The organism is Comamonas avium, assembly GCF_014836675.1.
In the GTDB taxonomy this organism is placed as follows: domain Bacteria; phylum Pseudomonadota; class Gammaproteobacteria; order Burkholderiales; family Burkholderiaceae_C; genus Comamonas; species Comamonas avium.
The window spans coordinates 398,597-513,354 of the sequence record NZ_JACSQK010000002.1; the positions used below are offsets into that span (position 1 = coordinate 398,597).

At 58.4% G+C, this 114,758-nt stretch carries 102 protein-coding genes, 6 tRNA genes and 1 pseudogene (2 of these 109 running past the window's edge); 68 read left to right on the forward strand and 41 right to left on the reverse strand.

Going from position 1 to position 114,758, the window contains the following annotated elements:
- From rplC to H9646_RS04500, 11 genes are all read left to right on the forward strand, one after another.
- Positions 1–314: the final stretch of a 50S ribosomal protein L3 gene (gene rplC, locus H9646_RS04450; protein WP_191722128.1), read on the forward strand. 361 nt of this gene lie to the left of the window's left edge; the window shows 314 of its 675 coding nt (coding positions 362–675); its start codon lies off the left edge, out of view; its stop codon occupies positions 312–314.
- Positions 314–937, forward strand: a complete 624-nt coding sequence (gene rplD, locus H9646_RS04455; protein ID WP_191722129.1) for a 50S ribosomal protein L4 — start codon at positions 314–316, stop codon at positions 935–937. The genes rplC and rplD overlap by 1 nt, the downstream gene beginning before the upstream one ends.
- On the forward strand, positions 934–1,248 hold the full coding sequence (gene rplW, locus H9646_RS04460) for a 50S ribosomal protein L23 (RefSeq protein WP_191722130.1): 315 nt from the start codon (positions 934–936) through the stop codon (positions 1,246–1,248). The genes rplD and rplW overlap by 4 nt, the downstream gene beginning before the upstream one ends.
- 2 nt (positions 1,249–1,250) lie before the next feature.
- On the forward strand, positions 1,251–2,075 hold the full coding sequence (gene rplB / locus H9646_RS04465) for a 50S ribosomal protein L2 (protein WP_191722131.1): 825 nt from the start codon (positions 1,251–1,253) through the stop codon (positions 2,073–2,075).
- 10 nt (positions 2,076–2,085) lie between these two features.
- On the forward strand, positions 2,086–2,361 hold the full coding sequence (gene rpsS / locus H9646_RS04470; RefSeq protein WP_174862195.1) for a 30S ribosomal protein S19: 276 nt from the start codon (positions 2,086–2,088) through the stop codon (positions 2,359–2,361).
- Between the two features lie 9 nt (positions 2,362–2,370).
- The gene (gene rplV / locus H9646_RS04475; protein ID WP_042418925.1) at positions 2,371–2,703 is read left to right on the forward strand and encodes a 50S ribosomal protein L22; all 333 of its coding nucleotides are present in this window, start codon (positions 2,371–2,373) and stop codon (positions 2,701–2,703) included.
- A gap of 16 nt (positions 2,704–2,719) precedes the next feature.
- The gene (rpsC, locus tag H9646_RS04480) at positions 2,720–3,580 is read left to right on the forward strand and encodes a 30S ribosomal protein S3 (protein WP_191722132.1); all 861 of its coding nucleotides are present in this window, start codon (positions 2,720–2,722) and stop codon (positions 3,578–3,580) included.
- A 2-nt stretch (positions 3,581–3,582) separates the two neighbouring features.
- Positions 3,583–3,999 (forward strand): 50S ribosomal protein L16, encoded by a 417-nt coding sequence (gene rplP / locus H9646_RS04485; RefSeq protein WP_191722133.1) that lies wholly within the window; start codon positions 3,583–3,585, stop codon positions 3,997–3,999.
- Positions 4,000–4,010: 11 nt separating this feature from the next.
- Positions 4,011–4,208: a 50S ribosomal protein L29 gene (gene rpmC / locus H9646_RS04490; RefSeq protein WP_191722134.1), complete on the forward strand. Its 198-nt coding sequence runs from the start codon at positions 4,011–4,013 to the stop codon at positions 4,206–4,208.
- Positions 4,209–4,217: 9 nt separating this feature from the next.
- Positions 4,218–4,487, forward strand: a complete 270-nt coding sequence (gene rpsQ / locus H9646_RS04495) for a 30S ribosomal protein S17 (RefSeq protein WP_191722135.1) — start codon at positions 4,218–4,220, stop codon at positions 4,485–4,487.
- A gap of 136 nt (positions 4,488–4,623) precedes the next feature.
- Positions 4,624–5,130, forward strand: coding sequence for a peroxiredoxin (locus tag H9646_RS04500; RefSeq protein WP_191722136.1), 507 nt, complete (start codon positions 4,624–4,626; stop codon positions 5,128–5,130).
- A gap of 60 nt (positions 5,131–5,190) precedes the next feature.
- Here the strand turns inward: H9646_RS04500 and H9646_RS04505 are convergent, their stop codons facing one another.
- The 3 genes from H9646_RS04505 to H9646_RS04515 form a co-directional block, all read right to left on the reverse strand.
- Positions 5,191–5,775 carry a hypothetical protein gene (locus H9646_RS04505; RefSeq protein WP_191722137.1) on the reverse strand — a complete coding sequence of 195 codons (585 nt, stop codon included), beginning with the start codon at positions 5,773–5,775 and terminating at the stop codon, positions 5,191–5,193.
- A 72-nt stretch (positions 5,776–5,847) separates the two neighbouring features.
- Positions 5,848–6,291, reverse strand: coding sequence for a GNAT family N-acetyltransferase (locus H9646_RS04510; RefSeq protein ID WP_191722300.1), 444 nt, complete (start codon positions 6,289–6,291; stop codon positions 5,848–5,850).
- Positions 6,292–6,414: 123 nt separating this feature from the next.
- On the reverse strand, positions 6,415–7,098 hold the full coding sequence (locus H9646_RS04515) for a cytochrome b/b6 domain-containing protein (protein WP_191722138.1): 684 nt from the start codon (positions 7,096–7,098) through the stop codon (positions 6,415–6,417).
- Positions 7,099–7,298: 200 nt separating this feature from the next.
- On the opposite strand from H9646_RS04515, the gene H9646_RS04520 reads away from it, so the two are divergent.
- Positions 7,299–7,709: a c-type cytochrome gene (locus H9646_RS04520; protein ID WP_191722301.1), complete on the forward strand. Its 411-nt coding sequence runs from the start codon at positions 7,299–7,301 to the stop codon at positions 7,707–7,709.
- Between the two features lie 92 nt (positions 7,710–7,801).
- On the opposite strand, the gene H9646_RS04525 is transcribed toward H9646_RS04520, so the two are convergent.
- A complete protein-coding gene (locus H9646_RS04525; protein WP_191722139.1) occupies positions 7,802–8,305 on the reverse strand; it encodes a TlpA disulfide reductase family protein in 504 nt (167 codons plus the stop codon).
- A gap of 127 nt (positions 8,306–8,432) precedes the next feature.
- Between H9646_RS04525 and H9646_RS04530 the strand changes: the two genes are divergently transcribed.
- The 4 genes from H9646_RS04530 to ptsP all read left to right on the forward strand — a co-directional run bounded on the left by H9646_RS04530 (position 8,433) and on the right by ptsP (position 11,647).
- Positions 8,433–9,005 carry a hypothetical protein gene (locus H9646_RS04530; protein WP_191722140.1) on the forward strand — a complete coding sequence of 191 codons (573 nt, stop codon included), beginning with the start codon at positions 8,433–8,435 and terminating at the stop codon, positions 9,003–9,005.
- Between the two features lie 93 nt (positions 9,006–9,098).
- Positions 9,099–9,560, forward strand: coding sequence for a PTS sugar transporter subunit IIA (locus H9646_RS04535; protein WP_191722141.1), 462 nt, complete (start codon positions 9,099–9,101; stop codon positions 9,558–9,560).
- Complete coding sequence (locus H9646_RS04540; RefSeq protein ID WP_191722142.1) at positions 9,529–9,798, forward strand: HPr family phosphocarrier protein; 270 nt, start codon at positions 9,529–9,531, stop codon at positions 9,796–9,798. Before H9646_RS04535 ends, H9646_RS04540 begins: the two co-directional genes overlap by 32 nt.
- Positions 9,799–9,883: 85 nt before the next feature.
- The gene (ptsP, locus tag H9646_RS04545; protein WP_191722143.1) at positions 9,884–11,647 is read left to right on the forward strand and encodes a phosphoenolpyruvate--protein phosphotransferase; all 1,764 of its coding nucleotides are present in this window, start codon (positions 9,884–9,886) and stop codon (positions 11,645–11,647) included.
- Between the two features lie 375 nt (positions 11,648–12,022).
- On the opposite strand, the gene lipA is transcribed toward ptsP, so the two are convergent.
- From lipA to H9646_RS04560, 3 genes are read right to left on the reverse strand one after another with little or no spacing between them, the layout of a single operon-like run.
- Positions 12,023–13,003, reverse strand: coding sequence for a lipoyl synthase (gene lipA, locus H9646_RS04550; protein WP_191722144.1), 981 nt, complete (start codon positions 13,001–13,003; stop codon positions 12,023–12,025).
- A gap of 10 nt (positions 13,004–13,013) precedes the next feature.
- Entirely contained in the window at positions 13,014–13,706 is a 693-nt protein-coding gene (lipB, locus tag H9646_RS04555) for a lipoyl(octanoyl) transferase LipB (protein WP_191722302.1), read from the reverse strand.
- Positions 13,707–13,726: 20 nt separating this feature from the next.
- The gene (locus H9646_RS04560) at positions 13,727–14,017 is read right to left on the reverse strand and encodes a YbeD family protein (protein WP_191722145.1); all 291 of its coding nucleotides are present in this window, start codon (positions 14,015–14,017) and stop codon (positions 13,727–13,729) included.
- A gap of 282 nt (positions 14,018–14,299) precedes the next feature.
- On the opposite strand from H9646_RS04560, the gene H9646_RS04565 reads away from it, so the two are divergent.
- From H9646_RS04565 to H9646_RS04610, 10 genes are all read left to right on the forward strand, one after another.
- Positions 14,300–14,776, forward strand: coding sequence for an ATP synthase subunit I (locus H9646_RS04565; RefSeq protein WP_191722146.1), 477 nt, complete (start codon positions 14,300–14,302; stop codon positions 14,774–14,776).
- 21 nt (positions 14,777–14,797) lie between these two features.
- A complete protein-coding gene (gene atpB, locus H9646_RS04570; protein ID WP_191722147.1) occupies positions 14,798–15,661 on the forward strand; it encodes a F0F1 ATP synthase subunit A in 864 nt (287 codons plus the stop codon).
- 46 nt (positions 15,662–15,707) lie between these two features.
- Positions 15,708–15,956 (forward strand): F0F1 ATP synthase subunit C, encoded by a 249-nt coding sequence (gene atpE / locus H9646_RS04575; protein WP_091458130.1) that lies wholly within the window; start codon positions 15,708–15,710, stop codon positions 15,954–15,956.
- Positions 15,957–15,991: 35 nt separating this feature from the next.
- Positions 15,992–16,462 carry a F0F1 ATP synthase subunit B gene (locus H9646_RS04580; RefSeq protein WP_191722148.1) on the forward strand — a complete coding sequence of 157 codons (471 nt, stop codon included), beginning with the start codon at positions 15,992–15,994 and terminating at the stop codon, positions 16,460–16,462.
- Positions 16,463–16,471: 9 nt separating this feature from the next.
- Positions 16,472–17,011 (forward strand): F0F1 ATP synthase subunit delta, encoded by a 540-nt coding sequence (locus H9646_RS04585; protein ID WP_191722149.1) that lies wholly within the window; start codon positions 16,472–16,474, stop codon positions 17,009–17,011.
- Between the two features lie 44 nt (positions 17,012–17,055).
- A complete protein-coding gene (atpA, locus tag H9646_RS04590) occupies positions 17,056–18,615 on the forward strand; it encodes a F0F1 ATP synthase subunit alpha (protein WP_191722150.1) in 1,560 nt (519 codons plus the stop codon).
- A gap of 18 nt (positions 18,616–18,633) precedes the next feature.
- Positions 18,634–19,503 carry a F0F1 ATP synthase subunit gamma gene (gene atpG / locus H9646_RS04595; protein ID WP_191722151.1) on the forward strand — a complete coding sequence of 290 codons (870 nt, stop codon included), beginning with the start codon at positions 18,634–18,636 and terminating at the stop codon, positions 19,501–19,503.
- A gap of 34 nt (positions 19,504–19,537) precedes the next feature.
- Complete coding sequence (gene atpD, locus H9646_RS04600; RefSeq protein ID WP_191722152.1) at positions 19,538–20,947, forward strand: F0F1 ATP synthase subunit beta; 1,410 nt, start codon at positions 19,538–19,540, stop codon at positions 20,945–20,947.
- A gap of 76 nt (positions 20,948–21,023) precedes the next feature.
- Positions 21,024–21,440: a F0F1 ATP synthase subunit epsilon gene (locus H9646_RS04605; RefSeq protein ID WP_191722153.1), complete on the forward strand. Its 417-nt coding sequence runs from the start codon at positions 21,024–21,026 to the stop codon at positions 21,438–21,440.
- Between the two features lie 154 nt (positions 21,441–21,594).
- The gene (locus H9646_RS04610; RefSeq protein WP_191722154.1) at positions 21,595–22,242 is read left to right on the forward strand and encodes a DUF1294 domain-containing protein; all 648 of its coding nucleotides are present in this window, start codon (positions 21,595–21,597) and stop codon (positions 22,240–22,242) included.
- Positions 22,243–22,332: 90 nt separating this feature from the next.
- Here H9646_RS04610 and H9646_RS04615 read toward each other — a convergent pair whose 3' ends face one another.
- Genes H9646_RS04615 through H9646_RS04625 form a run of 3 tightly spaced genes read right to left on the reverse strand, consistent with a single transcriptional unit; the run spans position 22,333 to position 24,417 of the window.
- Positions 22,333–22,878, reverse strand: coding sequence for a TPM domain-containing protein (locus H9646_RS04615; RefSeq protein WP_191722155.1), 546 nt, complete (start codon positions 22,876–22,878; stop codon positions 22,333–22,335).
- A 3-nt stretch (positions 22,879–22,881) separates the two neighbouring features.
- The gene (locus tag H9646_RS04620) at positions 22,882–23,784 is read right to left on the reverse strand and encodes a TPM domain-containing protein (RefSeq protein ID WP_191722156.1); all 903 of its coding nucleotides are present in this window, start codon (positions 23,782–23,784) and stop codon (positions 22,882–22,884) included.
- Between the two features lie 45 nt (positions 23,785–23,829).
- The gene (locus H9646_RS04625) at positions 23,830–24,417 is read right to left on the reverse strand and encodes a LemA family protein (protein ID WP_191722157.1); all 588 of its coding nucleotides are present in this window, start codon (positions 24,415–24,417) and stop codon (positions 23,830–23,832) included.
- A gap of 146 nt (positions 24,418–24,563) precedes the next feature.
- Between H9646_RS04625 and H9646_RS04630 the strand changes: the two genes are divergently transcribed.
- On the forward strand, positions 24,564–25,100 hold the full coding sequence (locus H9646_RS04630; protein ID WP_191722158.1) for a DUF2946 family protein: 537 nt from the start codon (positions 24,564–24,566) through the stop codon (positions 25,098–25,100).
- Between the two features lie 72 nt (positions 25,101–25,172).
- Here H9646_RS04630 and H9646_RS04635 read toward each other — a convergent pair whose 3' ends face one another.
- From H9646_RS04635 to H9646_RS04650, 4 genes are all read right to left on the reverse strand, one after another.
- Positions 25,173–25,694: a c-type cytochrome gene (locus tag H9646_RS04635; RefSeq protein WP_191722159.1), complete on the reverse strand. Its 522-nt coding sequence runs from the start codon at positions 25,692–25,694 to the stop codon at positions 25,173–25,175.
- Between the two features lie 118 nt (positions 25,695–25,812).
- Positions 25,813–27,228 carry an efflux transporter outer membrane subunit gene (locus tag H9646_RS04640; protein WP_191722160.1) on the reverse strand — a complete coding sequence of 472 codons (1,416 nt, stop codon included), beginning with the start codon at positions 27,226–27,228 and terminating at the stop codon, positions 25,813–25,815.
- On the reverse strand, positions 27,221–30,376 hold the full coding sequence (locus tag H9646_RS04645) for an efflux RND transporter permease subunit (protein WP_191722161.1): 3,156 nt from the start codon (positions 30,374–30,376) through the stop codon (positions 27,221–27,223). Before H9646_RS04645 ends, H9646_RS04640 begins: the two co-directional genes overlap by 8 nt.
- 16 nt (positions 30,377–30,392) lie before the next feature.
- Positions 30,393–31,649: an efflux RND transporter periplasmic adaptor subunit gene (locus tag H9646_RS04650; RefSeq protein ID WP_191722162.1), complete on the reverse strand. Its 1,257-nt coding sequence runs from the start codon at positions 31,647–31,649 to the stop codon at positions 30,393–30,395.
- Between the two features lie 188 nt (positions 31,650–31,837).
- Between H9646_RS04650 and H9646_RS04655 the strand changes: the two genes are divergently transcribed.
- The 21 genes from H9646_RS04655 to H9646_RS04755 all read left to right on the forward strand — a co-directional run bounded on the left by H9646_RS04655 (position 31,838) and on the right by H9646_RS04755 (position 52,514).
- Complete coding sequence (locus H9646_RS04655; RefSeq protein WP_191722163.1) at positions 31,838–32,482, forward strand: TetR family transcriptional regulator; 645 nt, start codon at positions 31,838–31,840, stop codon at positions 32,480–32,482.
- Positions 32,483–32,563: 81 nt separating this feature from the next.
- Positions 32,564–32,639 (forward strand) — tRNA-Arg (locus tag H9646_RS04660).
- A gap of 70 nt (positions 32,640–32,709) precedes the next feature.
- Positions 32,710–32,795, forward strand: a tRNA-Tyr gene (locus H9646_RS04665).
- Between the two features lie 57 nt (positions 32,796–32,852).
- Positions 32,853–32,926 (forward strand) — tRNA-Gly (locus H9646_RS04670).
- A 30-nt stretch (positions 32,927–32,956) separates the two neighbouring features.
- A tRNA-Thr gene (locus H9646_RS04675) sits at positions 32,957–33,031 on the forward strand.
- A 75-nt stretch (positions 33,032–33,106) separates the two neighbouring features.
- Positions 33,107–34,297, forward strand: coding sequence for an elongation factor Tu (gene tuf, locus H9646_RS04680; RefSeq protein WP_191722127.1), 1,191 nt, complete (start codon positions 33,107–33,109; stop codon positions 34,295–34,297).
- A 13-nt stretch (positions 34,298–34,310) separates the two neighbouring features.
- Positions 34,311–34,386 (forward strand) — tRNA-Trp (locus tag H9646_RS04685).
- Positions 34,387–34,474: 88 nt separating this feature from the next.
- Positions 34,475–34,858 carry a preprotein translocase subunit SecE gene (gene secE / locus H9646_RS04690; protein WP_191722164.1) on the forward strand — a complete coding sequence of 128 codons (384 nt, stop codon included), beginning with the start codon at positions 34,475–34,477 and terminating at the stop codon, positions 34,856–34,858.
- Positions 34,858–35,448, forward strand: a complete 591-nt coding sequence (nusG, locus tag H9646_RS04695) for a transcription termination/antitermination protein NusG (RefSeq protein WP_191722165.1) — start codon at positions 34,858–34,860, stop codon at positions 35,446–35,448. Before secE ends, nusG begins: the two co-directional genes overlap by 1 nt.
- 95 nt (positions 35,449–35,543) lie before the next feature.
- On the forward strand, positions 35,544–35,975 hold the full coding sequence (gene rplK, locus H9646_RS04700; protein WP_191722166.1) for a 50S ribosomal protein L11: 432 nt from the start codon (positions 35,544–35,546) through the stop codon (positions 35,973–35,975).
- Position 35,976: 1 nt separating this feature from the next.
- On the forward strand, positions 35,977–36,672 hold the full coding sequence (gene rplA, locus H9646_RS04705) for a 50S ribosomal protein L1 (RefSeq protein ID WP_191722167.1): 696 nt from the start codon (positions 35,977–35,979) through the stop codon (positions 36,670–36,672).
- A gap of 231 nt (positions 36,673–36,903) precedes the next feature.
- Positions 36,904–37,428: a 50S ribosomal protein L10 gene (rplJ, locus tag H9646_RS04710; RefSeq protein ID WP_191722168.1), complete on the forward strand. Its 525-nt coding sequence runs from the start codon at positions 36,904–36,906 to the stop codon at positions 37,426–37,428.
- 36 nt (positions 37,429–37,464) lie between these two features.
- On the forward strand, positions 37,465–37,839 hold the full coding sequence (gene rplL, locus H9646_RS04715; RefSeq protein WP_191722169.1) for a 50S ribosomal protein L7/L12: 375 nt from the start codon (positions 37,465–37,467) through the stop codon (positions 37,837–37,839).
- A gap of 282 nt (positions 37,840–38,121) precedes the next feature.
- On the forward strand, positions 38,122–42,234 hold the full coding sequence (gene rpoB / locus H9646_RS04720) for a DNA-directed RNA polymerase subunit beta (protein ID WP_191722170.1): 4,113 nt from the start codon (positions 38,122–38,124) through the stop codon (positions 42,232–42,234).
- A gap of 123 nt (positions 42,235–42,357) precedes the next feature.
- A complete protein-coding gene (gene rpoC / locus H9646_RS04725; protein ID WP_191722171.1) occupies positions 42,358–46,563 on the forward strand; it encodes a DNA-directed RNA polymerase subunit beta' in 4,206 nt (1,401 codons plus the stop codon).
- A 172-nt stretch (positions 46,564–46,735) separates the two neighbouring features.
- Positions 46,736–47,251, forward strand: coding sequence for a hypothetical protein (locus tag H9646_RS04730; protein WP_191722172.1), 516 nt, complete (start codon positions 46,736–46,738; stop codon positions 47,249–47,251).
- Positions 47,248–48,630 (forward strand): 16S rRNA (cytosine(967)-C(5))-methyltransferase RsmB, encoded by a 1,383-nt coding sequence (gene rsmB / locus H9646_RS04735; RefSeq protein WP_191722173.1) that lies wholly within the window; start codon positions 47,248–47,250, stop codon positions 48,628–48,630. Before H9646_RS04730 ends, rsmB begins: the two co-directional genes overlap by 4 nt.
- Positions 48,631–48,634: 4 nt before the next feature.
- Entirely contained in the window at positions 48,635–49,285 is a 651-nt protein-coding gene (locus tag H9646_RS04740; protein WP_191722174.1) for a DUF4390 domain-containing protein, read from the forward strand.
- The gene (locus H9646_RS04745) at positions 49,282–51,585 is read left to right on the forward strand and encodes a sensor histidine kinase (protein WP_191722175.1); all 2,304 of its coding nucleotides are present in this window, start codon (positions 49,282–49,284) and stop codon (positions 51,583–51,585) included. Before H9646_RS04740 ends, H9646_RS04745 begins: the two co-directional genes overlap by 4 nt.
- Before the next feature lie 45 nt (positions 51,586–51,630).
- Positions 51,631–52,341, forward strand: a complete 711-nt coding sequence (locus H9646_RS04750) for a response regulator (RefSeq protein ID WP_191722176.1) — start codon at positions 51,631–51,633, stop codon at positions 52,339–52,341.
- Between the two features lie 97 nt (positions 52,342–52,438).
- Positions 52,439–52,514 (forward strand) — tRNA-Phe (locus H9646_RS04755).
- 863 nt (positions 52,515–53,377) lie between these two features.
- Here the strand turns inward: H9646_RS04755 and H9646_RS04760 are convergent.
- Entirely contained in the window at positions 53,378–53,779 is a 402-nt protein-coding gene (locus tag H9646_RS04760; RefSeq protein ID WP_191722177.1) for a Rid family hydrolase, read from the reverse strand.
- Between the two features lie 1,007 nt (positions 53,780–54,786).
- Here H9646_RS04760 and H9646_RS04765 point away from each other — a divergent pair.
- From H9646_RS04765 to H9646_RS04820, 12 genes and pseudogenes are all read left to right on the forward strand, one after another.
- A complete protein-coding gene (locus H9646_RS04765; protein WP_191722178.1) occupies positions 54,787–55,095 on the forward strand; it encodes a DUF3649 domain-containing protein in 309 nt (102 codons plus the stop codon).
- The gene (locus H9646_RS04770) at positions 55,092–56,780 is read left to right on the forward strand and encodes a PepSY-associated TM helix domain-containing protein (RefSeq protein WP_191722179.1); all 1,689 of its coding nucleotides are present in this window, start codon (positions 55,092–55,094) and stop codon (positions 56,778–56,780) included. The genes H9646_RS04765 and H9646_RS04770 overlap by 4 nt, the downstream gene beginning before the upstream one ends.
- Positions 56,777–57,118 carry a DUF3325 domain-containing protein gene (locus H9646_RS04775; RefSeq protein WP_191722180.1) on the forward strand — a complete coding sequence of 114 codons (342 nt, stop codon included), beginning with the start codon at positions 56,777–56,779 and terminating at the stop codon, positions 57,116–57,118. Before H9646_RS04770 ends, H9646_RS04775 begins: the two co-directional genes overlap by 4 nt.
- 193 nt (positions 57,119–57,311) lie before the next feature.
- Positions 57,312–60,860, forward strand: a complete 3,549-nt coding sequence (gene recC, locus H9646_RS04780) for an exodeoxyribonuclease V subunit gamma (protein WP_191722181.1) — start codon at positions 57,312–57,314, stop codon at positions 60,858–60,860.
- On the forward strand, positions 60,857–64,540 hold the full coding sequence (gene recB / locus H9646_RS04785; protein ID WP_191722182.1) for an exodeoxyribonuclease V subunit beta: 3,684 nt from the start codon (positions 60,857–60,859) through the stop codon (positions 64,538–64,540). The genes recC and recB overlap by 4 nt, the downstream gene beginning before the upstream one ends.
- The gene (gene recD, locus H9646_RS04790; RefSeq protein ID WP_191722183.1) at positions 64,537–66,618 is read left to right on the forward strand and encodes an exodeoxyribonuclease V subunit alpha; all 2,082 of its coding nucleotides are present in this window, start codon (positions 64,537–64,539) and stop codon (positions 66,616–66,618) included. The genes recB and recD overlap by 4 nt, the downstream gene beginning before the upstream one ends.
- A 106-nt stretch (positions 66,619–66,724) precedes the next feature.
- Positions 66,725–67,105 (forward strand): hypothetical protein, encoded by a 381-nt coding sequence (locus H9646_RS04795; RefSeq protein ID WP_225213979.1) that lies wholly within the window; start codon positions 66,725–66,727, stop codon positions 67,103–67,105.
- A 74-nt stretch (positions 67,106–67,179) separates the two neighbouring features.
- Positions 67,180–67,698 (forward strand): copper chaperone PCu(A)C, encoded by a 519-nt coding sequence (locus tag H9646_RS04800; RefSeq protein WP_191722185.1) that lies wholly within the window; start codon positions 67,180–67,182, stop codon positions 67,696–67,698.
- A gap of 122 nt (positions 67,699–67,820) precedes the next feature.
- Positions 67,821–68,720 carry a PhaM family polyhydroxyalkanoate granule multifunctional regulatory protein gene (locus H9646_RS04805; protein ID WP_191722186.1) on the forward strand — a complete coding sequence of 300 codons (900 nt, stop codon included), beginning with the start codon at positions 67,821–67,823 and terminating at the stop codon, positions 68,718–68,720.
- Positions 68,721–68,786: 66 nt separating this feature from the next.
- Positions 68,787–70,064, forward strand: coding sequence for an FIST N-terminal domain-containing protein (locus tag H9646_RS04810; RefSeq protein WP_191722187.1), 1,278 nt, complete (start codon positions 68,787–68,789; stop codon positions 70,062–70,064).
- A pseudogene (locus H9646_RS04815) lies at positions 70,061–71,371 on the forward strand (MFS transporter); the annotation flags it as partial. The gene H9646_RS04810 and the pseudogene H9646_RS04815, both read left to right, overlap by 4 nt.
- Before the next feature lie 65 nt (positions 71,372–71,436).
- Positions 71,437–72,498: a zinc ribbon domain-containing protein gene (locus H9646_RS04820; protein ID WP_191722189.1), complete on the forward strand. Its 1,062-nt coding sequence runs from the start codon at positions 71,437–71,439 to the stop codon at positions 72,496–72,498.
- Positions 72,499–72,586: 88 nt separating this feature from the next.
- On the opposite strand, the gene H9646_RS18620 is transcribed toward H9646_RS04820, so the two are convergent.
- On the reverse strand, positions 72,587–74,029 hold the full coding sequence (locus H9646_RS18620) for a GGDEF domain-containing protein (protein ID WP_191722190.1): 1,443 nt from the start codon (positions 74,027–74,029) through the stop codon (positions 72,587–72,589).
- Between the two features lie 200 nt (positions 74,030–74,229).
- A complete protein-coding gene (gene tgt / locus H9646_RS04830) occupies positions 74,230–75,402 on the reverse strand; it encodes a tRNA guanosine(34) transglycosylase Tgt (RefSeq protein WP_191722191.1) in 1,173 nt (390 codons plus the stop codon).
- A 107-nt stretch (positions 75,403–75,509) separates the two neighbouring features.
- On the opposite strand from tgt, the gene H9646_RS04835 reads away from it, so the two are divergent.
- Positions 75,510–75,992 carry a universal stress protein gene (locus H9646_RS04835; RefSeq protein WP_191722192.1) on the forward strand — a complete coding sequence of 161 codons (483 nt, stop codon included), beginning with the start codon at positions 75,510–75,512 and terminating at the stop codon, positions 75,990–75,992.
- Between the two features lie 11 nt (positions 75,993–76,003).
- On the opposite strand, the gene H9646_RS04840 is transcribed toward H9646_RS04835, so the two are convergent.
- The 3 genes from H9646_RS04840 to H9646_RS04850 all read right to left on the reverse strand — a co-directional run bounded on the left by H9646_RS04840 (position 76,004) and on the right by H9646_RS04850 (position 80,102).
- Positions 76,004–76,435: a hypothetical protein gene (locus H9646_RS04840; RefSeq protein ID WP_191722193.1), complete on the reverse strand. Its 432-nt coding sequence runs from the start codon at positions 76,433–76,435 to the stop codon at positions 76,004–76,006.
- A 249-nt stretch (positions 76,436–76,684) separates the two neighbouring features.
- Entirely contained in the window at positions 76,685–77,857 is a 1,173-nt protein-coding gene (locus H9646_RS04845; protein WP_191722194.1) for a phospholipase A, read from the reverse strand.
- 178 nt (positions 77,858–78,035) lie between these two features.
- A complete protein-coding gene (locus H9646_RS04850; RefSeq protein ID WP_191722195.1) occupies positions 78,036–80,102 on the reverse strand; it encodes an ATP-dependent helicase in 2,067 nt (688 codons plus the stop codon).
- Between the two features lie 191 nt (positions 80,103–80,293).
- Between H9646_RS04850 and H9646_RS04855 the strand changes: the two genes are divergently transcribed.
- The 5 genes from H9646_RS04855 (at position 80,294) to H9646_RS04875 (ending at position 85,261) form a co-directional block, all read left to right on the forward strand.
- A complete protein-coding gene (locus tag H9646_RS04855) occupies positions 80,294–81,241 on the forward strand; it encodes an AEC family transporter (RefSeq protein WP_191722196.1) in 948 nt (315 codons plus the stop codon).
- A gap of 184 nt (positions 81,242–81,425) precedes the next feature.
- On the forward strand, positions 81,426–82,955 hold the full coding sequence (locus H9646_RS04860) for a glycosyltransferase family 39 protein (RefSeq protein ID WP_191722197.1): 1,530 nt from the start codon (positions 81,426–81,428) through the stop codon (positions 82,953–82,955).
- A 31-nt stretch (positions 82,956–82,986) separates the two neighbouring features.
- Positions 82,987–84,012: a glycosyltransferase family 2 protein gene (locus H9646_RS04865; protein WP_191722198.1), complete on the forward strand. Its 1,026-nt coding sequence runs from the start codon at positions 82,987–82,989 to the stop codon at positions 84,010–84,012.
- Entirely contained in the window at positions 84,009–84,428 is a 420-nt protein-coding gene (locus H9646_RS04870) for a GtrA family protein (RefSeq protein ID WP_191722199.1), read from the forward strand. Before H9646_RS04865 ends, H9646_RS04870 begins: the two co-directional genes overlap by 4 nt.
- Entirely contained in the window at positions 84,425–85,261 is an 837-nt protein-coding gene (locus H9646_RS04875; protein ID WP_191722200.1) for a ChbG/HpnK family deacetylase, read from the forward strand. The genes H9646_RS04870 and H9646_RS04875 overlap by 4 nt, the downstream gene beginning before the upstream one ends.
- A 49-nt stretch (positions 85,262–85,310) precedes the next feature.
- Here H9646_RS04875 and H9646_RS04880 read toward each other — a convergent pair whose 3' ends face one another.
- From H9646_RS04880 to hemE, 3 genes are all read right to left on the reverse strand, one after another.
- Positions 85,311–86,453, reverse strand: coding sequence for an asparaginase (locus tag H9646_RS04880; RefSeq protein WP_191722201.1), 1,143 nt, complete (start codon positions 86,451–86,453; stop codon positions 85,311–85,313).
- A gap of 180 nt (positions 86,454–86,633) precedes the next feature.
- Positions 86,634–88,823, reverse strand: a complete 2,190-nt coding sequence (gene priA, locus H9646_RS04885; protein WP_191722202.1) for a replication restart helicase PriA — start codon at positions 88,821–88,823, stop codon at positions 86,634–86,636.
- A gap of 413 nt (positions 88,824–89,236) precedes the next feature.
- Positions 89,237–90,352, reverse strand: a complete 1,116-nt coding sequence (hemE, locus tag H9646_RS04890) for a uroporphyrinogen decarboxylase (RefSeq protein WP_191722203.1) — start codon at positions 90,350–90,352, stop codon at positions 89,237–89,239.
- A gap of 224 nt (positions 90,353–90,576) precedes the next feature.
- Here hemE and gltS point away from each other — a divergent pair, with 224 nt between their 5' ends.
- The gene (gene gltS / locus H9646_RS04895; RefSeq protein ID WP_287914581.1) at positions 90,577–91,803 is read left to right on the forward strand and encodes a sodium/glutamate symporter; all 1,227 of its coding nucleotides are present in this window, start codon (positions 90,577–90,579) and stop codon (positions 91,801–91,803) included.
- 251 nt (positions 91,804–92,054) lie between these two features.
- Here gltS and H9646_RS04900 read toward each other — a convergent pair whose 3' ends face one another.
- On the reverse strand, positions 92,055–94,328 hold the full coding sequence (locus H9646_RS04900; protein ID WP_191722205.1) for a protein-disulfide reductase DsbD family protein: 2,274 nt from the start codon (positions 94,326–94,328) through the stop codon (positions 92,055–92,057).
- Between the two features lie 59 nt (positions 94,329–94,387).
- Positions 94,388–95,884, reverse strand: a complete 1,497-nt coding sequence (locus H9646_RS04905; RefSeq protein ID WP_191722206.1) for an MATE family efflux transporter — start codon at positions 95,882–95,884, stop codon at positions 94,388–94,390.
- Positions 95,885–95,942: 58 nt separating this feature from the next.
- Between H9646_RS04905 and H9646_RS04910 the strand changes: the two genes are divergently transcribed.
- Complete coding sequence (locus tag H9646_RS04910; protein WP_191722207.1) at positions 95,943–96,839, forward strand: creatininase family protein; 897 nt, start codon at positions 95,943–95,945, stop codon at positions 96,837–96,839.
- Here the strand turns inward: H9646_RS04910 and H9646_RS04915 are convergent.
- The 16 genes from H9646_RS04915 to flgG form a co-directional block, all read right to left on the reverse strand.
- Positions 96,821–97,453 (reverse strand): hypothetical protein, encoded by a 633-nt coding sequence (locus tag H9646_RS04915; RefSeq protein ID WP_191722208.1) that lies wholly within the window; start codon positions 97,451–97,453, stop codon positions 96,821–96,823. The two genes, H9646_RS04910 and H9646_RS04915, sit on opposite strands and share 19 nt — an antisense overlap.
- Before the next feature lie 117 nt (positions 97,454–97,570).
- Complete coding sequence (locus H9646_RS04920; RefSeq protein WP_191722209.1) at positions 97,571–98,242, reverse strand: histidine phosphatase family protein; 672 nt, start codon at positions 98,240–98,242, stop codon at positions 97,571–97,573.
- A 307-nt stretch (positions 98,243–98,549) separates the two neighbouring features.
- Positions 98,550–99,683, reverse strand: a complete 1,134-nt coding sequence (locus H9646_RS04925; protein WP_191722210.1) for a DUF1513 domain-containing protein — start codon at positions 99,681–99,683, stop codon at positions 98,550–98,552.
- A gap of 4 nt (positions 99,684–99,687) precedes the next feature.
- Positions 99,688–100,692: an imelysin family protein gene (locus tag H9646_RS04930; RefSeq protein WP_191722211.1), complete on the reverse strand. Its 1,005-nt coding sequence runs from the start codon at positions 100,690–100,692 to the stop codon at positions 99,688–99,690.
- Complete coding sequence (locus H9646_RS04935; RefSeq protein ID WP_225213980.1) at positions 100,692–102,161, reverse strand: di-heme oxidoreductase family protein; 1,470 nt, start codon at positions 102,159–102,161, stop codon at positions 100,692–100,694. Before H9646_RS04935 ends, H9646_RS04930 begins: the two co-directional genes overlap by 1 nt.
- Before the next feature lie 229 nt (positions 102,162–102,390).
- The gene (locus H9646_RS04940; protein WP_191722212.1) at positions 102,391–103,581 is read right to left on the reverse strand and encodes an imelysin family protein; all 1,191 of its coding nucleotides are present in this window, start codon (positions 103,579–103,581) and stop codon (positions 102,391–102,393) included.
- Positions 103,582–103,668: 87 nt separating this feature from the next.
- Positions 103,669–104,607: a PhzF family phenazine biosynthesis protein gene (locus tag H9646_RS04945; RefSeq protein WP_225213981.1), complete on the reverse strand. Its 939-nt coding sequence runs from the start codon at positions 104,605–104,607 to the stop codon at positions 103,669–103,671.
- Positions 104,608–104,848: 241 nt separating this feature from the next.
- Positions 104,849–106,033 (reverse strand): aminotransferase-like domain-containing protein, encoded by a 1,185-nt coding sequence (locus H9646_RS04950; protein ID WP_191722213.1) that lies wholly within the window; start codon positions 106,031–106,033, stop codon positions 104,849–104,851.
- A 227-nt stretch (positions 106,034–106,260) separates the two neighbouring features.
- Complete coding sequence (locus H9646_RS04955) at positions 106,261–106,860, reverse strand: LysE family translocator (protein WP_191722214.1); 600 nt, start codon at positions 106,858–106,860, stop codon at positions 106,261–106,263.
- A 180-nt stretch (positions 106,861–107,040) separates the two neighbouring features.
- A complete protein-coding gene (locus H9646_RS04960) occupies positions 107,041–108,276 on the reverse strand; it encodes an HDOD domain-containing protein (protein ID WP_318244904.1) in 1,236 nt (411 codons plus the stop codon).
- Between the two features lie 35 nt (positions 108,277–108,311).
- A complete protein-coding gene (flgL, locus tag H9646_RS04965) occupies positions 108,312–109,589 on the reverse strand; it encodes a flagellar hook-associated protein FlgL (RefSeq protein ID WP_191722215.1) in 1,278 nt (425 codons plus the stop codon).
- A 23-nt stretch (positions 109,590–109,612) separates the two neighbouring features.
- On the reverse strand, positions 109,613–111,580 hold the full coding sequence (gene flgK, locus H9646_RS04970) for a flagellar hook-associated protein FlgK (protein ID WP_191722216.1): 1,968 nt from the start codon (positions 111,578–111,580) through the stop codon (positions 109,613–109,615).
- Between the two features lie 18 nt (positions 111,581–111,598).
- Entirely contained in the window at positions 111,599–112,558 is a 960-nt protein-coding gene (flgJ, locus tag H9646_RS04975; RefSeq protein WP_191722217.1) for a flagellar assembly peptidoglycan hydrolase FlgJ, read from the reverse strand.
- A complete protein-coding gene (locus H9646_RS04980; RefSeq protein WP_191722218.1) occupies positions 112,555–113,700 on the reverse strand; it encodes a flagellar basal body P-ring protein FlgI in 1,146 nt (381 codons plus the stop codon). The genes flgJ and H9646_RS04980 overlap by 4 nt, the downstream gene beginning before the upstream one ends.
- Positions 113,701–113,721: 21 nt before the next feature.
- Positions 113,722–114,462 carry a flagellar basal body L-ring protein FlgH gene (locus H9646_RS04985; protein ID WP_191722219.1) on the reverse strand — a complete coding sequence of 247 codons (741 nt, stop codon included), beginning with the start codon at positions 114,460–114,462 and terminating at the stop codon, positions 113,722–113,724.
- A gap of 118 nt (positions 114,463–114,580) precedes the next feature.
- On the reverse strand, positions 114,581–114,758 hold the 3' end of the coding sequence (gene flgG, locus H9646_RS04990) for a flagellar basal-body rod protein FlgG (protein WP_191722220.1). It continues 605 nt past the right edge of the window; 178 of the gene's 783 nt are visible here — the last part of the coding sequence; its start codon lies off the right edge, out of view; the stop codon is at positions 114,581–114,583.

The following is a 114,758-nucleotide window of genomic DNA, read 5'->3' on the forward strand; positions in this document are numbered from 1 at the left end:
CTATTGGTAAGGGCTTCGCTGGCACGATCAAGCGTCACAACTTTGGCGCACAGCGTAATTCCCACGGTAACAGCCGCTCGCACCGCGTGCCTGGCTCTATCGGTATGGCACAAGACCCAGGTCGCGTGTTTCCCGGTAAGCGCATGACAGGTCACATGGGCGTTGAGACCGTGACTACACAAAACCTGGATGTGGTTCGTATTGACGAAGCACGCCAACTGCTCTTGATCAAGGGCGCTATTCCCGGATCCAAGGGTGGATTCGTGTCTGTGCGTCCAGCTATCAAGGCTAAAGCTTCCAAAGGAGCGAACTAATGCAGCTCGAACTCCTGAATGAACAAGGCCAAGCCGCTTCGAAGATCGATGCGCCTGAAACCGTGTTTGACCGTGCATACAACGAAGACCTGATCCATCAGATCGTCACTGCCTACCGTGCCAATGGCCGTCAAGGTACACGCGCTCAGAAGGATCGTGAGCAAGTTCGTCACAGCACTGCCAAGCCTTTCAAGCAAAAGGGTACTGGCCGTGCACGTGCTGGTATGACTTCCTCGCCTCTGTGGCGTGGAGGCGGACGCACCTTCCCTAATCTGCCTGAAGAAAACTTCACGCAAAAGATTAACAAGAAGATGTACCGCGCTGGTATGGCTTCCATCTTGTCCCAGCTGGCCCGCGATGGTCGTCTGGCCGTGGTGGAATCGTTGACCGTTGACACTCCGAAGACCAAGGCTCTGGCTGACAAGTTCAAGTCCATGAACCTGCAATCGTCGGTGATGGTGATCACCGAGGAAATCGACGAGAACCTGTATCTGGCTTCGCGCAACCTGAAGAACGTGTTCTTGGTGGAACCCCGCTACGCAGATCCCGTTTCTCTGGTGCATTACAAGAAAGTACTCATCACTAAGGGTGCTATCGACAAACTCAAGGAGATGTTCGCATGAGCACACTCAAGTTTGACGAAGGTCGTCTGATGCAAGTGCTGGTCGCTCCTATCGTGTCCGAAAAGGCCACCATGGCAGCCGAGCAGTCCAACGCTGTGACGTTCAAAGTGCTGCAAAACGCTACCAAGCATGAAATCAAGGCCGCTGTGGAATTGATGTTCAAGGTTGAAGTGGCTGGCGTTTCTGTAGTGAACACCAAGGGCAAGACCAAGCGCTTTGGCAAGACCATTGGCCGTCGCGACAACATTCGCAAGGCTTATGTTCGCCTGAAGCCCGGTCAAGAGCTGAACCTGTCCGGGGAGGCTGCTTAATCATGGCTGTTATCAAACTTAAACCTACTTCGCCCGGCCGCCGTGGTGCAGTTAAGGTAACTCGTGACCACCTGTTCAAAGGCCCAGGTTTCGCTCCTCTGTTGGAAGCGCAATCGGAAAAAGCCGGTCGTAACAACAACGGTCACATCACAACACGCCACAAGGGCGGTGGTCACAAGCACCACTACCGTGTGGTTGACTTCAAGCGCAACAAGGACGGCATCCCCGCCAAGGTTGAGCGCATTGAGTACGACCCTAACCGCTCTGCGCACATCGCTTTGGTGTGCTATGCCGACGGCGAGCGTCGTTACATCATTGCTCCTCGCAACCTGGCCGTTGGCGCCAGCATTGTGAGCGGCTCTGAAGCACCGATTCGCGTGGGTAACACCTTGCCTATCCGCAACATCCCTGTGGGTTCGACCATCCACTGTATCGAACTGCAACCTGCAGGCGGCGCGCAAATCGCCCGTTCCGCTGGTGCGTCCGCTACATTGCTGGCTCGCGAAGGCGTCTACGCTCAAGTGCGTATGCGTTCTGGCGAAGTGCGCAAAATTCATATCGAATGCCGCGCAACCATCGGTGAAGTTGCCAACGAAGAACACAGCCTGCGCCGTTACGGTAAGGCCGGTGTGAAGCGTTGGATGGGTATTCGTCCTACCGTCCGCGGTACTGCAATGAACCCAATCGATCACCCGCACGGTGGTGGTGAAGGTAAGACAGGCGAAGGCCGTCACGCAGTTGACCCATGGGGTAACCTGACGAAGGGCTACCGTACCCGTAACAACAAGCGCACACAAAGCATGATTGTGTCGCGTCGTAAAAAGTAAGGGGTAGCAAATGACTCGTTCTCTTAAAAAGGGTCCGTTTGTTGACCATCACTTGGTTGCTAAGGTTGAAAAAGCCGTCGCTACCAAGGACAAGAAGCCAGTTAAGACATGGTCGCGTCGCTCCATGGTTCTGCCTGATTTCATCGGTCTGACCATCGCTGTGCACAACGGCAAGCAGCACGTGCCTGTCTACATCACCGACCAAATGGTAGGTCACAAGTTGGGCGAATTCGCTCTGACTCGTACCTTCAAGGGTCACCCCGCCGACAAGAAGGCCAAGAAGTAAGGAACGACCATGTCTGAAACACGTGCAGTCCTCCGTGGCGTCCGCTTGTCGGTTGACAAGGGTCGCCTCGTCGCGGATCTGATCCGCGGCAAGAAGGTGGATCAAGCTCTGAACATCTTGACTTTCACGCAGAAAAAAGCTGCTGTGATCGTCAAGAAGGTTCTGGAATCCGCAATCGCCAACGCTGAGCACAATGACGGCGCCGATATCGACGAATTGAAGGTCAAGACCATCTACGTTGAACAAGGCACGACGCTCAAGCGCTTCACAGCGCGCGCCAAGGGTCGCGGCAATCGCATCAGCAAGCCTACATGTCACATTTATGTGACAGTCGGTAACTGAGGCCAAAAGGAAGAATATGGGACAGAAAATCCATCCTACCGGCTTCCGCCTTGCTGTAAGCCGTAACTGGGCTAGCCGTTGGTACGCTAGCAACCGTGACTTCGCCGGCATGCTGGCTGAAGACATCAAGGTTCGCGAGTACCTGAAGGCTAAGTTGAAGAACGCTGCTGTGGCACGCGTGGTGATCGAGCGTCCTGCAAAGAACGCCCGCATCACAATCTACTCGGCCCGTCCTGGTGTTGTGATTGGCAAGAAGGGTGAAGACATTGAGGCCTTGAAGAAGGAACTCACTGCTCGCCTGGGTGTGCCAGTTGCTGTGAACATCGAAGAAGTGCGCAAGCCTGAAATCGATGCCAAGCTGATCGCCGACTCCATCTGCCAGCAGCTGGAAAAGCGCATCATGTTCCGTCGCGCAATGAAGCGTGCGATGCAGAACGCCATGCGTCTGGGTGCTCAAGGCATCAAGATCATGTCGTCCGGTCGTCTGAACGGTATCGAAATCGCCCGTACTGAGTGGTACCGCGAAGGCCGCGTGCCATTGCACACTCTGCGTGCTGATATCGACTACGGCTTCTCCGAAGCTAAGACCACCTACGGCATCATCGGCGTGAAGGTTTGGGTTTACAAGGGTGATACCTTGGGCCGTAACGACCTGCCCGCAGTTGAGACTCCCCGTCCTGATGACGAGCGTCGTCCACGTGGCCCCCGCCGCGATGGTCGTCGTGACGGCGCAGGTCGTGGTGCCCGCCGCCCCACAGGCGGTAACGCAGCTCCCGCTGACGGCAGCGACAAGCCAGCCGGCGCAGGCGCTGACTCCGTTAAGCGCGTTCGCAAGACTGACGCGCCCGCTACAGCAGCGGACGGTAAAGGAGAATAAACATGCTGCAACCTGCACGCCGTAAGTTCCGTAAGGAACACAAGGGCCGCAATACCGGTATCGCTACACGTGGCAACGCAGTTGCTTTCGGCGATTTCGGTCTGAAGTCTACCGACCGTGGTCGTCTGACAGCTCGCCAGCTGGAAGCCGCTCGTCGTGCGATTTCGCGTCACGTTAAGCGTGGCGGCCGTATCTGGATTCGTGTGTTCCCCGATAAGCCAATTTCCACTAAGCCTGCTGAAGTGCGTATGGGTAATGGTAAGGGTAACCCCGAGTACTACGTTGCCGAAATCCAGCCCGGCAAGATCATCTACGAAATCGTGGGTGTGTCTGAAGAGCTGGCCCGTGAAGCGTTCCGCTTGGCTGCTGCAAAGCTGCCTCTGCGCACAACCTTCGTTGCCCGTCACATTGGTGAATAAGGAGAGATCACATGACTAAAGCTGCTGAACTCCGCCAAAAAGACGTGGCCGCTGTGGAAGCTGAAGTGAAGTCCTTGCAAAAGGCTCACTTCGGTCTGCGTATGCAAAAGGCCACGCAACAACTTGGCAACACTGCCACGCTCAAGGCTACACGCCGCGACGTAGCTCGTGCCAAGACCATTCTTGCTGAAAAGCAAGCCGCCAAGTAAGGAGCCGACATGACGGAAGCTAAAACATCCCTCAAGCGCACCTTGGTTGGCAAGGTGGTAAGCGACAAGCGCGCTAAGACAGTAACCGTAATGGTGGAGCGTAGCGTTATGCACCCCCTGTACGGCAAGATCGTGGTTAAGTCCTCGAAGTACCACGCTCACGACGAGCAAGGTGAATTCAAGATGGGCGATACCATCGAAATCACCGAAAGCCGTCCGCTGTCCAAGACCAAGAACTGGGTTGCAACCCGCTTGGTGCAAAAGGCTGCTCTGGTTTAAGCGTTCAACCGCTTTGACTGCATAGTCTTAAAAAGCGACCCACAATGTGGGTCGCTTTTTTGTTTTCTGCCCTGTCCCCATGCGTTTTGCAGCGGGGATACAAGCAAGGCAATTTCTCGTTAATTGAAAGACACACATGATCAAAGTTGGAGACACACTGCCCGCAGTGAAGCTGATGGAATACGTGGAAGTGGAAGGCAATGGCTGCAGCATTGGCCCCAACCCCGTAGAGCTGCCACAAGCGTTGGCTGGCAAGACCATTGCGCTGTTTGCAGTGCCCGGTGCCTTTACTCCTACGTGCTCGGCGCAGCATCTGCCTGGCTATATCGAGCAAGCAGACGCTTTCAAGGCTGCTGGTGTGGATGAAATCTGGTGCGTGGCCGTGAACGATGCCTTTGTCATGGGCGCCTGGGGCCGTGATCAAAAAGCAACCGGCAAGGTTCGCATGATTGCCGACGGTGATGCCGCTTTGGCCAAGTCGCTGGGTCTGACTTTGGATTTGAATGGCAAGGGGCTGGGTCTGCGCAGCAACCGTTACTCCATGCTGATCAAAGATGGCAAAGTCGTCACTTTGAATGTGGAAGGTCCTGGCAAGTTTGACGTCTCGGATGCCAATACCTTGCTGGAGCAAGCCAAGGCTTAAGCTTGCGTATTACGTAAGCACATTAAGAAAGCGCTGCAGTTGCAGCGCTTTTTATTTGGGCTAATCGCTCGGACCTTCACGTTTGGGCAGGGGGGCAGCGAGAGCACCATGCTCGGGTCTCCATCGCCCTGTTTGCAGTACCTGTGCCACTCCGCGCGAGCGCGCTTCCTGCTCCACGGTATTGCGCCAGTTGTTGAGCTCTTGGCTGCGCATATCACTGCTTTGCACCTGTAAAACGGTACGCAGACACTGCATCAGGCGCTGGACCATGGCGGAAGGTTGCGCGCCCGGCCTCATCCAGCGGTAGCCAGCAGAGGCTTCGGCCCCTAAGTGAGTAGAAAACCGTTTCAGCTCAATCGGGGATGCTGAGCGCATGAGGTCAAAAACTTCAGAGGCATGGGGCTTGGCAGGGAGCAGGGCTTGCACTAGCTCGGGGTGCTGTACCAAAAGCCGTACCAAGAGTGCCAGTGAGGGATCACTGACTGGCTCCTCGGGTGCGTTGCGCACCATGTCTGTCCAGCGCGTGATGGACAGGTTCAGCAGCCAGATCGTGTCGTGTGTACTCAGGCCAAAAGCTAGACGCAACGTTTCCAGGTCACGCCCAATGACGGGGCGGTTTGATGGAATCAGACTGGATTGGAGCATGCACAAAGCCTTGGGATTTTCAGTCAGGATGCATGCGTGAGCCGCCGCAGATGTGGGCATCTGTGCATGGCATTAGAAAATATTGGCTTTGAGGTAGTGCGCCCCGGGGATGGGGTTGTAGTAGTACGGCTCAATGCTTTCAAAGCCCAGGTCAGTGTACAAGTTGCGCGCGGCTTCCATGTCATCCAGGGTGTCGAGCAGCACGCTGGCATAGCCCGCTTGACGGGCTGCATCCAGTGTGGCTTCGGCCAGCTGACGGCCCAGGCCAAAACCGCGAAAGGCTTTGCGCACATACAGGCGCTTCATTTCAGCAGCGTTGGCTGTGTCAGCGCTATCCAGTGGCCGCAGGGCGCAGCAACCTGCCAGCGAGCTGTCAACGTACGCGAGCAAAATCACACCGCGAGGGGCAGCGTAGTCACCGGGAAGGTGAGCAAGCTCATGCGCAAAATTTTGAAAAGCCAGATCAAGCCCCAGGCTGTCTGCGTATTCGCTAAACAGCTGGGCTGCGCTGGTCATCTCCTGGGCGGTGGTGGCAGTTTCTATGGCCACACAGTGCTGGTCCACGTTCAAAACAGGGGTGCTTTAGTTGGAAGAAACAAGTCCACAGTGTAGCCACACAGGGGCAGCAGGGACATAGGGTTAGAACGTGGCCCGCGTCCACACCCAATAGGCCATCACAGCGCAAGCTGCTGCAAAGAAGAATGCGGGCAGCACAGCGGCCCAGCCATCGCGGCTGGGAGGCAAGTCTTGTGGCTGATTGAGCTTGTCACCGTGCAGCATGGCTGCAACCAATGGCTTGCGTTTGACGATGCGGTAAAAAACCAGCGCGACAATGTGTAAACCCAAGATGGCATACACCAGCCATTGGCCCCAGCCTTTATGCCAGACGCTGGCCCACGCAATGGTGTCACCCGAGACGTAGCGTACCAAAGAGCCTGCAAAAGCAATTTCATCATCGCTGACCAGCCCTGTGCCCACTTGCATGCCCAAAATGAGCAGCATGGCGATGACCGAGAGTGCCCCGAGCGGGTTGTGGCCAGCATTGTCTGCAGGTGTGCCTTGGCCTTGGAGATAGCGCACCAAGCGCGCCGGGCTGGGGATGAAAGTGGTAAAGCGTGACCAGTAGCCACCCGAAAAGCCCCAGATGATGCGAAATAGCAGCAAAGCCAGCACAGCATGGCCTAGACGCAAGTGCCACTCCATGGCGTTGCCGCCGATTTGGGCGGTGACGATCAAGGCGGTGGTGCACAAAGCCAGCAACCAGTGAAAGAGGCGGGTGGGCAGATCCCAGATGCGCAGGCGAGGGGTGGTGCGAATACTCATGCGGTGACTGTACGGGGTGAAGGGTGGCAGTTGCTGCGGAGCGTCAAAAAAATGTCAATGGCTTGGGCAACTGCGCTGGCACAACGACAATCCCTGTGGATTGCTCGATTATGTCGGTCTGTTTCATCACAAAAAAAGGAAGTTCCCACGTGTCATACAAAACCTTGTCTACGCTTGCTTTGGCCTTGTCGGCTGCTTTGATGGGTGTTTCGGCTTCTGCCGATACGTTGAAGTTTGGCAAGACAGAAGACGCCATCAAGTACCGTCAAAACGCCTTGTTCGTCATGAGTCAGCATTTTGGCTCGCTAGGTGCTATGGCCAATGGCCGCGCGGAATTCAACGCCGATCTGGCCAAGCAAAACGGTGCGGTGCTGCAAACGTTGGCCGCCTTGCCTTGGCAGGCGTTTGGGAAAGGCACCGAGGGCGGCAAGAGCAAGCCCGAAATCTGGAAAGAAAAGACCAAGTTTGACGACCATGCCAACAAGTTCGTGGCAGAAGCCGGCAAGCTGGGCGCCGCCGCAAAGACTGGCGATCTGGCGCAGCTGAAAGCCGCTTTCGGCCCTGCAGCGCAAACTTGCAAGGCTTGCCACGACGTTTTTCGCAACCGTTGATTGCGGAAGTTGCCCAAGCCAGGACCTGTAAGGCACTGGCATAAAAAAGAGCTACCAGCGCTGGCAGCTCTTTTTATTGCACTGTGGCTTGCTTAAGCCTGTGCAAGGAGTTTTTCGATCAGCTTGTGCAGCTCTTCAAAATTGGGCTGACCAATATAGGTCTTCACAATTTCACCTTGTTTGTTGACGATGTAGGTAGTGGGGGTCAGCTTCACATCGCCCCAGGCCTTGGCCACGGCACCTGTGTTGTCCAGCGCCACGTTAAATGGCAGCTGGCGCGATTGGGCAAAGTTCACCACGTAGCTCGGCGGGTCGTAGCTCATGGCTATGGCCAGCGTGTCAAAACCCTGGTCTTTGTACTTGTTATGGGTGGCGATGATTTCGGGCATTTCTGCCACGCAGGTCACGCAGCTGGTAGCCCAGAAATTGACCAGGGTGACCTTGCCTTTGAGGTCATTGGTGCTTTTGCTGGAGCCATCGAGCAGCACAAAATTGGACTGCGGTGCGGTTTGCGAGCTGTCGCTCAAAAAGACATAGCCGCCCACGCTTGCGAAAGCTGCAAGCACCACGCCTGCCACGATGTGTTTGATTGCCATAGCCTCTATTGTGCCCAGTTGAGATAAATGTAGCTGGGCAAGCCCGAGCATTGTTCTAAACGATGGAGTGAAATAAGCGGGGAAAGTTCGCTATCCAGTTTGGGGCATGACTGCCGATAATGCAGATATGAGCAAAATCCAAACCCTGATGCGTTGCGCAATGGCTGTTGCCACTGCGGTGGTGTTGACCGCCTGCGGCGAGCAGGGGCCGCAACTGACGTGGCAGCCCGTGTCGCTGCAAGATGCCCATTTGGAGATGAAGTTTCCCTGCGATCCGCAGTTTGCGCGCACGCCGGTGGATTTTGGAATGGAAATGGGCAGCGTGCCTGTCAACATGATGGGCTGTGACGCGGTGGACTCCACGTTCGCGCTATCGCACTGGCTGCTCGAAGATGGCAAGCAGGCGGACGACGCGCTGGCATTTTGGGAAGCCGCTGTGCTCTCGCGGCTGCAGGCCGTGGATGGCAAAGACGACAAAAGTGGCGCTCCCTTTGTGCCTCAAGGCGCTATGGATTTGCCACGATCCATCCGCGCGACGGTGCAAGGCATTGGCCCAGCCGGGTGGACGGTGACCACCCATGGCGTGTGGTTTGCGCGCAAGGAAGGCGACAAAGCCCGCATTTTTCATGCGGTGGTGTATGCACCCAAACCCGCGCACGAAGCGGCAGGTACTTTTTTCAAAAGCATTGCACTGAAATAAAGAGCGCTGGTGTGTGTGGCTGACTGCCATGCAGGCCTATGCTGCAGGTGCAAATACAGTGCTGCGCGCCATAATGGCGATGAAAAGATACCTATGACTACGACTGCCAACCACATTCTGTTAATTGCCCATGCACCTTTGGCGCAAGCCTTGCGCGAGTGTGCGCTGCACGTGTTTGCAGACTGTGGGGACGATGTCAGTGTGCTGGATGTGCCTCCCAACGAAAACCCTGAAATCACGCTGCAAGTTGCGCGGGTGCTGCTGGCCCAAAGCGGCGCTGAGCGCACGCTGGTGCTGTCAGATGTGTTTGGGGCCACACCCAGCAATGTGGCGCACCGTTTGGTAGAAGGCAGCGCTGCGCGTTTGTTGGTGGGGGTGAACTTGCCCATGCTGCTGCGCGCACTGTGCTATCGCCATGAACCATTGGAGCAGCAAGCCGCTCGCGCATTGGCCGGTGGCCAGCAAGGCATGCTGCAAGTGGGGTGCGGCAATGCGCCCCAAAACCAGACTTCCCGGAAAGAACATGGTCAAGACAGAGATCACCATCAGCAATAAATTGGGTTTGCATGCACGCGCGTCTGCCAAGTTGACCAAGCTGGCAGGCAGTTTTCCGTGTGAAGTGTGGATGAGCAAGGGCGAGCGGCGCATTAACGCCAAAAGCATCATGGGCGTCATGATGCTGGCGGCGGGTGTGGGCTCGGTGGTAGAGCTGGAAACCGACGGAGACCAAGAGCAAGAAGCGCTAGATGCTTTGGTGGCACTCATCAACGATAAGTTTGGTGAAGGCCAGTAAAGCTGTCGCGCAGACTTGAGTCTGCCGTCTTTCCCTTCATCAAGACTTGCATTCGGCGCGGCACAAAGCCGAAAAGGACAAAGGCATGACATTTGCCATCCATGGATTGCCGGTTTCACGCGGCATAGCGATTGGCCGTGCGGTGGTGGTTGCAGCCAGTCGCGTAGAGGTTCGCCACTATTTCATCGAAGCCTCGCAGGTGGCCACCGAGCTGGCGCGCGCACGCAAGGCACGCGATGCCGTGATCGATGAGCTGCAGCGCCTGGTCAGCGACTTGCCCGAGGATGTGCCGGGGGAATTGGCCGCCTTGCTGGAGGTGCACCTCATGCTGCTGCAAGACGAGATACTGACTTCGGGCGTGCGCCACTGGATTGCCGAGCGGTTGTACAACGCCGAGTGGGCGCTGGTAACGCAGCTGGAGCAAATCTCGCGTCAGTTCGATGAGATGGAAGACCCTTACCTGCGCGAGCGCAAAGCCGATCTGGAGCAGGTGGTGGACCGCATCTTGCGGCATATGCGTGGCATTGCAGCCAGCCCGGTGTCGCAACCACCAGCGGTGGCACAAGACGGCATGCAGCCGGTGCTGGAAGGCATGGCCGATGCGCCCCTGGTGCTGGTGGCGCAAGACCTGTCGCCTGCGGACATGCTGCAATTTAAGCGCAGCGTGTTTACCGGGTTTGTCACGGCCGTCGGGGGCAAGACAAGCCACACGGCCATTGTGGCGCGCAGTATGGATATTCCGGCTGTTGTCGGGGCACGCGCTGCCAGCCAGCTGATTCGCCAGGATGACTGGATCATCATCGACGGCAACGCTGGCATTGTGCTGGTTGATCCTTCACCGATCGTGCTGGAGGAATATCGCTTTCGCCAGCGACAAGACGTGCTGGAGCGCCAGCGTCTGGCCAGGCTGCGGCATACGCCTTCGGTCACTTTGGACGGGCAGAAGATTGAGCTGCTGGCCAACATTGAACAACCGGACGATGCTGCCGCTGCCGTGCATGCAGGCGCCGTGGGTGTAGGCCTGTTTCGCAGCGAATTTTTGTTCATGGGCAGGGAGGGAAAACTGCCCGGTGAAGAAGAACAGTTTGCCGCCTACAAGGCAGCGGTAGATGGCATGCAAGGCTTGCCCGTGACCATTCGCACCGTAGATGTCGGGGCAGACAAGCCACTGGACAAGAAAAGCTCTAAAGATGCATCGCTCAACCCTGCGCTGGGTTTAAGGGCCATCCGCTGGAGCTTGGCAGAACCGGCCATGTTTCGCACCCAGTTGCGTGCCATTTTGCGGGCGGCTGCTTTTGGCCGAGTGCACTTGCTGTTTCCCATGGTGTCGCACTTGCACGAGGTGCACAGCATCGTGGCCCAGGTCAAACTGGCGCAGGCCGAGCTAGATGCTCGTGGCGCAGCTTACGGCATGGTGCAGTTGGGCGCGATGATTGAGATTCCTGCTGCCGCCATCATGGTGCGCAGTCTGCTCAAGCACTTTGATTTTGTCTCGATCGGCACCAATGATTTGATCCAGTACACGCTGGCGATTGATCGTGCTGATGAAGCTGTGGCGCATTTGTATGACCCGCTGCACCCTGCTGTACTGGGTTTGGTGGCGCAGGTGATTGAAGCGGCCAACGACATGGGCAAGCAAGTGTGCGTGTGCGGAGAGATGGCCGGTGACGCGGGCATGACGCGCCTTTTACTGGGGCTGGGGCTGCGCAGCTTTTCCATGCACCCGGCGCAGATATTGAGCGTTAAGCAAGAAGTGCTGCGTGCCGATACGCGCAAACTGCAGCCTTGGGCCCAGCAGGTGCTGTGCGCCGATGCACCGGCGGCCATGCTCGAAGATGTGGGTAAATAACCGTTGGTCGGGCGATGACCTTGTTTGCGAAGAAACTATTTGCGATTAATTCTCATTCAGTGTTATAGTTCACTCACTGAGTCCGCTAGACATTCTCTGGTGGGGAAGCTCCAAGGACTGCAGTGGTTTTAAGTTTCATCGTGGGGCGACAAGCAGGCCTGTAAAGCCTGTAAGTCGTTTTTTGCCAGCCAGCGGATTGCCCGGTTAGCCACGCATTTTTTCTTGCGATGCAACGTCAGGTACACAAAATGAGAGCTATTAGCGCATAAGACCAGGCGCTTTCAAGTATGAATGACTTGTAAAGCAAGGCTTGATCAGCGGTAGTAGCTACAAAAAAAGCAACCTTTGGGTTGCTTTTTTTGTGGGCAGCGTGCTTTAAACGCCGGCTGCGTGGGCTTGCTCGTCGGCGTGGTAGCTGGAGCGCACCATGGCGCCTACGGCTGCATGCGTGAAGCCCATTTTGTAGGCTTCTTCTTCAAACATCTTGAACGTGTCGGGGTGTACGTAGCGACGCACTGGCAGATGGCTGTTGGTGGGCGAGAGATACTGGCCAATTGTCAGCATCTCGATGTCGTGCGCACGCATGTCGCGCATGATTTGCAAGATTTCTTCGTCGGTCTCGCCCAAGCCCACCATGATGCCGCTCTTGGTGGGAACGTTGGGGTGCAGTGCCTTGAACTTTTTCAGTAAATTGAGCGAGAACAGGTAGTCCGAGCCGGGGCGCGCTTCCTTGTACAGGCGGGGCGCTGTTTCCAGGTTGTGGTTCATCACATCGGGCGGGGCTGCCTTCAAAATCTCGAGGGCGCGGTCATCGCGGCCGCGGAAGTCAGGCACCAAAATTTCAATTTGCGTCAGTGGCGACAGCGCGCGAATTTGCTGAATGCATTCCACAAAGTGGCCAGAGCCGCCGTCCCGCAGATCATCGCGGTCCACGCTGGTGATCACTACATATTTCAGGCGCAGGCGGGCAATGGTCTCAGCCAGCTTGCGCGGCTCGTCCACATCCAGCGGGTCGGGGCGGCCATGCCCCACGTCGCAAAACGGGCAGCGACGCGTGCACTTGTCACCCATGATCATGAACGTGGCCGTACCTTTGCCAAAGCACTCGCCAATGTTGGGGCATGACGCTTCTTCGCAAACGGTGTGCAGCTTTTGCTCGCGCAGGATGTCTTTGATTTCGTAAAAGCGCGTGGTGGGGCTACCCGCTTTGACGCGGATCCAGTCCGGCTTTTTCAGCGTTGGCGCGTGCTCAACCTTCACGGGAATGCGTGAAAGTTTGGCGGCCGCCTTTTGTTTGGCCAAGGGGTTGTAGTTTTCGGCGGACTGCGCTTCGCGCACGACTTCGTTGCTGCTCATGGTGTAGGTCTCAGGGCGCGAGGCGGGTGATCAGCTGGTTGCCGAACACTTGAGCCACCTCGTTCCAGGTTGTCTGGACGCCAATTGTAGAAAGATCAACAGTTGCCATCTCTGTATAACCGCAAGGGTTGATACGGCGGTAAGGCTCCAGGTCCATGGCCACGTTCAGTGCCACGCCGTGGTAGGTGCAGTGGCGGCTGACTTTGATGCCCAAGGCCGCAATCTTGCCCAAACCTGTGAAGTCTGGCTGCGGGGCGGGGTTACTGGCGTCACGGTGCTGCGGGCGCTGCGCCAGCATGGCATGGCTGCGTGGGTCGTCCAGTCGCACATAGATGCCAGGGGCGCCACCTACGCGGTGACCTGTGATGCCGTAGTGCGCCAAGGTGCGGATCACAGCTTCTTCCAGGCGGTAAACATACTCTTTAACGAAATAACCCCTGCGCTGCAGATCAAGCAGCGGATACGCCACCACCTGCCCAGGCCCGTGGTACGTCACCTGGCCGCCACGGTTGGTAGAGACGACCGGAATGTTGCCGGGCACCAAAACATGCTCGGCTTTGCCTGCCAAGCCTTGTGTGAATGTGGGGCTGTGCTCACACAGCCATAGCGCGTCAGCAGTAGATGCATCGCGGCTGGCGGTGAAGGTCTGCATGGCCGTGTTGCAGGCGGCGTAGTCCACACGCCCGAGCAGCCGTGCGTCCATAGCCGGTGGCGGCAACTCGTTCAAAGAACAACCTTCACCATGGGGTGGCTGGTCAAAGCACGGTAGAGGTTGTCCAGCTGTTCACGGCTGGTGGCGGTCACGGTAATGGTGACGCCCAGATATTTGCCGGTGCTGCTGGGGCGCAACTCCACCGTTGCTGCATCAAAGAAAGGGTCAAACTCTTTGGCGACCTGGGTGATGGCATGAACAAAATCATCCGCATGCAAACCCATAACCTTGATAGGAAACAGGCTGGGGTATTCGATCAGTGAGTCCTTGCGCGGATCGGTGCTAGCGGAAGTGTCGGTCATGGTGATGATGGGGTTGGAAGCAAAGGGTTTTGCTTGGTACGTCGGTCATTGTGCGCTATGGTTGCGCCGCTGGTCTCAGGACTGAATAAACAGTCCTAAATGTCATTCTTTGAGGCTGCGCAATAGGGTAAGCCCACGATCTTGTTGGCATCTGGATACATGCCTGCGAAAATTGTCCGTGAAAACCCCCGAACGATGTCGGAGGTAGCCGGTTCAAAACGGGTTTCTACGTATAATCAGAGGCTTTGTAAAAATTCCGATTGAGTTTTGGCTCGTGAACACATGAAACATCAAGCCCCTGAATCGGAATTTGAGGACGAAGAGCCGCAAATCAAGCCCCTGACGCCTGAAGAGGCAGCAGAGTGGCGCAAACGGCAGCCCAAGATGTCCATGTGGCGTGTTTTGGCTGTGCAAGCACTGGTAGGTGTTGCGGTTGCGCTGGTGGCTTGGTGGTTTGTGGGTCGTGCCGCTGGATGGTCTGCCGCTTATGGTGCGCTGGCTATCGTGCTGCCCGCTGCGTTGTTTGCCCGAGGTGTCGCGCGCAACAGTGGTCGTGCAGCAAATGCGCCGGGTGCGATCGCAAGGCTTTTTGCCTGGGAATTTGTCAAGCTGGTGCTGTGCATTGCCATGTTGGCGGCAGCACCAGGTTTGGTGCCAAACCTGCATTGGCTGGCGTTGCTGGCAGGAATGGTTGTAACGATGAAAACGTACTGGCTGGTCTTGCTTGCAGGGCGAGCCAGTGTCCGAAAAACCGATTGATATTGAGAGAAGAGTTCACAGATGGCAGCCGACGCGCACGCTCCAACAGCAAGTGAATACATTGTTCACCACTTGCAGCACCTGCAAAATATCAAGCAGAACTCCATCATCGATTTCTCGGTGGTGAACCTTGACTCCGTGGTGGTTAGCTTTATCTGCGGCGCGATCGGTTTGTTCGTGTTGTGGCTGGCCGCTCGCAAGGCAACGTCTGGCGTGCCAGGCCGTTTTCAGGCTGCAGTCGAAATGCTGGTCGAAATGGTGGACAACCAGGCCAAGGCCAACATTCACAGCGCTGAATCGCGCAAGTTCATTGCGCCTTTGGCGCTGACCGTGTTTGTCTGGATTTTCCTGATGAACGCCATGGACTTGTTGCCCGTCGATTTGCTGCCTTTGTTGTGGCAAACCGCCCAAGGCGATTCGCACGCTTACCTGCGTGTTGTGCCTACCGCTGACTTGTCGACAACACTGGGCCTGTCCACCGGTGTGCTGCTGCTGTGCTTCTACTACAGCGTAAAGATCAAGGGCGCAGGTGGCTGGGCCCACGAACTGGTGACAGCACCTTTCGGTACTTCCAAGAATCCTGTCTTCGCTCTGATTTTGGGCGTGATTAATCTGCTGATGCAGATCATTGAATATGTTGCCAAGACTGTCTCGCATGGCATGCGACTGTTCGGCAATATGTACGCTGGTGAGTTGGTGTTCTGCCTGATTGCCCTGATGGGTGGCGCGGCTGCCATGTCTCTCTCTGGTGTGTTGCTCCCTGTGGGGCACATCATTGCAGGCTCTATCTGGGCGATCTTCCATATTTTGATCATCACCCTGCAGGCCTTCATTTTCATGATGCTGACGCTGATTTATCTCGGCCAGGCGCATGAAGCCCACTGACCTTCCCCTTTCAACTTCAACTTTCCTTTAATCTCTAGGAGTCATCATGGAAAACATTCTCGGTCTCGTCGCTCTGGCTTGTGGTTTGATCGTTGGTCTGGGTGCTATCGGCGCTTCGATCGGTATTGCTCTGATGGGCGGCAAGTTCCTGGAAGCCTCGGCTCGCCAGCCTGAGCTGATCAACGAACTGCAAACCAAGATGTTCATCTTGGCCGGTCTGATTGACGCTGCTTTCCTGATCGGTGTTGCTATCGCTCTGCTGTTCGCTTTCGCCAATCCCTTCGTACTGGCCTAAGCTCCGATCAACGCCCTAGAAAGAAAGGTGTTGCCGTGAGTATTAACGCGACCCTGTTCGTTCAGTGCATCGTCTTCCTGATCTTGGTGCTGTTCACGATGAAATTCGTGTGGCCCCCGATTGCGAAGGCCTTGGATGAGCGAGCCCAGAAAATCGCCGATGGCCTCGCTGCTGCCGACAAGGCCAAGTCCGAGCTGAGCGCTGCTAACAAGCGCGTTGAGCAGGAACTGAGCCAGACGCGCAACGAGACAGCATCGCGGCTTGCGGACGCCGATCGCCGCGCCCAGGCCATCGTTGAAGAAGCCAAGGCCCGCGCGACAGAAGAAGGCAACAAGATTGTTGCTGCTGCCCGCGCCGAAGCTGAACAGCAAGCTATTGCTGCCCGTGAAGCGTTGCGTGAGCAAGTGGCTGCATTGGCTGTCAAGGGCGCTGAGCAAATCCTCCGCAAGGAAGTGAATGCCAGCGTCCATGCTGATCTGCTCAGCCGCCTGAAGACAGAGCTGTAAGGAAGCAACATGGCAGAACTCGCCACCATTGCCCGCCCTTATGCTGAAGCATTGTTCAAGGCCAGCTCCGTCCCCGGTGTTGACTTGAACAGCACTGTCGCTTGGGTGGAGGAATTGGCGGCGATTGCCGCTAATCCGCAATTGCGTCAACTGGCCGACAGCCCCAAGGTGACGGTCGAGCAAGTGCTCGGCGTCATCACTGGCGTGGCCCGTTCGGCTTTGCCCGATGCCGCTCGCAACTTCCTGCGCGTCATCATCGAAAACGGTCGTCTGGACGCACTGCCCGAAGTGGCTGTGCAGTTCCGCGGCATCGTTAACCGCCTCAATGGCTCGTCCGATGCTGTTGTTGTCAGCGCTTTCCCGATTGAGGAAGCCGCACTGAACGACATCAGCACAGCGCTGGAAAAGCGTTTCGGTCGCAAGCTGAACCTGTCTGTCGAGATCGATGCATCTTTGATTGGCGGCGTTCGTGTGGTGGTGGGCGACGAGGTGCTGGACACCTCCGTTAAGGCTCGTCTGGAACAAATGAAAGCGGCCCTCACTGCGTAAGCAGATTGAGGTCTCGGCTAACCAAAAGAAAGAAGGAAAGAGTCATGCAACTCAATCCCGCAGAAATTTCTGAACTGATTAAGAGCCGCATCGAAGGGCTGGAAGCTAATGCCGATATCCGTAACCAAGGCACGGTCGTGTCGGTTACGGACGGTATCGTGCGCGTGCACGGCTTGTCGGACGTGATGCAAGGCGAAATGTTGGAATTCCCCGCTTCGGCAGATGGCCAGCCCTCGTTCGGCTTGGCACTGAACCTGGAGCGTGATTCCGTCGGTGCAGTGATCTTGGGTGAGTACACCCACATCGCTGAAGGTGACACTGTCAAGTGCACCGGTCGTATCCTGGAAGTGCCCGTGGGCCCCGAACTGATCGGCCGCGTGGTGAATGCACTGGGCCAGCCTATCGATGGCAAGGGTCCAATCAACGCCAAGATGACCGACGTGATCGAAAAGGTTGCACCTGGTGTGATCGCACGTCAATCCGTGGATCAGCCTCTGCAAACCGGTATCAAGTCGATCGACTCGATGGTTCCAGTGGGCCGTGGTCAGCGCGAGCTGATCATTGGTGACCGCCAGACTGGTAAAACAGCTGTTGCGATCGACGCGATCATCAACCAAAAGGGTCAGGGCGTTACCTGTATCTACGTTGCAATTGGTCAGAAGGCTGCTTCTGTCAAGAACGTGGTGCGTGCGCTGGAGCAAGCTGGCGCGATGGAATACACCATCGTTGTGGCTGCTACCGCCTCTGAATCGGCTGCCATGCAGTACGTGTCGGCCTACTCGGGTTGCACAATGGGCGAGTACTTCCGCGACCGCGGTGAAGATGCTCTGATCGTTTATGACGATCTGTCCAAGCAAGCTGTGGCTTACCGTCAGGTATCGCTGCTGCTGCGTCGCCCACCAGGACGCGAAGCGTTCCCTGGCGACGTGTTTTATCTCCACTCGCGTCTGCTGGAGCGTGCCGCTCGTGTGAACGCTGACTATGTGGAAGCCTTCACCAAGGGTGAGGTCAAGGGTAAGACTGGTTCGTTGACTGCACTGCCTATCATCGAAACACAAGCGGGCGACGTGTCTGCTTTCGTTCCTACGAACGTGATTTCGATTACTGACGGTCAGATTTTCTTGGAAACCAGCCTGTTCAACGCCGGTATCCGTCCTGCGATCAACGCCGGTATCTCGGTGTCCCGCGTGGGTGGTGCTGCTCAAACCAAGCTGGTCAAGGGCCTGTCCGGCGGTATCCGTACCGACTTGGCTCAGTACCGTGAACTGGCTGCGTTCGCGCAGTTCGCCTCCGATCTGGACGACGCAACCCGCAAGCAACTCGATCGTGGTGCACGCGTGACTGAACTGCTCAAGCAGGCTCAGTACTCGCCATTGAGCACTGCCTTGATGGGCGCTACGCTGTTTGCCGTGAACAAGGGCTTCATGGACGACATCGCAGTCAAGCAAGTGCTGCCTTTTGAAGCTGGTCTGCACCAGTTCCTGAAGACCAGCCATGGCGCACTGCTGGATCGTCTGAACGAAAAACGTGCTTTCGACAAGGAAGGCAAGGACGAAGCTGAATTGAGCGCGGCTATTGCTGCGTTCAAGAAGTCGTTCGCTTAATCCGGACGAGGAGCCATCATGGCAGCAGGCAAGGAAATACGCGGCAAGATCAAATCGGTGGAAAACACCAAGAAGATCACTAAAGCCATGGAAATGGTAGCTGCATCCAAAATGCGCAAGGCGCAGGAACGGATGCTGGCTGCCCGTCCATACAGCGAAAAAGTCCGCAACATTGCAGCCCATCTTGGCGAAGCCAACCCTGAGTACGTGCATCCCTTCATGAATGTGAATGTGGATGCAAAGAAAGCCGGCGTCATTGTTGTGACGACCGACAAGGGGTTGTGCGGCGGCATGAACACGAACGTGTTGCGTGCCGTGACCACCAAGTTGCGTGAACTGCAGGATGCAGGCGTTTCCGCTGAGACAGTGGCCATTGGCAGCAAGGGACTGAGCTTCCTGAACCGTATTGGTGCCAAGGTGGTCTCTCAAGCCACAGCACTGGGCGATCAGCCTCACCTGGACAAGCTCGTTGGGCCTGTCAAGGTGCTGTTGGACCAATACGCTGAAGGTAAGTTGAACGCGGTGTATCTGAGCTACACCAAGTTCATCAACACCATGAAGCAAGAGTCGGTGGTGGAGCAATTGCTTCCATTGTCGAACGAGCAAATGCAAGCCGAGAAGACGGGTGCATCGTGGGAATACATCTACGAACCTGACGCACAGAGCGTGATCGACGATCTGCTGATTCGTTACGTAGAGTCCCTCGTGTACCAAGCTGTTGCGGAAAACATGGCGTCCGAGCAATCGGCGCGCATGGTGGCCATGAAGGCCGCGACCGACAACGCTGGCAGTGTCATTGGCGAGTTGAAGCTGGTCTACAACAAGACGCGTCAGGCTGCTATTACGACCGAGTTGTCGGAAATCGTGGCTGGCGCTGCCGCTGTGTAAACGGCTTTAACAGACAAACAGATTGGAGCAAAGAATGGCTCAAGTACAAGGCAAGATTGTTCAATGTATCGGCGCCGTGGTGGACGTGGAGTTCCCACGCAGCCAGATGCCCAAGGTGTATGACGCCCTGAAGCTGGAAGGCTCGGCTCTGACTCTGGAAGTACAACAGCAGCTGGGTGACGGCATTGTCCGTACCATTGCGCTGGGTACATCCGATGGTCTGAAGCGTGGCCTGATGGTGACCAATACGGGCTCTGCCATCACAGTGCCAGTGGGCAAGGCAACACTGGGCCGCATCATGGACGTGCTGGGTAACCCCATCGACGAACGTGGTCCTGTGGATCAGGCACAAACTGCCCAAATCCACCGCAAGGCTCCTGCATACGACGAACTGGCACCTTCACAGGAACTGCTGGAAACCGGCATCAAGGTGATCGACTTGATCTCTCCTTTCGCCAAGGGCGGTAAGGTGGGTCTGTTCGGTGGTGCCGGTGTGGGCAAGACCGTGAACATGATGGAATTGATCAACAACATCGCCAAGGGCCACGGTGGTCTGTCGGTGTTTGCTGGTGTGGGTGAGCGTACCCGCGAAGGCAACGACTTCTATCACGAAATGTCGGACGCCGGCGTGGTGAACCAAGAGTCGCTGAACGACTCCAAGGTTGCCATGGTTTACGGTCAGATGAACGAGCCACCAGGAAACCGTCTGCGCGTTGCGCTGACTGGCCTGACCATGGCTGAAGCGTTCCGTGACGAAGGCAAAGACGTGTTGTTCTTCGTGGACAACATCTACCGCTACACACTGGCCGGTACCGAAGTGTCCGCGCTGCTGGGTCGTATGCCTTCGGCTGTGGGCTACCAGCCTACGCTGGCCGAAGAAATGGGCCGTCTGCAAGAGCGTATTACATCGACCAAGGTCGGTTCGATCACTTCCATCCAGGCCGTTTACGTGCCTGCGGATGACTTGACCGATCCATCGCCTGCCACGACGTTTGCTCACTTGGATTCAACGGTTGTGCTGTCGCGTGACATCGCTTCGCTGGGTATCTACCCTGCGGTGGATCCTTTGGATTCCACCAGCCGCCAGCTGGACCCTCAAGTTGTGGGCGAAGAGCACTACAAGGTGGCCCGCGAAGTGCAGGGCACTTTGCAGCGCTACAAGGAACTGCGCGACATCATCGCGATTCTGGGCATGGACGAACTGGCTCCCGAAGACAAGCTGACTGTGGCTCGTGCTCGTAAGATCCAGCGTTTCCTGTCGCAGCCTTTCCACGTGGCCGAAGTGTTTACTGGCGCTCCTGGCAAGTACGTGTCTTTGGCCGAAACCATTCGTGGTTTCAAGATGATCTGCGCCGGTGAGTGCGACCATCTGCCCGAGCAGGCTTTCTACATGGTTGGTACCATCGACGAAGCCTTCGAAAAGGCCAAGAAGCTGGCTGCTTAATTGGCAAGGCAGACCGGGGCGAAATCCTCGGTTTGCTCTGTATTAAGCCCAGTCCCCCCTTTTCTGAGGAGCAAAGATGAAGACCATCCACGTTGATGTGGTAAGTGCCGAAGAGTCTATCTTCTCGGGTCCAGCGCGCTTTGTCGCTCTGCCTGGCGAAGCAGGCGAATTGGGCATTCTGCCCAAGCACACACCGCTGATTTCTCGCATCAAGCCCGGTTCTGTACGCATCGAATTGCCCGATGGTAGCGAAGAGTTCATCTTCGTGGCCGGTGGCATTTTGGAAGTGCAGCCCAATTGCGTTACGGTTCTGTCTGATACCGCCATCCGTGGCAAGGATCTGGACGAGCAAAAAGCAAAAGTGGCAAAGGCTGCTGCAGAAGAAGCCATGAAAAACGCAAAAAATGACGTTGATCTGGCCAAGGCTCACTCCGAGCTGACTGTGCTGGCAGCCCAAGCGGCAGCGCTGCGCAAGTACCGCGGCAAGCACTGATCGGTGTCCCGATAAAAAAAGCCACCTTTGGGTGGCTTTTTTTATGCCTGTTATCAAAATGAAAGCGCTTGGCGCTTGCCTATAAACAGTTTCAAATATAAATAGTATTGAAACTGTTGATGCATAAGCGCTGGCCACTCTCTTTTTAATTTTCATGCGCTATCTTGGTACTTTGGTGGAGTGGAATGACCAGCGCGGCTTTGGTTTTGTCCAGGCCGATGAGGGGGGAGAGCGTGTGTTTGTACACATCAGTGCTTTTCAGCCCAGACCTTCTGCACTGGCGCGGCCGCAGTGTGGCTGGCGTGTTGATTTTGCCGTCGGGGTGCAGAGTGGCAAAAAACGCGCGCAAAACGTTGTTTGGCGCAATGTAGAACGTGCAGCGGCGCCAAAGGCCCCTTCAAAAGGGGGGCGTTCACACGTTCATGCGGATAGCAGTTACTTGGCAATCTTGGCTTTTGTACTGATTTTTCTGTGTGTGGCCGCGGTGTGGGGCATGCATGCATGGGTGGCCTCGCTCTATGCAGTGCTCAGCCTGATCACCTTCTTTGCCTACTGGAAAGACAAAGCAGCGGCGCTGGCTGGCCGTTGGCGCACGCCGGAATCAACCTTGCATGCATTGGCTGTGCTGGGCGGCTGGCCGGGTGCCATCCTGGCGCAACAGTGGTTGCGTCACAAAAGCAGCAAGGCGCAATTTCAGCTGATTTTCTGGCTCACGGTGGTACTTAACGTGGCAGCCTTGGTGTGGCTGCATTCGCCATGGGGCCGTGAATGGTTGGCCTTATTGCACGCACAAGGGCGGTGAAAAGTTTTTTGCACCTTGCTGTGACGCACACAGTCACACAGTCTGAGGTAGTGAGCACACAGCCAGGCGAGGTGAAAAGGATTTGCCGACTTACCGATCTTTGCTAAACCGTCCTTGCACGACGGGGGCATCCGGTAAGCCGGGGTCACAAGAATCTGCGTGGCATGCCGCGTTGCGTGGAAAGTGTGCGATCAGCAGCGCAGAGACGCGTTCCAGCGCACGTTCCATGCCGTCTGCATAGGCGGCCTGCTGAAAAGCTCTTTGCATGTCTTGAAGCAGCGCATCCCAGGTGGCCTGAGGCACGGCGCGTGCGGCTGCGCGGTCAGCAATGATTTCAATGGCGTGGTCCGCAAGCAGCAGGTAAATCAGCACACCGTTGTTGTGCTCCGTATCCCATGTGCGCAATTTGCCAAACAGCCCGACAGCCCGCTCCCGGGCCGTGGCGTTGCGCCAGATGTAGCTGTAAGGTAGCCCGCCTTCCACACACAGACGGATTTGACCGGTATGTTGGGATTCACTCTGGGTGACTGCGTGCTCTAGGCGTCGCAGTACTTCGGGAGGAAATGCAGCTTTGACCTGGCCTTCTGTCCAGCGATGGCGCCACAGGCGAGCAATGCGTTGTATCAGTGATGCCATGTTCTACCAGCTCCCTGAGGCACCACCGCCTCCAAAACTACCACCCCCGCCGGAGCTGAAACCTCCGCCGCCAAAGCCCCCACCACCGCGCCCCCCGCCAAAGCCGCCGCCTCCTATGGAAGGGCCACCGCCACCACGTCCTCCGCCGCCCGAGCCATTCGCCAGCAAGGTGACCAGTAACGCGATGACGCCTGCTGCCCCGGCCAATATGAAGCTGGTGGTGAAGATAAATGCCAGAAAGCCAGCGCCGCCGCCCACAATGGCCGAGCCCATTTTTCTGCCAAAGATCCTGCGTATGACTGGCGCAATCACCATCACGGCAAAGAACAGAAAAATGGCCAGACCTTCAAGGTCTACGCTCTGCGATGTCTGGCTGGGCGTAGAGGATGTCGGTGGGGGTAATTGCTCACCGGCGATGCGAGCGGCCACTTGGTCGAGTGCCGCCAAAATGCCGCCAGCATAGTCGTTTTGGCGAAAGTGCGGCCCCATTTGCTGCTCAATGATGCGCGATGCAGCCAAGTCCGGAATGGCCCCCTCCAGCGCGCGCGCTACCTCCATGCGCATGCGCCTGTCATTCTTGGCAATGACGATCAGCAGCCCATCTCCCACGTCTTTGCGGCCAATTTTCCAGGTGCTGGCTACCCGGTGCGCATACGGTGCAATGTCCTCCGGAGAGGTGCTGGGCACTATCAGCACCACGACTTGCGAGCCAGATTTCTCTTCGATCTCGCGCAAGCGCAACTCAATGGCCGCGGCCTGTTCTGGGCTGAGCGTTTGGGTTTGATCGATCAGCCGCGCAGTGAGTGCTGGCACTGGTTGCAAGGCTTGTGCACTAGCGGAGTGCCACGGCACCAGCACTGCAAGAAGTAAAGCTGCCAGCGCGCGCCAGATATGCGCAAAAGCCATATGTGATCCTAAGTTGGAAGGCAGCCCGTTACAGGCTGCAGACCCTTATTTGGTGCCAAAGTCCACGGTGGGTGGGCGAGCAATTTCAGCTTCGTTTTGCACGGTGAAAGTGGGCTTGGCCTTGTAGCCAAACACCATGCCGGTCAGATTGGTGGGGAAGCTGCGCGCCAGTACGTTGTACTGCTGCACCGACTGGATGTAGGCGTTGCGTGCCACAGTAATGCGGTTTTCTGTGCCTTCCAGAGTTACGCGTAAATCACGGAATGCCTGGTTGGCTTGCAGTTGTGGGTACTGCTCAGCCACCACCATCAGGCGCGACAGCGCACCGGTCAGTTCGCCCTGGGCTTGCTGAAATTTTTCGAAGGCAGCGGGGTCATTGATCAGCTCGGGTGTCGCCTGGATGGAGGTGGCCTTGGAGCGTGCCTCAATCACCTTGGTGAGCGTTTCTTGTTCAAAATTAGCTTCGCCTTTGACAGAAGCGACGATGTTGGGGACCAAATCTGCACGGCGTTGGTACTGGTTAAGCACTTCACTCCACTTGGATTTGGTGTCCTCATCCAGGCGCTGAAAGTCGTTGTAGCCGCAGCCCGTCAAAGCGGTGGCAACCAGTAACAGTGCAAGCAAGCGTTTCATGGTGTGTCCCTTAGATGTGTGATGTGTTGGGGCGTATTGTGGCGGTCTCGAATAGCCGTAATTTGTAGGGCAACAGCGTGCAAAGCAGCGTGTGTTGCGGTTATCTTTAACTTCTGCATGATTACAGAGACAAAAGAATCGCCGTTATGGATGACATCGTAAAACAAGCGTTGACGAAATGGCCCAATGTGCCTGACTGCTGGGGTTGGTTGGGCCTGGATATGCGCGGCAACTGGTGGTTGCGCGATGCCCAAGCACAGGCCCAAGGAACATTTGCGCAGAGTAAGGGCGCGTTGTTAGAGCACGAGAAGCTGAAAGCCTTTATTGGACGCAATTACGAGGTGAATGCGCAGGGCCACTGGTTTTTTCAAAATGGCCCGCAGCGTGTGTACGTTGAGCTTGAAAATACGCCAATGGTGTGGCGCGTACATGCGGACGGCCACGTGGTGGCGCATACCAACCAACCTGCGCAGCAAGTGCAGCAGTGCTTGGTGGATGAAGTGGGGCACGTCTATTTGCTGTGCGATGGTGTACTGGGCATTGTGCACACGCAAGACATGGTGCACGTTGCGGATGCGCTGGAGTCGCAGCGATGGACTGCACAGGAGGTGCTGATGCGCAGCTTGCCTGAACGCTTTGGTTTTGTGCGCAGCCCGCAAGCACTGTCCACTGCTGCACCCTGAAAAAGAGGGTGCAGATTTGAAAAACAAAAAGGATCCGTGAGGATCCTTTTTTGAGCTGAGGCCGCAGGCTAATTACTTGGCCGCTTCGCCCTCTTTGGCTTCGGGCTGTGGTTCTGGGAAATTGCCGCCAGCGGAGTTGGCCATGAAAGCTACGCCGCGGGAAATTTCCAGGTCATTGAACTCACCACCACCTTGCGGGGACATTGCTCCCTTGCCCTTCAACGCAGAGTGAACCAGCGTCTCAAAGCCTTGGGCCAAGCGTGGGCCCCAGTCACCAGCTTCGCCAAATTTGGGCGCGCCTGAGACCCCAGTTGCGTGACAAGCAGCACACTGGACCTTGTACACCTCTTCACCAGCACGCAGTGGGCGGTCTGCATCACGAATTTCAATCGACCCCACTTTTTGGATGCGCTGGGCTTGCGCCAGCTCTTGCATGCCAACACCAGCGCCTGTTTTGGGGGCTGAGCCCACAAAGTTCACCAAGCCGATGATCAAAATCACGGGCAGGATAAAGGCAAGTGCAACCGTGATCAGCAGTTGTTTGGAGTTCTTGATCGGGCCTGTATGGGCTTCTTCGTGGTGCTTGTCGCTCATAGCGTCCTCTGGTTATCGGGGGCGGGAAAAACCAACGGAGAATTATATCGATGGGCTTTTTTGGACCCCTCGCCACAGTGACCGTTTAGCCGTCACTGTGGCGCAGAGTTGACGCACCTCAACGATTGTTGACTTCCTGCTTGCCAAGGCTGGCTTCTGACCAACCACCGCCCAAAGCCTTGTACAGGTTGATCTGATTGAGCAGTTGCGTCAGCCGGACTTGTACGTCGGCTTGCTCCAGCGCAAACAGCGAGCGCTGTGCATCCAGCAGGTCAAGGTAGCTGGCAACACCATTGCGATAACGCAGGTCAGACAGGTAAAAGCGTTTGCGCTCTGCCTCGGCCTGCGCCGTTTGGGCACGTGCTTGCTCTGCCAGCGTGGTGCGCCCTGCCAGAGCGTCAGACACTTCCTTGAAGCCTGTTTGAATCGACTTTTCGTACTGTGCCACCGCAATCTCGCGACCGGCTTTGGCCGATTCGAGATTGGCCGTCAGGCGTCCACCTGTAAAGATGGGCAGGTTGATAGAAGGGCCGATATTAAAGCCCCAGGTGCCGCTCTTGAACAGGTTGGACAGTTCATTGCTGACGCTGCCGTACTGTGCGGTCAGAGAAATACTCGGGAAGAACGCAGCACGTGCCGCGCCAATGTTGGCATTGGCTGCAATCAGTTGCTGCTCTGCAGCACGAATGTCGGGGCGGCGTGCCAGCAAATCCGAAGGCAAGCCGGCGGGAATGTCCGCCATGGGGGTTGTCTCAGCCAGCTTGGCACCCTGAATGCTGGTGAGCAACTGCGCAGGTATTTGCTGGCCGAGCAGCAAAGTCAGTGCGTTTTCGTCCAAGGCGCGCTGGCGTTGCTGTTGGGCGAAAGTAGCGCGAGCAGCTTCTGTCAAAGACTCCGCCTGGCGGTAATCCAGTTCAGACGAGAACCCCGCATCAAACCGCAGCTTGGCCAGTTTGATGGACTCTTCTCGCGTCACCAGGGTCCGGCGGGAAATGTCCAGCAGTTCCTCATCGGCAATCAAGGCCAGCCAGCCTTGGGCCACGCTGGTGACCAGCGTGAGTTCGTAAGCCTTGCGGCCTTCATCCGTGGCCAGGTATTGGGCCAAAGCGGCTTCTTTCAGGCTGCTGATGCGGCCAAAGAAGTCGAGTTCCCAGGCGGACACTGCCAGCCCTGCGGTGAAGGTATTGCCCAGCTCACCGGTGATCTGGCTGTTGCCACGGTTGGCGGACGCCACTCCTCCCACACTGGGAAATAGTGCAGAGCGTTGAATTTGGAACTGGGCGCGAGCCTGTTCTAAATTCAAGGTGGCAATGCGCATGTCTCGGTTGTTGGCCAGTGCCAGGTCAATGAGCTGCTGCAGGCGTGGGTCGGTGAAGTAGTCACGCCATGCCACAGCTGTGTTTTGCCCTTGCGCAGAGGCCTGAGGATAGGCCTCTGGAACAGGCGCAGTAGGGCGCTCGTAGGTCGGAATCAGCGAGCAGCCTGACAAGAGCGCTGCAACGGCTACCGCGATGAGTGAAAAGTGCTTAGGCATGGTGATCCACTCCTGCTGTGCCAGCGGGGGCGGTTGTAGTCGGTGGTGGGGTGGGCTTGCCCTTGAACAGGGTTCGAACCACTACAAAGAAGACAGGCACAAAGAGCACTGCAAGCACCGTGCCGGTGAACATGCCGCCCAGCACGCCAGTGCCGATGGCACGCTGGCTGGCTGAGCTGGCGCCTGTCGCAATGGCCAGTGGCACGACGCCCAGACCGAAGGCCAGCGAGGTCATGATGATGGGACGGAAGCGCAGATGGGCAGCTTCAAGCGCAGCTTCAATAATGCCTTTGCCTTCCGCTTGCAGATCTTTGGCAAATTCAATAATCAAAATCGCATTCTTGGCTGACAGGCCAATGACTGTAATCAGCCCCACCTGGAAGTAAACGTCATTGGCGTAGCCGCGCATCAACGTTGCCAGCAGCACACCGATTACGCCCAAAGGCACGACCAAGATGACCGCCAGTGGAATGGTCCAGCTTTCGTACAGTGCCGCCAAACACAGGAAGACAGCCAAGATGGCAAAGCTATACAAAATCAGCGATTGCGATCCTGCCTGCTTTTCCTCGTAGGACTGGCCCGTCCATTCGTAGCCAAAACCTTCTGGCAGCTGCGAAATGATGCGCTCGACTTCGGCCATGGCTTCACCCGTGCTGTAGCCTGGGGCTGGAGCGCCCGAGATCTTCATGGCTGGGTAGCCGTTGTAGCGAACCGTTTGCTGAGCCCCATTGACCCAGCTGACAGTTGCAAATGCAGACAGCGGCACAGGTTGACCCTGGTCATTGGATGCGGTGATCTTGAGCAGATCATCCGGTTGCATCCGTGAGGGGGCATCTGCTTGCACTACCACACGCTGCAGGCGGCCACGATTTGGAAAGTCGTTCACGTAGGCAGAGCCCATGGCGGTAGACAGTGTGGTGTTGATGCTGTCAAAACCGACGCCAAGCGCATTGGCTTTGTCACGGTCAATCTCCACGCGGATTTGCGGAGCATCTTCCAAACCGTCAGGTCGCACCTGCGCCAAGATAGGACTTTGTGCGGCCATGCCCAGGAACGTATTGCGTGCATTCACCAGTGCGTCGTGTCCCAGGCTGCCTCGGTCTTGCAGACGCACGCTAAAGCCCGAGGAGACTCCCAGTTCCGGTATCGGAGGAGGGCTGAGGGCAAAGATGAATGCGTCACGCACGTTCATCGTGGCGCCCATGATCCGGCCGGCTACGGCATCTGCATGCTGCTCGGGCTTGGTGCGCTCGTTCCAGTTTTTCAGCGTAATGAACGCAAGGGCCGCATTTTGACCCTGGCCGGAAAAACTAAAGCCTACGACGCCAACCATGCTGCTGACTTCAGGCTGTTTCAGCACAAAGTCTTCCACTTGTTTCATGACGTCTACCGTGCGTTCAGCGGTTGCGCCAGCAGGTAACTGAATGTTCACAATCACTGTGCCCTGATCTTCACCGGGCAGGAAGGACGTGGGCAAGCGGTTATAGATGAGCGCCACGGCACCAATGATGGCTACGTAGATGATGAGGTAGCGCGTAGCCTTGTTGAGCATACGGCCAACCAAGCTTTCATAGCGCTTGGCACCCTTGGAGAAGGTGCGGTTGAACCAGCCGAAGAAACCTTTGCCTTCAAGGTGATGGCCTGCCTCGACAGGTTTGAGCAAGGTGCCGCACAGTGCAGGTGTCAACGACAAGGCCATGAATGCCGAAAAGCCAATCGACGCGACCATGACCGTTGCAAACTGGCGGTAAATATTGCCGGTGGAACCCGCAAAGAACGCCAATGGCACGAAGACCGAAATCAGTACTACCGTCACACCCACAATGGCGCCAGAAATTTGGCCCATCGCCTTACGAGTCGCTTCCTTGGGAGGAAGGCCTTCCTCGCTCATGATGCGTTCCACGTTTTCCACCACCACGATGGCATCGTCCACCACAATGCCGATGACCAGCACCATGCCGAACATGGTCAGCACGTTGATCGAGAAACCCAGTGCGAGCAAGGTGGCAAAGGTGCCAAGCAGTGCCACAGGGACCACGATCGTCGGGATGATGGTGTAGCGCCAGTTTTGCAGGAACAAGAACATCACCAGGAACACCAGGCCCACCGCTTCCAGCAGGGTGTGCGCAACCTTGGTGATGGAGATGCTCACGAAGTTCGAGCTGTCGTAAGGGATGGAGTAACTCATGCCCTCAGGGAAAAACTTCGACAGCTCTTCCATCTTGGCTCGCACTGCGTTGGCCGCAGCCAAGGCATTGCCCGAAGGAGAAAGCTGCACGCCAATACCGGCTGCTGGCTGGCCATTCAAGCGCGCTGTTGTTGCGTAGCTCTGCCCTCCGATTTCAATGCGTGCGACATCTTTCAAGCGAACTGCAGCACCAGAGGTGTTCGCTCGCAAAATGATGTTGCCGAACTCTTCGGGGGTAGAGAGCTGGCCGCGCACAGTCACCGTGGCCGTAATGCCTTGGCCTGCAATGCCTGGGAGATCGCCAATGGCTCCTGAGGACACTTGCGCGTTCTGTGCGCGGATCGCAGCGATGACTTGTGCGCTGGAGAGTTTGAATCCTTCCAGCTTGGCTGGATCAATCCAGACGCGCATGGCTTGTTCGGAGCCGAACAATTGAACCTGTCCGATGCCTTCCAGACGCTGAATTTCAGGCACTACGTTGCGCGATGCGTAGTCTCCAATGCGTACAACGTCCCACTCGGGGTTCGAGGAAGACAGCATGGAGAACAGCAAGAAGTTGGAGGCGGACTTGTCCACCTTCACGCCTTGCTGTGTCACTGCCGCAGGCAGGCGAGGCGTGGCACGAGATAAGCGGTTCTGAACGTCCACTTGTGCCAGCTCAGGGTTGGTTCCCTGCTCAAAGCTGATCGTGACAGAGCCAGTACCGTTGGATTGAGCCACGGACTCCATGTACAACAGCCCTGTTGCACCGTTCATCTCGCGTTCAATCACCGACAGCACACTGTCTTCCAGTGTCTGTGCTGAGGCGCCTGGGTAGACGGCACTCACCACAATGGCAGGAGGGGCGACAGGAGGGTATTGCGCAATAGGCAACTGAGTGATGGCGACAGCGCCGACCACCATGATGAAAAGCGCGACCACCCAGGCAAAGATGGGGCGCTCAATAAAAAATTTAGCCATGTGACAAGGTCCTCAGTTACTTGGCGTCGGTGCCTTGTGCAGCCGCTGCAGGTGCTTCAACTGGTTTGGCAGCAGCATCAGCTGGTGTCCATGGAACTGCCTTTACGGGGGTTCCTGGTGGCAGCATTTGCAGTTTCTGGAAGCCATCCACCATGACTTGTTCTCCGGCTTCAAGCCCTTGCTGAATCACCCAGCGGTTGCCGCTGGCCATACTCACCTTTACGGGGCGAACGCTTACCTTGCCATCTGCCGAGACGACGCGCACTGTGTCGCCTTGCTCGGTGCGTGTCACGGCTTGCTGGGGTACGGTGATGGCGTTGGTGGCTTGTGCCTGTTCCATGCGAATGCGCACATACAAGCCTGGAAGCAGCAGGCCCTTTGGATTGGGGATTTCTGCGCGCAGTGTGACTTGCCCGGTGCTGGCGTCAACAGCCAAATCGCTAAATAGGAGTTTGCCGGGTGTGCCGTATTCGGAGCCGTCATCCAAAATGACATGCACTTCGGCAGCTTGCTGTCCAGCAGACTTCAGTTTCCCCTCAGCCATGGCTTTTCGCAGCTTGAAAGCATCAGTTGCAGACTGTGTGAAGTTGACATAAACAGGGTTGATTTGTTGAATCACGGCCAGGGGCGTTGCTTCACCTTGTCCAACCAGCGCGCCTTCAGTTACCAGTGCTTGACCAATGCGGCCTGCAATAGGTGCCGTGACGTTGGCATACCCCAGGTTGATGTCTGCGCTGCGAACCGTTGCTTTGGCAGCAGCGACTTCAGCCTGCGCTTGCTTTTGTGCAGACTCGGCGTTGACAAAATCTTGCTTGCTAATGGCGTTGGCCTCGACCAAGGGGCGAAAGCGCTCTAGCTGGGCAGTGGTCTGAACCAGATTGGCTTCTGCGCGGGCTAAGCTGGCGCGTGCATTTTGTGCACTGGCTTCGTAAGGTGCCGCATCGATGCGAAATAGCGGTTGACCGGCCTTGACGTCAGATCCCTCGGTAAACAGGCGTTTTTGCAAAATACCTGCACTCCGAGCGCGCACTTCGGCGACACGAGAGGCCTCAACACGGCCTGGCAGCTCTGTAATGAGACCTACTTCGCCGGGTGTCGCCGTCACTACGCCGACAGGTACTTGTGGTGCTCCTCCTCCTTGTCCCCCAGCTGGCGATGACGTGGTGTCATCTTTGCCGCAAGCGGTGAGGGCAAGGGCGCATGCCAAAGCAATCGGGGCAGGGCTGAAAAGGCGTGCCCACGCATTGGTATGACCGGAGCGGAAGAGGTTCATGATTGTCCTTAGAGGAATGGGCCTAAAGCTACACGCGCAGCAAGAACGCAAAGGTCAGTCAACTGCTTGCGTTCATTTGAAAGATGGATATACATACAATAATGAATGTATATCGGTGATTAATTGTAGCCGTGCTCCGGCAATTGATGCGTAGGCCTTGATTGGGAGTACATGCGAAAGGGGCAGAAATGGCGCGGCGAACAAAAGAGGATGCGGAAGCAACCCGCAATAGGCTGCTGGATGCTGCGCAGGAAGTATTTCATGTAAAGGGTGTAAGGGGTGCGTCTTTGCTTGATGTGGCGCAGGCGGCTTCCTTGACACGAGGCGCCATCTACTGGCACTTCAAGGACAAGGCGGACTTGTTTGACGCCATGATGCAGCGGGTTACATCGCCATTCGAACAAGCATGCTTTCCTGAGCAGGGCGGATCTGGCAGCCAAGCTTCTGCTCTGCAGGGGATTTTAGATGTCCTGCGTATGGTGCTGCATTCTGTGAATACAGACGCTGCGATACGCAGTGTGTTTGAGATCGCACTCTACAAGGTGGAGTGCGTTGGTGAAATGTTCGCTGTGCGAGAACGGCGGATGATGGGCGTCATGCGGTTCAACTCAAGGCTTGAAGGTGCGCTCATGTTGGCTGCTGAACAAGCACGGGTTGAGCTGCCAGTTTCGGCAGCCAGCGCTGCTATAGGTCTGCATGCAGTATTTGACGGAGTTTTGCATGCGTGGCTGCTTCACGATGCCAGGCCTTTTGATCTTGAGACGGAGGGGATGGCTGCGGTTTCTGTATATCTCAAGGGCTTGGGTCTGGGTGCTGCAAAAGAAATTGCGTGAATCTTTCTAAACTGGCGATATGTAAGGGTTAGAATCAGGGCTGCAGATTTTTTGGTAGTTCGCGTGCAGCGGGCGTCGTTAGCGGCTGTAGCTCAGTGGATAGAGTATTGGCCTCCGAAGCCAAGGGTCGTGGGTTCGATCCCCGCCAGCCGCACCAAGACTTAACTTGAAAAAATATCTAAAAATATTTTCGAGAGCAAAAAGTTTGCTACAATAGAAATCTCTACGGAGGGGTGCCCGAGTGGCTAAAGGGGGCAGACTGTAAATCTGTTGGCTTACGCCTACACTGGTTCGAATCCAGTCCCCTCCACCATCTTTGATGGATAGAGATAAGTAAGCATCGCAAGGCGGTGTGCGCAAGCAAAAGTTTGCGGGAGTAGTTCAATGGTAGAACCCTAGCCTTCCAAGCTAATGACGCGGGTTCGATTCCCGTCTCCCGCTCCAAGATTCGTGAGTTTGCATATGCAAACTTATGCCCATGTGGCTCAGTGGTAGAGCACTCCCTTGGTAAGGGAGAGGTCGGCAGTTCAATCCTGCCCATGGGCACCAATTTACGTGGTGCTTCTGTGTCAGATGGTTGCGCCGAAACCTCGTTAGCATTTGGTTTTTTTCGGAGTCGAAAAAATGGCAAAAGAAAAGTTCGAGCGCACCAAGCCCCACGTGAACGTGGGTACTATTGGCCACGTTGACCACGGTAAGACTACCCTGACAGCTGCTATCGCTACTGTGCTGTCCAAGCACTTCGGCGGCGAAGCTCGTGACTACTCGCAGATCGACAACGCACCCGAAGAAAAGGCTCGTGGTATCACGATCAACACTTCGCACGTTGAGTACGAAACTGCAACCCGTCACTACGCTCACGTTGACTGCCCAGGCCACGCTGACTATGTGAAGAACATGATCACTGGTGCTGCTCAGATGGACGGCGCTATCTTGGTTTGCTCCGCTGCTGACGGCCCTATGCCCCAGACACGCGAGCACATCCTGCTGGCTCGCCAGGTTGGCGTTCCTTACATCATCGTGTTCCTGAACAAGTGCGACATGGTGGACGACGAAGAGCTGCTGGAGCTGGTCGAAATGGAAGTGCGCGAGCTCTTGGACAAGTATGACTTCCCAGGTGACGACACTCCAATCATCCGCGGTTCGGCTAAGCTGGCCCTGGAAGGTGACCAGTCCGACAAGGGTGAGCCTGCTATCTTGAAGCTGGCTGAAGCTCTGGATACCTACATCCCAACACCTGAGCGTGCTGTGGACGGTGCCTTTGCAATGCCTGTGGAAGACGTGTTCTCGATCTCCGGTCGCGGTACCGTGGTGACAGGCCGTATCGAGCGCGGCATCATCAAGGTCGGCGAAGAAATCGAAATCGTCGGTATCAAGGACACTGTCAAGACCATCTGCACTGGCGTGGAAATGTTCCGCAAGCTGCTGGATCAAGGTCAAGCTGGTGACAACGTGGGCCTGCTGCTGCGCGGCACAAAGCGTGAAGACGTGGAACGCGGCCAAGTGCTGTGCAAGCCCGGCTCCATCAAGCCCCACACACAGTTCACTTCCGAAGTGTATGTGTTGTCCAAGGACGAAGGCGGTCGCCACACTCCTTTCTTCAACAACTACCGTCCTCAGTTCTACTTCCGTACAACTGACGTGACAGGCTCCATCGAGCTGCCAGAAGGCAAGGAAATGGTTATGCCTGGCGATAACGTGTCGATCACTGTGAAGCTGATTGCTCCTATCGCTATGGAAGAAGGTCTGCGCTTCGCTATCCGCGAAGGTGGCCGTACTGTTGGTGCCGGCGTTGTTGCCAAGATCATTGCTTAATTAGTTCGGGTTTAGGGGTATAGCTCAATTGGCAGAGCGTCGGTCTCCAAAACCGAAGGTTGTAGGTTCGATTCCTACTGCCCCTGCCACCATGTAGTGGTAACGCTAAGCCCGCCAGTAAATGGCGGGCTTAAGTGTCTTGTGCTCCAGCATAGTTGGAGTGAGAAAAAGTGAGATATGGCCACATCGCAAGTAGAAACAGTTCGCACAGGTGCCGATAAGATCAAGTTGGTTGGTGCATTGCTTTTGGTGGTTGCTGCAGTAGCCGGGTTTTATTTGCTATCAAAGCAAGGATCTTTTGCTCAATGGGGTGCGCTGACGGTGGGGCTGATTGCTGCCGCCGCGACATTCTTGGTTTCTGAGCAAGGCAAGCAATTGCTGGCCTTTGGTAAAGATTCTTGGAAAGAAGTCAAAAAAGTAGTGTGGCCAACTCGCAAGGAAAGCTTGCAGATGACCCTCTACGTTTTTGCGTTTGTAGTGGTCATGGCACTGTTTTTGTGGCTGACAGATAAAACGCTTGAATGGGCTCTTTATGATCTCATTTTGGGCTGGAGAAGCTAATGACTGATTCGATCGAACCTGTGTCGGGTGAGGCCGGTGCGTCTGCTCCTGTCAATCCTGATCTGCGTTGGTATATCGTGCATGCCTATTCGGGCATGGAAAAGGCGGTAGAGCGCAATATTACTGAGCGCATCAATCGCGCAGGTATGCAAGATAAGTTTGGTCGTATTTTGGTTCCCACCGAAGAAGTGGTGGAAATGAAAAATGGCCAGCGCAAGACAACGGAGCGACGCCTATTTCCTGGCTACGTCTTTGTCGAAATGGTCATGGAAGATGACACTTGGCACCTGGTCAAGCATACGAGCAAGGTTACTGGGTTTGTGGGCGGTGCAAAAAATCGCCCAGCACCGATCTCTGAAGCTGAAGTTCAGAAGATTGTGAGCCAGATGCAAGAGGGCTCCGAAAAGCCTCGCCACAAGATTGAGTTTATGGTTGGTGAGTTTGTTCGCGTGAAGGAAGGTCCTTTCACGGACTTTAACGGTAGCGTTGAAGAAGTGAACTACGAGAAAAGCCGGTTGCGAGTTTCTGTAGCTATCTTTGGCCGCTCTACGCCGGTTGAGTTGGAATTCTCTCAAGTCGAAAAAACTTGAGATACGTTTTTAGTCCCGCGTATTGAAACAAAGGGGCTGTAATCACGGGGAGCTGCACTTTGCTGTGTAGCGTTACTACCCGTTAGGAGCTAAAAATGGCGAAAAAAATCGTCGGCTTCATCAAGCTGCAAGTGCCAGCTGGTAAGGCCAACCCATCCCCTCCAATCGGTCCTGCGCTGGGTCAGCGCGGCCTGAATATCATGGAGTTCTGCAAGGCATTCAATGCGCAGACTCAAGGTGTTGAGCCAGGTCTGCCTTTGCCAGTGGTGATCACTGCTTTTGCTGACAAGAGCTTTACATTCGTTATCAAGACGCCTCCAGCAACTGTGCTGATCAAGAAGGCAATCAAGTTGGATAAGGGTTCTTCGAATCCTTTGAAGGCTAAGGTTGGCAAGATCACCCGCGCTCAGCTGGAAGAGATCGCTAACACCAAGATGAAGGACATGAACGCTGCTAACGTTGACGCTGCTGTGCGTACGCTGGCTGGTTCTGCTCGTTCGATGGGTGTGATCGTGGAGGGTTTGTAAAATGGCCAAGTTGACCAAGAAGCAAAAAGCCCTGCAGGGCAAGGTGGACTCCACCAAGCTGTACGCATTCCCTGAAGCTGTGGCTTTGGTGAAGGAAGCCGCTACTGCCAAGTTCGATGAATCCATCGACGTGGCTGTTCAGTTGGGCGTTGATGCCAAGAAGTCGGACCAAGTGGTGCGCGGCGCTGTTGTGCTGCCTCACGGTACTGGTAAGACGACTCGCGTTGCTGTGTTCGCTCAAGGTGCTAAGGCTGAAGAGGCCAAGGCCGCTGGCGCAGACATCGTTGGTATGGATGATTTGGCTGCGATGGTTAAGGCTGGCGACATGCCTTTCGACATCGTGATCGCTGCTCCAGATGCTATGCGCATCGTGGGTCAGTTGGGTCAAATCTTGGGCCCACGCGGTCTGATGCCTAACCCTAAGGTTGGCACTGTGACTCCTGACGTTGCTACGGCTGTGAAGAACGCCAAGGCAGGTCAAGTGCAGTATCGCGTTGACAAGGCCGGTATCATTCATTCGACCATTGGCCGTCGTTCGTTTGACAACGATAAGCTGCAAGCCAACTTGGCTGCGCTGATTGATGCTCTGAACAAGTCGAAGCCAGCAACTAGCAAGGGTCTGTACCTGCGCAAGGTGGCTGTATCCTCCACCATGGGTGTGGGTGTTCGCGTTGAGACACAATCCATCGCAGCTTAATTGCTAAAATCTTTAGCTCGCCAGAAATGGCGGGCTAATGTGGTGGGCTGAATGCGTTGCTTGGCAGCGTCTTCAGGTCATCCAAGACCGCTGGTGTGGCTTGCCACTTAATACTTCCAGCGCAGATGGCGATCCCGCTGCAGATGGATAAATGTCCTTCTAACAGTTGGTCGCTGCAATAAGAGCGCACACAAAGGGAATTCTCTGCGTGTGCATTTTAAGGAGTAGACCTTGAGTCTGAATCGCAGTGAGAAAGAAGCGGTCATCGTTGAAGTGACCAGCCTCGCCGCTAAAGCTCAAACGCTTGTGATCGCGGAATACCGTGGCATCACGGTCGCCGACATGACCAAACTGCGTGCTGATGCTCGCAGCAAGGGTGTGAGCCTGAGCGTGTTGAAGAACACGCTGGCCCGCCGTGCTGTCGCTGGTAGCGCGTTTGAAATTGTGGCTGACCAGATGACTGGTCCTCTGATCTATGGCTTCTCTGAAGACGCAGTGGCTGCCGCTAAGGTGGTGGCCGACTTCGCGAAGACCAACGACAAGTTGGTAATTCGCGGTGGCGCTTTCGGTGGCAAAGCCCTGGACGTGGACGGTGTGAAGCAGTTGGCAAACATTCCTTCCAAGGAAGTTCTGCTGGCGCAAGTGTGCGGCTTGCTGATGTCCCCCATGTCGCGTACAGCCGTTGTGCTGGGCGCTCTGGCGGCTCAGAAGAGCGAAGGCTCTGCCGAAGTGGCAGCCGAAACAGCCGAAGCCTAAGCGCTCGGCAAACCAACAAATTTGTTAGGAAATCAAATGGCATTCGATAAAGACGCATTCTTGACCGCCCTGGACAGCATGACTGTTCTGGAACTGAACGACCTGGTTAAGGCAATTGAAGAGAAGTTTGGCGTGAGCGCAGCTGCTATGGCCGCTCCTGCTGCTGCTGGCGGCGGTGCTGCTGCTGCTGCTGAAGAAAAGACCGACTTCAACGTCGTTCTGACTGAAGCTGGCGCAAACAAGGTTTCCGTGATTAAGGCTGTGCGTGAAATCACTGGCCTGGGTCTGAAGGAAGCTAAGGATCTGGTTGACGGCGCTCCTAAGGTTGTTAAGGAAGCCGCTCCTAAGGCTGACGCTGAAGCTGCTGTGAAGAAGCTGATCGAAGCTGGTGCAAAGGCTGAACTGAAGTAATTCAGTCCAATCCTGAGGCTGGAGTGTCTGAAAAGGCACTCCAGCCTTTGGCGCTTGTGGATATGACTTTTAGAGCACACCAGAAAGCCGTGTTATTTAACGGTTTTCTAGTGTCTTCTGACAACCCGACAGCAGAAGACGCCTTGGTTCGGGCGATGTGCAATGCACCGCCGTCAGCCATGGTTGGTAGTGGCCAACCGCCAAGCCGGCAAAAAAGCGCTCGCCCATTTGCTGGACCGTGTCGTCGCAGACCCAGGACTCATGTCTTTGCCCGGAGATCTCATGGCCTATTCTTATACCGAACGCAAGCGAATTCGCAAGAGTTTCGGCAGCCGCGACAGCGTGCTCGAAGTGCCTTACCTGCTGCAGATGCAAAAAGATGCCTATACCGCATTCCTGCAAGCAGATTCAGCCCCCAAAAAACGTACGATGGAAGGCCTGCAAGCGGCTTTTGAATCGGCATTTCCTATCGTCTCCCACAATGGATTTGTGGAGATGAAGTTTGTTGAATACAACTTGGCCAAGCCTGCGTTTGACGTGCGCGAGTGCCAGACGCGTGGTTTGACGTTTGCGTCGGCTGTGCGTGCCAAGGTTCAACTGATCATTTACGACCGCGAGTCTTCGACCAGCCAGTCGAAAGTCGTCAAGGAAGTGAAAGAGCAAGAGGTCTACATGGGCGAAGTGCCCCTGATGACTGACAAGGGCTCGTTCATCATCAACGGTACTGAACGCGTCATCGTGTCTCAGCTGCACCGTTCGCCTGGTGTGTTCTTCGAACACGACAAGGGCAAGACGCACAGTTCGGGCAAGCTGCTGTTCTCGGCACGCATCATCCCTTACCGTGGTTCTTGGCTGGATTTTGAATTCGATCCCAAGGATTTGCTGTATTTCCGCGTGGACCGTCGTCGCAAGATGCCTGTGTCGATTCTGCTCAAGGCGATTGGTATGTCGCCCGAGCAAATCCTGACGCACTTCTTCGTCAACGACAACTTCCGCTTGATGGACAGTGGCGCACAAATGGAATTTGTGGCCGATCGTCTGCGTGGTGAAGTTGCACGCTTCGACATCACCGACAAGTCGGGCAAGGTCGTGGTTGCCAAGGACAAGCGCATCACTGCGCGTCACACCCGCGAGCTGGAGCAATCGGGCACCAAGTACGTCAGCGTACCTGAAGACTTCCTGATCGCCCGCGTGCTGGCCAAGAACATCATTGACCCTGATACCGGTGAAATCATCGCCAAGGCCAATGAAGAGCTGACCGAAGCTTTGCTCAAGAAATTGCGCAGTGCTGGTATCCAGGACATTCAGTGCCTGTACACGAATGAGCTGGATCAGGGTGCGTACATTTCGCAAACCCTGCGCACAGACGAAACAGCGGACGAGTTCGCTGCACGTGTAGCCATCTACCGCATGATGCGTCCCGGTGAGCCTCCAACCGAGGACGCCGTACAAGCTTTGTTCCATCGCTTGTTCTACAACGCAGACACGTACGATCTGTCGCGCGTGGGCCGCATGAAGTTCAACGCCCGCGTGGGCCGCGATGGCGCAACGGGTGCCATGGTGCTGTCTAACGAAGACATCTTGGCTGTGGTCAAGTTGCTGGTAGACCTGCGTAACGGCAAGGGTGAGGTCGATGACATCGATCACCTGGGTAACCGCCGCGTACGCTGTGTGGGCGAACTGGCCGAAAACCAGTACCGCACAGGTCTGGCACGTATCGAAAAGGCTGTGAAGGAGCGTTTGGGTCAAGCAGAGCAAGAGCCTCTGATGCCCCACGACCTGATCAACTCCAAGCCTATTTCTGCGGCTCTGAAGGAGTTCTTCGGTGCATCGCAGCTGTCGCAGTTCATGGACCAGACCAACCCTCTGGCCGAAATCACCCACAAGCGCCGTGTATCGGCCCTTGGCCCAGGTGGTTTGACACGTGAGCGTGCAGGCTTTGAAGTGCGTGACGTGCACGTGACCCACTACGGTCGCGTTTGCCCTATCGAAACGCCTGAAGGTCCAAACATTGGTCTGATCAACTCGCTGGCGCTGTACGCTCGTTTGAATGAGTACGGCTTCATCGAGACGCCTTACCGTCGCGTGGTCGATGGCAAGGTGACGATGGAAATCGACTACCTGTCCGCCATTGAAGAAGGCAAGTATGTGATCGCTCAGGCTAACGCCGAGCTGGACACAGAAGGCCGTCTGGTAGGTGATCTGGTGTCGGCCCGTGAAGCGGGTGAATCGACGCTGCTGTCGCCTGAGCGTGTGCAGTACATGGACGTGTCTCCTGCACAGATCGTGTCGGTGGCTGCTTCCCTGATTCCTTTCCTTGAGCACGATGACGCGAACCGCGCGTTGATGGGTGCCAACATGTCGCGCCAGGCTGTGCCTGTGCTGCGTCCTGAAAAGCCCATGGTCGGTACCGGTATCGAGCGCGTTGCTGCGGTTGACTCGGGCACGGTCGTGACTTCCAAGCGTGGCGGTATCGTGGACTACGTCGACGCCACCCGTATCGTGATTCGTGTCAACGATGAAGAAGCGGTGGCCGGCGAAGTGGGTGTAGATATCTACAACCTGATCAAGTACCAGCGTTCCAACCAGAACACCAACATCCACCAGCGTCCTGTTGTCAAGCGTGGCGACAAGCTGGCCAAGGGTGATGTGATTGCTGACGGCGCATCGACCGACCTGGGCGAAATCGCCATTGGTCAGAACATGCTGATCGCGTTCATGCCATGGAACGGCTACAACTTCGAAGATTCGATCTTGATCTCGGAACGCGTGGTGGCTGAAGACCGCTACACCTCGATCCATATCGAAGAACTCGTGGTGATGGCGCGTGACACCAAGTTGGGTGCGGAAGAAATTACCCGCGACATCCCCAACCTGTCTGAGCACCAGCTGAACCGTCTGGACGAGTCCGGCATCATCTACGTGGGTGCAGAAGTGCAGCCCGGCGATACGCTGGTTGGCAAGGTGACGCCTAAGGGTGAAACCACGCTGACGCCTGAAGAGAAGCTGCTGCGCGCCATTTTTGGCGAGAAGGCTTCGGACGTGAAGGACACTTCGCTGCGCGTGGACCAGGGTTCGTCTGGCACCGTGATCGACGTGCAAGTCTTCACCCGCGAAGGCATCCAGCGTGACAAGCGCGCTCAGCAGATCATCGACGATGAACTCAAGCGCTTCCGTCTGGACCTGAACGACCAGTTGCGTATCGTGGAAGCCGACGCGTTCGATCGCATCGAAAAGCTCTTGCTGGGTCGTACTGCCAACGGTGGCCCGAACAAGCTGAGCAAGGGTGCCAAGCTGGACAAGGCGTACCTGGACAGCGTGGAGAAATTCCACTGGTTCGATATCCGTCCTGCGGAAGACGACGTAGCTGCTCAGCTCGAATCCATCAAGAACTCGCTGGAGCAAACGCGCCACGAATTCGATCTGGCCTTCGAAGAAAAGCGCAAGAAGTTGACACAAGGCGACGAGTTGCCTGCTGGCGTGCTGAAGATGGTCAAGGTGTACTTGGCAGTCAAGCGTCGTCTGCAGCCGGGTGACAAGATGGCCGGCCGTCACGGTAACAAGGGTGTGGTCTCCAAGATCGTGCCTGTGGAAGACATGCCTTTCATGGCTGATGGCTCCACCGCTGACATCGTGCTGAACCCATTGGGCGTGCCTTCGCGTATGAACATTGGTCAGGTGCTGGAAGTGCACTTGGGCTGGGCTGGTAAGGGTCTGGGCCAACGCATTGGCGACATGCTGCGCGATGAAGCGGCAGTGGCTGAAGTGCGTGCCTTCCTGGAAGAGGTCTACAACTCGCGTGGCCGTAAGGAAGATCTGTCGCTGCTGAGCGATACGGAAGTCCTGAACATGGCTGAAAACCTGAAGACCGGCGTGCCATTCGCAACGCCAGTGTTTGACGGTGCCAACGAGCAGGAAATCAAGGACATGCTGAAGCTGGCATACCCTGATGACCTGAAGGCGCGCAAGGGTCTGACCGAAGCCCGCACACAGGCTTACCTGTTTGATGGCCGCACTGGTGAGCAGTTCGAGCGTCCAACGACCATTGGCTACATGCACTACCTGAAGTTGCACCACTTGGTGGACGACAAGATGCATGCCCGCTCCACAGGTCCTTACTCGCTGGTTACGCAGCAACCTCTGGGCGGTAAGGCTCAGTTTGGTGGCCAGCGTTTCGGTGAAATGGAAGTGTGGGCGCTGGAAGCTTACGGCGCCGCTTACGTTCTGCAGGAAATGCTGACCGTCAAGTCCGATGACGTGGTGGGCCGTACCAAGGTGTACGAATCCATCGTCAAGGGCGAGCACGCCATCGAAGCGGGTATGCCAGAGTCGTTCAATGTGCTGGTCAAGGAAATCCGTTCCTTGGGCTTGGACATCGAACTCGAGCGTTCCTAAGGCCTTATAAAAAAGTAAGCAGCCATCGCTGATAAGCAAAGGATTTACGCATGATTGAATACGGAAATCAGCGCAAATACAGCGATGGCAGCTATTAATTTGGATGAAAAGGGAAAGAGTTACATGAAATCGCTACTCGACCTGTTCAAGCAATTCACGCCGGATGAGCATTTCGATGCCATCAAGATCGGCATGGCTTCGCCCGAGAAAATTCGTTCGTGGTCTTTCGGTGAAGTTAAGAAGCCAGAGACCATCAACTACCGCACGTTCAAGCCCGAACGCGACGGCCTGTTTTGCGCCAAGATCTTTGGTCCTATCAAGGACTACGAGTGCCTGTGCGGTAAGTACAAGCGCTTGAAGCACCGCGGCGTGATCTGCGAGAAGTGCGGCGTTGAAGTCACACAGACCAAGGTTCGCCGCGAACGCATGGGTCACATCGATCTGGCCGCACCTTGCGCCCACATCTGGTTCCTGAAGTCGCTGCCATCGCGCCTGGGCCTGGTGCTGGATATGACACTGCGCGACATCGAGCGCGTGCTGTACTTTGAAGCATATGTGGTGACCGATCCCGGCATGACCCCGCTGAAGAAGTTCGGCATCATGACCGAGGACGACTACGACGCTAAGCAGCAAGAATTTGGCTACGACGAATTCACTGCCAAGATGGGCGCTGAAGGTATCAAGGACCTGCTCGATGGCATTGATATCGACAGCGAAATCGAGCGCCTGCGCGGTGACTTGACCGGTTCTGAAGTCAAGGTCAAGAAAAACGCCAAGCGCCTGAAGCTGCTGGAAGCGTTCAAGAAGTCTGGTATCAAGCCCGGCTGGATGGTGCTGGAAGTGCTGCCTGTGCTGCCTCCAGACCTGCGTCCGCTGGTGCCACTGGACGGTGGCCGTTTTGCTACGTCCGACCTGAATGACCTGTACCGCCGCGTTATTAACCGTAACTCGCGCCTGCGCCGCCTGCTGGAGCTGAAGGCTCCAGAGATCATTGCTCGCAATGAAAAGCGCATGCTGCAAGAAGCGGTGGATTCGCTGCTGGATAACGGTCGTCGCGGCAAGGCCATGACGGGCGCTAACAAGCGTGCCCTGAAGTCTCTGGCCGACATGATCAAGGGTAAGAGCGGTCGCTTCCGCCAGAACTTGCTGGGTAAGCGCGTCGACTACTCCGGTCGTTCCGTGATTACCGTGGGTCCTTACCTCAAGCTGCACCAGTGCGGTTTGCCCAAGTTGATGGCGCTGGAGCTGTTCAAGCCCTTCATCTTTGCCCAGCTGGAACAGCGCGGCATTGCGACCACCATCAAGGCTGCCAAGAAAGAAGTCGAATCCGGTACACCCGTGGTTTGGGACATCTTGGAAGAGGTCATCAAAGAACACCCGATCATGCTCAACCGTGCGCCTACGCTGCACCGTTTGGGTATCCAGGCGTTCGAACCTATCTTGATCGAAGGCAAGGCCATCCAGCTGCACCCACTCGTCTGCGCGGCGTTCAACGCTGACTTTGACGGTGACCAGATGGCTGTTCACGTGCCTTTGTCGGTTGAAGCACAGATGGAAGCCCGCACTTTGATGCTGGCCTCCAACAACGTGCTGTTCCCCGCTTCGGGCGAGCCTTCCATCGTTCCTTCTCAGGACGTGGTGCTGGGTCTGTATCACGCCACGCGTGACAAGATCAACGGCAAGGGTGAAGGCATGGTGTTCATGGACACCAACGAAGTGCAACGCGCTTTGGATTCTGGCGAAGCAGAACTGCACGCCAAGATCAGCGTGCGCCTGCCTGAGTGGACCAAGGACAAGGAAACAGGCGAATTCGTCAAGACCGTGAGCCTGGTGGAAACCACCGTGGGCCGTGCGCTGTTGTCGGAAATTTTGCCTAAGGGCCTGCCTTTCAGCCACATGAACAAGGCGTTGAAGAAGAAAGAGATCTCCAAGCTGATCAATTCTTCTTTCCGCAAGTGTGGTCTGAAGGCGACCGTGGTGTTTGCTGACAAGCTGCTGCAAAACGGCTTCCGTCTGTCGACCCACGCGGGCTTCTCGGTGTCGATCGACGACATGCTGGTGCCTCCACAAAAGGCCGGCATTTTGGCCAATGCCGAATCCGAAGTGAAGGAAATCGAGCAGCAATACGTCTCCGGTCTGGTGACGTCGGGCGAGCGTTACAACAAGGTGGTGGACATCTGGGGTAAGGCTGGCGACGACGTGTCCAAGGTGATGATGGACCAGTTGAAGGTTGAAAAAACCATCGACCGCCACGGCAACGAAGTGGACCAAGAGTCGTTCAACGCGATCTACATGATGGCGGACTCGGGTGCTCGAGGCTCGGCCGCTCAGATTCGCCAGTTGGCAGGTATGCGTGGTCTGATGGCCAAGCCAGACGGCTCGATTATCGAGACGCCTATTACCGCGAACTTCCGCGAAGGCCTGAACGTGTTGCAGTACTTCATCTCGACCCACGGCGCCCGTAAGGGTCTGGCCGACACGGCGTTGAAGACAGCGAACTCGGGTTACTTGACACGTCGTCTGGTCGATGTGACGCAAGACTTGGTCGTGACCGAGCTCGATTGCGGCACCTCCAATGGCGCGCTGATGCGTGCCATCGTTGAAGGCGGTGAAGTGATTGAGTCCTTGCGCGATCGCGTGCTGGGTCGTACCACGGTGGAAGAGGTGCTGCACCCTGAAAACCGTTCGGTGCTGCTGGCTGCGGGCGTCTTGCTGAACGAAGACATCATTGAAGCGCTGGAAGCTCAGGGCGTAGACGAAATCAAGGTTCGCACTGCGCTGAACTGCGAAACACGCTACGGCTTGTGCGCCAAGTGCTATGGCCGTGACCTGGGTCGCGGCGGTATGGTGAACCTGGGTGAAGCAGTGGGTGTGATTGCTGCGCAGTCCATCGGTGAACCCGGTACACAGCTGACCATGCGTACGTTCCACATTGGTGGTGCGGCTTCGCGTGCAGCGGTGGCCTCGAGCGTTGAAGCCAAGTCCAACGGTGCTGTCAGCTTTAACGCCACCATGCGTTACGTCAGCAACTCCAAGGGTGACCTGGTGGTGATTTCCCGTTCCGGCGAAATCGTGATCAGCGAAAACGGCCGTGAGCGTGAGCGTCACAAGGTCCCTTATGGCGCCATCTTGACCATCAAGCCTGACGAAACCGTCAAGGCCGGCAAGATCCTGGCGAACTGGGATCCATTGACCCGCCCGATCATTACCGAATACGCCGGTCAGGTGAAGTTCGAGAATGTGGAAGAAGGCCTGACTGTGGCCAAGCAGGTGGACGATGTGACCGGTCTGTCGACCCTGGTTGTGATCGACCCCAAGCGCCGCGGTTCTGCCAAGGTGGTACGTCCTCAGGTCAAGCTGATCGACGCCAACAACCAAGAAGTCAAGATTCCAGGCACCGATCACTCGGTGACGATTGGCTTCCAGGTGGGCGCGCTGATTCAAGTGCGCGACGGCCAAGAAGTGGGTCCTGGCGAAGTGCTGGCACGTATCCCTGTTGAAGGTCAGAAGACCCGAGACATTACCGGTGGTCTGCCTCGTGTGGCCGAGCTGTTCGAAGCTCGTACACCCAAGGACAAGGGCACACTGGCTGAGATGACTGGTACCGTGTCGTTCGGTAAGGAAACCAAGGGCAAGATCCGCCTGCAGATCACCGATCTGGAAGGCAAGGTCTGGGAAGAGCTGGTTCCTAAGGAGCGCAACATTCTGGTCCACGAAGGCCAGGTGGTGAACAAGGGCGAATCGATTGTGGACGGCCCAGCTGATCCGCAAGACATTCTGCGTTTGCTGGGTATCGAAGAGCTGGCCCGTTACATCGTGGACGAAGTTCAGGATGTGTACCGTCTGCAAGGCGTGAAGATCAACGACAAGCACATTGAAGTGATTGTTCGTCAGATGCTGCGTCGCGTGGTGGTCGAGAACACGGGCGAATCCACTTACATCGCTGGCGAGCAAGTGGAGCGTTCGGAAATCCTGAACACCAACGAAGCGCTGCAAGCCCAAGGCAAGATCCCTGCCACGTACTCCAACGTGCTGCTGGGTATTACCAAGGCTTCGCTGTCGACCGATTCGTTCATCTCTGCGGCTTCCTTCCAGGAAACTACCCGCGTGTTGACCGAAGCTGCGATCATGGGCAAGCGCGACGAGTTGCGCGGCCTGAAGGAAAACGTGATCGTGGGTCGTCTGATCCCTGCCGGTACAGGCTTGGCTTACCACCAGGCGCGCAAGGCCAAAGATGCCATGGACGACGCAGAGCGCCGTGCCATTGCCGACGCTGAAGCCGCTGAAATGGCTGGCGAGGTGAATGCTTCTGAAGACAACGCCGCCTAATCGCCGCGTTGCCTGATTAGGCACCATCGCCCTGCGCTCCCTACTTGCCTTATGGTGGGTAGGGAGCGTTTTTATTGGTATTTATCCTGTGTTTTCGACCATGTGGATCTTGTCGCTCGAATGGCTATTGCTCGCGCTGCTAGTGTTTTGGATCACTGGCGCATGGAAGCGCATGAAACGCATGCGTGCTGCCTGCAAAACGGCCTTTGTCGCTGTGGAGGTGCAATTTGTGCAACTGCTCGACCTGCTGCGCAGCTGTGCCAACGCACAGTTGCCTGAACAAGAGGTGCAGCAGTCTTCTTTGCAGCACGTCAGGCAGGCACTGCTACCCAGTGCGAACCTGCTGGAAGCGGCGTTGCACCAGGCGAAGCTACAACCACTGCGACCGGAGACAATTGCAGCGCTGGATAGTGCATGGCAAGGTGTCCAGGTGGCATGGCAGGCGTATGTGCAACTGCATGGCGCGCAGGCACAAGTGCAGTCGGATGAGCAGCAAGAATGGGAGCTGCGGTGGACGCAATTGATTACCTTGCAAAGCCACAGCACAGAGCAGTTCAATACAGCGATTCATGCATACAACGAGGCAATCGCTCAGTTTCCTGCATGTGTCATCGCACGACTTAGTGGCCTGAAACCTGGCCGAACTTTTCAGAAAGATGCTGCATTGCTGATGCAGCCACCCGCATGACGCGAAAGATTTTTCAAAACGATGCTGCTGCAGCGCAGGCTGCAGCACCGATTCCTTTGTGGCAGCAACTGGCGGCGGTTGCTCAAGCCCTGCAAATGATTTTGTCGGGCCAATCCGGCACAGCAGCTTTGGCCGAAGTACCCGTGCGTTTGCGCCCCGGTGTGCAGGCATTGCTGTTTCAGGTGCTGCGTCAATTGGGGCGTGCGCAAGCGCTGCGCAGGCAGCTTGCTCCAAAAGCGCCGCCAGCCAAAGTGGATGCATTGCTGTGCACCGCGCTGGCTTTGGCGTGGGATGCAGATCAGGCACCCTATGAACCCTTTACCCTGGTCAATCAAACCGTAGAAGCAGCCAAGCGCGGTAGCTTGCTGCGCCAGGCGGGCTTTTTGAATGCATGCTTGCGTCGTTTTTTACGAGAACGTGATGCCTTGGTGGCCGCTACGGACAACGACAGCCTGGCGCGCTGGAGCCACCCGCAATGGTGGCTGGATCGGCTGAAAAAAGACTACCCCCAAGACTGGCAACGCATTCTGAAAGCCAACAATGCACAGGCTCCGATGAGCCTGCGAGTGAACCAGCAAAAAACCACGCCACAGCAGTATCAGAAAGCGCTGGCAGCCATAGATATTGAATCCACGCTGTTTGGTCAAAATGGTGTGCAGCTGGTACGGGCGCAGCATGTGCAAGCGCTGCCAGGCTTTTCAGAAGGTGTGGTTTCGGTGCAGGATGGCGCTGCACAAATGGCAGCACCACTGCTGCTGCAGGGTCTGGACCTGAGCTTGCCGCTGCAGGTACTGGATGCCTGTGCAGCACCTGGAGGCAAGACCGCGCATTTGCTGGAGTTTGCCGGTGCAACTTCACCCCTACAGGTGACCGCTTTGGAAGTGGATGCCCAGCGCAGCGAACGCATCCACGACACCTTGCTGCGCATAGGCCTGCAAGACCATGCCAAGGTCATCGTGGCGGATGCCGGGAAACCCTCGCAATGGTGGCAGCAAGCCAACGGCAGCCAGCAATTTGACGCCATCTTGCTGGATGCACCCTGTACCGCGTCTGGCATTGTGCGCCGCCACCCGGATGTGCGCTGGTTGCGTCGTGAAAGCGATGTGGACCAGCTGGCCGCAATTCAGGCGCAGATCCTGGACGCCTTGTGGCCGTTGCTCAAAGCAGGTGGACGCTTGTTGTATTGCACTTGCTCTGTCTTTAAAGCCGAAGGGGATGAACAGGTGCAAGCGTTTCTTGCACGCAACACACAGGCGCAGTTATTGCCGTCACCTGGACATTTAATTCCGGGAATTACGGCGCAAACTGACCTGCTCCCGGACAATGACGCAGGTGACCACGACGGCTTCTTCTACGCACTGCTGCAAAAAAACGTCTGACTCTTTGTCTGCACAAGGAGAGCAGCGCCGTGCTTTGGCGCTAGCGATGGTGGCTGCGGTGGGCGCAGCCACCATCACGCCGTGCATTGCGCGTGCGCAAGACGCGGACGCACATGGTTCAGAGCTGATGGACAAGGATGGCAGGTATGGGGTTCAACTGCTGCGCGATGGCGATGCGTTGCTGCTGACGACCACCTTGAACTGGTCATTGCCTGATCTGGTGCAGGATGCTTTGCTCAAAGGTATTCCTGTGCACTTCATTGCTGAAGCCGTCATGCTGCGCGAGCGCTGGTACTGGAGCGATCAGGAGCTATTGCGGGCTGAACGCTTTATGCGGCTGAGCTACCAGCCATTGACCCGTCGCTGGCGGCTGTACACGGGCAGTCAGCCCTTTGAGGGGCAAGGGTTGGGTGTCGCGTTATCCAGCTCTTTTGAAACCTTGCAGGATGCGGTGCAAGCCATGCAGCGCATTGTGCGTTGGCGGATCGGCCGGACGGCAGATTTGCTCTCCAGCGGCAGTGCCATCTTGCAGCTGCGCTTTCGGATTGATCTCTCGCACTTTCCCAGACCTCTACAAATTGGTGTCTTGGGTCGGGCGGATTGGAACTTGCTGGTGACGCACCGCGAGCGTGTGGATTTGAGTCAGTTTCAATGAGCGCTTCTTCAATAACGACATCTTCTGCATCGCGCAGGTCAACCCGCTGGGCTTTGGGCGTGGCGGGTGCGGTGATGTGTGCGATCGGACTGGTGCTGCTGTTTTTGCTGATGCAGGCCACGAACAATCGTGAGCTGTATGAGCGCCACTATGCCTGGCTGTTTGGCTTGAATGTGCTGGTGGCAGTGGCGCTGTCTTTGGTGTTGCTGTGGATGGCAGTACGTCTGGCAGTGCGCTGGAAGCAGCGCAAATTTGGCAGCCGATTGTTGTTCAAGCTTGCAGCCATCTTCGGGTTGGTGGGTGTGATACCCGGTCTGTTGATTTATGTGGTGTCCTACCAGTTTGTATCGCGATCGATTGAAAGCTGGTTTGATGTCAAGGTCGAAGGGGCGTTGAGTGCCGGCGTCAATCTGGCCAGCGTCACGTTGGAAACCATCGCCAATGACATGGCCAACAGCACGCGCACGGCGAGTCAGCAATTGACTCAGGTACCAGATGCTGGGGCAGGTCTGGTTCTTGAGCGTATTCGCGAACAATTAGGTGCCACCGACGTGGTGCTGTGGAACGACGCTGGTGTGGCCGTGGCCAGCGCGGGAACTTCTTTGCTGGAGCTTTCGCCAGCCAGGCCCAGCAGCCAGCAGTTGCGCAGCTTGCGCTCGGGCTTGAAAGCCATGGCCAACATCGAAGGCTTGGACGAGGTTGCAGCCAGCAATACGCGTGAAAACATGGACAGCGTGCATGTCAAAGTTCTTGCTTTAGTGAGCAACTCCCGATTGGAGTTGCTGGCAGAGCGACGCTTTTTGCAGGCCTCTATCCCTTTGCCCAGAGCGCTGGTGACCAACGCCCTTGCGGTGCAAGACGCCAATCGAGAGTACCAGGAGCGCGCCTTGGCACGCCAAGGCCTGCAGCGAATGTACATTGGTACGCTGACGCTGAGCCTGTTTCTGGCCGTGTTTGGTGCCGTATTGCTGGCAGTGCTGCTGGGCAATCAGCTGGCTCGCCCTTTGCTCGTGCTTGCACAAGGCGTACGGGATGTGGCACGGGGTGACTTGACCCCAAAAATTGCGCTGCAGACCAAAGATGAACTGGGGGGGCTGACCCGGTCGTTTGCCTTGATGACGCAGCAGTTGCTGGACGCGCGCACCGCAGTCGACAAAAGCATGATCGAAGTGAATGCTGCACGGACCAATTTGCAGACCATCTTGGACAACCTGACATCAGGCGTTCTTGTCTTGGACGATCGATGGCATGTACTGACCATTAACCCTGGCGCTACGCGCATTTTGCGCATGCCCATGGCGGTTTACATAGGTCGGAAATTAGAGGATGTACCGGGCTTGAGCACATTGGCAGACATGGTGCGCGAGCAGTTCGATATCTTTTTAGGGGAGCGTGGGGCTGCCAGCGGGCGTGACCGCTGGCAGCAAGTGCTGGAGCTGTCGCTAGACCACGTGACCAGTGGGCAAGAGGGTGAGGCAGCGCAAGGAAAAACCACCTTGGTGGTACGCGGCGCGGAGCTGCCACAGTCACGGCGGCTGATTGTGTTTGACGATATTTCAGAAATTGTTTCTGCACAACGCTCAAAAGCGTGGGCAGAAGTTGCGCGCCGTGTGGCCCACGAAATTAAAAATCCGCTGACCCCCATTCAGTTGTCTGCCGAGCGGCTGGCAATGAAACTGACGGACAAACTGGAGCCGCCCGAGCAGGCGCTGCTCAACCGTTCCGTCAAAACCATTGTGGATCAGGTCGCCGCCATGCTGCGTCTGGTCAACGAGTTTCGTGACTATGCACGGCTGCCAGCCGCCGAGTTGCAGCCCGTGGATTTGAATGCACTCGTATCTGACTTGATGCAGCTGTACGGCGAAGAAAACGCGCAGGTGCCGGTGCATGCTCAGCTGGATGGGCTGGCCCCATTGGTGGCGGGAGATGCACAGCAATTGCGCCAAGTCATTCATAACTTGGTGCAAAACGCGCAAGATGCGACACTTCAGCAGGCAGAAGCTTTGGGCATTGCGCCCGCGCCGGTAGAAATATCTACCCAATGGATTGAAAGCAGCAAACGTGTTCGACTGAGCATCTGCGACAGTGGAGCGGGTTTCCCTCCGCATATCTTGCAGCGTGCGTTTGAACCGTATGTGACAACCAAGGTGCGGGGCACGGGCTTAGGCCTGGCGGTAGTCAAAAAAATTGCGGATGAGCATGGCGCACGCATTGATTTGGCCAACCGTATGGATAACGGCATAGTGCAAGGTGCACAAGTGTCGCTATCATTTGTCCCTGTAAACACCGAGGCACCGTGAGGGGCGGTGAACCTAAAACCTGTAGACATAGGCTTTTCGAAACTCATGGCAAACATACTGGTGGTGGATGACGAACTGGGCATCCGAGATCTCTTATCTGAGATTTTGAATGATGAAGGGCACAGCGTGGAGCTGGCAGCCAATGCCACGCAAGCGCGCGTGGCCCGCAATGGCGGCATATTTGATTTGGTGTTGCTGGACATCTGGATGCCCGATACCGATGGCGTATCACTCCTGAAAGAGTGGGCGGCTTCGGGCCAATTGACGATGCCAGTGATCATGATGAGTGGCCACGCCACCATTGATACGGCTGTTGAAGCAACGCGGATTGGCGCGTTGTCATTTTTGGAAAAGCCCGTCACCATGCAAAAACTGCTCAAAGCGGTGGAGCATGGTTTGGCAAAAAATGCCAGCACCCCTGCGGCCAAACCTGCGGTCGCATCCATTGGCATGCCTTCCGCGGGAGCTGCGCATGTGAACGATACGGTGGGCAGCATCAATGATGTGGGTGTTCGTCCGCTGGCAAGCTTGCGCAATCAGGCAGACAGCATGCCGGACGCGCACCAGGACTTTGATCTTGATCGCCCCCTGCGTGAAGCACGTGACGGGTTTGAAAAGGCTTACTTTGAGTTCCATCTGGCCCGCGAGGGTGGCTCCATGACCCGCGTGGCTGAAAAAACTGGATTAGAGCGTACCCACCTGTATCGCAAGCTGCGCCAATTGGGCGTGGACTTGGGGCGCAGCCGCCGTGGATAAGAAATTTTGAAAAATTTTCGGAATTTTCTTTGAAGGCTTAAAAGTGTGCCTATAATCATGGCTTCGGCACAACGACAGACTACTCTGAAGTTGCAAAGGCCCGGTAGCTCAGTTGGTAGAGCAGCGGATTGAAAATCCGCGTGTCGGCGGTTCGATCCCGTCCCAGGCCACCAAATACGATTCCACTGGAGTCCGGTGGAATCAAAAAGCCCTAAGTTTTCATAAGCTTAGGGCTTTTTTGTTTCTATCGTAGGTCGCAAAAGTTCATAGGCTTCCACGCAATCGTGCAGTAACTTTTGCAGTAGCTCGTGCGAAACGGCTTCTAGGCCAAAAAAGTTACTGCATTTCCCTCTGTAGGCAAGGCAGGCGGTTACTGCACACCACCGTCTCAGGCCTGGCGAGTGGAGGGTGGGCGCCAAGGGCAATCTCTGCGCTCACTTCTGGTCAGCACGCCCAAGTTGGCCCCCAGCTCCTTCTTAACCCCCTGAGTGTTGGTCGGCACAGCCTGCACACCTGGCCAAAGCCACTTCTGGGCACACCAATCTTTATTTAAGCCTCTTAGGCGACGCACGCAGCAGGCAGAGAGTGCGGCTCGAATTACCCGCTCCAGGGTTCTTTGGGCAAGGGCCCGTGGCCTTGAGTCACCCAAGCCCTTCAGGTTCATCGCCAAACACTGGGCAAGCGCGTCTCGAATGGTCTGCATCCACAAATTCATGCGTTTGCCACGCCGCTCTCTGCGACACGGCTAGCCCTTGGCATAACGTCAAGCCCACCAACAAGAAAGCATGGTCAGCCCCGTCGTTTGCAATGCGCTCGGCTAACGTTCTTCGGTCTTATGCTCTTTTTTCGGGAGATTCTGCGAGAAAACTCAAGAAAACAATAATAAGCTGTTGATGTATAAGTATTAATTTGATCCCGTTCAACCGTGGGAACAAGCGGCTTGGGAGAGGGATGGAAGCAAAATATTCCTCAAACGACAGCTCATCGGCTTTAAGACTCAATCGCCGATGAATATGTGTCGCTTGAGGGGGTCTCACTAGCCAGTGACAGCCTGTGCCTCAATCTCTATGAGCCAGTCTGAAACTGCAAGTCCAGACACTAGTACCCAAGAAGATGCGGGTAGTGCTTCTCCGAACGCATCAAGCAGTGCTCTTGAAATGTCATTTTGAGACTGCTGATTGCTCGCGTCTGCTCTGATATATAGCCTGAGCATCGTCACATCGCTGAGACTGGCAGGCACTTGTGCCAACAACTTTTCAATGCTTTTTAAACATTGGGTAGCTTGCTCATACATGCCCGTACTATGCAAAGACTGGTCTGAGTTGGCTGCAACTTGCCCTGATAAGAAGATGTGATTTTTCCCTGTTGATACAACTGCTTGACTGAATCCGTACTGGGTGCTGTTGAATAAAAAATCTGGATTGATTCTTTTGTGCATGAATGTTTACACCAATGTGTAATGCCTTAGTTGAGACTGTTTTCCGTTCAGCTGCTCCATGAGTTAAGTCATGGTTGCCGGGGTTAACGCCTGTTGAATGGCCGTTGTCGCCTGTTTGCAGCTCGTTAATGGTATGCCACCCTGCAAATATGCGGGTATGCAGCAGCAGAAAATGGCCTCCTGAAGAAGCCCCTTTATCTCATCCACGAGAGCTGCAGGTGCTCAAGCATTCACCTGTGAGGGAGCAGTTACTTGGCGTTGGCTCTCTCCGCCTGGGTGATGGCCGCAATTTGTTGGTTCATGTGAGCTGCGTGGCAGTGATCGCACCAAACTGGGCCGTGGCCTGCTTTTTGCGGGGTGATGAACCCACAGACTCAGCGCTGGGTGCTTGCAGTGGCGCGCTGCCCACGTACACCGTGCGTGACACGGAATCACCAAAAGAGAGGTTGGTTTCTGGGGCGTACCCAGCGAGAGGGTTTTGTGCCCACCATGGATGGCGCAGTAGAGTCGCCAGTCGTGGGCGCCGCCTTTGACGGAAAGCAGCAACCAAAGATTCTGGCTGCCTGTTGAGCGCTTGCGCGGGTCGCCGGGCTTGACTCCGCCAATGGCGTTGTCAGGCAGGGGGTAAATTGGAAATGCAGTAACTTTCGCAGTAGCTACTCCAGCTCAGAGTCCCTTGTTCAGTATTCATGCGGTCTGGCAGGAATGATCCGATCTCGCCCGAGCCACCAGAATCTAAGCCCCAGATCAACAATGATCAGGGGCTTTTCAGCTTGTGATTTTGATATCTGCTGCCCGTAAAGCTTGCGTAAAGCATCGTGAGGACTTTGTTGGATGGCTAGGCAAGCGGGATGTATAACTTTAGAATAAGAATAATTATCATTTATAACATTCTGGGAGCTCGCAGGTATGCGAAACAATCGGAACTCCAGCACGCCTTGCGCAGGTGATCGCTGGTTTTTTTGTGTCTGCGCATCGTTGGAGGCGCGATGAGCAAGCAGGCTGCAATGTCGCACAACGCTTCGCTCGTGCGCTATCGCTTGGCGGTGGCTTCTCGCGTGCTGGCGGCTTTTGGTGGGGGCTACGGTTTGAGTGCAGTATTTGCTGCCGCCTGTGGACTAGTGTGCGTGCGCTGGCTGGGTGTGACAAGGGCCGATGCGGTGACGCTGTCGACCATGCTGTCATTCGTGGTCTTTACCGTGGCGGTGCTGTGGGCTTTTGCCTGTAGCAGTAGTCGAAAGGCATGGCTGGGCATTGTGGTGCCCGCAGCAGTTCTGGGTGTGTGCACCTGGGCTTTGTACGGAGGCCAAGCATGAGAGTGGATGGAAAACCTGAAGGCTTGCGCCAGTCCATGTCTTGGCTGCATACATGGAGCGGTCTGCTGCTGGGGTGGCTGCTTTACGCCGTGTTCTTTACGGGGACGTTGAGCTATTTTGTCGATGAGATCAATGACTGGATGCGGCCAGAGCTGCATGTGTCTGTGGCACAGGCCGACACCGCCGAGAAAGCCATGGCTGGCATGCAAAAGCTTGCCCCAGACGCCAGCAGCTGGAGCATCAACCTGCCTGATGAACGCCATACGGCCGTTGAGGTGTCGTGGCGTCCCAAAGGGGCTGCACAGGGGCGCGAAGGAACGAAGCGTGCGCAACTGGATGCATCAACGGGGGATGTAATTGCGGTGCGTGAGACACGTGGGGGCAGCTTTCTGTATCGCTTCCACTTTGAGCTGTATGCCATGCCGCGCGTCTGGGGGCGGTGGATAGTGGGCATTGCCACGTTTGTGATGCTGGTGGCCATCATCAGCGGTGTGATCACACACAAGAAGATTTTTACGGATTTCTTCACTTTCCGTCCGCGCAAGGGACAGCGGTCGTGGCTGGATGCGCACAACGCCACAGCAGTGCTGGCCTTGCCGTTTCACATTGTCATTACCTTTAGTGGCTTGTTGCTGCTCATGACCATGCTGATGCCCTGGGGGGCCTACGCGGTTTATGACGGTGAGCCACAGCGCTTTAATGCAGAGCGCAGAGGCATGCAGGCGGCCCCGGCACAACAAGGCGGGCCGCAGCAAGCTGCGCGTGAAGGCCGGGGTGAGGGCCGTGAGCGCAAAGCGGCTGAGCCTCAGGCCATGGCTCCGATTGGCCCCATGCTGCAGTTGGCGCAGGCGCATTGGCAAGGTGGGGCGGTGGGCAGTATCTCCGTACAAAACCCCAACACACAGCGTGCGAGCGTTGAATTGCGCGCAGAAAGGGCCGATAGCCTGCTGCTGGGCCGTGCAGGCAGCCAGAAGGTGGTGCTGGACGGGGTGACGGGTACGCTGAAAGAGACACCAGAGGCGCGGCAGCCCTCCGCTGCGATGGCGGTGATGAACAGCATGGTCAGCCTGCACCTGGGGCGTTTTGCGGGGCCTGCGGTGCGCTGGCTGCTGTTTCTGTCGGGGCTGGTGGGCACTTGCATGGCGGCCACAGGGCTGGTGCTGTGGGTGGTGAAGCGCCAGCCTGATCGACGCAAGCTGGGCTACACGCCCAAGGGGCACAGGCTGGTGGAGGTGCTGAACGTGGCGGCCATTGCGGGGCTGTCTGTCGCGGTGGCAGGGTACTTCTGGCTGAATCGCTTGCTTCCTGTGGGGCTTGAGGCGCGCAGCAACGCAGAGATCAATGGCTTTTTTGCGATCTGGCTGGCTTGCCTGGTGCACGCCGCGTTGCGTCCACATGCCAAGGCATGGCTGGAGCAAATGGCGGTGGCGGCGCTGGCGTTTGCCTTGCTGCCGTTGCTCAATGTATGGACAGGTGGCGCAGGGCTGTGGCTGACCTTGGCACACAGTCAGTGGAGCGTGGCTGGATTTGATTTGATGATGCTGGCACTCGGGCTGGTGCATGCCGCTGTGGTGATCAAGCTGTGGCAGCGCAGAAAAAAATCGGATGCCGTAGCGGTGTCCGCTGTGCGCCAGGGTGTGGCATCGCAAAAAACCGTGCTGCAGGCACCGGAGAGTCAAGCATGAGCGCGTGGATTGCATTGTTGCTGGCAGTGCCCGCGTTTGCGGCACTGAGCCAGGCCATGGAGCGCCATGGCGCGCAAGCGCGCAGTGGCCTGCCTTGCGCCCGCGTTTTATGGGGCTGGCGTGCAGCGGGCGTACTGCTGCTGCTCATGTCGCTGGCCGCGTGCCTGCACGCGTGGGGCACGTCTGTGGCAGTGGCCGCGTGGCTGGGTGTGCTGACGTTTGCTGCGCTGGCTGTGGCACTGGTGCTGACTTATGCAGAGAACCGTCTGCGTGCCATAGCGTGGTGCAGCTTGGTTCTAGCCATCTTGGCAATGGTGGCAAGTGGGTGGCTGCATTGATGTAAAAATGAGCGCCTATCGCTTGTGTATAGGATGTTTCAGATACTTTTAATGCTGAAATTGGCTTTGCGTATACGTTGGCAGCTCATTTATTTAAATCTCTCCTGACTGTATTACGCTTGCTTGCTCATCATGAGCCACCGCAGTCTTGCGGACTTGATACCAGCAACGACATCCACAGGGAGAGGCTTCTTTGGCAAGCTCAATCGCACCGGGCCTTGTGGCCTTGCACGGCAACTGCACCGAAACACTGGCTGACACGCTGATGGCGTGGATGCAAGCCCATCCCCTGGAGCCGCTGGAGCAAGAAACCGTGCTGGTGCAAAGCAATGGCACGGCTGAGTGGTTCAAGATGCGCATGGCAGAACAACTGGGAGTGTGCGCTGCCGCCAAGGTGGAGCTGCCTGCGCGCTTTATCTGGCGCACCTACCGACAGGTGCTGGGCAAGCACGAGGTGCCACCGTCTTCTCCGCTCGAAAAAATACCGCTGACCTGGCGCCTGATGCGCTTGCTGCCCGCATGTCTGCATGCGCCAGCTTTTGCCCCGATTGCCAATTTTTTGCGCCCAGGCGAGCCTGAGCGTCTGCTGCAGCTGGCAGAGCGCCTGGCGGACTTGTTTGACCAGTACCAGATTTACCGCAGCGACTGGCTGGATGCCTGGCAAGCCGGGCGCGACGTGCTGCCCCAGACCGGCAAGCCAGATCAGACCATCCCCGCTGGCCAGATGTGGCAGCCCCAGCTGTGGCGTGCGGTGCTGGCTGACCTGACGGAGTCTGAAAAAGCCGCTACACGCACGGCACTGCAAGCTTTGGTGTTGCAGCGCCTGCGCGAAACTGCACCGGGTGCGCTGGTCACCCCCCGGCGGGTGGTGCTGTTCGGGCTGAGCCATGTGCCCTTGGCCATGCTGGGGTTTATGGATGCGCTGTCGCGCCACTCACAGGTGGTGCTGGCAGTACCCAACCCCTGCCGGTACCACTGGGCGGATGCGATTGATGGGCGCGATCTGCTGCGCATGCAGCGTCGGCGCCAGCCTCTTAAAAATGGCCAGGATCTGGCGGCGGTACCGCTGGAATCCATGCACACCCATGCACACCCGCTGCTGGCGGCCTGGGGCCGGCAAAGCCGTGACTATGTGCGCTTGCTCGACGCGTTTGACACCACGCTGGAAACTGCCAACGCTTCGATCTGGCCGCGTGTAGATTTGTTCGACGATACCCCTGCCGATCAAGGCACGCTGCTGCAGCAGGTGCAGCGCAGCATGCGCGATTTGTTGCCGCTCAGTGAGCATCCGCGTACCACCCAGCCTGGTCACCACATTCCTGCCAGTGATGGATCCATCGTTTTTCACAGCACCCACAGTCTGGTGCGTGAGCTGGAGGTGCTGCACGACCAGTTGCTGCACATGCTGGCACAACCGGCCGCTGCGGGGCAGGTGCCGCTGCAGCCGCGCGATGTGATCGTCATGCTGCCCGATATCGAGAAAGCGGCACCGTCAATTCGTGCGGTGTTTGGCCAGTATGGTCGCACCGATGCCCGCTACATTCCCTTTGATATTGCCGACCTGAGCGCCCGCGCCGCCAGCCCCATGGTGGTGGCGCTGCAATGGCTGCTGTGTCTGCCCCAGCAGCGCTGCCGCCTGAGTGAACTGTGTGACCTGATGGATGTACCTGCCATTGCCGCACGTTTTGGGCTGGCGGCGCAAGATGTGCCGCAGCTGACGCAGTGGATGGCGGGCGCAGGCATTCGCTGGGGCTTGAACAGTCAGCAGCGCGAAAGTCTGGGGTTGGGCAGTTGTGGCGAGCACAACAGCGCCTGGTTTGGCTTGCGACGTATGTTGCTGGGCTATGCCAGCGGCAGCCGCAGCGTGCAGACAGAGGCAGGCCTGCAGCAGGCCGCAGCATGGGGAGAGATTGAGCCTTATGACGAGGTCGGCGGGCTGGATGCGCAACTGGCAGGTGTGCTGGCTGCTGTACTGGAGCGCTTGATGCACTGGTGGAATGAGGCGTTGCAGGAGGCGGTGCCCGATGTCTGGGCGCAGCGATTGCGTCAGTTGGCACAGGACATGTTTGACCCGCAAGATGAGGTCGAGCAAGCCTTGCTCGATGGGTTGGAGCAATCCTTGTCACGCTGGCAGAGCGCTTGTGAGGAGGCCGCCTACGCCCAGCCCATTCCTTTGGCGGTGGCGCAAGAAGCGTGGCTGCAAGCGCTGGAGCAGCCTTCGCTGGAGCAGCGTTTTCGCGCCGGTGGCGTGACTTTTGCCACCCCCATGCCCATGCGCGCCATTCCGTTTGAGGTGGTGTGTCTGCTGGGTATGAACGATGGGGACTATCCCCGCCGTGCAGCACGCAATGACTTTGATTTGATGCAGCAAAGCGGCCAGTACCGCCCCGGCGACCGTGCCCGCCGTGACCACGATCGCCAACTGATGCTGGATGCCGTGCTCTCTGCGCGGCGCACGCTCTACATCAGCTGGGCGGGCCACCATGTGCGCGACAACAGCGAGCAGCCTGCGTCGGTGCTGGTCTCGCAACTGCGCGAGTATCTGGCTGCTGGCTGGCGCGGCGAGCAGGACTTGCTGCAAGAGCGCACGTGGAGCTATCCACTGCAGCCTTTCAGCCGCCGTTATTTTGAGGTGGGTGCACCGCTCACCACTTACGCCAGCGAATGGCGTGCTGCCCATGCACAGGCCTTGCAAAATGCGCCCGTGCCCGAGATGCCCGCCTTTGTTCCTGATCCGCAAGTGCCTTTGACCGTGGCGCAGCTGACCGCCTTTGTGCGCAACCCTGCCAAGGCGTTTTTCCGTGAACGCCTGAGCGTGCACTTTGAGCAAGATGACAGCGTCGTGGACGATGACGAAGTGTTTCAGCTCGATGGCCTGCAAGCCTATGGGCTGGTGCAAGAGCTGCAGCAGCAATTTGTCGCGGACTGGGAGGGCTATGGTGCACCCAGACACCCGAACACGCAGTACATCGATGGCGATGCCACGGCGCAGTTGCTGCAGGCCCGCATCCAAAGTCTGCAGCGTGCAGGACGCCTGCCATTGGCGGGACTGGGCGAGCGTGAGGCACAGCAGTTGCAAGCTACCCTGCTGCCGGGTTTGCGCACATGGCAGCAGCTGCGCACGGACTACCCCCTGCCTGCCGAGCGCCAGCGCCTGCACTTCACACACCAGAACGTTGTGCTGCAAGACTGGCTCGATCAGCTGTGGTTGCCGTCTGCGCAGTCGGCGGGCGTGCTGCCCATCTGGTTGTTGATAGACCCGCGCGATGTGCTCGACGCCAAGCGCCAGCCCCGGCGCGATCGGTTGCTGCCCGTGTATATCCGCAGCCTAGTGGCCGCGGCATGCGGCGCTGAGGTGCAAGGCATGGTGGTGGGGCGTGATGCCTGTCTGCACGTACAGCCGATGGATGAGGCCGAGGCGCGCAGTACCTTGCAGACCTTGCTGCAGCTGTGGGTCCAGGGCCATGACCAGCCTTTGCCACTGCCTGCCAAAACCGGGCTGGCACTGGCAATGTCTGATCTGAATGCTGCCGTCAGTGCCTACGAGGGCGGCTTTAAACACCGTGGAGAGTGTGAAGACATGAGCTGGCAGCGCCTGTTCCCTGATTACGCCGCCTTGGCTGAAGACGGTCAGCTTGAACCGTTGGCACAGTCCGTGTATGCCCCGATGCATGCCTGGTGTGCCAGCAGCCTCGCGGTGGTGGACTGGACGCAAGATCTGGCGCAAGGAGCTCCGGCATGAGTGAGCGCCAGATTCTGGATGCGGCCAGCTTTCCGCTGCATGGCAGCCGCCTGATTGAAGCCAGTGCGGGCACCGGCAAGACCTGGACGATTGCCGCGCTGTACCTGCGCCTGGTGCTGGGCCATGGGGACGCCAACGGTTTTGGCAGGGCCTTGATGCCCTCTGATATTTTGGTGATGACCTTCACACGTGCAGCCACGCGGGAGCTGTCAGACCGCATTCGGGCGCGGCTGGTGGAGGCCGTGGCCTGCTTTCGGGGCCAGCAGGCCGTGGCCACGCACGACAGTTTCTTGCAAGCACTGATCCACGCCTACCCTGAAGGTGTGCAGCGCGAGCAGGCCGCATGGCGCTTGGCGATGGCGGCGGAGTGCATGGACGATGCTGCCATTTTCACCATCGACGCATGGTGCCAGCGCATGTTGCGTGAGCATGCATTTGACAGCGGTAATTTGTTTGATGAAGTGCTCGAGAGCGACGAAAGTCAGCGTTTGCTGGATGCCTGCCATGACTACTGGCGCCAGCAGTGCTACCCCTTGAATGGTGCGCAGCTGGAGGTGGTGCTGGATGTCTGGAACGGTGTGTCGGCGTTGCTGCAAGACATGCAGGCCCTGGGCCGTGACAGCGTGGATGTACAGCACGGCGCAGGCAGCTTGGCGCAGTGCGTACAGCAAGCGCAGCAAACCCACGAGGGTACGCTGCAGACCTTGTCACAAGGCTGGGCGGACAAGGCGCAACGCCTGCAGCATTGGCTGGATGCACAACTGGATGGGCAGGCCTACCTGTGGGACAAGCGCAAGCTGCAGCCCGCGCGCTATACCGGATGGCTGCAGGCGCTGGGCGCATGGGCGCAAGACCCGCTGAACACGCCCCTGGCGCTGACAGAAGCTGCACGCCATCGCCTGAGCCCGCAAGGCATGGCCGAAGCCTGCAAAGGCTCCACCATGGACGTGCTGTTGCCTACCGAATTTTCCGAGCTGCAGCAGTTGCTGCAAGAGCTGGACCGTCTGCCGCCATCTTCTGTTGCCATTCGTCTGCACGCGGCGGCACAAGTGCAGGCCCGTATGCAGTGGCTCAAACGTCAGGCCGGCACCTTCGGTTTTGCCGATATGTTGCAACGTCTGGATGTGGCACTGTCATCAGAGAATGCGGCCAATTTGCGCAGCAGCATCCTGGCGCAATACCCGGTGGCGCTGATTGATGAATTCCAGGACACCTCGCCGCTGCAATACCGCTTGTTTGACCGTATTTACAGCACCGCTGACAACCACCCGGAAAGTGCGTTGCTGCTGATTGGCGACCCCAAGCAATCTATTTATGGCTTTCGAGGGGCTGATATTTACAGCTACCTGCGCGCCCGTCAGGCCACGCAGGGCAGGCACTATGTGCTGGATGTGAATTACCGTTCCACGCATGCAATGGTGCAGTCGGTGAACCAGTGGTTTGCGCAGGCAGAAGTCCGGCCGGGGCAGGGCGCTTTCATGTTCCGCAAGCAGCAAGAGGGAGCAAGCACCAACCCCTTGCCGTTCGACCCTGTGCGTGCTCATGGCCGCAAAGAGCAACTGGTGCACCAGGGGCAAGTGGTGCCCGCGATGCACGTACTGTGGCATGACGCAGAGGGCGAGCCGGTGAGCAGTGAGTTGCTGCGCCAGCACATGGCGCAGGCATGTGCCCAGCAGGTGGTGCAGTGGCTCAATGATCCCGATGTGGGATTTGCACAAGACGGTCAGGCTTTGCAGCGTTTGCGCCCACGCGATATGGCGGTACTGGTGCGCACAGGGCGTGAGGCTGCAGCTGTGCGCCATCAGTTGCAGCGCCGTGGCGTGGCTTCTGTCTATTTGTCTGACCAGGAATCAGTATTTGGTAGCGACGAAGCACAGGACTTGTTGCTGTGGCTGCGTGCGGTTGCATCCCCCCTGGATGTGCCGGTTGTGCGCGCCGCACTTGCAACACGCATGATGGGCTTGAGCCTGCCCGAGTTGGCCTGGCTGGCCGCCAATGACGAAGCCTTTGACAGCTACAGCGAGCAATTGCGACACTTGCACGGGGTATGGCAGCGACAGGGAGTGCTGGCCATGCTGCGCCAGAGCTTGCACCGTATGCAGCTACCCGCCCGCTGGCTGGCGGACATGGGCGGCGAGCGCCGTCTGACCAACGTCCTGCACTTGGCGGAGTTGCTGCAAAACGCCAGTGCCACACTGGAAGGCGAGCAAGCGCTGATTCGCTGGCTGGCCACGCAGATTGAAGACCCGGGTGCCGGTGTCGAAGAGCAGATCGTGCGGCTGGAAAGTGATGCCGATCTGGTGAAAGTGGTGACCGTACACAAGAGCAAGGGTTTGGAATACCCCGTGGTGTTCTTGCCGTTTGCGGCGGACTTTCGGGCCTATAGCGATGAGCTGGTGCGCTTGCCACAGGCGGATGGCAGCAAGCTTTTGAAGCTCAACGCCAGCGAGCAAGACAAGCAACTGGCAGATGCCGAGCGCCTGCGCGAAGATTTGCGGCTGTTCTATGTGGCACTGACGCGCCCGCGTCACACCTTGTGGCTGGGATTGGGCGCACTGCGCAAAGGCAGTTCCAGCCGCTGTGTGAACCACCAGGGGGCCAGCGGCTATTTGCTCAATGGTGGTGAACAAGCGCCAGCCAGCACGTGGTGGAGTGCGCTGCAGGCACTGGCGGGGCAATGCCCGCAGATGTCGCTGCAGCGCTTGGAGCTGCCGGTAGACAGCACCAGGCTGCTTGCCCGAGACCAGGCGACACCGTTGCATATGCCGGCCGCTTATGACGGCGAATTTGATCGCAGCTGGGGCATTGGCAGCTTTACGGCCTTGGTGCGCGGAGCCAGCAGCAAAGCCAGCGCAGTGCTGCCTGTGGCAGCCTTGCGCCCGGCCGATGATGAGCGCATGGCGCTGGAGCTGCTGCCTGCCAAACCCAGCTTGCTGAAAGCACAGGCCGATGCACCCGTGTGGCACCGCTTTAAACGAGGAGAGCTGGTGGGCAACTTCATCCACGACCAGCTGGAGTGGCTGGAAGGTGAAGACTTTGCCCTGTCTGCGGACGGCCAGGGCCCGTTGGCGCAGCGTTTGCTGCGCCGCTGTGAGCATGCGGGCCGTGGCGATGAAGCGCAAGACGTGGTGACATGGCTGTCTGCGGTGGTTCACCACCCATTGCCTGTCATCGACTGCAGCCTGGCGCAGATCACCACACGCTTGGCGGAGATGGAGTTTTGGCTGCCACTGGCGCAACTACCCGCTGCGCGGGTGGATGCCTTGTGCCATGCCTTTATCCTGCCCGGCCAAACCCGGCCTGCCCTGCCGCAGCGCAGCCTGCACGGCATGCTCATGGGGTTTGCAGACCTGGTGTTTGAGCACCAAGGCCGGTACTGGGTGATGGATTACAAAACCAATCATCTGGGTGTGGATGCCGCAGCCTATACCGACGCAGCCCTGGCGCAAGCCATGCTGCAGCACCGGTATGACGTACAGGCTGCCTTGTACATGCTGGCACTGCACCGATTGCTGCAAAGCCGCATGGGCGCAGCCTATGCCCCCGATGAGCACCTGGGGGGAGCGCTCTACTTCTTTTTGCGAGGCATGGATGGTGCCGCGCATGCCATACACACCGTACCGCCTGTACTGCCTTTGCTGCAGGCCCTGGAAGATTTGTTGCAAGAGGTGAGTGCATGATCCGCAAGCGCGCGCGAGATACCGATACGCTGGATTTGTTTGCCGCTGCAGTGGAGCAGGCACAAACCCTTTGCACAGCCGATACGCTGGATTTACTGCGCCACTGGGCAGATGCCGGTGTGCTGCGTCGGCTGGATGTGGCGCTGGCAGCATGGGTGCACGAGCAAGATCCACATATCGCACCCTGTGCTGTGGTGGCGGTCACGCTGCTGGCACACATGGAAGGGCGTGGTTACAGCTGCCTGCCTCTGGCCGATCTGGTGCATACCCCGAATGCAGTGCTGGGCTGGGAGGCGCAAGAGCTGCCGGCATTGCAGGCACTGTGGACGCAATTGCCATTACGTTTGGACGATTGGTTGCAGGCCTTGCAAGCCAGTGCCCTGGTGCGTGACGTGGGGTTGCAGGCTGACCATGCACAGCCTTTGGTGCTGGCCGCATCGGGTACGCCACAGCCGCTGCTGTACCTGCGCCGCTACTGGGACTATGAGCGCATGGTGGCAGCGCACATTCTGCAGCGCAGTCAGGCACCCACCGTGGCACTGGATGAACCTTCGGCACGGCAGTGGCTGGACAAGTTTTTTCCAGCCACACCAGATGCTTGTAACTGGCAGAAGGTGGCATGTGCCTTGGCGCTGCGCGGGCATTTTTCGGTCATTACGGGTGGCCCTGGTACCGGTAAAACCTACACTGCGGCCCGGTTGCTGGCCTTGCTGTTTGCCACTACGCCGAATGCCGATCAGCTGCGCGTGGCACTGGCGGCGCCCACGGGCAAAGCGGCGGCAAGGCTGAAGCAGTCGATTGAATCTGCTTTGCAGCACTTGCAGGTCAGCGTGGGCTCCGCGCTGAATCTGCCTGCGCTGGTGCAACGCGTGGGGGCAGCACGTACCTTGCATTCACTGCTGGGCGCACGCCCTGGCACGCGGCACTGGGGCTACCACGCAGGGCGACCGCTGGATGTGGATGTGCTGATCGTGGATGAGGCCTCCATGGTGCATCTGGAGATGATGTCCGCACTGCTGGAGGCGTTGCCTCCCAATGCGCGGCTGATTTTGCTGGGCGACAAAGACCAGCTGGCATCGGTGGAGGCGGGGGCAGTTTTGGGTGACCTGTGCCGCGACGCAGCGGCTGGGCGCTATGGCACGGCCACGCTGGGTTTTGTGGAGCGCGTGGCTGGTGAAACGATTCCGCAGAGTTTTCATGCACTGGGCGCCGCCCCTGCGTTGGCGCAACACACGGTAATGCTGCGTGCCAGCCGCCGTTTTGATGGGCCGATTGCAGCCCTGGCCATGGCGGTGAACGCAGGCGATGCGGCAGACAGCCTGCAAGTGCTGCAAGACGATGTGACGCAACACGGAGAACGCGCGCGCATTGCGCTGCGCCAGGACGGATACCTGCCCGCAGTGCATGCACTGGCTTTGCTAGGGCGCGGTGATGCTCCGGGCTATGGGGCCTATGTGGAGGCATTGCAACGCTGGGCGGATGTGAAAAACGGTGCAGAGATAGAGGCGGTCCACCACCGCTGGGTGTGCGATGTGTTGCAGGCGTTTGACCGCTTTCGCTTGCTGTGTGCGGTGCGTGAAGGTGCGTGGGGCGTGGCAGGCCTGAACCAGTCCATTGTCAGTGCCTTGCGTGCGCAAGGCGTGATTGCGCCAGAAGGGGAGTGGTACGCGGGGCGTCCTGTGATGGTCATGCGCAACGATGCCGCACTGGGTGTGTTCAACGGTGACATCGGCATGGCCTTGCCCAGTGCGGCGGCTGGCAATCCTTTGCGGGTGTATTTCCTGCAGGGCGATGACTTGCGCTCTGTGAGCGTGGCGCGTCTGGCGCATGTTGAGACGGCCTTTGCCATGACGGTGCACAAAAGCCAAGGCTCCGAGTTTGAACATACGGCGCTGGTGCTGTCTGCACATGCGGGCGGCGTGCTTGGGCGTGAACTGGTCTATACCGGTATCACCCGGGCACGGGAGCATTTCACGCTGATGGCGGAGCGCCCCGGATTGCTGAGCACCGCCATTGCCAGCCCGACGCGCCGTGCCAGCGGGCTGCTGCGATTCCTGCAAGGGGAGTTGCACTCCTGAAATGAGCGCTTCCAGTTTGGAGGGAGGCGGAGCTGAAGACGGATTGCATGGAAAGCATGGGGTGATGTTTTCATGCGCTTTGCCCGCTGTATCTAAAATGCCCTCCATGCTTTTTTTGCCCGCTTCGCACCTGTCGCGCCGCACCATCACTGGTGTGCTGGCGCTGTGGCTGTGCGTGGTTGCGGCAGGGGTATGGGCACCGCTGGCACGTGCGCACATGGCTGCCCAAGGGGTCGAGCGCCTGTGCTCTGGCGAGGTTGTTCCGCAATGGGCGCCCAATCCAGTGGCGCACGCAGAGCATGGCGACGCTGGTGCACTGCACCATTTGATCGATTGCCCTTTGTGCTTGCCGGTGCTGGCACCACCGCCCGGGGTGCACAGCAGCCCGCAGCATGCAGCGCCGCAGCTGGTGCCGCCAGAGCCAGTGGCAACTGCGCACATGGCCATGCCTGGACAGTGGCCACCGGCTCGCGGACCACCTGTCTAGACACACTTTCTTTGCATGAATGTGCGGTGCAAGATGTGCACTGCGGGTGTTGGATTTTTTGAAAGAATTTTGTGATGTCTAAGACAACAACATGGCTGTCCTGCGCGCTGCTCAGCGCTTGCTTTGTCGCCCCTGCGTGGGCCCACCCAGATGCTGCCCATGTGCAGGCAGACAACGCATGGGCGCGTGCCAGCGTCACGGGGCAGCATGCCTCAGGGGCCTTTATGCAATTGACGGCACGAGAGCCATTGCGGCTGGTAGGGGTAGAGACACCCGTTGCCGCTTCGGGTGAAATCCATGAAATGAAGATGGACGGCGATGTGATGCGCATGCGCCAGATCGACGCGCTGGAGCTGCCCGAGGGGCAGATGGTGGAGCTCAAGCCCGGTGGATACCACTTGATGTTCCAGCAGCTCAAAGCGCCTTTGAAAGATGGCTCTGACGTGCCTGTGACCTTGGTTTTTCAGGACGCCAAGGGCGCTACGTCGCGGCTGCACCTGCAAGTGCCCGTCAAGCGCACAGCCCCAGCTACCGGGCAGCCAGGCAAGTCCACGGCTCCAGCGCATGGACATGGGAACGGGCACGGGCATTAAGCACAAAAGTCACAAGATGTACGTGCGCTGCAAGGCGTGAGCACTTGTGCATTAAGCTTGTCATAAGCAGCCCGGGTATCTTGGTGCCCGGGCTTTTTTCTGGCTTAGTGCAGGAGGTAGGTATGAGCGATTCATCGGCTTTTGGCTTTGGCAAATTCATCCCGGGTTTTGATTTTCTGCAAAACCTCGGCACAGCCGGGCAGCCTCCTGCAGCCATGCCTTCTTTTTCGCACTGGGTGGCACCCACCATGAGCGTAGAAGAAATCGACAAGCGCATTGAAGAGCTCAAGGCTGTGCAGTTCTGGTTGGAGCAAAACAACCGCGCACTGAGCGCCACGGTGCAGGCGCTGCAGGTGCAGAAGATGACGCTGTCTACGCTCAAAGGCATGAACGTCAATCTGACTGATCTGGCCAAAGCATTTCCTTTCGCGGCCGGCGCAGCGGCGGCAGTAGCTCCAGCGGACGCGGCCAGCCATCTGTCGGGCTGGCCCCTGTCGGGTGCAGCACAGCCTGCAGCAGAACCCCCAGCCCAGCCATCAGCAGCGCCTGAGCCAGAGGCCCCCAAGCCAGAAACGCCAAAGACCGAAGCAGCAGGTGCAGCGCCAGATTCGGCAGCGCAGGCAGCCAACATGGCCACGGCCATGCAATGGTGGGGCGCGCTGACGCAGCAGTTTCAGCATATTGCGCAGCAGGCAATGCAAGACCCCGCGCAGCAGCAAGCCATGGCCAAGGCAACGCAGATGGGTTCAGAGTTTGCCAAGACTGCGGTGAAAACGGCTGGCGACATGGTACGCAAAGCGGTAGCGCAGGTGCAACCTGCCAAGGCAGCATCGGGGGCAGCGAAGGCAGCGCCCAGCAAGGCGGCACCCAGCAAGGCGGTGCCGGCCAAGAAAGCGGCTGTCAAGCGCAGCGCGCCAGCGAAGAAAGCGGTGCCTTCTGACAAGAAACCGGTCTCTGCGGCCGCCAAAAACAAGGGTGCTGCGGCTAAAAAATCAACTGCCAGCAAGACACGAGCGCGCTGATCGTTTCCAGCCTCCTGCCGGAGAAGCGTCGCGCACGCCATGCATGCGCAAAGGAGTCGTCGCTTGATGCCGTTTTTCCCCTGTGCCCATGCTGGACACCCGCTGTGGCCACACGCTGTCAGGCAAGTGGTGGTGCAGCTGGGTGCGCAAATCAGCATGCAAAATCTGCAAACTCCAGCAAGTCTGGGGCTGGTGTATGTCTCAGCCTCGTATGCCGAGCATGCGGGCGAGATTGTGGCTACGCTCTCCAAAGCCTTTCCTGAAGTGCAGCACTGGGTGGGGTGTGCGGCCCATTCGGTGCTGGCAGGCGACATGGACTATGGGCACACCGGAGCCATTGCGGTCATGCTGCCGTACCTCAATACGCAGGATTACCAGGTTTTTTCTGGCATTGCGCCCTGGCACCAGGGTGCATTTACTCCGCACTCGGCATTGATTCATGGGGATGCTTCTTGGCCTAGCATCGGGCAGCAGGTGCACGCCTTGGGGCAGCACATGGGTTGCGATGCACTGGTTGGCGGTCTGTGCCATTTGAGCCATGAGCACAAGCAGTGGTCCTGGGGCGCACGCGTTGCAGGGGGCACGCCCTCCAGCATGGGAGGCGGCCATGGAGGCATTCAGATGGGTGGTTTGTCCGGTGTGGCCTTTTCTGCCAATGTGGACTGTCTGACCGTGGGCATGCAGGGGTGCAAGCCTGTCGGTGCCACCCACACCATGACCCGGGTAGAGGGCGATACCGTGCTGGAGCTGGATGGGCAGCCTGCATTGGAGGTGTTTTTTGGCGATATGAACTGGGGTGAAGTGCTGGCACAGCAGCACCCGAACATTGAGGCGCTCTGGCGCAAGGTACAGAACACCTTGCTGGCCACAACGCCCTCTGGTCGCTATGTGCAGGGGGGGTGTCTGGCCTCTGATGCCCGGGTTGTGCGTGTGGCGGGTGTGAATCCATGGCGCCAGACCATTGTTCTGGAAGGCACACCGGTTCAGGGGCAGTCTTTGACCATTTGCCAGCCTGATGCGCTGGCCGCACGAGCGGATATGCGGCGTGCTTGTGCTGAGCTGTGGGAGTCTCTGACAGCACCTGTGGCCCAGACCTGGCTGGATAGCGAGCCTGTGGCAGCGAGTGGACGCAGCATTTGTGGGGCGGTCTATATTCGCAACCAGCAGCGCCAGTTATTACCGCGCAGTCCTCGGGTGGATGCAGAGCTGCAATGGATTCGCCATGCCTTGGGACCGGTACCTTTGCTGGGTTTTTCGTCAACCCATGAAATTGATGCCGGTCAGGTGCAGCATTTGAGTGCACAGTTGCTTGTTTTTACCCAGCCACTTCAGGCTTTGTCATGAGTGATCACACCCCGCAGTTTGGGCTGCTGCGTCAGCGGCGATTTGGCCCTTTTTTTGCCACCCAGTTTCTGGGGGCCGCAAACGACAACATGTTCAAGTTTGCGTTGACGGTTTTAGTGACCTACCAGTTGCAGGTGGGCTGGCTGCCTGCCTCGGTTGCGGGGCTGGTGATTGGCGCTTTATTCATCCTGCCTTTCGTGCTGCTGTCGGCCACAGCCGGCCAGCTGGCAGACCGGATGGACAAAGCCGTGCTCATGCGACGGGTGAAAGACTGTGAGGTAGCCATCATGGCCACCGCCTTGCTGGGCTTTGTCATGCAATGGCCTGCATTGTTGCTGGTGTGTCTGGTGGGCATGGGTGTGCACTCCACGTTCTTTGGCCCGGCCAAGTTCGCCTATTTGCCGCAGGTGCTCAAGCCCTCAGAGCTGACAGGCGGCAATGGCATGGTGGAGATGGGCACTTTTGTGGCCATCTTGCTGGGCAACATGGTGGGTGGTGTTTTGATTGCGACCCCTGAAGTGGGGCGCGTGCACGTGGCGATTGCCTGCCTGTGTCTGGCGCTGGTCGGGTGCTGGACGTCCCGCTCGATTCCCAACCAGGCCAAGCCCGAAGTGGTGCAGCGCATGAACTGGAATCCATGGTCAGAAACCATGGCCAATCTGCGTTTGGCCCGTACCGATGGTCTGGTGTTTCGCGCGGTACTGGGCATCAGCTGGATGTGGTTTTTCGGCGCAGTGTTTCTGGCGGAGTTCCCGGTGCTGGCCAAAGAGGTGCTGCATGGCAATGAGCAGGTGGCAGCATTGCTGCTGGTGGTTTTCTCACTGGGGGTAGGTACGGGGGCATTGCTGTGTGAATCGCTCTCACGAGGGCGTGTGGAGCCGGGGCTGGTGCCTATCGGTGCGCTGGGGATGACGGTGTTTGCCATTGATCTGTGGTGGACATTGGAAGGCCTGTCTGCGGTCACGCACGTTTTGACGCTGAGCGCATTTATCCATGCTCCGGGGCGCTGGCATGTGCTGCTGGATTTATTCGGCTTGTCTCTGGCAGCCGGTGTTTACAGCGTGCCTTTGTATGCACTGATTCAGCAACGCAGCCCAGTGACACACCGTGCGCGCATCATTGCTGCCAACAATATTTTGAACGCCCTGTTCATGGTCTCTTCTGCCGTGCTGGCAGGTGGCTTGCTGGCAGCGGGGTTGAATGTGCCGCAGCTGTTCTTGAGCATGGGTGTGGCCAATGCGGTGTTTGTGGCCCTGATGTGCTGGCGCGATCCGCAATACCTGCGGCGCAGTAAAAACTGGGTGCTGCGCAGTTTGGGGCGCATTCATACCCCATCCGCATAATGCACACCAAGATGTGGAGGAAATAAGAAATGGCGAAGTCTTTGCGATTGTCGGAAAAGTGGTTCCAGCGTGGACTGTGGGTGGTAGCACTGGTTTTTGCCAGCTTTCTGATTGGCTTGGGTTCTGCCGTGGTGGACGATCTGCCGCAGGTAGAGCAGCGGCTGGAGCTGGATGATTTTCTGGATCTATCCACAGTGCAGCCTCTGCGCCTTGAGCAAGAAGCTTTGCATAGCGTGCAGCGTAAAACCATAGAGGCGCGCGATCAGGCGCAGTTGCAGTGGCAAAAGGCGCGCAGTGACACGCAGGCCGCACGCGATAACTTCAACAGCTGGATTGCCACACGCTCTGCCACACAGCGTAGCGAGCAAGACCCCGACGTCATTCGCCGCACGCAAGAGCTTGAGCAGTTGCGCGCGTTAGAGCGCAAAGCCCAGCAGCAGCTGCAAGATCAGGAGCAGATTTTGCTCAACACCCGCCAGCAGGCGCAGCGTGTCAGCAACACGCTCGGCGAGATCGAACGTGATGCACACGAGCGGCTTAACAAGGCAGAGCGTGCCCAAGAGCTGCGCGTGTTTCTGTACCGTCTGGCCATCACCTTGCCTTTGCTGGCTCTGGCTGGCTGGTTGTTTGTGAAAAAGCGCAAAAGCACATGGTGGCCCTTTGTATGGGGTTTTATCTTTTTTGCGCTGTTTGCCTTCTTTGTCGAGCTGGTGCCTTATCTGCCCAGCTATGGCGGCTACGTGCGCTATGCCGTGGGCATTGTGCTGACCGTGCTGATAGGGCGCTGGGCCATTGTGGCGTTGCAGCGCTACCTGGAGCGCCAGCGGCAGGCAGAAGCCTTGCCTGCCAGCGAGCGGCGCACGCAGATGACTTATGACAAAGCCTGGACGCACCTGAGCAAAGGGGTGTGCCCCGGCTGTGAGCGTCCTGTGGATCTGAAAGATGGGGTGACCGATTTCTGCCCCCACTGCGGCATTGGCCTGTTTGAGCCATGTACCGCCTGCAATGCGCGCAAGAGCACGTTTGCCAAGTTCTGTTTCAGCTGTGGCACCCACGCGCCAGCCACATCGCTAGAAGAACGTAAAACTTGAAAAATGAGCGAGCATCGCTTGCCTATAGGTGATTTTAGATATAAATCACATTGAATTCCTTTGATTTAAAGCGATGCAAGCTATCTTTTTAGATGGCTGATGGTGCCAGTGCCGGACCATATTGGCGAACCTGATCGCGCCCGCTGTTCTTGGCCACATACAGCGCCTCGTCGGCCTTGGACAGCAAATGCTCCATGCTGTCTTGCGGGCCAATGCAAGAGACCGAATGCATGCCAACGCTGAGCGTGATGCGCATCTGGTCCTGATTGGGCAGCGGAAAGACGTGCTCACGCAAGCGCTCGCACAGGCGCTGACCTACCAGCAAGGCCTGGTCGTGGGTGGTGCGCGGGAGCATGATGGCAAATTCTTCTCCGCCCATGCGCCCGATCAAATCTTCGGGGCGCAGCGCATCGCGAGCGAGAACGGCGAACTCCTGCAGCACCACGTCGCCCTGAGAGTGACTATAGCGGTCGTTGACGGCCTTGAAGTGGTCAATATCCACCATCAGCATGGCAACTTGCTGGCCTTCCTCTTCCAGACGTGTCAGCAGTTTTTGTCCACGCTCCATCAAGGCACGCCGTGCCAGCACGCCCGTCAGAAAATCGTGATTGACCGCATGGTTGAGCTTGCGCAGCGCCTGTGTGCGCAGCGAGTAGGCACAGGCGACAGCCAAAGGGGCCAAAGAAAGCAGCGCCAGCCCTGTGCGGTAAGAGGTCGATTCCATCAAATTACTGGGGGCAAAGCCGAAGGCGTCGCTGGCTAGGAACAGCGATGCCGCCTTCCATGAGCAGACCAGCAGGCTGAGCACTGTGGTTGGAAATACGCCGTACGCAATGGCGCACCAGACCATGGCAGGCATGATGAAAGCAATCGCCCCGGGGCCGCCAATGAGCAGGCTCATAGCCTCGCTCACGAGCAGCGCCAGCAAGGGAAGCACGTTGGCTAAAGACCGTTGTGTGATGCTGCACTTCCATTGCCAGAGCCAGCCTTTTGGGGATGCCAGAAAGACGGGGATCAGCAAGATGTAGTTGTAGAACTCTGAGGAAAACCACAGGAAGAAGGAGCGCCACAACGGCAGGTTGAAAGCAATGCTGCCTGGCCAGGCACCCACAGCCATGCAGCTCAGTGAGGCCAGCAGGCACCCCGTGAACACCACCAGTACCGAGCGCTGGCGCTGAAAATGCAAAACCTCTGACGATTGCCGGTGCAAAAAGAGCCAGCCCACCCAGACGCCTGCGACATTGGCGATGTTCAAAATGACTGCGACAAAAACGCTGGCACCCGTCAGCAGGTCTGCGCTGATGTAGGTCAGCAGGGCAAGGGCCCAGGTACTAGCACTGCGTGCCCATGCCGGGTGACGCAAAAGCAGACCCAGCATGATGGCGTTGGCGGGCCAGAAAGATGCCAGAAAACCGACGGGGCGACTGAAGATGCCTGCCAGACAGGCGGCAAAAATGCAGGCTGCCAACGCCAGTTGCCCGTGCCACAAGGGGGGCTCGTTGCTGCTGATAGAAAAATTGGTGGTCTGCACAGACTGAGAATCTTTCGGGAGGCGAGGATAGGCAGGTTTTCCACATGCACGCAAGATGCACCTCCCATTGGATGGGCGCTTGTGCTGAGCATCAAGCGCTCTGGAGACACTGGGGCTCAGGTGCTGCAATGGTTCAAGTTTGGCGCAAAAAAAAAGCCTCCCAAAGGAGGCTTTTGTTGTGCATGTGTGCCAGCAAAAGCTTACACACCGCGTGCGCGGTCTGCTTTGAATTTGGCGCGAAAGGCCGTGAAGCTGCCAGCATCCAGCGCATTGCGAACTTCCTGCATCAGGTTCAGGTAGTAGTGCAGGTTGTGGATGGTGGTCAGCATGGGGCCCAGCATTTCGCCGCAGCGGTCCAGGTGGTGCAGATAGGCGCGGCTAAAGCCGTCGCGCCCGCCGTCGTCCCAGCTCACGCCGCTGGTACCTGCGCATGCGTGGCAGGTGCAGGTGGTGTCCAGTGGCTGGTGGTCGGTCTTGTGGCGTGCGTTGCGCAGCTTCAAATCGCCGTAGCGGGTGAACACGGTGCCATTGCGTGCATTGCGCGTGGGCATCACGCAGTCGAACATGTCCACGCCATCGGCCACGCCCTGCACCAGATCTTCTGGAGTGCCCACGCCCATCAGGTAGCGAGGCTTGTTGGCAGGCAGAAGGTGCGGCGTGTGCGCCATGATCTCCAGCATCTCGTCCTTGGGCTCGCCCACAGAGACACCGCCCACGGCATAGCCGGGGAAATCCATTTCCACCAAAGCGTCCAGTGACTCCTGGCGCAGATTGGTGAACATGCCCCCTTGCACAATGCCGAACAGGGCGTTGGGGTTCTCCAGGCGCTCAAACTCGTCTTTGGAACGCTTGGCCCAGCGGCGGCTCATTTCCATCGACTTGCGTGCTTCGGCCTCGGTGGTTTTGTGGCCGTTGGTCTCGTACGGTGTGCACTCGTCGAGCTGCATGACGATGTCTGAGTTCAGCACCGTTTGAATCTGCATGCTCACTTCGGGCGACATGAACAGTTTGTCGCCGTTGACGGGGCTTTGGAAATGAACACCTTCTTCGGTGATCTTGCGCATGGCTCCCAGGCTCCACACCTGAAAGCCGCCGGAGTCGGTCAGGATGGGCTTGTTCCACTTCTCAAAACCATGCAGGCCGCCAAAGGTCTTCATGATGTCCAGTCCCGGGCGCATCCACAGGTGGAAGGTGTTGCCCAAAATGATCTGCGCCCCCATCTCTTCCAGGCTGCGAGGCATGACACCCTTGACGGTGCCATAGGTGCCCACTGGCATGAAGATAGGTGTTTGCACCTTGCCATGGTTGAGGGTCAGGGTGCCACGGCGTGCGTGGCTGGATGGGTCGGTGGTGAGGAGGTCAAACTGCAGCATGATGGCCTGCATTGTCCCTCAAGCGCACTTGGCTGCGCTGAGCTTGCCCGTGAGTCGGGGTGGTCTATAGTGGAATCAAACGTGAACTTCATACAAGGAAAACGCCCATGTACACCCAAATCATGATTGCCGTGGATGGCTCCCCAGAGTCGCTGGAAGCAGTGCGCCAGGCCTTGGCTCTGGTCGCGCGCGGTTTGCGCGCTGAGATTGCGCTGGTGAATGTGCAAGAAGCCGCCTCTTTGCTGGAACTGGCAACGCATGACTCCGATGCCATCGCCGCAGCGGCAGTCGCTGCGGGTGAGCATTTGATGGCCGAAGGCGCTGCGCTGCTGGATGCGGCAGGCGTTGGTTACTCCATGGAAGTGGTGCTCGGTGAGCCCGGTACCGCACTGGTGGACCTGGCAGAGCAGATCAATGCAGACATGGTCATGCTCGGCGCGCGCGGTATGGGTGCCGTAGAGAGTGTGCTGGTGGGCTCTGTCTCTAAGGCGGTGCTGCACCGCTGCAGCAAACCGGTCTTGATTGTGCGTGTACCTGAGGAGCTGGAGGTTCCGACAGACGAGGCAGACGCCGAGCCAGAGGCGGCGTAAGCAAGGCGGCTTTATGCCGCTTTGCGCTGCCAGTTTTTGGCACCGCTGTGTGTCTTGCTGTAGCTGCTGTGCTGTGGCGCGGGGCGTTGCTGGAGCTTGCCGTGGGGCAGCTGAGACAGTCGCTGCAACAAGCGTCGGCAGTAGCCTTTGATCCACAGGCACTTGTTGATTTCTTCGACGGGAAAGGGGCCGCTGATGACCACAATGTCTTCGGCCTCTTGCCACAGCCCTGCGGCACGCAGTCGACGCCGCGTGTTGCTGGCCCACGACTGAATGCGTGAGGGGGTGCCGTGCTGGTGCACTTCCCCGGTGTAGCTGTCAAAGGCGATGGCCAGAAGATCTGTTTTGAGCTTAAAGCGGCGCTCGCCTGTGACTGCGCTGGGGGTGTCGCGCATGTCGTACAGGTAATAGCTGCCGGCCTTGAGCTGGTATTGCAGGTTCATGGTCATCCTTGGTGTCGCATTGTCTGCGACGGGCCAGGTATCCAAACACATGAAATGGCGGTACAGCGACGGCCAGTTCACGGGAGTGCTTTGGGCTTGCCAAAACGTGATGCAGATTCTGCGCCAAGAGCGCGGGTGCTACAAGCACCGCCAGTGCGCTGATGCGGTGCGGTGACGATTGTCTACAAAAAAGCTTCAAACGCTTGTGAATCAAGCGCTTGAAGCTATATTTTTTTACAGGCTGGGGATTTAAAAATCGAGCAGGCTCAAGCCCACTGAAAGCGAAGTTCGCTTGCGGTTGTAGTCGATCAGGCTTTCTCCATAGCCGCTGAACAGCTGAACATGCAGACGCAGATTGCTTTTTCCGCCATTCCAGCCCTGGCCGATGGTGCGCAGCCACTCCAGCCGTCCTGAGCCATAGCCTTTGCCCACGCTGCCGCGTGCTGTCAGCCCCAGCGTGTTGTTTTCGTTGGGCTGCCAAAGCAGCTTGAGTTCGCCACGACCCCAGTAGTTCTGAATGCCGGGGTTGTCATCGTCAGGGGTGCTTTCTGCCATGCGCTTCCACAGCTTGGCATGCACTTGCCAGCGGTTGCTCAGCTCGGCTCCGGTCATCAGGTACCAGCGGTTCCAGCTGCGCGAGAGTGGTTCGCTTTGCCCGTTGGAATGGTGCACCATGCCAATGCCGCTGTAGCGCAGCTGCCAGCCAAAGGGCAGTTTGGCCTGCGTGGGGTAGACGTAAAACACCTCCGGCTCGTGGTCGGTGGTGCGAAATGGGCGCGAGAGGGCGGGGCTGAACACCTGCCAGTACGACTGCTGGGTGTAGCCCACCCAGACAGAATCCTGCAAGCCCGATGTGGGGTTGGTCAGCAGGCCTGATGCGACTTTGGTGCGTGCAGACAGCTGGATGCGCAACTCTTCCGGACGGTAGTTCTGTGCCGTTGCGGGGGGCTTGCCGGGGCTGCTCGGCTGTGTGTTGACGGTGTCGGCGGTGATCACGGCAACCGAAAGTGGCTTGTAGCCACGGAAGGAGAAAGTGCCGCAGTCTGTGCCTGTTTCCAGTTCAAAAAAGCGGGACATTTCGCTGTAACGCGGGTCACGGCACCCGCCGTTGGTGGGCACCAGTCCTGGGTCAGCGACCACGTCAGCTTGCACCATGGGCGCATTGGCAGCCTGTGTGAGTGCCGCAGGTGTCTGTTGCTGGGCTGATGCAGCTGGCGCCTGCCAGCTGGTGGCTGGCGGCGGGGTCAGCGGTTGCTGCTGGCGCGCCCAGGTATCAAAGCAGGCCAGGCGTGTGGCATTGTCGGTGGTGGCAGCACATTGCTGCCATGCCTCGGTCAGGACAGTGGCAGCAGGCGCCGTTTGCGCCTGTGCGGCTGGCACAAGTGCTGCGCAGGCGAGTGCCAGCCATGTGTGTGAAGTCATTCGGATGTGGATGGTGTGCATGCAAGGCCCTCTCCGGCGTAGATTCGCGTTGCGCAGCTTACTGGGTCTGCAGGTTGCGCTGCGTCAGTCAACAACGCGCGACAGGGGTTACGGGATTGACGTCGGCTGCAAACTCGGGCTGGGTATGCGCTGGCAGAGGTGCAATGCATCAATGGCTTCAAATCTGTTTCGGTGCCGCGTCGACTTTGCGCGCCAGTTGCTCGCGCAGCTGGCGCAGTTTTTCGCGCGGGTCTTCGCGGGCGGTGCTGGCATCGAGATTCATTTCTTTGATGAAACGGCTGGGCTGGCACTGCACCATTTCACGGCCTTTTTTGCGGCGCTTGGTCCAGCTGACGGCCAGCGTACGCTGCGCACGGGTAATGCCCACGTACATCAGGCGGCGCTCTTCTTGCAAGCGGGCGGCAATGTCGTCGCTCACCTTTTGCTGTTTGCCATCGTCATCGTCGAGCTTGAAAGGCAGCATGCCTTCGGTCACGCCCACGAGCATGACGTGCGGCCATTCCAACCCCTTGGAGGCGTGCAGCGTTGACAGGATCACCATGTCTTGCTCTTTTTCACGCTCGCTGATGGTGGACAGCAGGGCAATGTTTTTCGCAATTTCCAGCAGGCTTTTGGTTTCTGTCTGTGTGGTGGTGCCTGCCGCATCTTCAATCTGGCCCCCGGCGCGCTGGCTCATCCAGTCACAGAATTCCAGCACATTGGTCCAGCGGGCTGCGGCCACGGTTTCGCTGTCTTCACTGTCGTACAGGTACTGCTCGTAGCCAATTTCCTTGAGCCAGTCGAGCATGAAGCTGCGTGAGGCCTCGGCCCCCAGCGTGTGGCGGGCCCGGTATTCCAGGTCATTGATGTAACGACCAAACTCCAGCAGGCCTTCGTGTGCTTTCTTGGGCAGAACGGCTTCAAGCATGTGGCTGAACAGCGCACCAAACATGGACAGCTTGTGCTGGCCAGAAAATTCACCCAGCTTGCCCAAGGTGGTGTGGCCGATACCGCGTTTGGGCGTACCAATGGCTCGCAGGAAAGCGGGGTCATCGTCGTTGTTGATCCACAGGCGAAACCACGCGCACAGGTCTTTGATTTCAGCCCGGTCAAAGAACGATGTGCCGCCTGAGACCTTGTAGGGAATGTTCAGTTTGCGCAGCGCTTTCTCAAACGGTTTGGCCTGATGGTTGGCGCGGTACAGGATGGCAAAGTCCTTCCACGCGGGCTGTGGATTGGTTTGCGCGCGCAGGCTTTGAATGCGCAGGGCCGCACGCTCGGCCTCGTGCTCTTCGGTGTCGCAATCCACAATGCGCACGGGCTCACCCTCACCCAGTTCCGAGAACAGGGTTTTAGGGAAAAGCTTGGGGTTGGGGCCAATTACGTTGTTGGCCGCACGCAAGATGGCGCTGGTGGAGCGGTAGTTCTGCTCAAGCTTGATCAGCTTGAGCGCGGGGTAGTCCAGGGGTAACTTCTTCAGGTTATCCAGCGTGGCACCGCGCCAGCCGTAAATGGACTGGTCATCGTCCCCCACGGCGGTGAATTGCGCGCGCTCACCGACCAGGAGTTTGAGCAACTCGTACTGGGTGGCGTTGGTGTCCTGGTATTCGTCAACCAGCACATGGCCCAGCAGGCGCTGCCATTTTTCACGTACTTCAGCGTGGTTCTTCAGCAGGCGCATGGGCATGCCGATCAGGTCGTCAAAGTCCACGCTCTGGTAAGCCGTCAGGCGCTCTTCATAGCGCTGCATGATCAGGGCAATGCTGCGCTCGTGGTCGTCCTGCGCCATGGCCAGGGCGGTGCGGCTGTCCCAGCCGGCGTTTTTCCAGTTGCTGATGGTCCACTGCCACTGGCGTGCCGTGGCTGCATCGGTGCCGCCGCCGGCACAGTCCTTGAGGATGCTGGTGACATCGTCCGTGTCCATGATGCTGAAGCTGGGCTTGAGGCCCAGCGCATGCCCATCTTCACGCACCATGCGTACACCCAGTGAGTGAAAGGTGCAGATCAGCACATCTTTGGCCGGCTTGCCAATCAGCCCCTTGGCACGCTCGCGCATTTCAGCGGCGGCCTTGTTGGTAAAGGTGATGGCCGCAATACGCTTGGGGGCCATGCCGCCTTCGATCAGGCGGCCAATCTTGTGGGTAATCACGCGGGTCTTGCCCGAGCCAGCGCCCGCCAGCACCAGGCAGGGGCCTTCGGTGTAATGGACAGCTTGAAGTTGGGCGAGGTTAAGACCAGCGGACATGGCAATCGTTCTAGGCAGAGAAAACAAACGCCTGAAAAGCAGGCGCGAAGCCATCATACGCAAGCCCATGCGGGCAGACCCCTGGCGTGTTCCATGCCCGTGCCACTCAGAAGTTTGCACATCGCAACACTTGTCGCCTCGGCGTAAGCGATGTAGCGCAAAGCACCCGTGCAACTGCGAAAATCTGCAACGTGCTGCCTATTCTTGCGATCACCTTTCCTTTCTTTGCCCTCGTGCTATGCGGCTTTGTCGCCACGCGCCGGGGTGTTCTGCCGCTGGCGGCCATCCCCGGCCTGAACACCTTTGTGCTGTACTTTGCGCTGCCATGCATGCTGTATCGCTTTGGCGCGCAAACACCGCTTGCGCAGTTGCTTGACCCCGTGGCCGCCAGTGTCTATCTGCTGTGCGGGCTGCTGATGGTGGCCGGCACCATGGTTGTGACGCACAAAAAATGGGGCTGGAACGATGCAGCCTTCGGGGCTTTGGTCGCTGCGTTCCCCAACTCGGGCTTTATGGGAGTGCCGCTGCTGGTGGCCCTGCTGGGTGCTGCCAGTGCGGGTCCCGTGATTTTGACCATGGCGATTGACATGGTCATCATCAGTTCGCTGTGTATTGCGCTCTCGCGTCTGGGGCAAGGCGAAAAGGGCGTGGCACAGGCACTGCGCAATGCGCTCAAGGGCATCGTGACCAATCCCATGCCGTGGTCGATTGCTTTGGGTGCTGTGGCATCGGCCTGTGCCTTTGAATTGCCTGGCCCCATCGATCAAACGGTGGCCATGCTGGCAGGGGCAGCGTCTCCTGTGGCTTTGTTCACCATTGGCGCGGTGCTGGCGCGTTCGCAGTGCAATCAGCACGAGCATGTAGCACCGCGTCACTATGTGCCGATTGCTTTGGCCAAACTGCTGCTGCACCCGGCATTGATGTGGCTGGCTTGCCAGGTCGTGATGGCTGCTGGCTGGCACATGTCTGCGTTGACCGTCACCGCTTTGGTTCTGGTGGCCGCGCTGCCCAGTGCCAGCAATGTGTCGCTGCTGACCGAGCGTTTTGGTGCCCACGGAGGCCGCGTTGCCCGCATTATTTTGGTGAGTACGGCGCTGGCGTTTCTGACATTTTCTGCCAGTGTGGCTTTGCTGGTGTAGCCCCCGTATGGTGTGAACCTGAGTCACATCGTGTCCTGCCCTTGTGAATTGGGGCAAACTACGCGCAGTTTTGCTTGCCAAAACCCACAGCGACAGCCAGTGCATGGGGCGTTTTGTGGAGTTTTTGCGCGCTGCGTGTGATCCGCTCATGGGCTGGGCACAGCGCATATCTTTGTTTGTCACTATGTCTTCATCTTCCACTCCGACCCCGCAACCCCTGCTGACGCGCTGTCTGTTGATTGCTGCGGCACTGTATGTGCTGGTGTGGTCACTGCTGCCGCCTTTGCTGTCACAAAGCTTGCCACTGGATGTGGTGGAGAGCTTGTCCTGGGGGCGGGAGTGGCAGTGGGGCACGTACAAGCACCCCACGCTGGGTCCCAGTGTCTTGCACGTGTTTTACATGGCGTTTGGCAAGGTTGGCCCTTTCTTGCTGAGCCAGCTGTGCATCGTGGCGACGCTGTGGATGGTGTGGCTTACCGGCTGTCGCCTGATGAGCCGTGAGCGCGCTTTTCTAGGGACGGTGCTGACCATGGGCGTGGCCTATTACGGCTGGCCCGCCATTGAGTTCAACCACAACATTGCGCAGATGCCTACGTGGGCTGCGCTGGGCTATCTGTATGTAGCGGCCCTGCAGGATGGCCGTTTGCACCAATGGCTGCTGCTTGGTTTGATGGCTGGTTTGGGCATGCTGACCAAGTATTCCATCGGCATCATCTTGGCCTGTATGGGGCTGTACATCTTGCTGTCTGCGTACCGCAAGGTGCTGCTAGGCCCGGGCCCATGGCTGGCCCTTGTGGTGTTGTGTGTGGTGATGGCACCGCACCTGTACTGGCTCAAAACCTCTGAGTGGCTGCCCTTTGCCTATGCGGGCGAGCGTGCTGCCACCGCCAGCGACAGCCCGCGTTTAGCGGCGCTGGGTTTCTTGCTCACCCAGTTCCTGAATCATTTGCCTTTGCTGTGTATTGCGGGCTTTGCCGCACTAAAGGCCCGCAAGCAGTGCCAAAAGGAAGGGCTAGTTGCCTCGCCTTGGCACCTGCATACCCAGCATCCTGCCTTGTTGCTGGTGCTGGCGTTGGGCCCCGGCTTGCTGGTAACGGTGCTGGGTGTGACCTTGGGTATGCGTTTGCGTGACATGTGGGGCACCACCATGTGGGCCTTCAGTGGCCTGGTGGTTGCCGCCTGTGTGCCGACGGCCTGGCTGGGTGTCATGCGGCCCAGGGTTGTGCGTGGCGTGGGTGTGTGGCTGGTGCTGCTGACGATTTTTGCAGGCATCTACCTGACGTACGGGGCGCAATTGCGCAAGCGCCCTGCGCGCATGGACTGGCCTGCGGTAGCTTTGGCGCAGCAAGCCCAGCAAACCTGGAGCCAGGTGAGCAGCTGTCGTCTGGATGTGGTGGCGGGGGACTATTGGCTGTCCGGTCTGGTGGCTACGGCGATCGGCTCCCATGGCCCTTCGGTGCTCATCACGGGGGATGCGCGCTATTCACCATGGGTAACGCCACAGCGATTGCAGCAGCATGGTGCCCTGTGGCTGCGCCAGGAAAAGGACATGGATGTCTACACCAGCCCCCCTCAGCCGCTGGAGGCTGTGGCGCAATCGACGGACTTTACGGTCATTGACGGGACATGGAACATTGCCTGGGCTTATGACTCCAAAGCCCAGCCCTTGACGGTGCGCTGGCGCGCATATGTGCCCGCATCCTGTGTGAAATAAGAAGTCAGGCAAAGCGATGCAAAAAAATGAAATGAGCCAGCCTCAGCCCTCTGTCGATGTCTGCCACGCAGCCTATATGCCGGCAGCCCCGCATGGCGTCGTGCCCCGTGCACCTTTGCTGCTCAGCTGTGTGGTGCCCGCCTACAACGAGCAAGAAAACCTGGAGGGTTTCTTGCGTGCCTTGATTCCGGCTGTGCAAGCCCTGACGCCGCACTTTGAGGTCATTGTGGTCAACGACGGCAGCAGCGACGCCACGCACGATGTGGCGATGCGGCTGGTCAATGAAATGCCTGTGCGCTATCTGGCGCTTTCGCGCAACTACGGAAAAGAGGCCGCACTGTCTGCAGGTATTGACCATGCGCGCGGCAATGCGGTGCTGCTGATTGATGCCGACTTCCAGCACCCGCTGGAGCTGTTGCCAGAGATGCATGATTTGTGGCTGCATGGCTACGAGATGGTGTATGGCGTGATTGCCGATCGAGGTGCCGAAAGTGGTGCCAAGCGGCTGGGTACCGAGCTGTTTTACAAGCTCATGAATTCGGGAAGCAGCGTCAAGGTGCCGCCCAATGCGGGCGATTTCCGCTGGATGGACCGCAAAGTGGTCGATGCACTCAAGGCCTTGCCTGAACGCAATCGCTTTATGAAGGGTCTTTATGCTTGGGTGGGCTTCAAAACGGCGGCTTTGCCGTTTGTTCCCAAAGACCGTGCGGCTGGGGCATCCAGTTTCAACCTGCGCCGTCTGGGTGCGCTGGCCTTGCTGGGGCTGACCTCATTTACCACGCTGCCACTGCGCGTGTGGAGCGTGATTGGCGGGCTGGTTGCCTCGATTGCACTGGCTTATGGCGCATGGATCACGATTGACACGTTTTTGTTCGGTGCGGACCTGGATGGCTGGCCTACGCTGGCGGCGGGCATCATGCTGTTTTCTGGCGTGCAGCTGATGTCCATTGGTATTTTGGGTGAATACATTGGCCGTATCTATGACGAAGTCAAGTGCCGGCCCACGTATTTGGTGGCGCGTGACGAGGATCACAGCCCTTTGCGCGATCAGGCATGACAGGCTGGCGTTTGGTATTGCAACGCCTGCAGGCGCTGCCCCAGTTGCTGCAGTTCATTGTGGTGGGCGGCAGCGCTGCGGCCACCCATCTGGCGACGGTTGGCGTTGTGGTAAGTCTGACGGGCATGCCCCCTTTGTGGGCCAATGTGCTTGGCTTTCTGGTGGCATTTATCGTCAGCTACAACGGCCATGCATGGTTGACTTTCTCCGCTGCGCAAGCGCGTGGCTGGGCCACGGTGGCACGGTTTTTTGCCGTGGCGTGCCTGGGTTTTGTGGCCAATGAATCGTTGTACGCCATCGCCTTGCATGGTTTGCACTGGCACTATTTCTGGAGCCTGGCAGGCGTCTTGGTGCTGGTGGCAGCAGGGACTTTCGTTTTGAGTAAGTTCTGGGCTTTTAAAGCGCGAACAGCATGACCCGTCCGAATGCGCTGCGTGCGCTGATTTTGTGTGCAGATGATTACGCCTTGCACCCCCTGGTGGATGCTGCGGTGGAGCAACTGACGCTGGCCGGCCGCCTGTCGGCCACGAGCTGCATGACCACGTCGCCGCGCTGGGTGCAAGCGGCCCCACGTCTGAAAGCACTGCGCCCCCGCTTGTCTGTGGGGCTGCATTTCAATCTGACCGAAAGCCACGGCGGTGCCGTGCCTGCGTATGCGCTGGGCGATGTCATCAAAAAATCCTATACCCGCCAGTTCTCAGCGGCCGCGCTGCGCCTGCAGTGGCAGCAGCAGCTGGATGCGTTTGAGCAGGCTCTGGGCACAGCTCCTGATTTTATTGATGGCCACCAGCATGTGCACCAGTTGCCGGGCATGCGCGATGCCATGCAGGAGGCGCTGCACCAGCGTTATGCAGGCTCAGAAATGCCGTGGGTGCGATCGACCGCACCAGCCGGTGGTTTGTGGCGCAGCCCCAAGGCGGCCATCATTGCGTTGCTGGGGGGCTGGACCACCACGCGCCAGTTGCAGCAATCTCATGTGCCTGTCAACACAGGTTTTGGCGGTGTGTATGGGTTTGATGCCCCTGATGCCGCCAGCTATGGCGCACAGATGGCGCAGTGGCTGCCACAGCTGTGTGATGGCAGCCTGGTGATGTGTCACCCGGCCACCGATGTGGTGCAGGGCGATGCGATTGGCAGGCAACGCCCGGTGGAGTTTGCCTATCTGATGTCTGAGGCCTTCGCTGCGCTGTTGCAGCAGCACCATGTACAGGTGGCACAAGGTCCCTTGCGCCACCTGATGAAAATGTAAAAACAATAGCTGCCAGCGATTGTTTATCAAGCACTGGCAGCCAGTTTTATCAATATTCCCAGAAGATGCGTTGCAACTGCTTGGTGTCCTGTGTCTGAGTCAGCGCCACTGCAGTCAGCAAGCGGGCTTTTTGCGGATTCAGATCGTGGGCCACCACCCAGTCGTACTTGTCGTCAGGTTGCTCGGCATTGCGCAGTACAAAGCCTGCAGGAATGCGTGAACTGCGCACGATGATGGTGCCTTTGCCACGCAATTCATTGAGCTTGGGCACGATGCGGTCAGCGACCGAACCATTGCCCGTGCCCGCGTGCACGATGGCTTTGACGCCCGCTTTGCCCAGCGCCTCGATGGCGGTGGGCGGGACGTTGCCGTAACCGTAGACGATATCTACAGCGGGCAGCTCGTTGATCTGCTCAATGTTGAATTCGCTGGCGCTGGTGTGGCGCTTGACGGGTGCGCGGAACCAGTAGGTCTTGCCTTCCACCACCATGCCCAGTGGGCCCCACTGGCTGGCAAATGCATTGGCCTTGATGTTGGTGAGCTTGGCCACATCGCGCGCGGTGTGGATGTCGTCGTTCATGCTGACCAGTACCCCCTTGCCGACAGAATCCTTGGCCGCAGCGGTGGCGACTGCGCCCAGCAGATTGAGTGCACCATCTGCTGAGATGGCGGTGCCAGGCCGCATGGAACCCACCATTACGATGGGTTTGTTCGTGCGCACGACCAGATTGAGGAAAAACCCGGTTTCTTCCAGTGTGTCGGTGCCATGGGTGATGACGATGCCGTCCACATCGGCGCGCTTGGCCAGCTCGTTCACGCGCTTGGCCAGTGTGACCAGTTCTTTGTTGGTAAAGCTTTCCGAGGCAATCTGAAAGACTTGCTCGCCTGTCACGGTGGCCAGATTGCCCAGCTCTGGCAAACCGGCCAGCAATTTGTCGACCGGTACTTTGGCTGCAGTGTAGGTGGCGCTGTTGACGGCGCTGGCACCCGCGCCGGCAATGGTGCCGCCGGTAGCCAGCACCACCACGCGCGGTTTGGCGGCGGCGGCAGGGGCAGCGCTGGGCGCTGCGGTGGTTACAGGGGCTGGCGCTGCAGCGGTGGAGGCTGCAGGTGCGGCGGTCTGGCTGGCACAACCGGCCAGTGCCAAGGCCACGGAAATCAGGGACAGGCGAAATGCGGAAGGAAAGCGCATAGGTGCTCCAGAGATGCACCACCCGGCGGGTGGTTGCTGGTGGTGCACCTTGCAACATCTGCGCCTGACTGGCATTCGGACAAACACCAAGAGCTATTTTTCAATACCCACACCGGGGCTGTCAGTGCCTGCTGTGGTGAGGGCGCAGGCCTGAAAGACGGCAGCCATGAAAAATGCTTTTCAAAGCGACAGCGGATCTACATCGACCAGCCAGCGCACCACGCCTTTGTGCTGTGGCTGCCCGCGCACCCAGTGCAGCCACGGCTGCCACGCATGCAAAAATCTTTGCAGGGCGCGGCGGTCGGCGGCCTCAATCAGCATCTGGGCGCGCTCCACATTGGCTACGCGCTGCATGGCCATGGGAATGGGGGGGTAGACAAATACATCGTCCAGACAGGGCAACTGCCCCTGGCGTGCGGCATCGGTGGCGGCACGCAAAAAAGCCTGGGCGGTTTCCTGCGTCCTGGCATCGGCACGGACCAGCGCCTGGAATGCATAAGGAGGCATGCCCGCGTCCTGGCGTTCCCGCAACTGCTGGGCCGCGAAGGCCGGGTAGTCATGCTGGCGCAGGGCGGCGAATACGCTGTGCTGCGGCTCAAAGCTTTGCACCCACATTTCTGGCTGACTGCCTTGGTCGCTGACATAGGCGGCATCCCGGCCAGCGCGGCCAGCGGCCTGCATCAGCAGGCAAAACAGGCGCTCGGGTGCCCGGAAATCGCTGGAAAACAGAGCGCCATCGGGCTGTACCGCTGCCACCAAGGTGATGCGACGAAAGTCATGGCCCTTGGCAACCATTTGGGTGCCCACCAGCACATCCACCTCGCCGCTGTGCACCAGCGCCAATTGCTCTTGTAATGCCCCTTTGAGCTTGGTGGTGTCGGCATCAATGCGTGACACACGGGCCGGCTGGCCGTCTGGGCGTTGCACGTTGCGCAGCAGACGCTCCAGCTCTTCTTGCAACTGTTCCGTACCTTTGCCCAGGGGAAGGATGTCAGGGTTGCCGCAGCTGGGGCAGGCGTGTGGCACACGCTGGGTGTAGCCACAGTGGTGACAGCGCAAGGTGCGGTCACCCTTGTGAAAAACCTGGTGGGCGCTGCAGTGCGGGCAATCGCTTTTCCAGTTGCAGTCTGCGCAGTACAGCACCGGGGCAAAACCGCGCCGGTTCAGCAAGATCAGGCTTTGCTCGCCCCGTTGCACACGCTCGGTGATGGCTTCCAGCAGGGGCTGTGAAAACACGGTTTTCTTGGGCTGCTGGGACATGTCCACCAGGCGCACCCGCGGCAGTGCGCCTGCACCAATGCGGCTGGGCATGTGCAGCCGCAGGTAGCGAGCCGGCCCGCCACTGCTGGCTGGCTCGCTGGCGTGCCAGCTCTCCAGCGAGGGTGTGGCGCTGCCCAAAATGACCTGTGCTTGGCAGGCATGACCGCGCCACAGTGCCAGGTCACGTGCGGAGTACCGCGCACCCTCTTGCTGCTTGTAGCTGGGGTCGTGCTCTTCGTCGACCACAATGACTTTCAGCCCGGGCAGGCTTGCAAAAATCGACATGCGCGTCCCCAGCACAATGCGTGCGGCCCCAGTGTGGGCGGCCAGCCAGCTTTTCAGGCGCTGCACATCGGTCATGCCGCTGTGCATGCTGACGACGGCTTGAGCGCCAAACATGGGCATGAAGCGCGATTCAAAGCGCTCTTGCAATTGGGGCGTCAGGTTAATTTCAGGCACCATGACCAGCGCCTGTGCCTGCGGGCTGGCCTCCAGCGCCTGTTGCACCACGCGCATGTAGACCTCGGTCTTGCCACTGCCGGTGCTGCCGTACAGCAAGAAGGGGCCTGGATTTTGGATGATCTGGCTAAAAACGCTTTGCTGTTCAGCACTCAGTGCTATGGATTCTGAATGGTCTTGAGATGGCTCAAGACAGTTATCCACAGCCTGCTGTGCTGCTGCTGCCGTTGCTGCTGCGCCTTTTTTGGATGGTTTTTTGGGTTTGGGCGGCTGCAGTCGTTTGGCCAGTTGCTCGGCTGTCATGTCGCGCAAGGCTGGTGGCAGGCCCGCCATGGCGATTTCGCCCACGCTGCGCTGGTAGTAGCGGGCTGCAAAGCTCACCAGACGCTGCCACGTGGTGTCCAGCGCAGGCAGCCCCTGCATGACGGCTTCAATGGCACGCAGTTTGGCGTGCTCAGGCGGCGGGGCTGCGTCCTGCGGTGCTGGCCACACGACGCCCAGCAGCTGGCGCGTACCCAGCGGCACGCGCACCAGCGTGCCAGGGGGCAACGGGTGGCTGTGGGTGTAGCTCAAGGGGACTCCCACGCCGCTGTGCACAGGGGTGTGGACTGCCACATGGACCACATGCAATGTAGGAATCGGGTCAGACATCAGCGCCAGAGGGGAAAGAAGTCGAGGCTATCCAAGTTTCTGTGGATAACTTTGTGGGGATTGTTTACCACAGCCGCTGTGGCTCAAAGTGAACATGACGGCTTTTATTTTTGTGTGACAAGATTGTCATGAAATTTATTGATTGAAAACAACGACTTATTATGCTGGCTCGTGTTTTTTTGCTATCGCCTTGTGAACACTGAAGTCAAGCCACCGCACGCACCAAGTTGTGCATAAGTTGAAATCTGTGCCCCTGTCAAGTGCGTGAAAGTAATAAGCAGATGCGGTAAAAAAGCGCGAATTTGTTGTTTTTTGCGCGGATGAACGAGAATTCTGAAGGCGGCGAAAAAAAACGACCCGTAGTCCAGTGCCTACGGGTCGAAGTTGGTAAGTACTTATTTATCGGTGAAGCATTAGACCGCTTGGCGCTGCTGGCGAGAGTGGCTGTGCACTGCCTCTACCAGCGCAGCCACATGCTCGGGCGGGGTGAACTGGCTGATGCCGTGGCCCAGATTGAAAATATGGGTGGGGCCGTTCGTCGTTTTGTCGGTGTGGGGCTTGCCAAAGCTGTCCAGCACGGCGCGGGCCTGCTCGGCGATCTGCTCGGGAGATGCAAACAGCACATTGGGGTCAATATTGCCCTGCAATGCCTTGCCGGGGCCCCCGGCTTGACCGCCCACAATGGCGCGGGCCTTGCCCAGATTGGCTGTCCAGTCCAGACCCAGCACTTCGCAGTCCATGTCCTTCATGTCCTGCAACCAGATGCCGCCGCCCTTGGTGAACACCAGGCGGGGCGCATCGGTGCCGTCCACGCCGGTGCGCTTGAGCTGGGCCAGCACACGCTTGGTGTAGGCCAGACTGAATTGCTGGAAAGCGCCGTCGGCCAGCACACCGCCCCAGCTGTCAAAAATCATGACCGCTTGTGCGCCGGCGTCAATTTGTGCGTTCAGGTACGCAGCGACGCTGTCGGCATTGACCTGCAAGATCTTGTGCATCAGGTCGGGGCGGCTGTACATCATGGTCTTGACCATGCGGTAGTCGCTGCTGCCTTTGCCTTCCACCATGTAGCAGGCCAGCGTCCAGGGGCTGCCCGAGAAACCAATCAAGGGCACACGGCCATTGAGCGCCTTGCGGATGCTGGTGACGGCATCAAACACGTAGCGCAGCTTGTCCATGTCCGGCACGGCCAGCTCGGCCACGGCGGCTTCATCACGCACCACCTTGGCAAAGCGCGGGCCTTCGCCTTCGGCAAAGGACAGGCCCAGGCCCATGGCGTCAGGCACGGTCAGGATGTCGCTGAACAGGATGGAAGCATCCAGCGCAAAGCGGTCCAGCGGCTGCAGCGTCACTTCGGTGGCGTAGTCCACGTTCGTTGCCAGGCCCATGAAGCTGCCGGCTTGCGCGCGGGTGGCTTTGTACTCAGGCAGGTAGCGACCGGCCTGACGCATCAGCCACAGCGGGGTGTAGTCGGTGGCTTGACGGCGGCAGGCGCGCAGGAAGGTGTCGTTCAAAAGGGGGGCAAAAGACATGGGCGCTCACACTGAGAAAGGGCCAGCACCACAGCGAAAGGCTGCGGCGCAAGGGCGGTTCTTGGGAACCGGGCAGTTTAACGGAAGGCCTTGGACTACCTTGTGCTCAGGGGCTAGTGCAGCGCGCTGTCTGCACGTGTCCTGATGCAAAGCAAGGCAAAACGCTCTGCATGGCGTGTCATGCACAATCGCAGGCTTTGTTTTGTGACCTACTTTGCCACGCCGTGACACTACCTGAAACCCTGCACATTCCCGCTTTCCAAAGTTTTACCTTGGCCATCTTGCTGTTTTTTGCAGGGCAAAAAATCGCCGAGCACTGGAGCGTGGTGCGCCGCTACAGCATTCCAGAGCCTGTCGTGGGCGGTTTTCTGTGTGCATGCGTGGTGGGGCTGATGTATCTGACGCTGGGCACCAAGGTGGAGTTTGATCTGAATGTGCGGGACACCTTGCTGCTTTACTTTTTTGCAGCCATTGGGTTGCGCTCTGACCTGGCGACGCTCAGGGAAGGCGGCAAGCCTTTGCTGATCTTGCTGGTGCTGGCTACGGTCTTCATTGCGCTGCAGAACATGCTGGGCATGGGTGTGGCGCAGTGGTTTGGGCTGGATGCGCGAGCGGGGTTGATGACGGGTTCCATCTCGTTGACCGGTGGTGTTGGCACCACGCTGGCCTGGGGGCCGGTCTTTGTGGAGAAACTGGGCATCAGCAACGCAGTGGAGCTGGGTATGGCCAGCAACATGGTGGGCATGATTGCGGCCTGCACCATTGGTGGCCCTATCGCCAGTTACCTGCTGCGCCGCCACGGCATTGCGGGCAGCAATTCACGCGCGCTGGATGTGGGGGTGGCCGTGCAGCGCACCGCAGTCACGCTGGACTATTACGGTGTGTTGCGTGCCTGGCTGTGGCTGAACATGGCACTGATGATTGGCGGTGTGATCACCCCGCTGTTTCATGAGGCGGGCCTGCAGTTGCCCATGTTTGTGGGGTGCTTGCTCGGCGGCATTATTTTGCGCAATACGCTGGGGCAATGGATGCTTTCGCGCAAGCGCCGCAAGCTGGGGCAGTTCCACTGGAACAGCATGCGCCAGGGGTTGCTCATGATTTCGGATATTTGCCTGGGCATGTTCCTGACCATGGCGCTCATGGGCCTGCAGCTGTGGGCCTTGCAGGGCGTGATGGGCTTTGTGATGACGGTGCTGGTGCTGCAGATTTTGATGACCATCGGGTTTGCACTGTTCGTGGTCTTTCGCTGCATGGGCAAAGACTATGAGGCCGCAGTCATTACCGCCGGCTTTGGCGGTATTGCCCTGGGTTCTACGGCAACAGCGGTGGCCAATATGACGGCCGTGGCGCGCAGCCACGGGGCAGCGCACCGCGCCTTCATTGTGGTGCCGCTGGTGTGTGGCTTTTTTGTAGACATCGTCAACGCAGTGATTATTCAAGCGCTGATCTGAGCGTCACATGCCTGTCATGCAGGCCGTCAATAATTGCCAGCGTGGGCCGATGAAGAAATTTGGGTGAAGGCAGGGAGATCCCCTTCACAGACACCGAACCTTGGTCCACGCCAATACCGAGCCGCTGTTTGCATGCATTGCAGACAGCGGCTTTTTTATTAAAGATAGCTGTCAGCGCTTGTGCTGCAACGGTTTTAGATAGTTTTATATCTGAAACCGTTGTATTTAATGCCTTGGTAGCTATTATTTTGTTAAAGCATCTGAAGTGCGTTGTGCACTTCTTGCTTGCTGGGCAGCTCACTGAGCACCACGGGCGCTTGCCCCGGTGCCAGCAGCACATACACGGGCACACCGCTGCGGCCCAGCTGGGCCAGCGCCTGGGTAATGGCCGGGTCACGGCGTGTCCAGTCGGCACGCAGCAGCGCAACGTTGTGCTGTGCAAAGTTGGCCAGCACGTCACTGTCAGACAGCGTGGTGCGCTTGTTGTACTGGCAGGTCACGCACCAGGCGGCGGTGTAATCCACAAAAACGGGGCGGCCCTGGGCCAGCAGTTCGGCTTGTTTGGGGGCTGACCAGGCTTGCCAAACATCTTGCTGCTCGGCAGCAGCAGCGACAGGCGCAGGCTCGACCAGGGTGCGGCCCGTGCCAACCATCAGCAAGCCGCCGCATACCAGTACAACAGCGGCCAGCAGCACGCGGGTTGTGCCGCGCAGCGTCAGGGCCCATGCCAAGGCGGCCAGGCACAGCAGCAGGGCCAGCAAGGCGGCAGCGCCGTCAATGCCGGTTTGCTGGCCAATCACCCACACCAGCCAGACCACCGTGGCGAACATGGGAAAGGCCATGGCACGGCGGAAGGTGTCCATCCAGGCACCGGGACGGGGCAGCCAGCGCATCAGTGCAGGCACCCAGCTCACCAGCACATAAGGCAGGGCCATGCCCACGCCCAGCGCTACAAAAATACCCAGTGCCTGCGCTGCAGGCATGCCCACAGCAAATCCCAGCGATGCGCCCATGAACGGTGCGGTGCAGGGCGAGGCAATGGCCACCGCCACCACGCCGGAGATGAATGCATCGCCCAGCGGATGGCGTGCGTGCAGGTTGGCAATGCGGTCGGGCACCACGTGGCCCAGCTCAAACACCCCGGCGAGGTTCAAGCCAATCAAGGTAAACAAGGCCGCCAGCCCGGCCACCACCAGCGGCGACTGCAGCTGAAAGCCCCAGCCCAGTTGCTCGCCAGCCGCACGCAGTGCCAGCAGCACAGCGCCCAGCGCCACAAAACTGATGATGACCCCGGCTGCGTAGGCCAGGCCATTGCTGCGCTGTGCGCGCACGTCGCTGCCATGGCGCGCAAAGCCCATGAGTTTGATGGCCAGCACGGGGAACACGCAGGGCATCAGGTTGAGCAGCAGGCCGCCAATCAGTCCTCCCAGCAAAGCGGCCAGCCAACCGCTGGTGCTGACACTGGTGCTGGGTGCGGGCAAGGGGTTGGTGCTTTGCGATTGCTGATTGGCCGCCAATGCCGCTGCCAGCGCGGGCGACACTTGTGCCAGATCGGCGGATTTCCACTGGCCTTGCACGGGGCCGCTCAAGCGCCAGGCCTGTACGGGCGGCGCATGGGCCACATCACCGCCTTGTGCAGGCAGGCCGAGAACAAAATCGAGCTGAGCAGGGGTGTCGCCCCGCATGTCTGACAGCGGCAGCTGCGCCGTCCAGGTGGTGCCTTCCCAGGCCTGTGTCCAGTCTTGCCCCAGCACCGCTGCGTGGTGGAAGGTGTCGGCCGCTTCAGGGTAAAACGCCAGCGTCTGTGCGTGGGCTGCAGCAGGCAGCCCATCCACACGCAGCTCAACCCGGTCGCCGCTGGGCAGGGCCGTGAAGCTGGCCTGGGCCTGCGCCAGTGCAACGGGGGCCTGAGCGTGAGCGGCGGCAAACTCAGTGGCCCACTGCGTGTCAGCGACATCTGCAGGGACCCGCAGCTGGAACTGCCCGTCTTCTGGAATGCATTCCACACGGCATACCAGCCACGAGGCCGTCAGGCGAATGTCGATGTTGCCATCTGGGTCAGGCCGAAAGTCATCGGTAACTTTGACCGTAACGGGCAGCAGCACCGTGCCTTCGTAGCCATAGTTGAGCATGTCTCCAACGCGGATCTGCTGGGGAACAGGCCATGCTATGTCTGTGGCCTGCATGCCCGCTGGCAGTTGCCAGTCCAGCTGCGTAGGCAGGCCGGAGTCACCCGCGTTCTTCCAGTAGGTGTGCCAGTCAGGCTGGTGCTGAATGCGCAACCCCAGCTCCAAAGGCTTGCCCGGGGCAATACCTTGCGGTGCCAATGCCACCAGCTGGGCCTGCACGCGCGGGGTGACCACGGTGTCAGACAGGGCGGTGCTGGCGCTGCCCAGTTTGAGCTGAATTTGCGCGCTGGCAGTTGCAGGCAGTAGCACGGCGCACAAGGCCAGCAGGCTGAACAGCCAGACAGCAGCGAAGTGGTGGGCGCAACGATGGGGGCGAAGGAGGGGAGAAATTGGCATGACGAAGCTTGGAGCCATAAACCGCATTGTGGTTCCTGTCATCGTTGCGTGCGGCTATTTCAGCGGGTGTCCGAAGTGGTGGTGGGTGTTTGCGCAGACAAAAGTTGACGTGGCGCACAGACCGGGTTGGGCGGCTGGGCGGCCACCTCCGACGGGGTTGCCACGGTTTCGGCATCGTCTGCAGCCGGGTTGAGCATGCGCGCCTCGCGCCAGCGCCCCCATTTGTAGTAGGCCATGCTCATCAGCATGGCGCAGATGGAGCTGGCTGGAAAGCTCCACCAAATGGCATCAACACCCAGCCAGGGCTGCAGCAGCTTGGCCAGCGGCACGCGCACGCCCCATAGTGCAATGCCCAGAATGATCAGCGGGGGAATCACCGCGCCCGTAGAGCGCACCACGCCCGAGAGCACAAAGGTGACCCCAAAAAACACGAACGAGCCCACCGCAATGTGGTTGAGGTGGCGCGCAGATTCCAGTGCAGCGCTGCCATCGGGCAAGAACAGCGCCAGCACATGGCGGTCCAGCAAGAGCATGGGCACGATGAGTGCGCCCGTCATCAGCACATTGCACAGAACTCCTGCTTTGGCGGTGCCATCGACACGTGCCCATTGCCCGGCCCCCACGTTTTGCGCCGCCATGCTGGAGCAGGCCGCCCCAATCGCCATGGCGGGCATTTGCACATAGGTCCACAGCTGCAGCGATGCGCCGTAGGCAGAAGAGGTTTCAACGCCATAACCGTTGACCATGGTCATCACCATCAGCATGGCCATGGAGATCATCACCATTTGCACCCCCATGGGCAGGCCTTTGATGACTAGGGCTTTGACAATGACTGGCTGGGGCACGAAAAAATGCAGCTCATGGCTGCCAATCCACAGCGGGTGCTTGCGCCAGTACAGCCACAGCAGCATGGCCGCAAAGCTGATGGCGTTGGACACCAGCGTGGCCATGGATGCGCCGGTGATGCCCATCTGGGGGAATGGGCCTAAGCCAAAAATCAGCACCGGGTTCAGGACAACATCCAGCACCACGACCAGCAGCAAAAAAATAAACGGGGTGCGGGTATCGCCTGCGCCGCGCAAGATGGCCGAGACAAAGGCAAACAGGTACAGCAGCGGCATGGCCAGAAAGATGACGCGCAAATAGCTTTCGGCCAGCGGTAAAGCCACATCGGGTGTCCCCATCCACTGCAAGATATGTCGCGAGAGTGGATAGCCCAGCAAGGCAATGAGCAGCGAGATAGCTCCAAAAAACGTAGCGCTAGAGCCAATCACTGTGCGCGCTTGCGTGAGATTTTTGGCCCCCATGCTTTGCGCCACCAAGATGGTGGCTGCCATGCCCACGCCAAACACCAGGCCAATCAGCAAGAACATGATGTTGTTGGCATTGGTGGTGGCGGTGAGGGCCGCCTCTCCCAGGTATTTGCCCACCCACATGGCATTGACCGAACCATTGAGGGACTGCAGCACATTGCCCGCCAGGATGGGCAGAGAAAACACCAGCAAGGTGCGAGCGATGGGGCCCTGGGTCAGGTCGCGGGTTGGGGAGGAAGACATGCAGGGATTGTGGAGCGGCTTGCTATCCAGTCTGCCGGACAGCGCCTAAGATTGCAGCATGTGCCAAAAAACCCATGCCCATTTTTCAGCGGACATTTCTGATCAGCCTGATTTGCAGCGCTGGCCTTCGCGCCGTTGGGCAGAAGTGTCTGCACGTGATTTTGCGCTGGCGCAGCGCAATGGCCTGGCCGCACAGACCGTGGCGGTCTTGCCGGTAGGGGCGGTGGAGCAACACGGCCCGCATTTGCCTTTGAGCGTAGACACGGCGCTGGCCGATGGCATCCTGGCAGCAGCTTTGCCGCAGGTGGCTGCCGATGTCCCGCTGCTGGTCTTGCCCACCCAGTCGATTGGATTGAGCCTGGAACACCAGGACTATGCCGGTACGCTGGGCCTGTCGCCCGCTACGCTGCTGGCTCTGTGGACCGAGCTGGGCGTCTGTGTGGCCCGCGCGGGGATTCGCAAACTGCTGATTTTTAATGCGCACGGCGGCAACGTCAGCAGCATGGACATCGTGGCGCGACAGCTGCGCATGCAGTGCGGTCTGCTGGTGTACCACTGCAGCTGGTTCAACCTGCCGCAGCCGGCAGGGGTCAATGAATCCTTTAGCGCGCACGAGCACCGTTTTGGGGTGCATGGCGGAGAGACTGAAACCTCCATGATGCTGCACTTGGCGCCAGAGCTGGTGCGCATGCCGTATGCACAAAACTTTGCCAGCACCTCGCAGGAGCGTGCCCAGCGTTTCCCTATTTTGGGCAATGGCAAAAGTGCCAAGCTGGGCTGGGCCATGCAGGACTACAACCCTCTGGGCGCAGCTGGCAATGCCGCTGCAGCCGATGCGCAGCGGGGTCAGGCCTTGGTGGAGGGCGCAGCGACGAGTCTGGCGCAGTTGCTAGAAGAAATGCACGCTTTGCCTGCTGCAACGGTCGGTACGCAGCCTCAGCCTTTGGGTGATTGAAACGGGACTGGCAAGTGAGGCAGCAGACGAACCGCACCCAGCTGCCAGTGGTGCAGTACCTCGCGCAAGATCAATAGCGCGGCGGCCCAGCGTGGTGACTGGGGCAAGTCACCCAGTGGCGCATGCGGATGGCTCGCCTGGCGTGCGAGCAGATCAAATTGCGCTTCAATCGCCTCGCGGCTCAAGACCGGCAGCCGCCCGGAACTCTGCCATGCATCCTGCAAGTCTCGAATACCCAGTGCATGCTGGGCCACCTCCAGCAGGCAGGGGTCGTGTGTCACGAACACGTTGCTGCTAGGAATCAGGCGCGCCACGGGCATGACCGCATCTTCTACCAGCATGATCCCTTGCTCCAGCTGCGCTTCACTGGGCATGTGCTGCTTGAACGTGCGGGTGGCCAGCAAATCCATGCCCAGTTGCAGGTGGTGGAACACCGGCTGAGGATGACCGTTCTCTCCCTCGCTGATCATCAGGCGGCAGCGCTTGTCACCAACGTCCAGCATGGCAATGGCCTGGTGGCTCTGGATGGCATCGCCCAGCATGGTGCGCAAAGAGGCCATGTCTGCCGCAGAAAGCTGGGGCTCCAGCGCATCATCGTCGCAAGGGGTCAACATGAAAGCTCCATAAGGCATACGTGTTTTCTAGCAAGGAATCATCGTAAACCTTGCGAAAAAAATGCGCTGCTGTGTGCCGCAAAGCATGCGCATGCATGCCTGAGCAACCGTGCTTTTTTATGCGAATGTCACCCAGCTGTGGGTCTCGGTGGTGTCGAGGTGGTTGAGCGTATTAAAGGTCTGCAGCATCAAGCGTTTGGGGCTCATGCTCAGCTCTGTCACCGCCGTATTGCGTATGCGCATATTGAGTGCGATCGACACCTCGGGCGGGCTGCCCAGCACTAAGCTGGTGGCGGTAGAGATGGGCCCGCCACTGCTGACGAGCAGCACATTACCTGCGTGGTGCTGGTGGCGTATTTGCTCCAAGGTGTGGCGAATGCCATCTGAGAAATCTTCCCAGCTGGGCATGCCTTCAGGGCTGATGACGCCCGACATCCACTGTGCAATCGCATCACACAGCAAGCGAAAGTGCGCGCGGTAGGTCTCAGGTGTATCTGCCGGACCCAAAGGCTCCGGGTGTATGCAGCGAATCAATGCGTGGCTGTCGTATTCATTGAGGGCAGGTAAGGCCTGCGCCTCAGGCAGGCCTGGCAATGCCTCACGTATGCCTGCCAATGTTTGTACGTGGCGTTTAAGTGTGCCGGTATAGACCGCATCGAAGTGCATCGAGCGTTCTTGCCAGTAACGGCCCAGCTGCTGTGACTGCTGTGCCCCCAAAAGGCTGAGCTGGTCATAGTCTTTGGCCCCAAACGATGCCTGGCCGTGGCGTACAAGGTAGATGGTTCCCATGGGTGCCAATTGTGAGGAATCTCATCTGGTCGGACTGTCTTGCGGGAGACCTGTTTTAGACCCGTGTGGCGTTGTTGCGTAACTCGTCGCCAGGGTCGCAGGTTTTGGTGATGAGGTAACGCAGCAACTCTAAGACCCGTTACCGGACGACCAGCTGGAAGCAATGCAACGCCCAAGAGATTGATGCCTTGGTGGAGTGGCTTCGAGTGTTGTAGCTATCTATTAGCGTTGAAAGCGATGAATGAGCCACCGTGGAACCAGTGCTTGTTGCGAGAACTGGCCCCACGGCTTTTGAGCGCTGTAGCGTTTAAATCTGCACCCAGTGGTTATCGAGTGTCAGATGGGCGGTGCTGGCGACGGCGTTGCGCTGGGGCCATTGCAGCACCTGCTGGGCACCACCAGACCACAGGGTGCTGGTGCTGGGTTGCAAGGGGTGGATGACGCTGTCATTGCTGACGCAGTACACGCCTTGCTGGCTGTCCTGGCGCAGGCACTGGCCTGTGGCTTGCGCAGTGGCGGGCACTTGCCACCATGTGAGCTGATCTGCACGGGGACAGCTCACAGCAAAATGCTGACCGTGGCAACTGATGTCACCGCCGTAGCCTTGCCATTGAGCCCCGGTGGGCAAGTCTGCGGCATGCAGTTGCTGTCCATCAAACAGCGCCAAAACGGGGGCTTGCTGTTTTTGCTCGGCACTGTCGTGTTCGGCCTGCAGCGCAATGCCCAGCCAGCGGCGCTCTGTGGCCCAGGCCACCTCAGGCCCCCAGGCCAGGTGGCGCAAACTCAGCCGGGTATCGGTCAAGCGCCATTGGCCAGCAATCTGACCATCTTGCGCAGGCAGCAGGCGCGCAATGGAAGAGTCCATGTGCGTGAGCTTGAGTTTGCGACGGCCCGTTTCAGGCTGGGTGGGAATGCCGCCGTTGGCCACCATCAGGCTGCCGTCACGGTCCAGCAGCAACTGGTGGGGGTCCATGCCGCCGGTGCGCCATTCGGCGATTTTTTCCAGCGTACGCACATCGCGCACACCGATCAGCCCCTGGCTGTCGGCCAGATCCGTCTCGGTGGTGTACAGGTGCATGCCATCATGGCTGGCAATGACATGGCCGTTGAAGGCGCGGTCAGCTTCAATCCAGTGCCACTGTTCTTGACCGTTCGGGTCTACGCGCAGCAGCCAGTCCCCGGGGCGGCGGCTGGCAAATAGCAAGCTGCCATCGGCCAGTTGTGTCATGCCATGTGCGCGGGTGGGTATGGCGTGCGCATGCTGAATGCGCAGACTTTGATCGGGGGAGGCAGGCAGCTGCAAAACCCCCACATAAAGCTCTGCGCCCACGGCCCATGCGGCTGCGAATCGGGGTGCGTTGTCGGTATTGGCCCAACTGGCCAAAGGCATGCTGGCCAGGACTGCCATGCCCTGCAGCCATTGCCGGCGCGTGCTGAGCATGGGCCTAATCCCCGTCTGCGTCAGAAAAACCGATGGTGACGTCCAGCGACAAGGCGACGTCGTTTTCCACCAGGTGCTTGAGCTGCTTGAGCGCCTTGTTGGCAGGGGTGATGGCGTTGAGCGAAACCTTGTCGATCGATTGCATGGCGCTGTCAGCTTGCTGTACAGCAGCGCGCAGCTCATCAGCCAGGTGCTGCCAGCCCTGTACTTCCACCAGTCTGGCAAGGCTGACGTTGTCAGGCATTTGCGGGTTGCCGATGGCCAGTGTGCGCAGGCCGCTCCATTGTGCTTTCCAGCTGGTCAGTGTGCCTTCGCTGGCGGCACGGGTGACTTGCGCCGGCTTGCTGGCGGTGGCGCTGCGCAGGGGTTTTTCCATGGCTTGCCAGCGCAGTCGCTCGACGCCGCCAATCCACTGGTTCAGAAATTCAGCCGTACTGTCAAAATCCAGCGCCGTGAAGTTGGCCGCTGCCTGGTTGGCTTGGTGAAGCTCTTGCAGCTCCTGCGTCAGGTCGGCAGCCACCAGACGGGCGTACTGGCATGTTGGTGTCTTGGGCGCAGCCACGTCGACCCACAGCAGATGCTCAAGCGCAGGAAAACCTTTGGCAGGGGCCCCGATGGTTTCCATTGCCGCGAGATCTTTCGGCGCTTTGCGCAGCGCCGCCTTGAGCAGCGGCAGGCGCATGGGCTGAAAGTCCACCATGCGGGCGGTACGGTGTTCAATCTGCGGACCCATGGCGACCGCAGACAGGCGCTCCCAGTCTTGGCTGGCCTGTGTGAAGTCCCCGCGCACTTTCTCCAGGCTGGCCGTGCCGGTGCAGTACTGCTGCAACTGGCTTTGCAATTGCTGGGCTGAGGTGCTGGCCTGTGCAGACTGCGGCACAAACCATTGTGCGTATAACGCCTGCGCAGCTGCGCCCGAGGTCAGAGGCGGGGCTGGCGGTGTTGCGGCATGGCTGCTCACAGCCATGCACAGCGCGATCAGACTCAAAGAAAGTGGGGCAAAACGCATTACAGGGATTCCACAAATTGAACCAGGGCTGCGCGGTCAGGCGCAGGCATGTGGCGGAATTGTTCACGCGCTGGCTCGGCTTCACCGCCGTGCCACAAAATTGCCTCGGCAACACCACGGGCACGGCCATCGTGCAGCAGACGCTGGTGGTTGTTCACTGCGGGCAGCAAACCAATGCCCCACAGGGGCGGGGTACGCCATTGCTGGCCGTTGGCGGCAAAGTCAGGGCGGCCATCCGCCAGCGCCGGACCCATGTCGTGCAGCAGCAGGTCGGTATAGGGCGTGATGTCCTGTCCGGACAAGGCCTTGCTGCTCAGACTTGGAAACAGTGTCTCACTGGTGCGATAGCTGGGGCGGTGGCACTGGGCACATTGCGCGGCATGGAACAGCGATTCACCACGCAGCACTTGTTCATCTTGTGCGTTGCGACGTGCTGCAGGGGCCAGGGTGGATTGGTAGAAGATGACCTCGTCGAGCACATAGTCTTCAATTTCGACGCCGTTTTTGCCTTTGGCATTTCCTGTGGGGGCTTCCAGACAGTCTTTTTGTGCAGGGGTGCAAGTCTGGTGCGGAAAACGTTTGGACGTAATGCCGATATCGCCCAGAAAAGCGGCGGACGACTGGTGCGCCACGCTGGCGACATTGGCCTTCCAGCCAAAACGGCCAAGCATCATGCGCTCGCCATAGGCATCCCAGACATAGTTGGGCTGGCCTTTGATGGTGCCTGCAGTGGCCGCCTGTGCCTTGGCATTGGCCAGAATGTCTGATTCGGCAATGGCTTCCAGCAGACCCAGGCCAATCACCTGGGGTGCAATCCGGGGGCTGACCATGACGTCGGCCGCCATGGGGCCGTAACCCAGGTCCGTGAGATGGTAGATGGGCTTTTCCAGGGCATATGCCGTGCCATCTGCGTATTGACCGGGGATGGTTTCGTAGCTCAGAGTGAGCGTGCCTTCACCTTTGACCCCGTTCACACCCATGGTGTTGAATTGATCGCCATACACGGGTTCATGCTTGGGGCCGCCGTGTGCATCGGTGCCGGGCACCGACAGGCGCATCAGCAGGCCAGCAAAAGGCTGTGGTGCCAGTGGATTGTGAAAATCAGGCGGCTGCGCGCGTCCATCTTGTACATGGCAGCCAGCGCACGAGCGCGCCAGAAAATGAGGGCCCAGTCCATCACGCGCAGTGGTAGACGCCGGGGCTTGTACCCAGTTGCGTTTGAAAAACGAGTTGCCCACCACAAAGCGTGTGCGCTCTGCATCGTTCAAATTGGCGGCGGGCAGAGAAAACGCATTGCGCCCATTGGAGTACACCGTCGTCTTGCCGCCGGGCTGTGCGTCGGCGGCAGGGCGATCAAACAAAGCGCTGGGGGCTTCAGAGGCAGTGGAGCTGGGGGCCGATTGTGCAGTGCAGCCTGCCAAAACCAGGGCAGCGATCAATGCCGAACCGTACATGTGCAAGGGCGTCATAAAGCGTTCAGAATTTCTAACAAATACACCGCAGGTTCAGACCTGCTCACTCCCACCTTGAAGTGGGGTTGCTTGGCCTTGGCGTACTGCTTGTACTGCGTGCGGCTTCGCGCTCTGTCCCCCGCGCAAATCTTTGATTTGCAGGGGAATGTGAGTTTGTGTGAGTGGTTCTTAATATGCCCAACGGGCGGCAGCGGTGTATGGCAGACGCAACCGAAGTTGCGTGCGATCAGGGTTCAACCAGATTCAGTTGCTCAATGCCGACAGCCTTGGCAGCATCGACCAGGTCTTTGCTTTGCTGAGTCAGCGAGTCGATGGTGGCTTGAATCTTGGCGCGTGCAGCACTGTCGCGTGCGCCTTGAATGGCTTGGTCAAACGGTGCTGGAATGGCTTGGGCAGAAGCTACGGATTTGGCAATTTGCAGCGAAGTCTTCTGAGCCGCGACTGCGTCGTGTGCTGCCACCCAGTCGCGCAGACCGGGGCCCTTGAGTTCAGAGCCGTCCAGGCGCTTGTAGCTGCCTAGCCAGACGTTCTGGATGCCTTGTGCGTTGGTGACTGCATCGCGGTGCGTGTTGTCAGAAAAGCACGAATGCTCATCTTCCTGGTCACGGCTGGCCATGGCCACTTCCAGGCGTTCACCAGCCAGCTCTCCGCGCGACAGTGAACCAAGGCCTACAAAAATCTTGCGCAGTGACTCTTCTCCCCCCTTGGAGAACTCTGCGCGAAAGTTCTTCTTCATGCCCGGTTTCCACTGATCAGCCACCGATTGCAGATCATCAATCAGCAATTCGGTGACCACCTTCAGGTAGGCACGGCGGCGGTCGGCGTTGGGTTTTTTACCGTCAATGAAGTCGGTAAAGGGGCGTGCGCCGGGGCCGGTGTCGCTCAAATCCTGCCCCCACAGCATGAACTCAATGGCGTGCCATCCGGTGGAAATGTTCTCTTCGCCATCGTGCTCGTTCAGATCTGCCAGGCGCTTTTTGGTGATGGGGATTTTGCGGTTGTTGATCAAGCCGGCGTTGTCATCACCCACCACGTAATCCACGTATGACTCATCCATGGGCCATGCATTGATCTGGCCTTCGGGGCCGTCTTCGTTATCGATAGGGCCGTCATAAAAGCGAAAGGCTTCCGTCTGGCCGTAGAACTCGCGGGCATCCAGCCATGCCTGACGGGCTGCATCCTGCGTGGCCTGGCTAGGTTTGACCAAAAAAGCATGGATGGCTTTTTGCATCTGCTTGGCCGCAGTGATGGTGTCGCTGTAATTGGCATACACCAGCGTGCTGTAGTGCTGTACCACGTCCTGTGCCTTGAGTTGACTGGCGCTTGCGCTGGCGGCGGCTACAGGTTGAGCGGCAAAAGCGGGCGTCGCAGTGACGGCACCCAGGGCGAGCGTGCTGGCAATCAGGTAGCGGTACATAAGGGCAATAGATATGAGTGGAAGAAGGAAATGGGTATTTTATGCGATTGATAATTATTTTTATTTGCCTTTGAGCAAAAGGAGCGTTTACAAAAGGACAGTGCCATTCACGCAAGTGACCGTGTGGCCGCCGATCCAAAGTTGTTTTTTTGCGTCACGCTGGACAGACACCCAGCCGTCACGACCCATGCAGGCACCTTGATTGGCCATATAGGGCGGGGATAGATGCCCCTGATTGATGAGCCACTGTGCCAGGCTGCCGTTGAGGCTGCCGGTGACCGGGTCTTCCATGCCCGTGGTCGAGAAAGCGCGCACTTCCAGCTGTGCTGGGCCCTGTGCAGGACGGGCGCGCAAGCCAGTGGCAAAAGCCTCGGCTTCCCGGCAGGCACGCCCAATCAGGGGCGCGGCATCGCTGTCTTGGTAGAGGCTGGCAACGCCGACTTTGTGGCCCAGCGCTTTGATCTGGGCCATGTCTGGCTCCAGAGACAGAACGGTATCGGGGCTGTCCAGCAGCAGGCACAGCCACTGGGGGCCGTTGTCCAGATAGGCTGCATCGATCACTTGTTCGGTGGTAATGCCCAGTGCGCGATACACCTCGTGCAAATTGTGAGGTAGCGGCAAGGCGCGGGAGTCAGGGGTTGCAAAGGCCAGCCCGGAGTGTGTGCGCTCAATGGTGATCAATCCTTTGGCGCACTCTTGCACGATGGTGCCCGTTGACTGTGGCTGTCCGCCACTGGCCAGCCACGCGTGGCAGGTGCCCAGCGTGGGGTGGCCAGCAAAAGGCATCTCTGCCGCCGGCGTAAAGATGCGCACGCGGTAGTCCGCGCCTTGTGCGCGGGCAGCATCGCTGGGGGGCAGAACAAAGGTGGTTTCCGACAGGTTGGTCCAGCGTGCAAAGGCCTGCATGACCGATGTATCCAAACCTGTGGCATCCAGCACCACTGCAACCGGGTTGCCTTTGTAAGGGATGGCGGTGAAAACATCCACGGTCATGAACGGGCGCGATAGGGTGGCAGTAGTGGGCATGTGATGAACTGCTGAGGAAAGCCGAAGAAAAGACAAAGAAAAAGCGCATCACCTGCGGCAGGGGATGCGCTTGGAACGATACGCCACTGAGAGCCGCTAACACACCACCCTGGATACGTCGTTGCTTTGCCTTGTCGTAGGCCTGTACTGCCTGCGGCTTCGCGCCTCGTCTCCAACACAAATCAGAGATTTGCTGGATGGTGTGAGCGGCTTTTCAGGCCGCGCCGTTGGGGGCTGTGAATTACTTGGCCAGCTGCGCGCGGATGGCCGCAGCCAGCGCGGCAATGCCCTTGTTGATTTGCTCAGGCGACACGGTCACGTACGACAGGCGCAGTGTGTTGTGCTCTGCTTCATCTGCATAAAACGGAGCGCCCGGCACAAAGGCCATGCCACGTTCCACAGCCTCAGGCAGCAGGTCTTGGGCATTCATGCCCTGGGGCAATGTGACCCACAGGAACATGCCGCCAACGGGGCGTGTCCAGTGCACATCCAGACCTTCCATTTCACGCTCCAGCGCCACCAGCATGACATCGCGCTGCACCTTGTACATGGCGCGGATGGTGGGGATATGGCTGGCCAAGAAGCCATCCTTCATCACCTCTGCCACCACGCGCTGGTTAAAGCTGGGGCTGTGCAGGTCAGCAGCCTGCTTGGCCTGGGTCAGCTTGCCGTACACCGACTTGGGAGCCACGATAAAGCCCACGCGCAAGCCGGGGGCCAGCACCTTGGAGAACGAACCCATGTAGATCACGCCCTCAGGGTTACGAGCCGCCAGAGGCAGCGCAGGCTCGCCCTCGTACCACAGGTCGCCGTAGGGGTTGTCCTCTACCAGCGGGATGTCCAGTTCCTTGGCTTTGTCCACCAGGGCCTGGCGACGTTCCTCGCTCATGGTGCGACCGGTAGGGTTCTGGAAGTTGGGCAAGATGTAGGCAACGCGCGCCTTGTCTTCGCCAGAGCCAACTTTGGCGGCAAAGTCGTCAATCAGCATGCCTTCGCTGTCGCTGTTCACACCCACTGCCACAGGTTCAAAGGGGGTGAAGGCTTGCAGGGCACCCAGATAGGTGGGTTTTTCCACCAGGATGCGGCTGCCCTTGTCCATGAAAATCTTGCCGATCAGGTCCAGTGCCTGCTGCGAGCCCGTGGTGATCAGGATCTGCTCAGGGCTGACATCCCAGGGCAAGAAGTCCGCAATTGCCTGGCGCAGCGCGGGAAAACCTTCGGTGGTGGAGTATTGCAGTGCCGCGGCACCATCACGCTCCATGACCGTGTTGCACGCTTGTGTAAAGGCAGAGATGGGGAAGCTGGCAGGCGCTGGCAAGCCGCCGGCCATGCTGATGATGCCGGGGCGGTCAGTCAGCTTCAGGATCTCGCGGATCGCGGAGGAGTTCATCTTGGCAGCACGTGCTGCCAGTGTCCAGTTCGTCATAACTACTCAATTTCAATAAGCAGCGCGCGCACTGTGCGCGTGCTGGCGATGGCTTGTTGCAAAGAGCATACCGTTGTGCAGCATGGCCAGATAGCCCCTGAAAGTACGGATGTCTGGGGCGCATTGGCATTGGGCGTCAGACCGCAGGGTAGGCGGCGGCGCCGGTGCAGCTATTGTGGAGCCAAGCGCCACAGCTTGCAGGGCTGCCACAGAAAAAAATGCGCAATTTAGGCGCGCAGCATCCAGATGGCGGTGGCGATCAGCAACACAGCCATGCCACGGTTGAACCAGAGCAGGCGCTGGCCGCGTGCCAGCCATTGGCGTAAAACCGCGCCAATACAGGCATACAGCAGGTTGCTGGACAGGGCGTAGAACGCCATGACGGGCAGCACCACCAGCATGCGGGCGGTGAAGTCGACTTGGCCTGCCACCCAACCTGCGACGATGGTCAACGCCAAAAGCCATGCCTTGATGTTGACAAATTGCAGCAAAACCCCTTGCACAAAGCCCACTTGCAGCTGCGATGGTCGCGCTTGCGCCAGTTGCTGGCTGGCCGACAGCTTCCATGCCAGCCAGAGCAAGTAGCCAATGCCCACCGCTTTGATGCCCCAGCGCAGTGCAGGCACGCTGGTGACCAAGGCTCCAACGCCCAGGGCGCACAGGATGAGCAGCAAAGTCCAGCCGACGGGCACAGCGACCACAAAGCGCAGGCTGCGGCGCAGGCCGTGGTTGGCGGCAAGCGCGGTTGACAGGGTGGTGTTGGGGCCGGGCGAAAAGCTCATGGCGGTAGCCAGAAGGAGCAAAGCCGAAAATTCTTGCAAAGACATGGCGCACAAAAAATGAGTGCCTTACTTTAGAGGGGCAGGTGCAGCGCTGCCAGCGCGTTTGTACCGATGCTAGGCGTGAAAGAAAAAACAGAAGCTGTTAGCGCTTACCCAGTCTAGATTTTAGATAGTTTTGATACTGAAATTCTTGTGTATAAAGCGCTGGCAGCTCTTATATTTTCATTAACGGCCAGCCCAGCTGGGGCGCTGGTTGGGCCATTCGCAGACCAGGCGCAGCAAGCTGCGGTTGACGTGCTCGATGGAGATGTCATGTTCTTCGCACAGTGCACGAATGGTGTCTGCGCCATCTTCGCGCTCCAGGGCCTGTGCCAGTTGCAGGCTGGGGGCGTAGGGGCCTTGACCGCGTACGGCGGCGTCGGGAATGCGTTCAGACAGCGGCAGCCGCGTGAGCGTGGTCTCCAGCGGTTCATCGAGCACTTCATGCAGGCGCGAGAACAGGCCGCACAAATAAACTTCGCTGCGCAGCTCCTGGCTGACGCCGGCATCCAGCAAATGCGAGGTGAGCTGGGCGCGCATCACGCTGGACAGGCGGATGGGTTGCAGGTCTTTTTCGTGGCTGGCGTGCACCAGTTGCGTAGCCAGCCATTCTTTCAAGGTGCCGTAGCCGAGCATGACCAGCGCGCGGCGCAGTGAGTTGATCGGGTTGCGTGCCCCCAGAGCTGCCGAGTTGGCGTACAGCATGAAGCGGTAGGCCAGCAACGGGTCTTCACTGAGGATGGCTTCAAATGTTTCCAGCGACTGGTCGGCGTCGACCGCTTTCATCAGGCGCAGCACGTGTTCGTGCGAAGGGTGCAGCACACGGGCACCACGGATGCGGTGCAGCACGTCTTCGGTGGGCCAGCCCGCAATGGCGCTGGCGTGGTAGTGCTCCAGACAGCGACGCGCCAGCGACTGGCTGTGGATGTCTTCATACATCTGGCCTTCCAGCAAGGCCAGGCGCTGCGGCACGGGCTGGTCAACGGTGGCGCGCATCAGGATCAGTGCGTCCTGGGGATCCAGGTGCAGCAAACTGCAGGCGTAGTCATTGGCTTCAGCGGTGGTGGGCAAATGGTTCATGCCGCCACGCCACACCAGGGCAATACCGCGCTGCGCCGCCTGTGCCACGCTGGCTTGCAGATCGGTGGAATGCGCCAGCCAGGCCGATTGCACCTCCAGCACCCATGAGGGGCAGGGCGTGATGTGCGACAGCAACGCCTGCAGCAATTGCGGCGATTGGGGCGACAGCAGCAGCAGCGGTGAGGCTGGGGCCCACATTTCGCGCAAGATGCGCAGCAAATGGGCGCTGTCCACCGGCGTTTGAGGGTCGTCGTGCAGGAACAGCTGCACGCCGCTCAAATGCCGCTCGGCATTCCACAGTGGGCGATAGCCCATCACCAAAGCATTCAGAACAAATTCCACGTTGCAGCCCTAGGGTGTCAGGTGATGGTGCCAGCTTATCGGATGTAGTCGAACAGCGACAGCTTCTGGATCGATGCGTAAGACTGCAGGGCTGCTGACACCGCGGTTTCCTGCGACTTCAGCTGCGACAGTGCCTTGACCATGCCTTCAGCGTCGTAGTCCTCCGCCGCCACACGCTGTGCTTCCATCTGCTCGTCGCGCAGCAGCAAGGTGTTGCCCATGCGTTTGGCCTGGTTGAGCAAGTCACCAGCAACACCACGCACGGTAGAGACGCGGTTGGCTGCGGTGTCAATTTCGGCCAGCGATTTGGCAATGCCATGCGCCAGTCCACCATGGGCCGTGGTGCCGTCTGTCTTGACGTTGTTTTTGACGCCAGCAATGGCCTCATCCAGTACGTCAAAGATCGACTGTGTTTCGCTGGGCTTGACCGTGAAAGTGTCACCCGCTTTGGGCTCACCAGTGATGGTCAGCTTCATGCCCGCCACGTTGATGGCCTCGCCAGACTTGTAGGCCACATCGGTCACTGGGTTACCGTTGGCATCCTGCCAAGGAACGGTCAGGAAGGTGCCGGGGTTGGCGGGGTCTTCTTGCTGGTAGGTGATGCTGTAGGTGGGCTTGCCATCAGCGTCTACGCCGAACTTGATGTCCAGTGGGCCAGTGGCGGTCAGGTCTGTGGCAGCAGGGTCAGAGATGGTGCCGATATCTGCCCAGGCCGTGCCGGTGTTGCCACTGCCAATGTCGACAGCCAGCACACCGTTGCCCGTTTTGCCATTGAAGAATGCCAGGCCACCATCGAGCGAATTGGTGATGGTGTATTCACTGCTGTTGGGCTGGCCGGTCTGGATGCCATTGCCGCCGTTGGGAAACGGGGTATTGGTTTCCGTGTCCAGACCGCGAAACAGAGGCAGGCCATTGCTGTCTGTGCGGTTGCTGTACTTGAGGATCTGGTCGCGCAGACTTTGCAGCTTCTCGACCAGCGTATCGCGTTGTGTCTGGTTGTAGGTGCCATTGCCGGCTTGCACCAGCAGTGAACGGAATTCCTGCACGGCATCGGTAATTTCGCCCAGTGTGGACTCGCCGTATTCGATGGTGGCGGTTTGCGCATTCAGCATGCGCTTGTCGGTTTCGATGCGGTCCATGCGCGTGCGGGCACGCTCGGCCTGCGCAGCTGCAACCGGGTCATCACTGGCGCGCAGCACGCGCTTACCGGCAGAGGCATGCTCCATCTGGCTGGCCAGGGTGGCTTGCTGCTTGCTGATGTTGCTGATGGTGCGGTCATACATGTTGGCCGTACCCAGGCGTGAAATGCTCATGTGGAACTCCTAAAACCTAAAAATCAGCCGCCAACGGCGTTCAGCACGCTGTCGAACAGGGATTGCGCTGTTTGAATGATCTTGGCCGATGCCTGGTAGGCCTGCTGGTATTGCAGCAGGCGGGCAGCCTCTTCGTCCATGTTGACGCCAGAGACGGCGGTGCGATCGGCATTGAGATTGGTGGCCACCGTGTCAGACAGCTCGGCAGCGAGTTTGGCGCTCTGGGTGCGCGTGCCGATGACTGCCATGGCTGTCGAGAAACCGTCGCTCAGCGTGGTGCCACCGTCAAAGATCACGGCATCGCGCAGACCCAGGAAGGCCGAGGCGTTGCCTGCGTTGAGCTTGTAGCCATCGCCCAGGTCCAGTGAATTGCTGACTGTGACCGTGTCGTTGGCATGGGGCGTGCCTGTCAGGGTAATGCTCCAGCCATCAATGGTGATGGGCTGGCCCGTGGTGAAGGGCTGAGGTGCAGATGCCGGGCTCCACGCATCCGTGGCTGCGTCATAGGTGGAGTAGCTGAAGTTGCCAGCACCGTCAAAAGTGATGCGTACGGGCTCGCCCTGTGCGGGCGCAGGCAGCGTCTGCATGGTCAGGCGCGACAGTTGCAGCGTTCCCTTGTTGCCACTGGCAATTTCTGCGGTCACCGCGTTGGAGACGGCCAGATCGCCGGGGCTGTGCACCAGTGGCTGGATTTCGTCTGCGGCCTTGTTGAAAGGCTGGAACAGAATGCTCTGGCCTTTGGCGGCCGCACCAGTGACGGTGGCCGGTACGTTAAATTGCAGGCCATCGACCTCGACGCTGATGCCCGTGACCGGGTCCACCGTCAGGTCGGTCGTCTTTCCGTCAGACAGGCGCACCAGCTGGGCTGTTCCGCCGCTGTTGAACAGAATTTTGTAGTCTGAGGCCACCAGATTTTTCGAGTTGGTGACATCAGCACTGGCTCGGTTGGCTGCATTGCCCACGTCATAGCCTGCAATGTTGCTCCAGCCCACAGTCTGGGTGGTGAGCTTGAACAAATCACCGCCGTAGTTACCCGACAGTGTCAGCCCCAGCTTGTTCTGGTTATTCAGCTCTGTACCAATGGCCAGCGCCAGGCGCCCCAGCAGGTTGCGGCCTGCGACCAGATCGTCGTTGTTGAACTTGAGCAGCCCGGCAATCTCGCCACCACCGACCATGGCTGGTGGCAGCTCCACCTTGTCTCCATTGGGCTGGCTGAAGTACAGCGACAGCTTGCCGCTGCCGGGGTATTCCGTGGTTTCGGCCACGCTCAACTGGCCCGTGCTGCTGCCCAGCACCAGTGGCTGGCTACCGCCAATAAACAAGTTGATGCCACCGCCATCGGCGTCGACCTGGCTGGTCTGTACGTACTGGTTGATCTCGCGGATCACCTGGTCGCGCGCATCCAGCAGATCATTGGGCTGGTGGCCTGTGGCCAGCGCACGGCTGATCTGGGTATTGAGCGCAGCCACCTGGCTGGCCAGATTGTTCACCAGCGTTACGTTGTTGGTGATTTGCTGCTGCGTGCTGTAGTCCAGCTCTTTGAGGGTGGACGAGGCGGCGCGAAAGCGTGAAGTCAGCTCGCTCATGCGGGTCAGCACAACGTTGCGCGCCGTGCCGTCAGAGGGGGCTGCCTCCACATCGGCAAACGCGTTCATCATGCTGTTGATGGCGGCACCCAGACTGCTGTCGCCGCCAGAGTACACATCCTGCATTTGCATGAGTGACTGGTAGCGCATGGCATCGGCGGAGCTGGCTGCATTGGCCGCGTTGGACTGCCTGCTGAGCAATTCGTTGTAGTGGCGCATGACCGTTGCCACCTGAACGCCCTTGCCTACGTAGCCAGCGCCTGTGTTTTGACCGATCAGGGCTGAGGTTGCAACCGTCTGGCGGGAGTAGCCCGCCGAGTTCACGTTGGCAATGTTGTGCCCCGTGGTGGTCAGGGCGTTCTGGTTGGCAACCAGGGCTGAAATGCCGACGTTCATCAAGCTCATTGGTATATCTTTCTAGCTTTAACCTTGGGTGCCCTGCTGCGCGTTCTGTGCACTCTGGATGGCACGTGACAGCTTGCTGGCGTAAAGAGGATCGGTGGCGTAGCCCGCCTTTTGCAGTGCCGTGGCGTAGGCCGTGGCGCTGCCGGTGCTTTGCACAGCCTGGGCGTAGCGCGGGTTTTCGGTGATCAGCCGTGCGTAGTCGCGAAACGAGTCTTCGTACGAGTCATAAGCGCGGAATTTGGCCTTGACCTTGCGGGGCGCTCCGTCGATGTATTCGGTGGTGGTGATTTCAGCCACCTTGCCGCTCCAGCTGCCCGTGGCTTTGATGCCAAACAGGTTGAAGGAGTTGGTGCCGTTGTCACCACGAATCTCGCTTTTGCCCCAGCCGGTTTCGTGACCTGCCTGGCCCAGCATGTAGCTGGCGGGAATGCCGCTTTCACGTGCCACACGCTGTGCGGAGCCGCTGTGCGATTGCACAAAGTTGTCGCGCCCCTGTGGCGATGGTGCATAGGCGTCCAGAAAGGCGGTGTTGCCGCCCACGGGTGATGCGCCGGACAGGCCCGGATAGCGTGCGCTTCGGCCCGCAAAACTCACGGTCGATGGAATGCTGAAACTGCGCTCCATCCCGCCCAGTGCAGTGGCTGCGCTGGTGCCAGAGTCATCAGGGTCCAGCCCCATGGAGCGGGCGATCTGTGCGGTGATGGCATCGGTCAGACCGCCGGGCATGCCAGACATGGAGACGGACAGCTGCTGGTCCATCATGGAGTCGGCCAATTTGGAACTTTCGTTGTCCAGCAAGCCACTTTTCATGGTGGCCTGGCGCATGCTCTTGATCATCTCGTGCATGAACAGCGACTCAAGCTGCTTGGCGGCTTCCCGGGCGGCTTGCGGATTCTTGGCATTGGCCTGATTTTTCAACCCGTTCAGCGAGTTGACATCGGTGGCCAGCGCATTGTTGGCATTCAGCATCATGCTCATATCACCTCCAGCTCTGCGTTCAGCGCACCCGCTGCCTTGATGGCCTGCAATATGGCCAGCAAATCCTGGGGCGTAGCACCCAGCGCGTTGAGTGAGCGCACCACATCGGTCAGCTGTGGCGACGAGGGCACGCGAATGATCTTGCCGGGCTCTTGCGTGACGTTGATGTTGGTTTTCTCTGCCACCACCGTCTGGCCTTGCGAGAAGGCACCGGGCTGGCTGATCACGGGGGTGGAGTCAATCGTGATGGCCAGATTGCCGTGCGCAATGGCGCAAGGGCCCAGCGTAACGGCCTGGTTCATCACGATGGAACCTGTGCGTGCGTTGATTACCACCTTGGCAGACGGCTTGTTGATGGGCAGATTCAGCTCCTGAATGTCTGCAATAAACCCAACGCGTGCGCTCGGATGCTGCGGTGCCCGCACTTCCACTGTGCGCCCGTCCAGAGCCATGGCCGTGCCTGCACCGTGGCGGTTGTTGATGGCGTTGACCACCTGATTGGTGGTCTGGAAATCGGTGGTGTTCAGACCCAGCTTGATCGTGTCGCCATCGTTGATGGGCGTGGGAATGGCACGTTCAACCTGTGCGCCCTGGGGAATGCGGCCTGCGCTCAGGTGATTGATCTGTACCCTGGAGCCGCCTTGCGACGCCCCCGCACCGCCCACCACCATGTTGCCTTGGGCCAGCGCGTAAATTTCACCATCTGCACCGCGCAGGGGGGTGGTGATCAGGGTGCCGCCCTTGAGCGATTTGGCGTTGCCCATGGACGAGACGTTGATGTCAATGTGCTGGCCGGGGGTAGCAAATGCTGGCAGCTCGGCCGTCACGATGACGGCGGCAACGTTCTTGAGCTGCAGATTGTTGGTGTTGGCCGTGGCGGGCAGCGTGATGCCCATTTGCTGCAGGTAGTTGGACAGCGTCTGGGTCGTGTAGGGCATCTGGGTGGTCTGGTCACCCGTACCATCCAGACCCACCACCAGGCCATAGCCGGTTAACTGGTTGGACCGTACGCCCTGTACCGAGGCCACTTCCTTGATGCGCAAGGCGTGGGCGGGTGACACCAGCATGCCGCCGCTGAGGGCCAGCAACGCCAGGGCCAGGCGTGCGGTGCGGAATGTGGGAAGCGTGGACAGTACTTTCATACTGCCCGATTTTGGAGAGCTTTAGAAAGGGATAAAGCTCAAAAAGAAGCGCGACAACCAGCCAATTGCCTGTGCTGAATTTTGCTGGCCACGGCCACGCGATTCCACGCGCACATTGGCCACCTGGGTAGAGCTGATGATGCTGTTGGGTGCCAGCTGGTACGGGTCTACCGTGCCGGTAAAGCGCAGCACGTCCACGTTCTGGTTCACGCCAATCTGCTTTTCGCCGGTCACGACCAGATGGCCGTTGGGCAGCACTTCGGTCACGGTGGCGGTGATGGCTCCGGTGAAGGTGTTGGCGCTGGTGGTGCCGCCGCCGCCTTCAAAGTCGGCATTGCTGCCCACGCCCAGTTTGCCCAGTCTTTGGGCCGTAGCCAGCGCACCGCCTGTGAGTACGGGCAAGTCGGTGATGCCGGCGGACATGCTGCTGTCGCGGTTGACTGTGGACGAGGACTTCTGGCTGGCGGTGACTTTTTCAGCAATTTGAATGGTCACCATGTCCCCCACCAGACGGGCTCGACGGCTTTCAAACGGGGGGCGGTAGCGGTTGGACTGGAACAGCCCGCCCGTGGCTTGCTGCTGCTGCTGAGGCACGGCAATGGCAGAGGAAGGCAAAGGCCGCGTCTGGTCGTACAAATCCACTGGCGGCGGGTCATTGAACGCACAACCGCTGACCACCAAGCTGGCTGCACCCCACAGCGTGATGCGAGGGGCACGCTGAGACAACGCAAAGACTTGGAACAAGGTGCGAGAGGCGGACATAAACGCTCCGAAGAAATACAAAACTAGAGCGGGTAGCGCAGGAGCATCAAGCGTTTCAATGTGTTTTCTATTTGAAAGCGTTGATGGGCTTGCGCTAAGCGCTATCCATATAAATTGATTACAGCTGCGACAGCTTGGCCAGCATCTGGTCGCTGGTGGAGATGGCCTTGGAGTTCATCTCGTAGGCGCGCTGGGTCTGGATCATCTGGACCAGCTCTTCCACCACGTTGACGTTGGAGGACTCCAGAAAACCCTGCATCACCGTGCCCAGGTTGTTGGTGCCTGGTGTGCCTGTT

Excerpts from the sequence above, each read along its gene's own strand:
- rplD (WP_191722129.1), top strand. The coding sequence starts at position 314 with ATGCAGCTCGAACTCCTGAATGAACAAGGCCAAGCCGCTTCGAAGATC.
- rplW (WP_191722130.1), top strand. The coding sequence starts at position 934 with ATGAGCACACTCAAGTTTGACGAAGGTCGTCTGATGCAAGTGCTGGTC.
- rplB (WP_191722131.1), top strand. The coding sequence starts at position 1,251 with ATGGCTGTTATCAAACTTAAACCTACTTCGCCCGGCCGCCGTGGTGCA.
- rpsS (WP_174862195.1), top strand. The coding sequence starts at position 2,086 with ATGACTCGTTCTCTTAAAAAGGGTCCGTTTGTTGACCATCACTTGGTT.
- rplV (WP_042418925.1), top strand. The coding sequence starts at position 2,371 with ATGTCTGAAACACGTGCAGTCCTCCGTGGCGTCCGCTTGTCGGTTGAC.
- rpsC (WP_191722132.1), top strand. The coding sequence starts at position 2,720 with ATGGGACAGAAAATCCATCCTACCGGCTTCCGCCTTGCTGTAAGCCGT.
- rplP (WP_191722133.1), top strand. The coding sequence starts at position 3,583 with ATGCTGCAACCTGCACGCCGTAAGTTCCGTAAGGAACACAAGGGCCGC.
- rpmC (WP_191722134.1), top strand. The coding sequence starts at position 4,011 with ATGACTAAAGCTGCTGAACTCCGCCAAAAAGACGTGGCCGCTGTGGAA.
- rpsQ (WP_191722135.1), top strand. The coding sequence starts at position 4,218 with ATGACGGAAGCTAAAACATCCCTCAAGCGCACCTTGGTTGGCAAGGTG.
- H9646_RS04500 (WP_191722136.1), top strand. The coding sequence starts at position 4,624 with ATGATCAAAGTTGGAGACACACTGCCCGCAGTGAAGCTGATGGAATAC.
- H9646_RS04505 (WP_191722137.1), bottom strand. The coding sequence starts at position 5,775 with ATGCTCCAATCCAGTCTGATTCCATCAAACCGCCCCGTCATTGGGCGT.
- H9646_RS04510 (WP_191722300.1), bottom strand. The coding sequence starts at position 6,291 with ATGACCAGCGCAGCCCAGCTGTTTAGCGAATACGCAGACAGCCTGGGG.
- H9646_RS04515 (WP_191722138.1), bottom strand. The coding sequence starts at position 7,098 with ATGAGTATTCGCACCACCCCTCGCCTGCGCATCTGGGATCTGCCCACC.
- H9646_RS04520 (WP_191722301.1), top strand. The coding sequence starts at position 7,299 with ATGGGTGTTTCGGCTTCTGCCGATACGTTGAAGTTTGGCAAGACAGAA.
- H9646_RS04525 (WP_191722139.1), bottom strand. The coding sequence starts at position 8,305 with ATGGCAATCAAACACATCGTGGCAGGCGTGGTGCTTGCAGCTTTCGCA.
- H9646_RS04530 (WP_191722140.1), top strand. The coding sequence starts at position 8,433 with ATGAGCAAAATCCAAACCCTGATGCGTTGCGCAATGGCTGTTGCCACT.
- H9646_RS04535 (WP_191722141.1), top strand. The coding sequence starts at position 9,099 with ATGACTACGACTGCCAACCACATTCTGTTAATTGCCCATGCACCTTTG.
- H9646_RS04540 (WP_191722142.1), top strand. The coding sequence starts at position 9,529 with ATGGTCAAGACAGAGATCACCATCAGCAATAAATTGGGTTTGCATGCA.
- ptsP (WP_191722143.1), top strand. The coding sequence starts at position 9,884 with ATGACATTTGCCATCCATGGATTGCCGGTTTCACGCGGCATAGCGATT.
- lipA (WP_191722144.1), bottom strand. The coding sequence starts at position 13,003 with ATGAGCAGCAACGAAGTCGTGCGCGAAGCGCAGTCCGCCGAAAACTAC.
- lipB (WP_191722302.1), bottom strand. The coding sequence starts at position 13,706 with ATGGACGCACGGCTGCTCGGGCGTGTGGACTACGCCGCCTGCAACACG.
- H9646_RS04560 (WP_191722145.1), bottom strand. The coding sequence starts at position 14,017 with ATGACCGACACTTCCGCTAGCACCGATCCGCGCAAGGACTCACTGATC.
- H9646_RS04565 (WP_191722146.1), top strand. The coding sequence starts at position 14,300 with ATGAAACATCAAGCCCCTGAATCGGAATTTGAGGACGAAGAGCCGCAA.
- atpB (WP_191722147.1), top strand. The coding sequence starts at position 14,798 with ATGGCAGCCGACGCGCACGCTCCAACAGCAAGTGAATACATTGTTCAC.
- atpE (WP_091458130.1), top strand. The coding sequence starts at position 15,708 with ATGGAAAACATTCTCGGTCTCGTCGCTCTGGCTTGTGGTTTGATCGTT.
- H9646_RS04585 (WP_191722149.1), top strand. The coding sequence starts at position 16,472 with ATGGCAGAACTCGCCACCATTGCCCGCCCTTATGCTGAAGCATTGTTC.
- atpA (WP_191722150.1), top strand. The coding sequence starts at position 17,056 with ATGCAACTCAATCCCGCAGAAATTTCTGAACTGATTAAGAGCCGCATC.
- atpG (WP_191722151.1), top strand. The coding sequence starts at position 18,634 with ATGGCAGCAGGCAAGGAAATACGCGGCAAGATCAAATCGGTGGAAAAC.
- atpD (WP_191722152.1), top strand. The coding sequence starts at position 19,538 with ATGGCTCAAGTACAAGGCAAGATTGTTCAATGTATCGGCGCCGTGGTG.
- H9646_RS04605 (WP_191722153.1), top strand. The coding sequence starts at position 21,024 with ATGAAGACCATCCACGTTGATGTGGTAAGTGCCGAAGAGTCTATCTTC.
- H9646_RS04610 (WP_191722154.1), top strand. The coding sequence starts at position 21,595 with ATGCGCTATCTTGGTACTTTGGTGGAGTGGAATGACCAGCGCGGCTTT.
- H9646_RS04615 (WP_191722155.1), bottom strand. The coding sequence starts at position 22,878 with ATGGCATCACTGATACAACGCATTGCTCGCCTGTGGCGCCATCGCTGG.
- H9646_RS04620 (WP_191722156.1), bottom strand. The coding sequence starts at position 23,784 with ATGGCTTTTGCGCATATCTGGCGCGCGCTGGCAGCTTTACTTCTTGCA.
- H9646_RS04625 (WP_191722157.1), bottom strand. The coding sequence starts at position 24,417 with ATGAAACGCTTGCTTGCACTGTTACTGGTTGCCACCGCTTTGACGGGC.
- H9646_RS04630 (WP_191722158.1), top strand. The coding sequence starts at position 24,564 with ATGGATGACATCGTAAAACAAGCGTTGACGAAATGGCCCAATGTGCCT.
- H9646_RS04635 (WP_191722159.1), bottom strand. The coding sequence starts at position 25,694 with ATGAGCGACAAGCACCACGAAGAAGCCCATACAGGCCCGATCAAGAAC.
- H9646_RS04640 (WP_191722160.1), bottom strand. The coding sequence starts at position 27,228 with ATGCCTAAGCACTTTTCACTCATCGCGGTAGCCGTTGCAGCGCTCTTG.
- H9646_RS04645 (WP_191722161.1), bottom strand. The coding sequence starts at position 30,376 with ATGGCTAAATTTTTTATTGAGCGCCCCATCTTTGCCTGGGTGGTCGCG.
- H9646_RS04650 (WP_191722162.1), bottom strand. The coding sequence starts at position 31,649 with ATGAACCTCTTCCGCTCCGGTCATACCAATGCGTGGGCACGCCTTTTC.
- H9646_RS04655 (WP_191722163.1), top strand. The coding sequence starts at position 31,838 with ATGGCGCGGCGAACAAAAGAGGATGCGGAAGCAACCCGCAATAGGCTG.
- tuf (WP_191722127.1), top strand. The coding sequence starts at position 33,107 with ATGGCAAAAGAAAAGTTCGAGCGCACCAAGCCCCACGTGAACGTGGGT.
- secE (WP_191722164.1), top strand. The coding sequence starts at position 34,475 with ATGGCCACATCGCAAGTAGAAACAGTTCGCACAGGTGCCGATAAGATC.
- nusG (WP_191722165.1), top strand. The coding sequence starts at position 34,858 with ATGACTGATTCGATCGAACCTGTGTCGGGTGAGGCCGGTGCGTCTGCT.
- rplK (WP_191722166.1), top strand. The coding sequence starts at position 35,544 with ATGGCGAAAAAAATCGTCGGCTTCATCAAGCTGCAAGTGCCAGCTGGT.
- rplA (WP_191722167.1), top strand. The coding sequence starts at position 35,977 with ATGGCCAAGTTGACCAAGAAGCAAAAAGCCCTGCAGGGCAAGGTGGAC.
- rplL (WP_191722169.1), top strand. The coding sequence starts at position 37,465 with ATGGCATTCGATAAAGACGCATTCTTGACCGCCCTGGACAGCATGACT.
- rpoB (WP_191722170.1), top strand. The coding sequence starts at position 38,122 with ATGGCCTATTCTTATACCGAACGCAAGCGAATTCGCAAGAGTTTCGGC.
- rpoC (WP_191722171.1), top strand. The coding sequence starts at position 42,358 with ATGAAATCGCTACTCGACCTGTTCAAGCAATTCACGCCGGATGAGCAT.
- H9646_RS04730 (WP_191722172.1), top strand. The coding sequence starts at position 46,736 with ATGAAACGCATGCGTGCTGCCTGCAAAACGGCCTTTGTCGCTGTGGAG.
- rsmB (WP_191722173.1), top strand. The coding sequence starts at position 47,248 with ATGACGCGAAAGATTTTTCAAAACGATGCTGCTGCAGCGCAGGCTGCA.
- H9646_RS04745 (WP_191722175.1), top strand. The coding sequence starts at position 49,282 with ATGAGCGCTTCTTCAATAACGACATCTTCTGCATCGCGCAGGTCAACC.
- H9646_RS04750 (WP_191722176.1), top strand. The coding sequence starts at position 51,631 with ATGGCAAACATACTGGTGGTGGATGACGAACTGGGCATCCGAGATCTC.
- H9646_RS04760 (WP_191722177.1), bottom strand. The coding sequence starts at position 53,779 with ATGCACAAAAGAATCAATCCAGATTTTTTATTCAACAGCACCCAGTAC.
- H9646_RS04765 (WP_191722178.1), top strand. The coding sequence starts at position 54,787 with ATGTCGCACAACGCTTCGCTCGTGCGCTATCGCTTGGCGGTGGCTTCT.
- H9646_RS04770 (WP_191722179.1), top strand. The coding sequence starts at position 55,092 with ATGAGAGTGGATGGAAAACCTGAAGGCTTGCGCCAGTCCATGTCTTGG.
- H9646_RS04775 (WP_191722180.1), top strand. The coding sequence starts at position 56,777 with ATGAGCGCGTGGATTGCATTGTTGCTGGCAGTGCCCGCGTTTGCGGCA.
- recB (WP_191722182.1), top strand. The coding sequence starts at position 60,857 with ATGAGTGAGCGCCAGATTCTGGATGCGGCCAGCTTTCCGCTGCATGGC.
- recD (WP_191722183.1), top strand. The coding sequence starts at position 64,537 with ATGATCCGCAAGCGCGCGCGAGATACCGATACGCTGGATTTGTTTGCC.
- H9646_RS04795 (WP_225213979.1), top strand. The coding sequence starts at position 66,725 with ATGCTTTTTTTGCCCGCTTCGCACCTGTCGCGCCGCACCATCACTGGT.
- H9646_RS04800 (WP_191722185.1), top strand. The coding sequence starts at position 67,180 with ATGTCTAAGACAACAACATGGCTGTCCTGCGCGCTGCTCAGCGCTTGC.
- H9646_RS04805 (WP_191722186.1), top strand. The coding sequence starts at position 67,821 with ATGAGCGATTCATCGGCTTTTGGCTTTGGCAAATTCATCCCGGGTTTT.
- H9646_RS04810 (WP_191722187.1), top strand. The coding sequence starts at position 68,787 with ATGCCGTTTTTCCCCTGTGCCCATGCTGGACACCCGCTGTGGCCACAC.
- H9646_RS04820 (WP_191722189.1), top strand. The coding sequence starts at position 71,437 with ATGGCGAAGTCTTTGCGATTGTCGGAAAAGTGGTTCCAGCGTGGACTG.
- tgt (WP_191722191.1), bottom strand. The coding sequence starts at position 75,402 with ATGCTGCAGTTTGACCTCCTCACCACCGACCCATCCAGCCACGCACGC.
- H9646_RS04835 (WP_191722192.1), top strand. The coding sequence starts at position 75,510 with ATGTACACCCAAATCATGATTGCCGTGGATGGCTCCCCAGAGTCGCTG.
- H9646_RS04840 (WP_191722193.1), bottom strand. The coding sequence starts at position 76,435 with ATGAACCTGCAATACCAGCTCAAGGCCGGCAGCTATTACCTGTACGAC.
- H9646_RS04845 (WP_191722194.1), bottom strand. The coding sequence starts at position 77,857 with ATGACTTCACACACATGGCTGGCACTCGCCTGCGCAGCACTTGTGCCA.
- H9646_RS04850 (WP_191722195.1), bottom strand. The coding sequence starts at position 80,102 with ATGTCCGCTGGTCTTAACCTCGCCCAACTTCAAGCTGTCCATTACACC.
- H9646_RS04860 (WP_191722197.1), top strand. The coding sequence starts at position 81,426 with ATGTCTTCATCTTCCACTCCGACCCCGCAACCCCTGCTGACGCGCTGT.
- H9646_RS04865 (WP_191722198.1), top strand. The coding sequence starts at position 82,987 with ATGAGCCAGCCTCAGCCCTCTGTCGATGTCTGCCACGCAGCCTATATG.
- H9646_RS04870 (WP_191722199.1), top strand. The coding sequence starts at position 84,009 with ATGACAGGCTGGCGTTTGGTATTGCAACGCCTGCAGGCGCTGCCCCAG.
- H9646_RS04875 (WP_191722200.1), top strand. The coding sequence starts at position 84,425 with ATGACCCGTCCGAATGCGCTGCGTGCGCTGATTTTGTGTGCAGATGAT.
- H9646_RS04880 (WP_191722201.1), bottom strand. The coding sequence starts at position 86,453 with ATGCGCTTTCCTTCCGCATTTCGCCTGTCCCTGATTTCCGTGGCCTTG.
- priA (WP_191722202.1), bottom strand. The coding sequence starts at position 88,823 with ATGTCTGACCCGATTCCTACATTGCATGTGGTCCATGTGGCAGTCCAC.
- hemE (WP_191722203.1), bottom strand. The coding sequence starts at position 90,352 with ATGTCTTTTGCCCCCCTTTTGAACGACACCTTCCTGCGCGCCTGCCGC.
- H9646_RS04900 (WP_191722205.1), bottom strand. The coding sequence starts at position 94,328 with ATGCCAATTTCTCCCCTCCTTCGCCCCCATCGTTGCGCCCACCACTTC.
- H9646_RS04905 (WP_191722206.1), bottom strand. The coding sequence starts at position 95,884 with ATGTCTTCCTCCCCAACCCGCGACCTGACCCAGGGCCCCATCGCTCGC.
- H9646_RS04910 (WP_191722207.1), top strand. The coding sequence starts at position 95,943 with ATGTGCCAAAAAACCCATGCCCATTTTTCAGCGGACATTTCTGATCAG.
- H9646_RS04915 (WP_191722208.1), bottom strand. The coding sequence starts at position 97,453 with ATGTTGACCCCTTGCGACGATGATGCGCTGGAGCCCCAGCTTTCTGCG.
- H9646_RS04920 (WP_191722209.1), bottom strand. The coding sequence starts at position 98,242 with ATGGGAACCATCTACCTTGTACGCCACGGCCAGGCATCGTTTGGGGCC.
- H9646_RS04925 (WP_191722210.1), bottom strand. The coding sequence starts at position 99,683 with ATGCTCAGCACGCGCCGGCAATGGCTGCAGGGCATGGCAGTCCTGGCC.
- H9646_RS04930 (WP_191722211.1), bottom strand. The coding sequence starts at position 100,692 with ATGCGTTTTGCCCCACTTTCTTTGAGTCTGATCGCGCTGTGCATGGCT.
- H9646_RS04935 (WP_225213980.1), bottom strand. The coding sequence starts at position 102,161 with ATGACGCCCTTGCACATGTACGGTTCGGCATTGATCGCTGCCCTGGTT.
- H9646_RS04940 (WP_191722212.1), bottom strand. The coding sequence starts at position 103,581 with ATGTACCGCTACCTGATTGCCAGCACGCTCGCCCTGGGTGCCGTCACT.
- H9646_RS04945 (WP_225213981.1), bottom strand. The coding sequence starts at position 104,607 with ATGCCCACTACTGCCACCCTATCGCGCCCGTTCATGACCGTGGATGTT.
- H9646_RS04950 (WP_191722213.1), bottom strand. The coding sequence starts at position 106,033 with ATGACGAACTGGACACTGGCAGCACGTGCTGCCAAGATGAACTCCTCC.
- H9646_RS04955 (WP_191722214.1), bottom strand. The coding sequence starts at position 106,860 with ATGTCTTTGCAAGAATTTTCGGCTTTGCTCCTTCTGGCTACCGCCATG.
- flgL (WP_191722215.1), bottom strand. The coding sequence starts at position 109,589 with ATGAGCATTTCACGCCTGGGTACGGCCAACATGTATGACCGCACCATC.
- flgK (WP_191722216.1), bottom strand. The coding sequence starts at position 111,580 with ATGAGCTTGATGAACGTCGGCATTTCAGCCCTGGTTGCCAACCAGAAC.
- flgJ (WP_191722217.1), bottom strand. The coding sequence starts at position 112,558 with ATGAGCATGATGCTGAATGCCAACAATGCGCTGGCCACCGATGTCAAC.
- H9646_RS04980 (WP_191722218.1), bottom strand. The coding sequence starts at position 113,700 with ATGAAAGTACTGTCCACGCTTCCCACATTCCGCACCGCACGCCTGGCC.
- H9646_RS04985 (WP_191722219.1), bottom strand. The coding sequence starts at position 114,462 with ATGTCCGCCTCTCGCACCTTGTTCCAAGTCTTTGCGTTGTCTCAGCGT.